This window comes from gamma proteobacterium symbiont of Scutellera amethystina (genome assembly GCF_059730845.1).
The window spans coordinates 513288-625568 of sequence record NZ_AP035936.1 but is presented as its reverse complement, the minus strand read 5'-3'; the positions used below and the strand labels follow the sequence as shown (position 1 = coordinate 625568).

At 58.3% G+C, this 112281-nt stretch carries 110 protein-coding genes, 3 pseudogenes and 1 riboswitch (1 of these 114 cut by a window edge); of the genes and pseudogenes, 61 read left to right on the top strand and 52 right to left on the bottom strand.

What is annotated here, in order from left to right:
- The 3 genes from AC6I79_RS22970 to glsB form a co-directional block, all read right to left on the bottom strand.
- Window positions 1-883, bottom strand: partial view of a DUF2534 family protein gene (locus AC6I79_RS22970; RefSeq protein ID WP_159377602.1) — the 5' portion only. 857 nt of this gene lie to the left of the window's left edge; only the first 883 of its 1740 coding nucleotides appear in the window; the start codon lies at window positions 881-883; its stop codon lies off the left edge, out of view.
- A 65-nt stretch (window positions 884-948) separates the two neighbouring features.
- On the bottom strand, window positions 949-1365 hold the full coding sequence (locus AC6I79_RS22965; RefSeq protein WP_021508875.1) for a DUF2946 domain-containing protein: 417 nt from the start codon (window positions 1363-1365) through the stop codon (window positions 949-951).
- Between the two features lie 579 nt (window positions 1366-1944).
- Window positions 1945-2868 (bottom strand): glutaminase B, encoded by a 924-nt coding sequence (gene glsB, locus AC6I79_RS22960; RefSeq protein WP_104187592.1) that lies wholly within the window; start codon window positions 2866-2868, stop codon window positions 1945-1947.
- Between the two features lie 298 nt (window positions 2869-3166).
- Here glsB and clcA point away from each other — a divergent pair, with 298 nt between their 5' ends.
- Complete coding sequence (clcA, locus tag AC6I79_RS22955; RefSeq protein WP_081316036.1) at window positions 3167-4570, top strand: H(+)/Cl(-) exchange transporter ClcA; 1404 nt, start codon at window positions 3167-3169, stop codon at window positions 4568-4570.
- 73 nt (window positions 4571-4643) lie between these two features.
- Here clcA and AC6I79_RS22950 read toward each other — a convergent pair whose 3' ends face one another.
- On the bottom strand, window positions 4644-4922 hold the full coding sequence (locus AC6I79_RS22950) for a helix-turn-helix domain-containing protein (protein WP_159377604.1): 279 nt from the start codon (window positions 4920-4922) through the stop codon (window positions 4644-4646).
- A 209-nt stretch (window positions 4923-5131) separates the two neighbouring features.
- Complete coding sequence (locus tag AC6I79_RS22945) at window positions 5132-6358, bottom strand: MFS transporter (protein ID WP_058758987.1); 1227 nt, start codon at window positions 6356-6358, stop codon at window positions 5132-5134.
- 159 nt (window positions 6359-6517) lie between these two features.
- On the opposite strand from AC6I79_RS22945, the gene AC6I79_RS22940 reads away from it, so the two are divergent.
- Complete coding sequence (locus AC6I79_RS22940; protein ID WP_104093428.1) at window positions 6518-6865, top strand: ArsR/SmtB family transcription factor; 348 nt, start codon at window positions 6518-6520, stop codon at window positions 6863-6865.
- 220 nt (window positions 6866-7085) lie between these two features.
- Entirely contained in the window at window positions 7086-8180 is a 1095-nt protein-coding gene (sfnG, locus tag AC6I79_RS22935; RefSeq protein ID WP_021508881.1) for a dimethylsulfone monooxygenase SfnG, read from the top strand.
- 2 nt (window positions 8181-8182) lie between these two features.
- On the opposite strand, the gene AC6I79_RS22930 is transcribed toward sfnG, so the two are convergent.
- Window positions 8183-9373, bottom strand: a complete 1191-nt coding sequence (locus tag AC6I79_RS22930) for an MFS transporter (RefSeq protein ID WP_159377605.1) — start codon at window positions 9371-9373, stop codon at window positions 8183-8185.
- Window positions 9374-9681: 308 nt separating this feature from the next.
- Here AC6I79_RS22930 and AC6I79_RS22925 point away from each other — a divergent pair, with 308 nt between their 5' ends.
- Entirely contained in the window at window positions 9682-10215 is a 534-nt protein-coding gene (locus AC6I79_RS22925) for a sterol desaturase family protein (RefSeq protein WP_150360333.1), read from the top strand.
- Here AC6I79_RS22925 and crtB read toward each other — a convergent pair.
- The 5 genes from crtB to AC6I79_RS22900 are packed head-to-tail and all read right to left on the bottom strand — an operon-like array spanning window position 10154 to window position 15924.
- Complete coding sequence (gene crtB, locus AC6I79_RS22920; RefSeq protein ID WP_166710545.1) at window positions 10154-11083, bottom strand: 15-cis-phytoene synthase CrtB; 930 nt, start codon at window positions 11081-11083, stop codon at window positions 10154-10156. The two genes, AC6I79_RS22925 and crtB, sit on opposite strands and share 62 nt — an antisense overlap.
- Window positions 11080-12561, bottom strand: coding sequence for a phytoene desaturase (locus AC6I79_RS22915; protein WP_132463314.1), 1482 nt, complete (start codon window positions 12559-12561; stop codon window positions 11080-11082). Before AC6I79_RS22915 ends, crtB begins: the two co-directional genes overlap by 4 nt.
- Window positions 12561-13727, bottom strand: coding sequence for a lycopene beta-cyclase CrtY (gene crtY, locus AC6I79_RS22910; RefSeq protein WP_166710541.1), 1167 nt, complete (start codon window positions 13725-13727; stop codon window positions 12561-12563). The genes AC6I79_RS22915 and crtY overlap by 1 nt, the downstream gene beginning before the upstream one ends.
- On the bottom strand, window positions 13727-15004 hold the full coding sequence (locus tag AC6I79_RS22905) for a glycosyltransferase (protein WP_058776106.1): 1278 nt from the start codon (window positions 15002-15004) through the stop codon (window positions 13727-13729). Before AC6I79_RS22905 ends, crtY begins: the two co-directional genes overlap by 1 nt.
- A 14-nt stretch (window positions 15005-15018) precedes the next feature.
- The gene (locus AC6I79_RS22900) at window positions 15019-15924 is read right to left on the bottom strand and encodes a polyprenyl synthetase family protein (RefSeq protein WP_022547229.1); all 906 of its coding nucleotides are present in this window, start codon (window positions 15922-15924) and stop codon (window positions 15019-15021) included.
- A gap of 117 nt (window positions 15925-16041) precedes the next feature.
- On the opposite strand from AC6I79_RS22900, the gene AC6I79_RS22895 reads away from it, so the two are divergent.
- Both AC6I79_RS22895 and AC6I79_RS22890 read left to right on the top strand, forming a co-directional pair.
- Window positions 16042-17313 carry an NAD(P)/FAD-dependent oxidoreductase gene (locus tag AC6I79_RS22895; RefSeq protein ID WP_328803061.1) on the top strand — a complete coding sequence of 424 codons (1272 nt, stop codon included), beginning with the start codon at window positions 16042-16044 and terminating at the stop codon, window positions 17311-17313.
- A 141-nt stretch (window positions 17314-17454) separates the two neighbouring features.
- A complete protein-coding gene (locus AC6I79_RS22890) occupies window positions 17455-17670 on the top strand; it encodes a hypothetical protein (protein ID WP_058781045.1) in 216 nt (71 codons plus the stop codon).
- A gap of 34 nt (window positions 17671-17704) precedes the next feature.
- On the opposite strand, the gene AC6I79_RS22885 is transcribed toward AC6I79_RS22890, so the two are convergent.
- Window positions 17705-18412 carry a phage antirepressor KilAC domain-containing protein gene (locus AC6I79_RS22885; RefSeq protein ID WP_058781046.1) on the bottom strand — a complete coding sequence of 236 codons (708 nt, stop codon included), beginning with the start codon at window positions 18410-18412 and terminating at the stop codon, window positions 17705-17707.
- 263 nt (window positions 18413-18675) lie between these two features.
- Here AC6I79_RS22885 and AC6I79_RS22880 point away from each other — a divergent pair, with 263 nt between their 5' ends.
- Window positions 18676-19869 carry a zinc-dependent alcohol dehydrogenase gene (locus AC6I79_RS22880; protein ID WP_058781047.1) on the top strand — a complete coding sequence of 398 codons (1194 nt, stop codon included), beginning with the start codon at window positions 18676-18678 and terminating at the stop codon, window positions 19867-19869.
- Window positions 19870-19908: 39 nt separating this feature from the next.
- Here the strand turns inward: AC6I79_RS22880 and AC6I79_RS22875 are convergent, their stop codons facing one another.
- From AC6I79_RS22875 to AC6I79_RS22855, 5 genes are all read right to left on the bottom strand, one after another.
- Window positions 19909-20256 (bottom strand): hypothetical protein, encoded by a 348-nt coding sequence (locus AC6I79_RS22875; RefSeq protein WP_021508894.1) that lies wholly within the window; start codon window positions 20254-20256, stop codon window positions 19909-19911.
- A gap of 29 nt (window positions 20257-20285) precedes the next feature.
- Window positions 20286-20459 (bottom strand): hypothetical protein, encoded by a 174-nt coding sequence (locus tag AC6I79_RS22870; RefSeq protein WP_021508895.1) that lies wholly within the window; start codon window positions 20457-20459, stop codon window positions 20286-20288.
- Between the two features lie 105 nt (window positions 20460-20564).
- A complete protein-coding gene (gene mazF / locus AC6I79_RS22865) occupies window positions 20565-20897 on the bottom strand; it encodes an endoribonuclease MazF (RefSeq protein ID WP_159377611.1) in 333 nt (110 codons plus the stop codon).
- Window positions 20897-21142, bottom strand: a complete 246-nt coding sequence (locus tag AC6I79_RS22860) for an AbrB/MazE/SpoVT family DNA-binding domain-containing protein (protein WP_058770344.1) — start codon at window positions 21140-21142, stop codon at window positions 20897-20899. Before AC6I79_RS22860 ends, mazF begins: the two co-directional genes overlap by 1 nt.
- A 99-nt stretch (window positions 21143-21241) precedes the next feature.
- On the bottom strand, window positions 21242-22096 hold the full coding sequence (locus AC6I79_RS22855; protein WP_058770343.1) for a helix-turn-helix transcriptional regulator: 855 nt from the start codon (window positions 22094-22096) through the stop codon (window positions 21242-21244).
- A gap of 115 nt (window positions 22097-22211) precedes the next feature.
- Between AC6I79_RS22855 and AC6I79_RS22850 the strand changes: the two genes are divergently transcribed.
- Window positions 22212-23621, top strand: a complete 1410-nt coding sequence (locus AC6I79_RS22850) for an MFS transporter (RefSeq protein WP_159377612.1) — start codon at window positions 22212-22214, stop codon at window positions 23619-23621.
- A 118-nt stretch (window positions 23622-23739) separates the two neighbouring features.
- Here the strand turns inward: AC6I79_RS22850 and AC6I79_RS22845 are convergent, their stop codons facing one another.
- Genes AC6I79_RS22845 through AC6I79_RS22825 form a run of 5 tightly spaced genes read right to left on the bottom strand, consistent with a single transcriptional unit; the run spans window position 23740 to window position 28764 of the window.
- Window positions 23740-24822, bottom strand: a complete 1083-nt coding sequence (locus AC6I79_RS22845) for an ABC transporter ATP-binding protein (RefSeq protein ID WP_159377613.1) — start codon at window positions 24820-24822, stop codon at window positions 23740-23742.
- 3 nt (window positions 24823-24825) lie between these two features.
- Complete coding sequence (locus AC6I79_RS22840) at window positions 24826-25776, bottom strand: carbohydrate kinase family protein (protein ID WP_413230759.1); 951 nt, start codon at window positions 25774-25776, stop codon at window positions 24826-24828.
- Window positions 25776-26615, bottom strand: coding sequence for a carbohydrate ABC transporter permease (locus tag AC6I79_RS22835; RefSeq protein WP_021508900.1), 840 nt, complete (start codon window positions 26613-26615; stop codon window positions 25776-25778). The genes AC6I79_RS22840 and AC6I79_RS22835 overlap by 1 nt, the downstream gene beginning before the upstream one ends.
- A complete protein-coding gene (locus AC6I79_RS22830) occupies window positions 26605-27516 on the bottom strand; it encodes a carbohydrate ABC transporter permease (RefSeq protein WP_282954463.1) in 912 nt (303 codons plus the stop codon). The genes AC6I79_RS22835 and AC6I79_RS22830 overlap by 11 nt, the downstream gene beginning before the upstream one ends.
- Window positions 27517-27525: 9 nt before the next feature.
- Window positions 27526-28764 (bottom strand): extracellular solute-binding protein, encoded by a 1239-nt coding sequence (locus AC6I79_RS22825; RefSeq protein ID WP_498027810.1) that lies wholly within the window; start codon window positions 28762-28764, stop codon window positions 27526-27528.
- Between the two features lie 265 nt (window positions 28765-29029).
- Between AC6I79_RS22825 and AC6I79_RS22820 the strand changes: the two genes are divergently transcribed.
- Window positions 29030-30199, top strand: coding sequence for an ROK family transcriptional regulator (locus AC6I79_RS22820; RefSeq protein WP_058759002.1), 1170 nt, complete (start codon window positions 29030-29032; stop codon window positions 30197-30199).
- A 17-nt stretch (window positions 30200-30216) separates the two neighbouring features.
- On the opposite strand, the gene AC6I79_RS22815 is transcribed toward AC6I79_RS22820, so the two are convergent.
- From AC6I79_RS22815 to AC6I79_RS22805, 3 genes are read right to left on the bottom strand one after another with little or no spacing between them, the layout of a single operon-like run.
- Window positions 30217-32013 (bottom strand): ABC transporter ATP-binding protein, encoded by a 1797-nt coding sequence (locus tag AC6I79_RS22815; protein ID WP_498027809.1) that lies wholly within the window; start codon window positions 32011-32013, stop codon window positions 30217-30219.
- Window positions 32010-33452, bottom strand: a complete 1443-nt coding sequence (locus AC6I79_RS22810; RefSeq protein WP_262258328.1) for a M81 family metallopeptidase — start codon at window positions 33450-33452, stop codon at window positions 32010-32012. The genes AC6I79_RS22815 and AC6I79_RS22810 overlap by 4 nt, the downstream gene beginning before the upstream one ends.
- A gap of 11 nt (window positions 33453-33463) precedes the next feature.
- Window positions 33464-34597 (bottom strand): ROK family protein, encoded by a 1134-nt coding sequence (locus AC6I79_RS22805; RefSeq protein ID WP_498027808.1) that lies wholly within the window; start codon window positions 34595-34597, stop codon window positions 33464-33466.
- A 285-nt stretch (window positions 34598-34882) separates the two neighbouring features.
- Here AC6I79_RS22805 and AC6I79_RS22800 point away from each other — a divergent pair, with 285 nt between their 5' ends.
- The 9 genes from AC6I79_RS22800 to AC6I79_RS22760 all read left to right on the top strand — a co-directional run bounded on the left by AC6I79_RS22800 (window position 34883) and on the right by AC6I79_RS22760 (window position 43498).
- On the top strand, window positions 34883-36418 hold the full coding sequence (locus AC6I79_RS22800) for an ABC transporter substrate-binding protein (protein WP_141495847.1): 1536 nt from the start codon (window positions 34883-34885) through the stop codon (window positions 36416-36418).
- Window positions 36419-36436: 18 nt separating this feature from the next.
- The gene (locus AC6I79_RS22795; protein ID WP_021508908.1) at window positions 36437-37357 is read left to right on the top strand and encodes an ABC transporter permease; all 921 of its coding nucleotides are present in this window, start codon (window positions 36437-36439) and stop codon (window positions 37355-37357) included.
- Window positions 37357-38223: an ABC transporter permease gene (locus AC6I79_RS22790; protein WP_159377617.1), complete on the top strand. Its 867-nt coding sequence runs from the start codon at window positions 37357-37359 to the stop codon at window positions 38221-38223. The genes AC6I79_RS22795 and AC6I79_RS22790 overlap by 1 nt, the downstream gene beginning before the upstream one ends.
- Window positions 38220-39167, top strand: coding sequence for an ROK family protein (locus AC6I79_RS22785; RefSeq protein WP_315659872.1), 948 nt, complete (start codon window positions 38220-38222; stop codon window positions 39165-39167). Before AC6I79_RS22790 ends, AC6I79_RS22785 begins: the two co-directional genes overlap by 4 nt.
- A gap of 186 nt (window positions 39168-39353) precedes the next feature.
- The gene (locus AC6I79_RS22780) at window positions 39354-40577 is read left to right on the top strand and encodes an MFS transporter (protein ID WP_498027807.1); all 1224 of its coding nucleotides are present in this window, start codon (window positions 39354-39356) and stop codon (window positions 40575-40577) included.
- 71 nt (window positions 40578-40648) lie between these two features.
- Window positions 40649-41698 (top strand): catalase family peroxidase, encoded by a 1050-nt coding sequence (locus tag AC6I79_RS22775; RefSeq protein ID WP_498027806.1) that lies wholly within the window; start codon window positions 40649-40651, stop codon window positions 41696-41698.
- Entirely contained in the window at window positions 41695-42249 is a 555-nt protein-coding gene (locus AC6I79_RS22770) for a cytochrome b (RefSeq protein WP_058781059.1), read from the top strand. Before AC6I79_RS22775 ends, AC6I79_RS22770 begins: the two co-directional genes overlap by 4 nt.
- Window positions 42249-42752 carry a sigma-70 family RNA polymerase sigma factor gene (locus tag AC6I79_RS22765; RefSeq protein ID WP_288423535.1) on the top strand — a complete coding sequence of 168 codons (504 nt, stop codon included), beginning with the start codon at window positions 42249-42251 and terminating at the stop codon, window positions 42750-42752. The genes AC6I79_RS22770 and AC6I79_RS22765 overlap by 1 nt, the downstream gene beginning before the upstream one ends.
- Entirely contained in the window at window positions 42749-43498 is a 750-nt protein-coding gene (locus AC6I79_RS22760; RefSeq protein WP_498027805.1) for an anti-sigma factor family protein, read from the top strand. The genes AC6I79_RS22765 and AC6I79_RS22760 overlap by 4 nt, the downstream gene beginning before the upstream one ends.
- 1 nt (window position 43499) lies before the next feature.
- Here AC6I79_RS22760 and AC6I79_RS22755 read toward each other — a convergent pair whose 3' ends face one another.
- A complete protein-coding gene (locus AC6I79_RS22755; protein WP_498027804.1) occupies window positions 43500-44381 on the bottom strand; it encodes a LysR family transcriptional regulator in 882 nt (293 codons plus the stop codon).
- A gap of 123 nt (window positions 44382-44504) precedes the next feature.
- Between AC6I79_RS22755 and AC6I79_RS22750 the strand changes: the two genes are divergently transcribed.
- Window positions 44505-45230, top strand: a complete 726-nt coding sequence (locus AC6I79_RS22750) for a pirin family protein (protein WP_132463272.1) — start codon at window positions 44505-44507, stop codon at window positions 45228-45230.
- A gap of 253 nt (window positions 45231-45483) precedes the next feature.
- On the top strand, window positions 45484-45693 hold the full coding sequence (locus tag AC6I79_RS22745; protein WP_031279978.1) for a YMGG-like glycine zipper-containing protein: 210 nt from the start codon (window positions 45484-45486) through the stop codon (window positions 45691-45693).
- Window positions 45694-45811: 118 nt separating this feature from the next.
- On the opposite strand, the gene AC6I79_RS22740 is transcribed toward AC6I79_RS22745, so the two are convergent.
- The 3 genes from AC6I79_RS22740 to AC6I79_RS22730 all read right to left on the bottom strand — a co-directional run bounded on the left by AC6I79_RS22740 (window position 45812) and on the right by AC6I79_RS22730 (window position 47798).
- Window positions 45812-46519: an RES family NAD+ phosphorylase gene (locus AC6I79_RS22740; protein WP_222952184.1), complete on the bottom strand. Its 708-nt coding sequence runs from the start codon at window positions 46517-46519 to the stop codon at window positions 45812-45814.
- A complete protein-coding gene (locus tag AC6I79_RS22735) occupies window positions 46512-47189 on the bottom strand; it encodes a hypothetical protein (protein WP_222986861.1) in 678 nt (225 codons plus the stop codon). Before AC6I79_RS22735 ends, AC6I79_RS22740 begins: the two co-directional genes overlap by 8 nt.
- A gap of 171 nt (window positions 47190-47360) precedes the next feature.
- Window positions 47361-47798, bottom strand: a complete 438-nt coding sequence (locus AC6I79_RS22730; RefSeq protein WP_088517394.1) for a 6,7-dimethyl-8-ribityllumazine synthase — start codon at window positions 47796-47798, stop codon at window positions 47361-47363.
- A gap of 165 nt (window positions 47799-47963) precedes the next feature.
- Window positions 47964-48083, top strand: a riboswitch (TPP riboswitch).
- Window positions 48084-48210: 127 nt separating this feature from the next.
- Here AC6I79_RS22730 and AC6I79_RS22725 point away from each other — a divergent pair.
- The 8 genes and pseudogenes from AC6I79_RS22725 (at window position 48211) to AC6I79_RS22690 (ending at window position 54100) form a co-directional block, all read left to right on the top strand.
- The gene (locus tag AC6I79_RS22725; protein WP_498027803.1) at window positions 48211-49155 is read left to right on the top strand and encodes an FAD-dependent oxidoreductase; all 945 of its coding nucleotides are present in this window, start codon (window positions 48211-48213) and stop codon (window positions 49153-49155) included.
- On the top strand, window positions 49139-49336 hold the full coding sequence (gene thiS, locus AC6I79_RS22720; protein WP_058776080.1) for a sulfur carrier protein ThiS: 198 nt from the start codon (window positions 49139-49141) through the stop codon (window positions 49334-49336). The genes AC6I79_RS22725 and thiS overlap by 17 nt, the downstream gene beginning before the upstream one ends.
- 3 nt (window positions 49337-49339) lie before the next feature.
- Window positions 49340-50098 carry a thiazole synthase gene (locus tag AC6I79_RS22715; protein WP_477529870.1) on the top strand — a complete coding sequence of 253 codons (759 nt, stop codon included), beginning with the start codon at window positions 49340-49342 and terminating at the stop codon, window positions 50096-50098.
- Window positions 50099-50108: 10 nt separating this feature from the next.
- Window positions 50109-51077 carry a HesA/MoeB/ThiF family protein gene (locus tag AC6I79_RS22710; RefSeq protein ID WP_498027802.1) on the top strand — a complete coding sequence of 323 codons (969 nt, stop codon included), beginning with the start codon at window positions 50109-50111 and terminating at the stop codon, window positions 51075-51077.
- 77 nt (window positions 51078-51154) lie between these two features.
- Window positions 51155-51790 (top strand): annotated as a pseudogene (locus tag AC6I79_RS22705) (ABC transporter ATP-binding protein); the annotation flags it as partial.
- Complete coding sequence (locus tag AC6I79_RS22700; protein WP_058776076.1) at window positions 51774-52508, top strand: ABC transporter permease; 735 nt, start codon at window positions 51774-51776, stop codon at window positions 52506-52508. The pseudogene AC6I79_RS22705 and the gene AC6I79_RS22700, both read left to right, overlap by 17 nt.
- A 9-nt stretch (window positions 52509-52517) precedes the next feature.
- Complete coding sequence (locus AC6I79_RS22695; protein WP_058776075.1) at window positions 52518-53447, top strand: ABC transporter substrate-binding protein; 930 nt, start codon at window positions 52518-52520, stop codon at window positions 53445-53447.
- Window positions 53448-53632: 185 nt separating this feature from the next.
- Window positions 53633-54100, top strand: coding sequence for a hypothetical protein (locus tag AC6I79_RS22690; RefSeq protein WP_058759022.1), 468 nt, complete (start codon window positions 53633-53635; stop codon window positions 54098-54100).
- A 77-nt stretch (window positions 54101-54177) separates the two neighbouring features.
- Here the strand turns inward: AC6I79_RS22690 and AC6I79_RS22685 are convergent, their stop codons facing one another.
- From AC6I79_RS22685 to AC6I79_RS22675, 3 genes are all read right to left on the bottom strand, one after another.
- Window positions 54178-54477 (bottom strand): helix-turn-helix domain-containing protein, encoded by a 300-nt coding sequence (locus tag AC6I79_RS22685; protein ID WP_021508926.1) that lies wholly within the window; start codon window positions 54475-54477, stop codon window positions 54178-54180.
- Window positions 54461-54832, bottom strand: coding sequence for a type II toxin-antitoxin system RelE/ParE family toxin (locus AC6I79_RS22680; protein ID WP_058781070.1), 372 nt, complete (start codon window positions 54830-54832; stop codon window positions 54461-54463). Before AC6I79_RS22680 ends, AC6I79_RS22685 begins: the two co-directional genes overlap by 17 nt.
- Before the next feature lie 500 nt (window positions 54833-55332).
- Window positions 55333-56250 carry a LysR family transcriptional regulator gene (locus tag AC6I79_RS22675; RefSeq protein WP_058759023.1) on the bottom strand — a complete coding sequence of 306 codons (918 nt, stop codon included), beginning with the start codon at window positions 56248-56250 and terminating at the stop codon, window positions 55333-55335.
- 136 nt (window positions 56251-56386) lie between these two features.
- Here AC6I79_RS22675 and AC6I79_RS22670 point away from each other — a divergent pair, with 136 nt between their 5' ends.
- Together AC6I79_RS22670 and nfsB are read left to right on the top strand one after the other, a co-directional pair.
- The gene (locus tag AC6I79_RS22670) at window positions 56387-57388 is read left to right on the top strand and encodes a zinc-binding alcohol dehydrogenase family protein (protein WP_021508931.1); all 1002 of its coding nucleotides are present in this window, start codon (window positions 56387-56389) and stop codon (window positions 57386-57388) included.
- Window positions 57389-57492: 104 nt separating this feature from the next.
- Window positions 57493-58146 (top strand): oxygen-insensitive NAD(P)H nitroreductase, encoded by a 654-nt coding sequence (gene nfsB, locus AC6I79_RS22665; protein WP_058776074.1) that lies wholly within the window; start codon window positions 57493-57495, stop codon window positions 58144-58146.
- Window positions 58147-58183: 37 nt separating this feature from the next.
- Here nfsB and AC6I79_RS22660 read toward each other — a convergent pair whose 3' ends face one another.
- Complete coding sequence (locus tag AC6I79_RS22660; RefSeq protein ID WP_058776073.1) at window positions 58184-59563, bottom strand: heavy metal sensor histidine kinase; 1380 nt, start codon at window positions 59561-59563, stop codon at window positions 58184-58186.
- The gene (locus AC6I79_RS22655; RefSeq protein WP_021508934.1) at window positions 59560-60234 is read right to left on the bottom strand and encodes a heavy metal response regulator transcription factor; all 675 of its coding nucleotides are present in this window, start codon (window positions 60232-60234) and stop codon (window positions 59560-59562) included. The genes AC6I79_RS22660 and AC6I79_RS22655 overlap by 4 nt, the downstream gene beginning before the upstream one ends.
- 267 nt (window positions 60235-60501) lie before the next feature.
- Here AC6I79_RS22655 and AC6I79_RS22650 point away from each other — a divergent pair, with 267 nt between their 5' ends.
- Together AC6I79_RS22650 and AC6I79_RS22645 are read left to right on the top strand one after the other, a co-directional pair.
- Window positions 60502-61272, top strand: coding sequence for a transporter substrate-binding domain-containing protein (locus AC6I79_RS22650; RefSeq protein ID WP_021508935.1), 771 nt, complete (start codon window positions 60502-60504; stop codon window positions 61270-61272).
- 38 nt (window positions 61273-61310) lie between these two features.
- The gene (locus AC6I79_RS22645; RefSeq protein ID WP_125310237.1) at window positions 61311-62393 is read left to right on the top strand and encodes a DUF2817 domain-containing protein; all 1083 of its coding nucleotides are present in this window, start codon (window positions 61311-61313) and stop codon (window positions 62391-62393) included.
- Here AC6I79_RS22645 and AC6I79_RS22640 read toward each other — a convergent pair.
- Entirely contained in the window at window positions 62378-63148 is a 771-nt protein-coding gene (locus AC6I79_RS22640; RefSeq protein WP_088517383.1) for a HalD/BesD family halogenase, read from the bottom strand. The two genes, AC6I79_RS22645 and AC6I79_RS22640, sit on opposite strands and share 16 nt — an antisense overlap.
- Before the next feature lie 97 nt (window positions 63149-63245).
- Between AC6I79_RS22640 and AC6I79_RS22635 the strand changes: the two genes are divergently transcribed.
- From AC6I79_RS22635 to AC6I79_RS22620, 4 genes are all read left to right on the top strand, one after another.
- The gene (locus tag AC6I79_RS22635) at window positions 63246-64145 is read left to right on the top strand and encodes a LysR substrate-binding domain-containing protein (RefSeq protein WP_159377630.1); all 900 of its coding nucleotides are present in this window, start codon (window positions 63246-63248) and stop codon (window positions 64143-64145) included.
- A 92-nt stretch (window positions 64146-64237) separates the two neighbouring features.
- Window positions 64238-65533: an SLC13 family permease gene (locus tag AC6I79_RS22630; RefSeq protein ID WP_498013179.1), complete on the top strand. Its 1296-nt coding sequence runs from the start codon at window positions 64238-64240 to the stop codon at window positions 65531-65533.
- 27 nt (window positions 65534-65560) lie between these two features.
- Complete coding sequence (locus AC6I79_RS22625) at window positions 65561-66418, top strand: AraC family transcriptional regulator (RefSeq protein WP_059009250.1); 858 nt, start codon at window positions 65561-65563, stop codon at window positions 66416-66418.
- Between the two features lie 35 nt (window positions 66419-66453).
- Window positions 66454-66861, top strand: a complete 408-nt coding sequence (locus AC6I79_RS22620; protein WP_058770312.1) for a DUF2000 family protein — start codon at window positions 66454-66456, stop codon at window positions 66859-66861.
- On the opposite strand, the gene AC6I79_RS22615 is transcribed toward AC6I79_RS22620, so the two are convergent.
- Entirely contained in the window at window positions 66836-68197 is a 1362-nt protein-coding gene (locus AC6I79_RS22615; protein WP_498027801.1) for an amidase, read from the bottom strand. The two genes, AC6I79_RS22620 and AC6I79_RS22615, sit on opposite strands and share 26 nt — an antisense overlap.
- Before the next feature lie 3 nt (window positions 68198-68200).
- A complete protein-coding gene (locus AC6I79_RS22610) occupies window positions 68201-69022 on the bottom strand; it encodes an MBL fold metallo-hydrolase (RefSeq protein ID WP_498027800.1) in 822 nt (273 codons plus the stop codon).
- 53 nt (window positions 69023-69075) lie between these two features.
- Here AC6I79_RS22610 and AC6I79_RS22605 point away from each other — a divergent pair, with 53 nt between their 5' ends.
- Window positions 69076-70032, top strand: a complete 957-nt coding sequence (locus tag AC6I79_RS22605; protein WP_498027799.1) for a LysR family transcriptional regulator — start codon at window positions 69076-69078, stop codon at window positions 70030-70032.
- Window positions 70033-70037: 5 nt separating this feature from the next.
- Here the strand turns inward: AC6I79_RS22605 and AC6I79_RS22600 are convergent, their stop codons facing one another.
- The gene (locus AC6I79_RS22600) at window positions 70038-70730 is read right to left on the bottom strand and encodes an SDR family NAD(P)-dependent oxidoreductase (protein WP_498027798.1); all 693 of its coding nucleotides are present in this window, start codon (window positions 70728-70730) and stop codon (window positions 70038-70040) included.
- Window positions 70731-70861: 131 nt separating this feature from the next.
- Between AC6I79_RS22600 and AC6I79_RS22595 the strand changes: the two genes are divergently transcribed.
- Window positions 70862-71764 (top strand): LysR family transcriptional regulator, encoded by a 903-nt coding sequence (locus tag AC6I79_RS22595; RefSeq protein ID WP_498027797.1) that lies wholly within the window; start codon window positions 70862-70864, stop codon window positions 71762-71764.
- Between the two features lies 1 nt (window position 71765).
- Here AC6I79_RS22595 and AC6I79_RS22590 read toward each other — a convergent pair whose 3' ends face one another.
- On the bottom strand, window positions 71766-72800 hold the full coding sequence (locus AC6I79_RS22590) for a LacI family DNA-binding transcriptional regulator (protein ID WP_058759034.1): 1035 nt from the start codon (window positions 72798-72800) through the stop codon (window positions 71766-71768).
- Between the two features lie 217 nt (window positions 72801-73017).
- Here AC6I79_RS22590 and AC6I79_RS22585 point away from each other — a divergent pair, with 217 nt between their 5' ends.
- The 4 genes from AC6I79_RS22585 (at window position 73018) to AC6I79_RS22570 (ending at window position 78231) form a co-directional block, all read left to right on the top strand.
- Window positions 73018-74046, top strand: coding sequence for an ABC transporter substrate-binding protein (locus AC6I79_RS22585; RefSeq protein WP_498027796.1), 1029 nt, complete (start codon window positions 73018-73020; stop codon window positions 74044-74046).
- 89 nt (window positions 74047-74135) lie between these two features.
- Window positions 74136-76358, top strand: a complete 2223-nt coding sequence (locus tag AC6I79_RS22580; protein ID WP_211726762.1) for an ABC transporter permease — start codon at window positions 74136-74138, stop codon at window positions 76356-76358.
- The gene (locus AC6I79_RS22575; protein ID WP_021508950.1) at window positions 76355-77416 is read left to right on the top strand and encodes an ABC transporter ATP-binding protein; all 1062 of its coding nucleotides are present in this window, start codon (window positions 76355-76357) and stop codon (window positions 77414-77416) included. The genes AC6I79_RS22580 and AC6I79_RS22575 overlap by 4 nt, the downstream gene beginning before the upstream one ends.
- A 14-nt stretch (window positions 77417-77430) precedes the next feature.
- Complete coding sequence (locus tag AC6I79_RS22570; RefSeq protein ID WP_021508951.1) at window positions 77431-78231, top strand: inositol monophosphatase family protein; 801 nt, start codon at window positions 77431-77433, stop codon at window positions 78229-78231.
- 113 nt (window positions 78232-78344) lie between these two features.
- Here AC6I79_RS22570 and AC6I79_RS22565 read toward each other — a convergent pair whose 3' ends face one another.
- Window positions 78345-78983: a LysE family translocator gene (locus AC6I79_RS22565; protein WP_498027795.1), complete on the bottom strand. Its 639-nt coding sequence runs from the start codon at window positions 78981-78983 to the stop codon at window positions 78345-78347.
- A 280-nt stretch (window positions 78984-79263) separates the two neighbouring features.
- Between AC6I79_RS22565 and AC6I79_RS22560 the strand changes: the two genes are divergently transcribed.
- Window positions 79264-80466 carry a lactonase family protein gene (locus AC6I79_RS22560; RefSeq protein ID WP_498027794.1) on the top strand — a complete coding sequence of 401 codons (1203 nt, stop codon included), beginning with the start codon at window positions 79264-79266 and terminating at the stop codon, window positions 80464-80466.
- An 8-nt stretch (window positions 80467-80474) separates the two neighbouring features.
- Here the strand turns inward: AC6I79_RS22560 and AC6I79_RS22555 are convergent, their stop codons facing one another.
- Entirely contained in the window at window positions 80475-81362 is an 888-nt protein-coding gene (locus AC6I79_RS22555) for an alpha/beta hydrolase (RefSeq protein ID WP_215481217.1), read from the bottom strand.
- 184 nt (window positions 81363-81546) lie between these two features.
- Between AC6I79_RS22555 and AC6I79_RS22550 the strand changes: the two genes are divergently transcribed.
- The 7 genes from AC6I79_RS22550 (at window position 81547) to AC6I79_RS22520 (ending at window position 89626) form a co-directional block, all read left to right on the top strand.
- Complete coding sequence (locus AC6I79_RS22550; protein ID WP_498027793.1) at window positions 81547-82971, top strand: hypothetical protein; 1425 nt, start codon at window positions 81547-81549, stop codon at window positions 82969-82971.
- A gap of 324 nt (window positions 82972-83295) precedes the next feature.
- A complete protein-coding gene (locus AC6I79_RS22545) occupies window positions 83296-84501 on the top strand; it encodes an SfnB family sulfur acquisition oxidoreductase (protein ID WP_278426926.1) in 1206 nt (401 codons plus the stop codon).
- A 9-nt stretch (window positions 84502-84510) separates the two neighbouring features.
- Window positions 84511-85713 carry an SfnB family sulfur acquisition oxidoreductase gene (locus AC6I79_RS22540; protein ID WP_264252036.1) on the top strand — a complete coding sequence of 401 codons (1203 nt, stop codon included), beginning with the start codon at window positions 84511-84513 and terminating at the stop codon, window positions 85711-85713.
- On the top strand, window positions 85710-87071 hold the full coding sequence (locus AC6I79_RS22535) for an LLM class flavin-dependent oxidoreductase (protein WP_021508959.1): 1362 nt from the start codon (window positions 85710-85712) through the stop codon (window positions 87069-87071). The genes AC6I79_RS22540 and AC6I79_RS22535 overlap by 4 nt, the downstream gene beginning before the upstream one ends.
- A 20-nt stretch (window positions 87072-87091) precedes the next feature.
- A complete protein-coding gene (locus tag AC6I79_RS22530; RefSeq protein WP_021508960.1) occupies window positions 87092-87892 on the top strand; it encodes a MetQ/NlpA family ABC transporter substrate-binding protein in 801 nt (266 codons plus the stop codon).
- A gap of 2 nt (window positions 87893-87894) precedes the next feature.
- A complete protein-coding gene (locus tag AC6I79_RS22525; RefSeq protein ID WP_498027792.1) occupies window positions 87895-88992 on the top strand; it encodes a methionine ABC transporter ATP-binding protein in 1098 nt (365 codons plus the stop codon).
- Window positions 88976-89626 (top strand): methionine ABC transporter permease, encoded by a 651-nt coding sequence (locus AC6I79_RS22520; protein ID WP_021508962.1) that lies wholly within the window; start codon window positions 88976-88978, stop codon window positions 89624-89626. Before AC6I79_RS22525 ends, AC6I79_RS22520 begins: the two co-directional genes overlap by 17 nt.
- A gap of 7 nt (window positions 89627-89633) precedes the next feature.
- Here the strand turns inward: AC6I79_RS22520 and AC6I79_RS22515 are convergent, their stop codons facing one another.
- Entirely contained in the window at window positions 89634-90536 is a 903-nt protein-coding gene (locus AC6I79_RS22515; RefSeq protein ID WP_021508963.1) for a LysR family transcriptional regulator, read from the bottom strand.
- A 100-nt stretch (window positions 90537-90636) separates the two neighbouring features.
- Between AC6I79_RS22515 and AC6I79_RS22510 the strand changes: the two genes are divergently transcribed.
- Window positions 90637-91701 (top strand): SDR family oxidoreductase, encoded by a 1065-nt coding sequence (locus AC6I79_RS22510; RefSeq protein WP_498027791.1) that lies wholly within the window; start codon window positions 90637-90639, stop codon window positions 91699-91701.
- A 21-nt stretch (window positions 91702-91722) separates the two neighbouring features.
- On the opposite strand, the gene AC6I79_RS22505 is transcribed toward AC6I79_RS22510, so the two are convergent.
- Genes AC6I79_RS22505 through AC6I79_RS22490 form a run of 4 tightly spaced genes read right to left on the bottom strand, consistent with a single transcriptional unit; the run spans window position 91723 to window position 94727 of the window.
- Entirely contained in the window at window positions 91723-92352 is a 630-nt protein-coding gene (locus AC6I79_RS22505) for an NrsF family protein (RefSeq protein WP_498027790.1), read from the bottom strand.
- On the bottom strand, window positions 92345-92896 hold the full coding sequence (locus AC6I79_RS22500) for a sigma-70 family RNA polymerase sigma factor (protein WP_498027789.1): 552 nt from the start codon (window positions 92894-92896) through the stop codon (window positions 92345-92347). The genes AC6I79_RS22505 and AC6I79_RS22500 overlap by 8 nt, the downstream gene beginning before the upstream one ends.
- Window positions 92897-92913: 17 nt before the next feature.
- Window positions 92914-94143, bottom strand: a complete 1230-nt coding sequence (locus AC6I79_RS22495) for a protein-disulfide reductase DsbD family protein (protein WP_498027788.1) — start codon at window positions 94141-94143, stop codon at window positions 92914-92916.
- A 14-nt stretch (window positions 94144-94157) separates the two neighbouring features.
- Complete coding sequence (locus AC6I79_RS22490) at window positions 94158-94727, bottom strand: peroxiredoxin (RefSeq protein WP_498027787.1); 570 nt, start codon at window positions 94725-94727, stop codon at window positions 94158-94160.
- 184 nt (window positions 94728-94911) lie between these two features.
- Here AC6I79_RS22490 and AC6I79_RS22485 point away from each other — a divergent pair, with 184 nt between their 5' ends.
- Window positions 94912-95067, top strand: a complete 156-nt coding sequence (locus AC6I79_RS22485; RefSeq protein ID WP_021508969.1) for a hypothetical protein — start codon at window positions 94912-94914, stop codon at window positions 95065-95067.
- A 1-nt stretch (window position 95068) separates the two neighbouring features.
- On the opposite strand, the gene AC6I79_RS22480 is transcribed toward AC6I79_RS22485, so the two are convergent.
- Window positions 95069-95731: a TetR/AcrR family transcriptional regulator gene (locus tag AC6I79_RS22480; RefSeq protein ID WP_058770292.1), complete on the bottom strand. Its 663-nt coding sequence runs from the start codon at window positions 95729-95731 to the stop codon at window positions 95069-95071.
- A gap of 78 nt (window positions 95732-95809) precedes the next feature.
- Between AC6I79_RS22480 and AC6I79_RS22475 the strand changes: the two genes are divergently transcribed.
- The 5 genes from AC6I79_RS22475 to AC6I79_RS22455 all read left to right on the top strand — a co-directional run bounded on the left by AC6I79_RS22475 (window position 95810) and on the right by AC6I79_RS22455 (window position 99304).
- Complete coding sequence (locus AC6I79_RS22475) at window positions 95810-97327, top strand: MDR family MFS transporter (protein ID WP_159377637.1); 1518 nt, start codon at window positions 95810-95812, stop codon at window positions 97325-97327.
- 259 nt (window positions 97328-97586) lie between these two features.
- Complete coding sequence (locus AC6I79_RS22470) at window positions 97587-98138, top strand: C40 family peptidase (protein ID WP_021508972.1); 552 nt, start codon at window positions 97587-97589, stop codon at window positions 98136-98138.
- A 320-nt stretch (window positions 98139-98458) separates the two neighbouring features.
- On the top strand, window positions 98459-98674 hold the full coding sequence (locus AC6I79_RS22465; protein WP_059009207.1) for a YdgH/BhsA/McbA-like domain containing protein: 216 nt from the start codon (window positions 98459-98461) through the stop codon (window positions 98672-98674).
- Window positions 98675-98815: 141 nt separating this feature from the next.
- Window positions 98816-98974, top strand: a complete 159-nt coding sequence (locus tag AC6I79_RS22460) for a hypothetical protein (RefSeq protein ID WP_165899342.1) — start codon at window positions 98816-98818, stop codon at window positions 98972-98974.
- A gap of 114 nt (window positions 98975-99088) precedes the next feature.
- A complete protein-coding gene (locus AC6I79_RS22455; protein ID WP_058770290.1) occupies window positions 99089-99304 on the top strand; it encodes a YdgH/BhsA/McbA-like domain containing protein in 216 nt (71 codons plus the stop codon).
- A gap of 351 nt (window positions 99305-99655) precedes the next feature.
- Here AC6I79_RS22455 and AC6I79_RS22450 read toward each other — a convergent pair whose 3' ends face one another.
- From AC6I79_RS22450 to AC6I79_RS22435, 4 genes are all read right to left on the bottom strand, one after another.
- Window positions 99656-99934, bottom strand: coding sequence for a hypothetical protein (locus AC6I79_RS22450; protein ID WP_021508976.1), 279 nt, complete (start codon window positions 99932-99934; stop codon window positions 99656-99658).
- A 176-nt stretch (window positions 99935-100110) separates the two neighbouring features.
- Window positions 100111-102048: a MacB family efflux pump subunit gene (locus AC6I79_RS22445; RefSeq protein ID WP_127834973.1), complete on the bottom strand. Its 1938-nt coding sequence runs from the start codon at window positions 102046-102048 to the stop codon at window positions 100111-100113.
- Window positions 102045-103220 (bottom strand): efflux RND transporter periplasmic adaptor subunit, encoded by a 1176-nt coding sequence (locus tag AC6I79_RS22440; RefSeq protein ID WP_222952401.1) that lies wholly within the window; start codon window positions 103218-103220, stop codon window positions 102045-102047. Before AC6I79_RS22440 ends, AC6I79_RS22445 begins: the two co-directional genes overlap by 4 nt.
- 143 nt (window positions 103221-103363) lie before the next feature.
- Window positions 103364-105076, bottom strand: coding sequence for an ABC-F family ATP-binding cassette domain-containing protein (locus tag AC6I79_RS22435; protein WP_264444085.1), 1713 nt, complete (start codon window positions 105074-105076; stop codon window positions 103364-103366).
- 331 nt (window positions 105077-105407) lie between these two features.
- On the opposite strand from AC6I79_RS22435, the gene AC6I79_RS22430 reads away from it, so the two are divergent.
- The 3 genes from AC6I79_RS22430 (at window position 105408) to AC6I79_RS22420 (ending at window position 109845) form a co-directional block, all read left to right on the top strand.
- Window positions 105408-105626 (top strand): DUF7661 family protein, encoded by a 219-nt coding sequence (locus AC6I79_RS22430; protein ID WP_498027786.1) that lies wholly within the window; start codon window positions 105408-105410, stop codon window positions 105624-105626.
- Window positions 105627-105981: 355 nt separating this feature from the next.
- The gene (locus AC6I79_RS22425; protein ID WP_211726756.1) at window positions 105982-108357 is read left to right on the top strand and encodes an AAA family ATPase; all 2376 of its coding nucleotides are present in this window, start codon (window positions 105982-105984) and stop codon (window positions 108355-108357) included.
- Between the two features lie 195 nt (window positions 108358-108552).
- Window positions 108553-109845: a ComEC/Rec2 family competence protein gene (locus AC6I79_RS22420; protein ID WP_159377641.1), complete on the top strand. Its 1293-nt coding sequence runs from the start codon at window positions 108553-108555 to the stop codon at window positions 109843-109845.
- 171 nt (window positions 109846-110016) lie between these two features.
- Here AC6I79_RS22420 and AC6I79_RS22415 read toward each other — a convergent pair.
- Window positions 110017-111124 (bottom strand): annotated as a pseudogene (locus tag AC6I79_RS22415) (IS3 family transposase).
- Between the two features lie 364 nt (window positions 111125-111488).
- Here AC6I79_RS22415 and AC6I79_RS22410 point away from each other — a divergent pair.
- Window positions 111489-111557: pseudogene (locus AC6I79_RS22410) on the top strand (DUF1543 domain-containing protein); the annotation flags it as partial.
- Window positions 111558-112281: the final 724 nt, after the last annotated feature.

Sequence of the window (112281 nt, the reverse complement as noted above, 5' to 3'; positions counted from 1 at the left end):
CGGCATTTGCCGGCAGTGACTTCGCCGGCTGCGCCGCCGGTTTCGCCATCGACGACATCGGCATGCTTGTCATGTCCATGTCCGGCATACTGCGGTGATCGGCGTGAGGATCCGCCGGCGCGGCGGGCGCATCACCGCTGAGCGCAGTATTCACCTGTGGCGTCAGCCAGTTAAGCTCGGTGCGCATCTTATCGATATTGCTACCTGCCCATTGTGACCAGGTGAGGCCGGTAACGGAGAAGAACAGCAGCCCGAGCAGCAGCGTCAGCCCCAGCGTGATGTGCCAGTGCCGGGTGAAGGTAAACCCCTTTCGCACGGTTTTCAGCCGGCGTTTTGGTCGCGTGCCCAGCCATAGCAGCACGCCGCCGAGCGCGGCCACCCACAGCCAGCTCGCCGCCAGTTCGCTGTAGTTGCGACCAAAGTCACCGAGTAACAGGCTGCTGTGCAGCAGATCGAGCGTGGTGCGCAGCGGCAACACGCCACTGGTGCCGTATACCGTCATGTCGCCGGTTACTTTGAGGCTGTAGGGATCGATAAACACCGCGCGCGACTGCGACGGACCGAGTGTGGCATCGCTGAACTGTACGCGCGTGGTATCGCGCGCGGCGGGCGCGGGTCGAACCGCATAAATGTGCTGATTTTTGCCCGCATAGGCGCGTGCCGCGGCGATCTGCGCCGAGAGCGGTTGCACATTGCCCTGCGGCTGCGCGGTGAGCGCATCGGCGTAGATCAGATTTTCCAGCTGCGGCGTCAGCACATACAGCGTGCCGCTGAGCGCCGCCACGAAGATGAACGGCGCGACAAACAGGCCAATGTAAAAATGTAAGCGGCGTAGCAGATTAAGCACCGCGCCGCGCGGTGCTGCAGAGTGAACAGCAGACAAAGCCGTCTTCCTTCCGATAAGAGAATGTCAGGGCACAGCGCAGGCGTTGTACCGATTAATGAGATTCAGCAGGAAAGAAAAACCGGTGGCGCGCGCGGACGATGGGTACCGCTGAAGCGGCGCGGCCGGGGTGCCACCAGCGGCGGCAGCGGTGGGGCACGCGAGATCACCAGCATCAGCCAGATGAACGGGATAAACACCCACATCATTAGCGGAACATGCACCAGCAAATCACAATAGCCGCAGGCAAATTCGCCGTCGTCCATGTTGTGATGCATCATGCCCGGCATCGCCATCTCCATCGGCATATCGTGATGGTGCATTGGCATGGCAGATGAAGGGCTGTGCGACGCCACGGGGTCAATGCGCGTTTGCCGCTCCAGCAGCGTTTTCGACACAATCGGCGCGACGAACAGCAGCAGCACCGCCACAATGGCGACGCAGGCGGTCAGGCGCTGGCGAAAGTGATAGGAAAACGTCATGGCAAATACTGAGTGCTTCAACAAATGAGGCCGAAGTGTAACGCGATTGCCGCACAAGGGTTAATAAAAGTGAGGCCGGGAGCGACAAAATTCGCACCTTTTGAAAAGGGTCACTTAACGTGGTGTGTTTGTTAACTTAATTGCAACCTGATGAGTACATTAGAGAAACACTATTTCTCATTGCTGAAGGATGAGTGGAGTCTGATGGCAAGAACTGTCATTGCTCAGAATTTGTGGTCGCCATTAATGGCGACCCTACAAGGTATTTGCACTATTTGCACAGGGTGCGCATTGATCCGCACCGATATAAACAGGTCACTTGCAACTTTATTGCAAGGCGTCACGTCATTTATTGCGGCCTGTAGGCAGTTGCACGATTTTCACATGACGGCGCATTGATAAGCACCGTTGTAATCAGGTCACTTTCAACTTAATTGCAAGGCATAACGGCATCGATCGCAATCAGCAAGAAATTACACGATTTCCGTAGGGTGCGCATTTATGCGCACCGATATAAACGGGCGGCTCGTTGTTTAACTCTTTTCATTTACAGGGAAGCCTCTCAGTATGAGCCGGGCCTTAAAATATCGATCGCCCCAGCCGCTCCGTGAGTTTCTCCAGCATGGCGGTGCCGGCCAGCGAGTTACCGGAATGATCCAGCGCCGGTGACCAGACGGCAATACTCATCTCACCGGGAATCACTGCGACAATCCCGCCGCCGACGCCGGATTTAGCCGGCATGCCCACGCGCCAGGCAAACTCACCGGCGCCGTCGTACATGCCGCTGGTCATCATCAGTGCGTTCACCTGCCGCGCCTGGCGTGCAGAGATCACCGCCCAATCATCATCCTGCATGCGGCCGTGATTGGCGAGATAGAGAAAAGTATGCGCCAGTTCGCTGCAGCTCATCGCCAGCGAGCAGTAGTGAAAGTAGGTTTCCATTACTTTACTGACGTCATTATGAAAGTTGCCAAACGACTTCATCAGCCAGGCAATGGCGGCGTTACGTGCCGAGTGCTCATATTCAGATCGCGCGACCACACGGTCATACTGAATGTCCGGCTGCTGTGCCAGACGACGCACAAACTCCAGCATGCGCTGGCGTGGCGCGGTGAGTCGGCTTTCCAGCAAATCGCACATTACCAGCGCGCCGGCATTAATGAATGGATTGCGCGGCTTTCCCTGTTCCAGTTCAAGCTGCACCAGTGAATTGAATGCCTGGCCGGATGGCTCTTTGCCTACGCGCTGCCAGATCTCGGCGTCCTCGTACAGCGTCAGCGCGACGGTGAGCGACAGGACTTTGGAAATGGACTGGATCGAGAAGCGCGTGCCCGCATCGCCGGCCTGATAGCTGCGTCCATCGGCGGTGGCAATGGCGATGCCCAGTTGATCGGCATCCACGCCGGCCAGCGCCGGGATGTAATCTGCCACTTTGCCCTGACGGGTGAGGGGGCGTACGTCCGTGATAATCTCTTCAAGCAATGCATTACTGAGTTCCGACACCTTGTGGCTCCGGGGTGACTAATCCTGGCGCGATCATGGTGATTTGCCGTCGGCGCGTCAATCCACCGCGCAAAATTCTGTGAGCATGCTGCAGCAAGCCTGCCACCGCATTGCGGATTTTCTGCCCGGTTTGTTGCGCCCGATCGCAACCCAGCCTGGCGCCTACGCCACATTGCGCGGCCTGAGGTAAAATTATGTTGCGAATGATTGAGTTACCGATCAGGCAATTTTGGTTATGCTAAGCCCCAACTCTTTCCGGCGCTGCCAATGCGCTCAACTGTTGTAATTGAGGATGACGATGTCTGCCTTACCTGATGCCACCGAGCCTGCCAACGCGATGCGCGCCGGGCGCTTTATGCTGCTGCAAAAACTGCTGCGACGCGATAAAACCCCGCTGGCACTGCTGCTGCTGGCCGCGCTGGTCGGTATCCTTACCGGGCTGGTGGGTGTGGCTTTCGATCGCGCGGTCAATTTTATTCTCCACCTGCGGATCGGCTGGCTGACAGAGCGTGCGGATAACCTGGCCATGGCGTTGCTGAGCGCGTTTTTTATCTCGGCGCTGCTGGGCGGCATCGGCTATTTTCTGGTGCGCCGCTTCGCGCCGGAGGCGGGAGGCTCGGGCATTCCGGAAATCGAGGGCGCGCTGGAAGAGCTGCGCCCGGTGCGCTGGTGGCGCGTGCTGCCGGTTAAATTTATCGGCGGCATGGGCGCGCTGGGTTCTGGCATGGTGCTGGGGCGCGAAGGACCCACGGTACAGATTGGCGGCAACATCGGCGGTATGTGCCTCGATCTGTTTCGCGTGCGCGATTCCGAATCGCGTCATACGCTGCTGGCGACCGGTGCCGCGGCGGGGCTTTCGGCGGCGTTCAACGCGCCGCTGGCCGGCATTTTGTTCATTATCGAAGAGATGCGCCCGCAGTTTCGCTATAGCCTGATATCGATAAAAGCGGTGTTTGTTGGCGTGATCATGTCGAGTATTGTCTTTCGCGTGCTCAACGGTAATGAAGCCATCATTAATATCGGTCAGCTGCGTGACGCGCCCACCGAGACGCTGTGGCTCTATCTGGTGCTGGGTGTGCTGTTTGGTGGCTGCGGCGTGGCGTTCAACCGGCTGATATTTCTCGCACAGGACCAGTTTCAGCGCCTGCATCTCGGACGTACCGGGCGCTGGGTGCTGTTCGGTAGCCTGCTGGCCGGACTGTGTGGCATGCTGGGTTTACTGCTGCCGCAGGCGGTGAGCGGCGGAACGACGCTGATTCCGGATTTCGCTACCGGACACTATGGCGCGCTGGCGCTGTTTGCTCTCTTCGCGCTGCGCACGCTGGTCACCATTTGCTGCTTCTCTTCAGGCGCGCCGGGCGGTATTTTTGCGCCCATGCTGACGCTGGGCACGCTGCTGGGCACCTGCTTTGGTCAGTTGAGCGCCGACTGGTTCCCGCATTATCAGCTGGAAGCCGCCACCTTTGCCGTCGCGGGGATGGGCGCGCTGTTCGCCGCCTCGGTGCGCGCACCGCTTACCGGCATCGTGCTGGTGCTGGAGATGACCAATAACTATCAACTGATTCTGCCGATGATCATCACCTGCCTGGGCGCAACGCTGGCGGCGCAGTTCTTTGGTGGCAAACCGCTCTATTCTTCAATCCTGGCACGCACCCTGGCCAAAGCACAGCTCACTAACCGCGCCAGCGCCCGGACGGAATAGGCGTTTTTCCGGCGGCCATGACAGTTGAAGCCGGTTAACACTATCGGCTTCACTCTCCGTCCTTATCGTGCTGTTAAAACTCAACGGTGGCAGAATCGATCCCGCAGGCTTTGGCGTAACGCGCAATGGTTTCAAAGCTGGCAGAGGTAATATTCTTTTCCATGCGCGAAACCGTGGGCGGTTTTACCCCCATCCGCTCAGCCACTTGTGCACTGGTCAATCCGGCATGCTGCCGCCACGCTTTGAGCAAGGCTTGCATACGGTCTTTTCGTTCCTCTGCTTCCCAGGCTGCGCGGTATTCAGGATCCTGAAGCATTTCTTCATGTAGCTGATTATGGGTTTTAAATTTCATTGAGCATCTCCTCCAGACGACGTAACGCTTTTTGAATCTCAGCTTCCGGGGTTTTTTGACTTTTCTAAATGAAAAGCTGCCACATATATCGTGGCGGGCCAGGTCTGCAGGAGTGTATTAACTCAGGGAGATTGAGACGCCCGATGCGATCAAAGCTTCAGGCGCTGGTCTATGAAAGTTTTGATTCGATCGGGCGTGTTGATATCACCTCACGCCCGGCTTTTAACCCATCGGATGCGCTGGCTGAGGCTCCAGAGCATCAGTGCGGCGAGGGCGATGCTGCCGAGCACGGCGAAAGCGACCTGATAAGACCAGGCGGCGGCGATGCTGCCGGTCAGTGCCGGACTGCATGCCGCGCCCACGCCCTGCATCAGCATGACGAAACTCTGGCCGGCATTGGTGTGTCCGCTGCCGTCAAGCACGCTGACGATGTAGCCCGGTACTGCCACGCCCAGCAACCCGGCGGCCAGACCATCAAGAATCTGTACCGGTACCATCGCATAGGTGCCATCGAACAGGGAGGCGATGCCGGCACGCACCGGCAGCACCACCAGCGCGAGGGTAATCAGCAATGGAAAACCGAGGCGGCTGGCGTTTCGGGCGGCGAATAACGCCACGGGAATCATCACGCATTGCGAAATCACCACGGTTGCAGCGGTATAAACACCGGGGCTGAGCTGTCCGCTGTGCGTTGCCGCCGCGCGAATGCCCAGCATCGGCAACAGCGCGGCGTTGCCGAGGTGAAACAGCAGCAGCGTCAGGCCGGTAATCAGCAGCACCGGATTGCGCAGCAGGGCAGAGAAACCAGGAAGCTCTGCGGCCTGCTGTCCGGCACCGCCGCGCGCCGCGCGGTCATCGATCGCGTTACGCTGAATGGCGGCCACGGCAAAACATGCGCACAGTGCCATCGCGGTCATCAGGATAAAAACCGCATCGGTGCCCCACAGCCAGACGGCAAACCCGGCAAACAGCGCGGCAGTCATATTGCCGCCATGATTGAACGCCTCGTTTCTCCCCATCTGCTGGCTGAACCCCTGAGAGCCGGTCAGGCCGAGGGTGACGCCGGTCAGTAACGGGGCAATAAGCGCGGCCGCGAGACCGGTAACCACCTGCGAGCCAACCACCACTCCACCGTAAGGAAACCACCACAGCATCAGGGTGGCCAGCGTAATGAGCAGTGAGGCCAGAATCAGCAGCCCTTTTTTATGGTGCGTGGCATCGGTTGCCAGACCCGCCGGCAGCGTAGCCAGCAGACCGGCTAAACCGCCGGCAGTCATCGCCCAGCCAATATCATCCGCTCTCCAGCCATGCTCAGTAAGAAAGATCCCCAGGAAAGGGCCGAGTCCATCCCGCACGTCGGCCATGAAAAAATTGACCAGACACAACGCCTGGAGGGACCGCAAAGCAGCGGGATGCGCTATCGGATTTGCATTCATGTTGTGATGAAGAAAGAGTGGAAGATGGTGACAAGCATAGAGCAGCAATGTGACATCGTAAATTAGCGCAGCGCGATTGGCGCACCGCTCGTACTGCGCTATACATCGCCCGCCGACTCACGGATAATTTGCTGTCTTACGCCTTTACAGAGATAAGCAATGCTGGAAAATCATCCGTCGCGTGACGCCATCAGGCTGGAGAATGTGCTGGCCGCGCTGGGCAATCCGATGCGCATGGCGGTCGTCGCGCTGCTGGCACAGGGGGAGGAGCGCAGCTGCGGTTCGCTGCTGCAAGGCGTGTCCAAATCAACCTTAACCCACCACTGGCGGGTACTGCGTGACAGCGGCGTAATCTGGCAAAAACCCTCTGGCCGCGAGAATCTACTGTCACTGCGGCGCGACGATCTGGACGCGCGCTTTCCTGGTCTGCTTGATGCGCTGCTCAGCGCCGCCGTTGACGATGCCGCCACCCGAAGCGCGCTGCAGGCTTTTCAGCACGCGGAGTAGCGCCCTTTTCGCCGGAGCGGCTGCAATTGCAACAGCCTGGCGACAGCGGCTGCTGCATCCGCAACAGTCATTCCTCATCCTTTCATCCAGTTAGCCGGCAAATCAGGCGCTTAATCCCTGCCAGGAACTGGCACGCTCACTGCATAGCCTCTTATAGCCAAAAACATTAATGAAGATAATTTTCCGTTAATCCAGCTATAAGAAGTCTCAGGAGAAACCTATGTCACAGGTAAAACCGCTGCAGTTTGCTTACTGGGTGCCTAATGTTTCAGGGGGTTTAGTCATCAGTCAGATCGAGCAGCGCACGCGCTGGGACGCGGAGTACAACCGTGAACTGGCGAAAATCGCTGAACGCGCTGGCTTCGATTATGCCCTGACGCAGATTCGCTTCACCGCCGGCTATGGCGCGGATAATCAGCACGAATCAGTCACCTTCTCTCAGGATCTGCTGAGCCACACCACAAAACTCAAAGTGATTGCCGCGCTGCTGCCGGGGCCGTGGAACCCGACGCTGGCGGCGAAGCAGATCGCCACCATCAGCCATCTGTACGGTCCGCGCATCGCGGTGAACATTGTCAGCGGCTGGTTTCGCGGCGAGTTCAAAGCGATTGGTGAACCCTGGCTCGATCACGAAGAGCGCTATCTGCGTTCGGAAGAGTTTATTCGCTGCCTGCGCGGCATCTGGCGTGAAAGCAGCTTCAGCTTCGCCGGAGATTTTTATCGCTTCCGCGACTACGCGCTCAAGCCTAAACCGCTCGATCCGCTGCCGGAAATTTTTCAGGGCGGCAGCTCGCGCGCCGCGCGGGACATGGCGTCACGGGTGTCTGACTGGTACTTCACCAACGGCAACACGCCACAGGGTGTACGGCAGCAGGTGGACGATATCCGCGCCAAAGCCGCCGTCAATCAGCACGCCGTTAAAATCGGCCTGAATGGTTTTGTCATCGCCCGCGAGAGCGAACAGGAAGCCCAGGCGGTGCTGCAGGAGATCATTGCCAAAGCCAATCCGGATGCAGTGAAAGGCTTTCAGCATGAGGTGAAAAATGCCGGCAGCGCGTCGCCGGAAGGCGAGGGCAACTGGGCCAAATCCTCCTTTGAGGATCTGGTGCAATACAACGACGGTTTCAAAACCAATCTGATTGGCACGCCGCAGCAAATTGCTGAGCGCATCATGGAGCAGAAACGCGCTGGCGTGGATTTACTGCTGCTGGCGTTTCTGCATTTCCATGAAGAGGTGGAGTTCTTTGGGCGTGAAGTTATCCCACGCGTGCGCGAACTGGAACGGCAGGAGGCGCTTAACGCCGTCACGGTCTGAGGTCAGATAGCGCGGTCGCGTCCGGCCAGCAGCGCCATCGCCATTTGCAGCGCGCTTACTGCCAACAGCATCAGCAGCGGGAGCTGCCAGCTGCCGCTGACATCATGCAGCATGCCGAAGCACAGCGGTCCCAGCGCCGCCAGCCCGTAACCCACGCACTGCGCCATGCCGGAGAGTTTCGAGGCCTGGCGATGGTCCCGGGTGCGTAAATTAAACAGTGACAGGCTGATCAGCAGCGAGGCGCCCGCACCGAGGCCTGCCAGAATCAGCCACAACAGCGACCATGCGGGTGCCAGCAGCAGGCCGGTCACCGCGATGAAGATCGACAGCGAAGCCAGCAGCCCGATCAGACGCTGATCGCGCAGCTGCTTCAGCGCCCGCATACAGGCCAGATTGGAGGCGATCGCCACGATTTGATAGACGAACAACATGCCGCCCGCCTGGAGCTGACTGATGCCATTATCCTGTGCGAACGGGGTAAACCAGCCAATCAGGGTATAAAACAGTAACGACTGGCTGGCCATGAACAGCGACACCTGCCAGCCGATCGCAGAACGCCATGGCGAACGCGTTACGGTGACCTTTGTTGCGCGCTGCTCACGCGTCGCGGGATTTTTCAGCTGCGGCAGCCACGCCAGCAGCGCGACCAGCGCCGGAATCAGCCAGACCGCCAGCGACAGACGCCAGCCGGCGCTGCTGAGTTCGGCCAGCGGCACTGCCACGCCGGAAGCGATGCTGGCGGTGATGCCCATGGTCATGGCATACAGCCCGATATAACGCGCGGTGTGCGCGGTGTAATCCCGCTTAATCAGCGGCGGCAGCAGGACGTTGGCCGCCGCGATCCCGCTGCTGAGAATCAGCGTCCCCAGCCACAGTGCCGTTTCGCTGCCGCTGATTCGCAGCAGTGAACCCAGGACGATCAGGAGTAACGCCCCCCACAGACTGCGCTCCAGGCCAAAGCGATTGCCGAACCAGGCGGCTGGCGGTGCCAGCGTGGCGAACATCAGCAGCGGTAAAAAGTTAATCACGCCGGCAGCGCTGGCGCTCAGGCCAAATGTCAGGCGAATATTTTCCAGCACCGGCCCGGTGGCGGTGATGGGCGTGCGTAAGTTGGCGGCGGTGAGTAACAGCAGCAGCAGGAAAAAGCCGGAACGACGCAGGGCAGAATCAGCAGATAAAGCGGTATGGGACATGTTTGCGCACCATGGAAATGAGGCAGAAAGGCTCTGCATATGGTGCGTTGATTGACGTTAACGCGTACGCAGCAGCCTGGACCGCTGAACCGCTGGCTATACTAACCAGCTGTTAAATCGATGTAAAGCAGAGCCACCCGGCCGCCATTCAGGATAACCTTCTTGCCGCTTTGCTTGTCTGACGGTGACATCACGCGTCTGTGACCTGGCTGGTATTTACGCTGCCGGTGCGTTTTTTTACCGGATACTTGCGCCTTTCGCTATCCACGTCCACCTTTATACTCTCACTCTTCGCAAATGGACCAATGATGCTCTGGTTATGGAATGCGCTTATCCTGCTGGCTACCGTGATACTGATGGAGATCGTCGCGGCGCTGTCGCATAAATACATTATGCATGGCTGGGGATGGGGCTGGCATTTGTCGCATCATGAACCGCATGAGAGCAAATTTGAGCTCAACGACCTGTATGCCGTGGTGTTTGCGCTGCTGTCGATTGGCCTGATTTGGCTGGGTGTCAACGGTGTCTGGCCGCTGCAATGGATTGGCGCTGGCATGACAACCTATGGCGCGCTCTATTTTATGGTGCATGACGGCCTGGTCCATCAACGCTGGCCGTTCCGCTATATTCCACGCAAAGGCTATCTGAAGCGGTTGTATATGGCGCACCGCATGCATCATGCGGTGCGGGGACGGGAAGGTTGCGTTTCCTTTGGCTTTCTTTACGCCCCGCCGCTGCACAAGCTGCAGGCGACGCTGCGCCAGCGCCATGGGCGTCGTGTCAACGCGGACGCTGCCACAGACCGGCAGGACGCGGCTGGGGATGAGCAAGGCGCGAAGTAAGCGCGACGCCGGCACCTTTCACCAGCAGCGCCAGCTTTTCGCCTTTACTGGTGCGCTGGCGCGCATCCCACGCCCGGGCACCGGCATGCTGCACCTTCACGCCAATTTCCCGGTAAACGCCGCGCGCGGTGGCGATCGCCCATGCCGAACGGAGCGGCAATCCGGGCAGCCCGCTGCGCGCTGACTGATAGTACGGCTCGGCCTCGTGCACCAGACGCGCTGCCAGCGGGGCCAGCGCTGCGCGATGTTGCGGATCGGCGAGCTGAGCGGCGCTCAGTCCGGCCTCATCCAGCCAGCTTTGTGGCAGATAGCAACGGCCATTCTCCGCGTCCTCAACGATATCCCGTGCGATATTGGTCAGCTGAAACGCCAGACCCAAATCACAGGCGTGATCGAGTACGCGCTCATCACGTACGCCCATCACGCGCGCCATCATTAACCCCACCACGCCGGCCACGTGATAGCAGTAACGCAGCGTGTCCCCGAAACACGCGTAACGTTCTTCACGCGCATCCATCGCAAACCCTTCCAGATGATCAAACGCCAGCTGCTGGGGAAGCTGATGCGTCAGCGCCACTTCCTGAAAGGCACGAAACGCCGGTTCATCCATGTGGGCACCGCTGTAGGCGCGGCGGGTTTCGATTTGCAGGTGGCGCATCCGCGCCTGGGCATCCGCCACCGCGTGCTGCGTGCCGCCTTCGCCCAGCGTCTGACCATCTATCACATCGTCACAGTGACGACACCATGCGTACAGCATCAGCGTACTGCGGCGCGTTGGAGGATCAAACAGCCGGGTAGCGCTGGCGAAACTTTTGGAGCCCTGCGCCATGGTTTGGGTGACCTGCTCAATCAGCGGCGGTTGGTTCATCCGGTCAGATCCTCCACCATCAACTGGGCGGTCGCTTTCGCGGAGCCGATCACGCCTGGCACACCGGCACCGGGATGCGTGCCAGCCCCCACCAGATAAAGGTTAGTGATGTCGGCATCGCGGTTATGCGGCCGGAACCAGGCACTTTGCGTCAAAATGGGTTCGAGCGAAAACGCTGAGCCCTGATGCGCGTGCAGCGTGTCGCGAAAATCAAACGGCGTAAACATACGGTGTGTCACTAACTGCTGTCGCAGACCCGGCATATAGTGCTCCTCCAGATAAGCAAAAATGCGATCGCGCAAGCGCGGTCCTTCCTGTTGCCAGTCAATTGCGGCGGTACCGAGATGCGGCACCGGCGCCAGCACGTAAAAACTGCCGCAGCCTGCCGGTGCCAGCGACGGATCGCTGGAGCAGGGCGCGTGCAGATACAGCGAGAAATCTTCCGCCAGCTGGCTGCTATTGAAGATCTCATCGATCAATTCACGATAGCGCGGACCAAAGCACACGGTGTGGTGCGCCAGCTGCGGGTGGGCATGATTAAGACCAAAATAGAGAACAAACAGCGAGTTGCTCATCCGCTTGCGCTTCAGCGTCGCCGCGCGTTTACGCGCCGCAGGGTGCTGGCTCAACAGGCGATCGTAGGTATGCACCACGTCAGCATTTGACGCAACGGCGGCGGCGGCAAAACGGCGCCCATCCTTCAGCTGTACACCGCTGATGCGGTTACCCTCGGTCTCCAACTGGCTGACTTCGGCGTTGAGCAGCAATTCACCGCCCAAATCGCGAAACAGTCGCGCCATGCCATCAACCAGCGCACCGGTACCGCCGCGCGGAAACCACACGCCCCATTCGCGCTCCAGTGCGTGAATTAAGGTATAGATCGAAGACGTTGCAAAAGGATTACCGCCGACCAGCAACGAGTGAAAGGAAAAAGCCTGGCGCAGATGATCGTCCTGAATAAATTTCGCCACCATGCTGTAGACACTGCGCCAGGCCTGCAGCCGACCCAGCTGTGGCCCGGCACGCAGCATGTCGCGGAAATGCAGAAAAGGCACGGTGCCCAGTTTCAGATAGCCCTCACGAAACACATCCTGTGAATAGGCCAGAAACTGGCGGTAACCGGCGACATCCTGCGGGTTAAAGGTGGCAATCTGCTGCTCGAGCTGTGTCTGGTTGTTGTCGTAGTCCAGCTGCCTGCCGTCTTCCCAGCACAGGCGATAAAACGGCGTCACCGGCATCAGGTCGACATAATCACTGAGTTGCTTGCCTGCCAGCGTAAACAGCGCCTCGATAGCGCTGGGATCGGTAATCACCGTCGGACCGGCATCAAAGGTAAAACCCTGATCCTGATAAACATAGGCGCGCCCGCCGGGCTTATCGCGCTGTTCCAGCAGCGTGACCGGCACGCCGGCCGCTTGCAGACGAATCGCCAGCGCCAGGCCACCGAAGCCTGCGCCAATCACATAGGTGCGTTTCATTATTTCTTCCCTGGTAACGGAGAGGTCATCATCAATGCGCGCAGCGCTTCGCCGAGAGGGACCGGCGGTTTGCCGCACAGAATGCGTGCTTTATCGCTGAGGCGCAGTTGCCCGGCGTAAAAGCGGCTAATCAATCCGGCATCAAGCCGGTAAAAACGCTGCATCACGCGCCAGCGCTGTTCAGGCCGTCCGGCAAGAAACAGCATGCGATTTAACAGACGGAAAAAGCGCTGCTCGCGCCAGTGCTGACGGGCAAAGGATTCGATGCAGTGGCTCAGCGTGTGGGCATCGGCGGGCAGCGTGCTGGCAATCTTCTCCGCCAGCGCCACTGCCGCAGGCAGCGAGTAACCGGTGGTGGCGTGAAACAGTCCGGCGCGCAGCCCGCTGCACGGTTGTCCGTGCTGCTGTTGCCAGAACTGATCGATATCGCCGCTGAGCGTGATCGGCAGCGAGCCGTGCTCCTCGCGCAGCAGCTGGCGCAGATTCCAGCCGCGCTGGTGGGCATAGTCCGTGATGTGCCGGCGCGCCTGTGCGGCATCCAGCGTGGCATGGTTGATATAATGGGTATCTTCAATCAGTAGACGGCTGGCACTGAGCGGCAGGGTGTAAACAAAGCGATAACCCTGCTGCTGATCGACGCTGGCGTCCATCAATATTGGCTGCTGCAGGCCATGCGGCGCGGCCAGCTGCCACTCCTGACCGACAAATGCCTGATAGCCGAGCTGCAGATGCGGTGTCGGCTGCAGCCCGCGTCCGTCAATCACCGCCTGCGCCTGTAACATCCCGCCATCTGCCAGTCTGACCCCGGTGGGCGAGACGTCGCTGACCGGCGCTGCGGTGCGTAGCGCGGCACCGAGCACCTGCTGCAAGTGCCGGGCAAAATCCTCCGAGGCAATCGAGCAATATTCACCATCCAGCTGGCGACGCAGGGTGGGGAAGCGTACCTGATAACCGGGCCAGCGCGCCGAAAGCAGCGGTTCGAGCCAGCGAAACTGCGCTTCGCTGACATCTTCGCGATGGAACGACCAGGTATGATTGCCGGCCGGCTGCGCCTGACTCTCCAGCAGCAAAACCTTAAGTGCGGGCTGCAGCTGGCGTAAACGCAGCGCAATCAGCCCGTTGGCCAGGCCGGCACCGACCAGAATGACATCATAAGGTGCACGCATCAGGTGGCCTCAGCCAGCACGATTTGCTGCTGACACAGCGCCTGCTCGACAATATCCGCCGCGCGCGTACAGCCACCGGCCCGCTGCAGCTGCGCCTGAATGGCTGACATGCGCAGACGATAGCGATCGTCACTCAGTAACTGTTGCAGGTGTTGCTCCAGTTGCGCGACGCGGCTGAAACGTGAGGCGCGCCGGCCGACGCCGTGCCACTCAATACGTGCCGCCACGCCGGGCTGATCGAAGGCGATCGGCAGCGCTAGCATCGGCGTGCCGCATTCCAGCGCTTCCAGCGCACTGTTCAGACCGGCGTGAGTGATAAACAGTTGCGCATGCTGCAGCGCCGCCCGCTGATCCACAAAATCGGTTACCCACGCAGCACCGGCCAGTCTGAGCTGATGTGCCTGGCTGGCGGTCAACCCGCCACAGTGTGCCACCACCAGCGACAGCTGCTGATTGCGGCAGGCCTGAGCCAGATGCAGAAACAGGCGAAAACGATGCCCCTGTAGCGTGCCCAGCGAGGCATACACCACCGGCTGGCGCAGCGCTGGCCAGGGAGCGGCGAGCGCGCCGCTAGCGACCTGGGTCCGCAGCGGGCCCACGCTGTGATAGCAGGCTGGCAGTTGCTGGCGTGGAAAATCAAAAGCGGGCACCAGCTGACTGATTTGCGCCAGCGGCGACAGACACTGATGTAAGCCATGGCGTTCGGGCAGGCCGAAGGCGCGCGCATGACGAGCGATGACAGTGCCATGACGACGCATGATGCGGTCGTAGATGTCGCTGCTGGCCTGATAGCGCTGCAGCGCTTTCTCATCCTGAGCAAAGCGAAAGGGCATTACCGCCAGCGGAATGGCCGCTTCACGATTGACCGGCAGCGCGCAGGCCACCGACACGAACGGCAGCTGTAACGCTTCTGCCACCAGACCGCCAGCCGCTTCCATTTGGTCGGCAATCACACCATCGACCTGCAGCCGTTTCAGCACCGCGGGCAGTTCGCGGCACAGCATATCGGTGCTGCTGGCCAGATCGTGAATCACGTGAAACAGCGACAGCCCGCCCGGTGCGGCCAGCCGCCTGAGTTCGCTGGAGAGCGATCCGGCAGGATGCGTGCGCTCGCCGACGGCCACAAAGGCAATGCGCTCGTCGCTCAGCAAGGTGCGTGCATCACTTTGCTGGATAAAGGTGATGCGATGTCCGCGCGCCAGCAGCGTTTGCGCCAGCGCCTGCAATGCGTGAAAGTGGCTGTAGAGCGGTGGCGCAATAACGGCAAAATGCCCCATAGGTATGACCGGCTTCAGTTAAACATCGCCAGCTGTTGATTAAACAGGGCGTGCATATATTGACGGGTGGCGACACCGCGATGGCAGGCGCAGGCAAGGTGTGCATCGGCGCTGCTTAGATGGTCGCGCAGACGACGTTCAGCCCCTTCCGGGCCCAGCATCTGCACCAGAGTGGATTTGCCCTGATCCTGATGACAGTCCTTGCCGGTGTGTTTAGAGCCATCTGCCAGGTCGTCCAGTAACTGGAATGCCTGACCTAAATCCTGCGCAAAATAGCTTAAACGCTGACGCACCTGCACTGACGCATCGGCCGCAATCGCCGCCATCTGCAGCGTGGCGCGAAACAGGACGCTGGTTTTCAGTTCATTGGTCAGGGTGATGGCTTCCGGACTGCGGCTGTGTGCGCCGTCATGCAGATCCTGGAACTGACCCTGAACCAGTCCCTGCAGGCCCACGGCAGAGGAGAGCTCGGCAATGGCTTCGGCTTTGTGCGTTGCCGGCAGACCCGGCGCGAGTGCAATCACCTCAAAGGCGCGGCTGAGTAGCGCGACCGCTGCCAGGATCGCAACGTTTTCCCCATATTCACAGTGGATTGCCGGGCGCCCACGTCGCATCCGGGCGTTATCCATTGACGGAATGTCGTCAAGGATCAGTGAGGCGGCATGCACCATTTCGACCGCACAGGCAAGATCAAGGATGCCCTGCTGCGCCACGTCACAGCCCATATCGCGTGCTGCCAGCAGCAGCAAGAGCGGACGAATACGTTTGCCCGGTGCCAGCGTGCCGGCACGCATCGCGGCCCGAACGCGATCGGCCTGCTGCCCGGCAGGCAATAAATGTTCAAGATGGGCCTGCAATGCGTGATGCAACTGAAGGAGATCGCTTTCCTGGCTTGCTGTGGTATCGACATGGGCGGTCATAGCGGCTTTCCATGGTTAGTTAAATTCTTGTGCTTTTTCAATTAACCGTAGACCCGGTAAGGGGAGTGCGCCAGCGAGCGAAGCGACTTTAACGCACCGTCACGCTTTTTTTATTTATTGAATAATCTGAGAAGTAATTCCTATGACCCTCAGGCCAGTTTTCGCTGCGGTGACTGCTATGATGACGGGCAATCAGAGGAGACAGCTATGACGACGCAAAAAGTGGCGGTAATCGGTGCGGGTGTGATCGGCCTTGCCGTAGCGTGGGCGCTGGCAAGGCAGGGGGCGCAGGTGACCCTCTTTGACCGGCAACACATGGGCGCGGGCACCAGCAGCACCACATTTGCCTGGGTGAACTCCAACGGCAAACAGCCTGCCAGCTATCACCGCCTCAACGCGCTGGCGATGGAGGAGCATATCCGGCTGCAGCTGACGCAGACTAATGGCGTGCGCTGGCTGGAACCTTGTGGCACCTGGGAGTGGGCCGGCGCGGGTGAAGCCGAACAGCAACTGCAGCAGCGTGCCACCGCCTTGCAGGCCGCTGGCTACGCGGCACGGCAAAGGACGCTGGCCGAGCTGCAGCAGGAAATTCCTGAACTGCGCGCGTCTGCGGTACACGGCAGCATCTGGCATTTTCCAACGGAATCAGTGCTCTATCCGGCGCTGTATCTGGCACGGCTGTGGTCAGAGGCGCAGGCGCACGGCGCGGTACTGCATCAGCATCAGGCGATTCAGCACATCAGTGAAAATGCGGAAGGCGTGACGGTGCAGCTGGAGCAGGGTGAGCAGTGGCAGGGTGATCGTCTGGTGCTGGCGACCGGACGCTGGGCCAATCAGCTGCTGCATACGCTTGGTCTGGAACTGGCGCTGATTGACACCAGCAAGCCTGATGCGGTGGCCTGCAGCTTTCTGGCGCGCACTGCACCGCAGCCGTTATCGCTTGGCACCAACCTGATTTCTCCGCAGCTGAACGTGCGGCCGGACGGCGGCGGGCGGTTACTGTTACAGGCGCTGGATCTCGATCATCTGGCCGATCCGGGCGCTCCGCCGTCGACTCATGGCGCCATCGCCGATCAGTTTCGTGAGCGCTACCGTGCGCTGTTTGCCACGGCTGGTGCGTTGCAGATCGAGCAGATTGTCGTCGGGCAGCGGGCGCGTCCGGCTGATGGTTTGCCGGCACTGGGCTTTGTCACCCCGCATCAGCGCGTGTATGTCGCGGTGACGCACAGCGGCATCACGTTATCACCGCTGATTGGCCGGCTGGTGGCGGAAGAACTGATCGGCGACAGTCCCAGCGATCTGCTGAAAGAGTTCCGGCCACAACGGCTGATCGGCAAAACCGCCAGCGCATTTGCACCGATTCGGCGAAACTTTCCGGCGGCACAGTGAGCGAAGCGATGGTGCAGACCACAGGGTAGCGGGTTGATTAATTTTTAACCTGAATTAAGGCGTAGGCTGATCGCGATCAAAAAAACATCAGCCGGGCTGCTCAACCATGGAAGGCGAAACATAAGCCAAATGGAGGTGAGTATGCGTACCACCCTGATGACGCTGCCGCAGATGGCGCATTACCTTGATATCCCCTGTACCACGCTGGCGCGTGCTATGTGTAATCGTGGCACGCTGGAAAAATTGCCGCTGCCGGCGGCGGTTGATGGCAGCCTGCCGCTCTCCTCTCGCTGCTGGTCACGCGAAGAGGTCAGGCAGTTTCGCCATCGGCTCCAGCGCCGCCGCCATCAGCGCTAAGCGAATCCAGCCGGTCGTCCTGACCGGCTGAATATCAGGCGGCGACACCATTCGGCCGTGCAGCGACATGACCGGCCCACAGGCTGGCAACCCACTTCACACCTTTCGCGGTAAACCGTGCCTGCGAAAAAGCATGCTGGTTTTCGCCCATTCCGCTGCGCAGTGCAAAATAGCCAGCCTGCAGATGGTGCTGCTGCGGCGTCAGCGCGCCTTTGTCACGGTACATAATGTTGCGCTCAAGCAGAAACTGCCGAAACTCCGGCTCTTTCACCTTGAGCATTTTGCACAGCTGGCGAAAACCCAGCGACTCATGCACATCCACAAAGCGATCAAAGAATTCTGCCTTTGGGGCCGTCAGCGCCAGTTGCTGTTCCGCCGCACGGCGTTGCTCAAACTGTTCTGCCCAGGCACGTGCCGCTTCCGCCGGATTGGTGAAGTCGGGCAGATGGGTGAATTTTTCCCGCTCCTGCCAGCGGTCCAGTAGTTCGGCGGTAAAGCCAGGGGAAAGACGAGCAACCGTCAGCAGCGAGTCACGTTTATTCAGCTGGAACTCCTGACGTGTCTCACCTTCATGCTCGTAATGATTCACCGTGACAGGCTGGGAAAGGCGCTGCGCGGTTTCCAGGCTTTTAATCAGGCGCTTCACTTCGCCATGCGTGATGCCGGTTATTCTGGCAATTTCACGGCTGCTCATCAGCAGAGTTGCGTTGAGAGCAGCAAGACTTTCCGTTGAGATCATCATCAGTATCACCTCTTACAAACGTGGAACAGTCCATCAGACTGCTGGATAAGTATACAATATACTGTTTGCATATCCAGTATTATTTTTAGCCGTTACTGTAAGAAATGCCTCTCTGCGAGATATCGCACAAAGCGCAACTGCGCCGGACCCCGCTCTGCACCCGATACCGATACGCTTGCCTATTCGACTATTACTACCAGGCTTAAGCGATTCAGGTTAAATAAAGACAGCCTTTCGTTACGCTTATTTATGAGGAGCTGATTATGAAAGCGTTAACTTATCATGGCCCACATCGGGTGCGCGTTGAAACTGTTCCTGACCCGATTTTAGAGCAGCCGGACGACATTATTTTACGCGTCACCGCGACGGCAATTTGCGGCTCCGACTTACATCTTTATCGCGGGAAAATTCCCGGTACCGATCACGGTGATATATTTGGTCACGAATTTATGGGTGAAGTGGTGGAAGCGGGGAGTGAGGTTACCAATGTGAAAATTGGCGATCGCGTTGTGGTGCCCTTTGTTATTGCCTGTGGCGACTGTTTCTTTTGTCATCTGCATCAGTATGCGGCCTGTGAAAATACCAATAGCGGGCGCGGTGCTATTTTAAACAAGAAAAATATTACCCCGCCTGCAGCGTTATTTGGCTACAGCAAACTGTACGGTGGCGTGCCGGGCGGCCAGGCGGAATATGTACGGGTGCCAAAAGCCAATGTCGGGCCATTTAAAGTGCCGCTGGCGCTACCGGATGAGAAAGTGCTGTTTCTCTCCGATATCCTGCCCACCGCCTGGCAGGCAGTGCAAAATGCCGGGCTGGATAAAGGCTCCAGCGTCGCCATTTTTGGCGCCGGCCCGGTCGGGTTACTGAGCGCCGCCTGCGCGCGCCTGGTAGGGGCGGAAGAGATCTTTATGATTGACCACAACGCTTATCGACTGGAATTTGCCCGCCAGCGTTATGGGGTTACGCCGATCAATTTTGATGAAATCGACGATCCTGCTGGCTGGATCATTGATCACACCCAGGGCCACCGGGGCGTTGATGCGGTAATCGATGCGGTAGGTTTTGAAGCCAAGGGTAGCCTGACGGAAACGGTGATGAGTAATCTGAAGCTGGAGGGCAGCAGCGGGAAGGCGCTGCGGCAGTGTATTGCGGCGGTACGCCGTGGCGGTGTGGTCAGCGTGCCGGGCGTGTATGCCGGCTTTATCCACGGCTTCCTGTTTGGCGATGCATTCGATAAAGGACTGACGTTTAAAATGGGCCAGACGCATGTGCAGGCCTATTTACCGCGCCTGCTGTCGCTGATTGAGCAAGGGCTGCTGACACCGGAAGAGATTGTGACGCACCATATGCCGCTGGAAGAGGCCGCGCGCGGCTATGAAATCTTTGAAAAACGTAAAGAGGATTGCCGCAAAGTGATTCTGGTGCCCGGTATGGCCAGTACCACACCGGCGGCCTGAGTGCTGACAGGCTGCCTGACGGCAGCCTGCTTCTGTGGCTTAACGCACGATATCTTCATCGCGGTCGTTGAGCTCAGGTAGTGCAATTTGCCGTGAGGGCGCGTTATCGAGCCGATCGCCATAATCAGCACTGACATCGGGCAGGCTGGTAAACTGGCCATCGACGAACAAAAAGCTCAGGTGTTTTTCCACCTCGGCCAGTAATTCGTCCACTTCCTGCTCCGTTTCTCCCCCGGCATCTTTACCGTCAAGCTGCCAGCGATAACGATCGCCCACTCTTTCCGCACCGCCAATATCAACGATGTGGCCATCAATATTTTCCACCAGTAAACGCTGACGGGAAAAATAGAGTAAATAGGGCATCCGATCGCGGTTGTTTTCTGACATAACATAACTCCTTCATGACGTTACCACGGTTAGCGCAGAAAATAATAGCGAAACGCAAATACTGCCCAATATACCGCGTTCAGACCTAAATAAGCCCAGCACCCCCAATAAGCCACAGGCTCGCGGCGGGTGCGAAGTTTAGGTAAGAAAGCCAGTAAATAACCGGCTGCAGCAATAAGCGAAACGAAATAAAGTAGTTTCATGCGCTCTCCTGAATTTATTATCGTCTGATAAGCATAGTCAGGATAAATAAGGTTGGGGATAGCGCAGGACATTCTTATCGGTGGCGATGGCAAAGATAACGGACGTCAGCCAATCAGCGCTTTAGCTTTAGCGCGAATCTCACTCAGTTCCTCGGCGGTCACATGGCTTTTTTTCACCAGTTTTCTGGCGCGCCAGTCGATGGAGGTGACCTGATCGGCCAGCGCCACACTATCACGGCTACCGGTAAGGGAAACTTCAAAAGGATAGCCTTTGACCTGGGTGGTACACGGGACGCACAACAACATGCCAACCTTGTTGTTATAGGCAAAGGGACTCAGCACAACCGCAGGACGATGGCCGCCCTGTTCATGGCCGAGGGTAGGATCAAAATCCAGCCAGATGAGATCGCCTGCATCGGGAACAAAACGTGACACCATCAGATTCTTTCCTTGCCCACTGAAGGTCCAAAATCAATTTTATCATGGACGTTATCGTCGGTGATCTCGTCCAGCAGAGCGTCCAGCGAATACACCTTTTCCCTGAGCGGCACAAGGATCAGCTTGCCATCTTCAACGCTGAGCTCCAGTTTATCGTCCACGCTGAGCGACGCGGATTGCATCACGCTGGACGGGATGCGAATCGAGGGACTGTTGCCCCATTTCTTTAAAGTGACGGTCGTCATAACAGGCCTCCGAAGAATGTGTATACATTGTATAGCCGTGATGATGTTGATACAACGTATAAACACCTTCAGCCTGACATGTTAAGAAAGCGGCAGGATTCAGCGCGCCGTTAACTGTTGCAGCGCCGCTGCGCTGGCGGCATCATCCGGCACATACACCAGCAGGCGGTCGCCGTTGCGTGACGCCGACCACCAGTTGTTCTGGCGCAGCGTCATTTCGCCTACTTCGGCACGGTAAAAGCGTTTTACGCGGTTTTCCACCTTGCCCAGTTCGTAGCGCTGCCAGGTGTGCGCGAACTCATCGGAACTGTTCAGCAATCGCGCCAGAAAGCTTTCCCAGTGCGGATCGCCCAGATGCTCGCCCATCTGACCGCGAAACATCGCCACCATCTGCGGCATCACTTCGTCCCAGTCGGTCATCACGTTGCGCCAGCCGGCATGGTTGAACGCCAGCCAGATACAGTTGCGATCTTCCGGCGCGATCTGGGCTAAATCGACGCCCATCAGTGCACACCACGCCTGGTTATAGCCGAGGATATCGAAGCGCGGCGTTTCGATGATCGCCGGCAGCTGAATGGCATCCAGCATTTGCTGATTATGTCCGGCGAGTTTGCAGCAGGCAGCGGCGACGCGCGTCGATGGCAGGGTGTGTCCGGCCAGCGAGAAAAGATGCTGTGTCTCTACATCATTGCATTGCAGGGCGCTGGCGATGGCCGTCAGCGTTTTGGTGGAGGCTTTGATATCGCGCCCCTGTTCCAGCCAGGTGTACCAGGTGACGCCGACATCCGCCAGCTGCGCCACCTCTTCACGGCGTAAACCCGGCGTGCGGCGCTGACGCATACGCGGTAAACCGAGGCGGTTAGGATCCAGGCTCTCGCGGCGCGTACGTAAAAAGGTACCGAGTAATTTACGGTTGTTCAGCTCAGCGGGTGTAAGGGTTTGCGCGGTGCTCATCAGCAGCTCTCCAGACGAGACGGGTAGAATTTATACCATGATAATCAAGAACTGGTACCCGTTTAACGGTTAGGTGATGCTATGCCGTAGTGAAACTAAAAACAAGGTTAACGCTATGCAGACATCGCAACTTCAACGTGCAGGACTGGTGGTCCTGCTGGCCGGGCAGCTATTGCCGATGATCGACTTTTCCATAGTTAACGTCGCGCTGGATGCGATGGCACAATCGCTGCGTGCCTCGCCGATCGCGCTGGCGCTGATCGTGGCGGTGTACGGTATCGCTTTTGCTATTTGTCTGGCGATGGGCGGACGCCTGGGCGATAACTTTGGCCGCCGTCGCGTGTTTCTTGCCGGCGTCTGGATTTTTGGCATTGCGTCATTATTGTGCGGCATCGCTAACAGCGTCGGCATGCTGATGTTTGCGCGCGCGCTGCAGGGCGTCGGTGCCGCTTTTATGGTGCCGCAGATTCTTGCCACGCTGCACGTTACGCTGCAGGGCAGGGCGCATGCGCGGGCCATTGGCCTGTACGGCGGTATCGGCGGGCTGGCTTTTATTATTGGCCAGGTGCTGGGCGGTTTTTTGATCAAAGCCGATATTGGCGGCTACGGCTGGCGCAGCGTGTTTCTCATCAACCTGCCGATCTGCCTGTTCGTCCTGCTGACCGCGCGCCGCTTCGTGCCGGAAACGCATAACCTCAAGCGGGTGCCGGTGGATGTGAGCGGTACGCTGCTGCTGGCCGGCGCGATCGGCTGTCTGATGCTGGCCCTCGCGCTGGGGCCGCTACTGCACTGGTCGTGGCCGTGCCTGTTACTGCTGGTGCTGTTTCCACTGTTTCTGCATCGGCTGCGCCACAGCGCGCTGCGACTGGAAGCCGCTGGCGGATCGCCGCTGCTGCCGCCCTCGCTGCTGCGTCTTTCCAGCGTGCGTTTTGGTCTGACGCTGGCGGTGCTGTTCTTCTCCTGCTGGAGCGGCTTTATGTTCGCGGTGGCGCTGACGCTGCAATCCGGCATCGGCATGACCGCTTTCCAGTCCGGCAACGCGTTTATTGCCCTGGGCGCGGCCTATTTTATCGGCTCAATGCGTACTACCCGCATGGTTGAGCGTTATGGTAAACGTGCCACGTTACTGTCTGGCTGTGCAATTCAGATGGTCGGGCTGGTGGCGCTGATCGCGACGCTGCAGCTGGCGTGGCCGCAGGTGGGCATTGTTACGTTGATTCCGGCCACCGCGCTGATAGGCTTTGGCCAGTCGTTTATTGTCAGCACCTTCTACCGCATTGGCATGAGCGGGGTGCCGCATCATCAGGCCGGCGCAGGCAGTGCGGTGCTGTCCACCGTGCAGCAATCGGCGCTGGGACTGGGACCGATGCTGCTCGGCGGCGTGTTCACGCAGATCAATCAGCATGGTAATCATCTGGCAGCCATCAGCGGTACGCTGACGGTGGAGTTGCTGATGATGGCACTGCTGGTTGTGCTGACCAGCGTCAACCGCCGGACATTCCAGCCGGCGACGGCTGAAGGCTGACGCCGGAGGGAAAAAGTCAGCCATTCTGATCACCGTAAACACTGACCCTGCAAGGTAATAACAGGTTTTGGGCCGGGTGCGCATTGGTGCGCCCCGGCATCTAAAAACCGCGCCGCGCTTACGTTTCCGCCAGGCGTAAACCGCTTTCGGCATCGAACAGATGAATTTTTTGCGGATTGAAACCGATGCGCAGCGTCGCGCCACTGCTGGCCGCATGCCGTCCGGCCATCTGCATATGCAGCGCATGACCGTGCCAGTCAAGGTGCAGCAGAGTTGATTCCCCGGTAATCTCCACCACGTTCACCCTCGCAGGCGCGCCGTCCTGCACTTCGCACAGATCGTGCGGGCGCACCCCCAGCGTCACGGCAGCGCCTTCACGTTCCCGTGCCACCGCCTGCCACTGCGCTGGCAGCGGCTGCCACCAGTCCTGACACTGCACGCCCGGCACGCCATCGTGCGTCAGCAATTGTGCCGGTAACAGGTTCATGGGCGGCGAACCAATAAAACGCGCCACAAAGGTATCTGCCGGACGATCGTAGATCGCCAGCGGTGCGCCCTGTTGCACGATGCGTCCCTCTTTCATCACCACAATCTGGTCGGCCAGCGTCATCGCTTCTACCTGATCGTGCGTGACATACACCATGGTGGTTTTGAAACGCTGATGCAGCGACTTGATCTCGGCGCGCAGCTCCATGCGCAGCTGGGCATCAAGGTTAGAGAGCGGTTCGTCAAACAGAAACACCTGCGGATTACGCACCATGGCGCGGCCCATCGCCACGCGCTGACGCTGCCCACCCGATAGCGCGCGCGGGTAGCGTTGCAGCAGCTTATCAATGCCAAGAATCGCGGCGATGCGCGCGATTTTCTGCTGCTGCTCATCGCGGCGTACCTTCTTCACCTGCATGTGAAACGCCAGGTTTTCGGCCACCGTCAGATGCGGATAAAGCGCATAACTCTGAAACACCATCGCAATGTCGCGATCGGCGGGATCGCGATCGTTAATCTGCACTTTATCCATCAGAATCGCGCCGTCGGAGAGACTCTCCAGTCCGGCGAGCAGGCGCAGCAGCGTCGACTTGCCGCAGCCGGACGGGCCAACCAGCACGGTAAAGCTGCCGTCGGGAATGGTCAGGTCGAGCGGATGCAGCACCGACTGTTTACCGTAGCGCTTGGCCACTTTAACGAGTTCAACACCGGCCATAATTTAAAACTCCTGTGCGCATAGTTGCAGTTGTTGCCAGTCGGGATAGCGACGTGGCTGCGTGCTGATTGCCAGTGAGGCCACCGCAATGCCCCATTGCAGCGCGGTGGCAAGATCCTGCTGATGCAGCAGCGCGGTAAGAAAACCGGCGTTAAAGCTGTCGCCGGCACCGATGGTGTCGACCACCGCGACCGCGCGACCAGGCTGTTGCAGGCTGTGCTGATGTTGCCAGCAGCCCGCGCCCTGCGCACCGCATTTCACCACGCAGCCGCCGCGCCCGCTGAGCCGTTGCGCCAGCAGGTGCGCGCCGGTGTGCAGATCATCTGCGCCACTCAGTCCGAGCGTTTCGACTTCATTGAGCAGCAGCCAGTCGCACTGCGGCAGCCAGCGGGCGATCTGCGCGCGTACCTCATCGCTCCAGCCCTGCGGCGGCCAGCCGGTATCGACGGCGATGATAAACCCGCGCTGCTGCAGTTCGGCCAGCAACTGCGGATAGTCGTCATACAGTTGCAGGCAGAGAAACGTGCCGCACAACAGCACGATATCGCCGCTGCTGGCTTGCGCCGGGAGCTGGCTCAGCACGTCCTGCGCGCTGAGCCGCACAATGTGACCGAGATTGCTGAGGAACGATCGCTCGTGATCGGAGTGCGTGACGCCAACGGTGAGCGAGGTTTCGCAGGGATAGCGTGTCCAGTGCGCCGCGCTGTGCGGAAAATGGCTCGCCAGCCATGCGCTAAGGCCGTCATCGCCCTGATTAGCGACGGCGCGATGGCGCACCTGCATCGCTTCCAGCGCCAGCGCGCAGTTGCCTGCCGAACCGCCCGGACGCAGCTCACTGTGCTGCAGCATCACTTCGGTGCCGCGCTGCGGCCAGCTGTCCAGCGTACCCATGATGACATCGACATTGATATTGCCCACCACGTAGAGCGTGGCGCGGGCTTCCTTATTGCTCATCATCCTTTGCTCCCGCCACTGGCAAGGCCGCTGACCAGCGTTTTTTGCAGCCAGATAGCGATAAAGAGAGGAGGAACCGACGCCAGAATGCCGACGGCGGCAATCAGCCCATCGTCGGTGGCGCGGCCTGCGGTAAAGCCGGCAATGGTGACCGGCAGGGTTTGCGCGGCGATGTTACTGGTGAACAGCAGGGCGTAGAAAAATTCATCCCACGCCAGCAGCCAGCCAAACAGCGCCGCCGCGCCCAGCACCGGTTTCGCCAGCGGCAGCGTAATGCGCAGCAGCACCTGCCAGACGCGCAGGCCATCAAGACGCGCGGCCTGTTCGATATCCTGCGGCAGGGCATCAAACTGGTTTTTCAGCATCCAGGTGAGAAACGGCAGAATCAGCGAGCAGTACACGATGATCAAACCGGGTCGGGTGTTGAGCAGATCGAACTGCTGCAGCAGAAAGTAGAGCGGCAGCACAAACGCTACCGGCGGCACCATATAGATGGCCAGAGACGCGAACAGCCAGCCGTCACGGCCGCGATAGCGCGAGAAGCTGAACGCTGCCGGGATCGCCAGCAGCAGGCACACAAGCGTTGCGCCGGTTGCCACCAGCAGGCTATTACCCAGCGCATGCAGGAACAGCGCGCCGGGCTGGCCGGGTTCCAGCGAGATCAGCCTGCCGTAGCGGCTGAAATCCCACTGGCGCGGCAGCCACTCCAGCGGCACGCGTGTCAGATCGCTGGTGGCGCTGACGCTCATCAGAAACAGCCAGCCCATCGGTGCCACGACAGAGAGCGCCACCAGCAGCGCCGCCGCGTATTTAGCGCAGGTACGCAGTTTAACCTTCATAGGCACTTCCCCGACGGCGCTGCCGCCACAGTAATAGCATGTAAAGGGTGATCAGCACTGCGCACAGCAGCGTCATTAACATGGCATAAGCCGCACCACTGCCGGCGCGCAGGTAGCTGAAGGATTCCTGATAGACGTAAAAGCTCAGCGTTTTGGTGCTGTCGACCGGACCGCCGCGCGTCATTACATAGATGATGTCGAAGATCTTAAAGGCGTCGATGGTGCGTAACACCAGCGCCACGCTGAGCGATCCGACAATCGCCGGAAAGGTGATGGCACGGAAACGCCGCCATGCCGATGCGCCATCCAGTCGTGCCGCTTCGTAGAGATCCTCCGGCACCGACTGCAGCGCCGCCAGCACCAGCAGCGTCACCAGCGGATAGTTTTTCCAGATGTCGGCGAACATTACCGCGTTGAGCGCGGAAGCCGGCGACCCCAGCCAGCTGCGGTAGCCATCAATGATACCGAGCTGCGTCAGCAGGGCGTTGATACTGCCGTAGTCCGGATTGAAATTGAGGCGCCACATCATGGCGTTCACAATGGTTGGCAGCGCCCACGGCAGAATCACCAGCACGCGCAGCACGTTACGTCCGGCGAATTTCTGGTTGAGCAGCAGCGCAACCAGCACGCCGATGACGCCTTCAATCGCTACCGACACCACGGTGAAGTAGAGCGTGCGCCCCAGCGAGGTCTGGAAATCCGCATCGGTAATGGCGTAGAGATAGTTCTCCAGACCAATCCATTGCGGCGCTTCACCGCCGCTGCCAATCAGCGCGGCGTCGGTAAAGCTCAGCCAGATAGTGCGCAGCAGCGGCCAGGCGGTGAGCAACAGCATCACCAGTAGCATGGGTGCCAGCAGCACCCACGCCTGCCGTTGTTCGCGTTGACGCAAACTCAGCATACTGACCCCTTAACGCAGACGCGCCGCACTTTTGTCTACCGCCTGCATGGCTGCTTCCGGTATCGCGCTGCCGACCAGAACCTGTTGCAGCTGCTGCTGCAGGGTGTTGGAGAGACGTGAGTAATCAGCGGTTTCCGGACGCGACAGCATGACATTCAGCGATTTGTCGGCAGCAGCGATCAGGCTCTCCTGATTCTTACTGACCGCGGGATCCTGATAGGAGCTTTTCCAGATCGGCAGACTGAGCGTGGCGTATTTATTCTGTACCGGCTGCGAAGTCATGTAACTGATGTACTGCCACGCCTGCTCCGGATGGCTGCTGCCTTTGGCAATGCCCAGACCCATCGAACCGTTGACCGCGCCGAAACGATTGGGCGCATCGCCGGGTGCGGGCATGATGCCAACCTGGCCGGCGACTTTACTCTGTTTGGCATCGTTGGCCATGTTGTACATGTAGGTCCAGTTGAGCGCGAAAGCCGCATCGCCGTTGGAAAAGGCTTTGCGCACGTCCTCTTCCAGATATTCGCGCGAAGCCGGGTTGGTCAGGCCCTCATCGAGCGAGCTTTTCATCAGCTTCACCGCCTGCAGCGAGGCTGGCGTAGAGAAATCGAGCTTGCCGTTGTTATAGAATTTGCCGCCGAAGCCGGAGACCAGCGTGGTGTAGTCACACACCAGCGCTTCCGCCTGTGACCAGCTCCATACCAGCGGATATTTAACGATATTTTTCTGCTTAATGATGCGCGCATCATCCATCACCTGCTGCCAGGTTTGCGGCAGATCTTTGATGCCGGCTTTTTCCAGCATCGCTTTGTTGTAGTAGAGATATTTGGTGTCGAGGATCCACGGCATGCCCAATGTTTTGCCTTTGAACACCACGGTGTTCAATGCGCCGGGGAAGATTTTCTCTTTTTCATCTGCGCTGATGCGGCTGCTGACATCCTGCAACAGGTCGAACTTGCTGAATTCCGCCGGCCAGATGGCATCAAACAGCACCACATCGTAACCGTTGCCGCCCGCGCCGCGTGCCGCGACAATCTTATCGTGCAGCGCTTCGTAAGGAACAAACTCCAGATTGACCTGCACGTCCGGGTGCGCTGTCTGAAACGCCTGAGTCATGGCGCGGATGTCGTTTTCACTGTAGGCCGCCTGCGTCATAAACAGGGCGTTGAGCGTAGTGGTAGCCGCTGCCGCGCTGCCCGCGCAGGCGAACAGTACGGCGGCAAAACAACCTTTCATCTGATTTTTCATTGCGTTCTCGCCTTCATGCAGTAGAGGGTGTTTAATTAAATCAATTTGATTGATTTAATATCGCGCACAGATTGCCAGCGCGCAGTGGCTGACAGCAGTGAGCTAAAGCAAGGGACGTGCCAGGGCAGAAAACAACGCTGCCATCCGACACTACTTTGCACAGATTTTTGCCGCTGTCAGGTAAACAGGTTGTAAAATGTGTGGCCGATCATAGATATTGAGGCGGCGGTCCGCAGCGGATGTAAAAAAGAGGGAAGCGAGCAGGATGAAAACGTCGGGAACCAATCTGGAACATGCGCGCGCGCACAATCGCCGGGTGATTATCGAAGCGATTCGCCTGCACGGCGAGCTGACCCGTGCCGAGCTGGCGCGGCTGACGGCGCTGACACCGCAAACCGTCTCGAATATCGTCGCTGAACTGGAGCAGGCGGAGTTGCTCACCAGCCGTCAGCCGCGCAAGCAGGGCCGCGGTCAGCCGGCGATTCCGGTCACCCTGAATCCGGCCAGTGCGTTTTCCATCGGCATCCATCTCGACCATCAGACGCTACTGATTGTGCTGGTGGACCTGACCGGTGAAATCCATTTTCGCCGCCTTATTATGGTGCAAAAACCGCAGCCGGATGCCACATTAGCGCGCATTGCCGGGGTGCTGGCGGAGATCAAACAGCAGACCGGGCCGCGCTGGCAAAAAGTGCTGGGTATTGGCGTGGTGATGCCGGGGCCGTTTGGTGTGGAGGGTATCTCGTCAATGGGGCCGACCACGCTGCACGGCTGGGAGGACGTCGATATCGCTGCGCGTCTCGCTGAGATGAGCGGACTGCCGGTGACGCTGGAGAATGATGCCACCGTCGCGGCGATTGGCGAACGCTTTCACGGCGTGGCGCGTCATCTTAATTCCTTTATTTATCTGTATATTGGCACGGGCCTGGGCGCGGGCATCATCATGGATGGCCATGTGTACAGCGGCCATGCGCACAACGCCGGTGAAGTGGGGCATGTGGTGGTGGAACCCGGTGGACGTGAGTGTTACTGCGGCAATCACGGCTGCCTGGAGCGTTATGTTTCGCTGCAGGCCGCTTACGAATTCTGCGGACTCGACCCGATGAGCGCGCTGCCGGAAGATTTACTGCAGGTTGATCCGGCGCTGTTTGATCGCTGGATTGATACCGTGCTTACGCCGCTGCGCCAGGGTATTAACATGCTGGAGTGTATCTTTGATGCCGAGAGCGTGATTATCGGCGGCATGATGCCTGCGGTGTTGCTGGATAAAATTATCCAGCGCCTGCCGCCGCTCTACCAATCGGTGCGCGGCCGCTATCTGACCGGCACGCGACTCAAGACCGGCATGACCGGCAGCGACACCGCCGCCCTCGGCGCAGCGGCTCTGCCAATTTTTGATGAGTTTAATCCGCAGTTCCAGGTGCTGATGAAGTGAAAAACGCGGCCAGCGTTTTACCGCATCACCCAGTGTCCGGCGCTCACTTCCTGATAATGCCGTGTTTCCGGCACAAATCCATTGGCACGCACCGGGCTCTTCAGCTCGCTGACGTCCACGTGCCGTTTTAAATGGCGGCGCGCCGGATCGGGCACAGGCACCGACGCGAGCAGTTTTTGTGTGTAAGGGTGCTGCGGATTCTCAAAAATAGCCGCGCGCGGACCAATCTCAACAATCTCTCCCAGTAGCATCACCGCCACACGATGGCTGATGCGCTCCACTACCGCCATATCGTGTGAGATAAACAGATACGACAGATTCAGGCTGTGTTGCAGATCGAGCAGCAGATTGATGATCTGCGCTTTCACGGTGACATCAAGGGCGGAAACCGACTCGTCGGCAATGATCATTTTCGGATCGAGCATCAGCGCACGGGCAATGCAGATGCGCTGACGCTGGCCGCCGGAAAATTCGTGCGGATAGCGTTTCAGCATGGTTGCGGGCAGGCCAACGCGCGTCATCAGTTCGGCCGCTTTGCTCTGTGCAGCGGCCTTACTGCCCAGCCGATGCTGTAAAAAAGGTTCGGTGAGGGCTTCAAGGACCGACATACGCGGGTTAAGGCTGGCAAACGGATCCTGAAAAATCATCTGCATGGCGCAGCGCAGCTTGCGCAGTTCTTGCCGGGAAAGGGTGAGCACGTCGCTGCCATCAAAAGCAATCTGCCCGCAGGCCGGCTGCACCAGCCGCGTTAGCGAGCGGCCGGTGGTGGATTTGCCACAGCCGGATTCGCCGACCAGCGACAAGGTTTCACCCGGCAGCAGATCAAACGAGATATTCTCCACGGCGTGCACCGCACCGGTTTTACGGCTGAACAGCCCTTCGTAAATGCTGAAGCGCGTGCTGAGGTTCTTCACCGACAGCAGCGGCGTTTGCCCTTGTGGCGTCTGCCGCGCCTGCGCCACCGGCGCTTCGCCGTTGAGCGCAAACTTACGCGGTCCATCGATGCCGCGCATGGCACCGAGCTGCGGCACGGTCGCAATCAGCGTGCGGGTATACTCTGCCGCCGGGGCAGAAAAAATCGCGGCGGTGCTGCCGGTTTCCACCATCGCGCCCTGATACATCACCAGCGTGCGGTCGGCGACTTCTGCCACCACGCCCATATCGTGGGTGATGAACAGCACGGCGGTGCCTTCCTCCTCCTGCAGGGTCTTGATCAGGTCAAGGATTTGACCCTGAATCGTGACGTCGAGCGCGGTGGTCGGCTCGTCGGCAATCAGCAGTTTTGGGCGCAGCGCCAGCGCCATGGCGATCATCACGCGCTGACGCATGCCGCCGGAAAAGTGGTGCGGGTAGTCACTGAAGCGTTTGGCCGCGTTGGGAATACGCACTTTCTCCAGCAGCCGGATAGTCTCTTCGCGGGCGGCGCGTGCGCTGATTTTGCGGTGTGCGATCAGCGCCTCAGCAATCTGATGACCAATAGTGAACGACGGATTAAGGCTGGTCATCGGCTCCTGGAATATCATCGCGATGGCATTGCCGCGGATGTCGCGCATTGCACGTTCGCTCAGCGTGAGCAAGTCCACGCCGTTCAGCAGCACTTTGCCGCAGATACGTGCGTGACGGCTATTCAGCAGACGCATGATCGCCATCGAGGTAACGCTTTTGCCTGAGCCCGACTCACCGACGATCGCCAGCGTTTCACCGGCCCCGAGGGTAAAAGAGACGTTTTTCACCACCTCACGCCAGCGGTCATCGCTGCGAAACGCGACGGTGAGATTTTCGATGCTCAGCACCGGCGGGTCAGCGCGATTCATTGTGCCGCCACAAAGCGCGCCGAGCGGGTGCTGACCGGCACATAGGTAAAATCGGTATCGAACGGATAAGCCGGCTGCTGCTTGCGCTTGCGCACCAGCCGTTCAACATACTGATCGACCACACCTTCCGACAGCGCCATCAGGTTGGGATTGGCAATCGGCGCCAGCTCGGGCGACAGGTAACCGGATTTCACCACCACAATTTTTGCCTGGCGCGGATCGAGTCCGAGCAGGGCGAAATCCGCCAGGTTGTGATAAGGACGACGCCGATCGGCAACTACCACGGTAATGCCTGCAATCTTCAGCAGCGCCTGACGGGCAACCGAACGGGCATCATCACTCAGCAGCAGCACGTCAAACTCGCCGCTGACTTTGCCGCCGGCAGGATCCAGCGTGGCACCGATAGTCAGGGAGAGCCGTGCGCCGACGCCCGCGGCGAATGCCGCCTCCGTGGCCGGTTTATCAGTAATGCCGGCAACGATGACATCCTGCGCATTTTGCCGCAGCAGTTCGGCCAGTACATCGGCCCGATCGCCCACGCCGCCGCCAGTCGGGTTATCACCGGAGTCGGCGAGAATCACCGGTCCGCCAGGACTGGAAATCGCCATGCGTACGCACTCTTCAGTACTGCCGGTCACGCAGCCAAACACAAATTGCTCACGCGCCTGCCAGTAAGCCAGCGCCAGTTTGGCCGCCTGCTCAGACAGCACATCGGCATCGGTGCCGGTCATGATGGCTGCCGCCGTGGCGCGTGGCTCATCCGCCCAGACATAGCCAACCATCAGCGAAGCATCCCAGATATGTTCAAGTGCGTTAATCCCGGGCAGGCTGGCATACAGACTTTTGGCGGGTTCATCTTCGGTGCTGGTGCGTTCACCTGGCAGCACCACGGGGATCGGTGCCCACACCACACCCGGTCGGATGCCGCTTTGCAGGCTATTGACCAGCATTGAGACGGAGCGGCGCATGGTCTCTTCCACATCGATATGGGGTGCCGTGCGGTAGGTTGAAAACATATCGATCGCGTCGATGATGCGCTGCGAGACATTGCCGTGCAGATCGTAGCTGACGCTAATCGGACAATCGGGCCCGACCAGCTCGCGCGTCGCGCTAATCCAGTCGCCTTCCGCGTCTTCCATCCCTTCGACATAAACCGCGCCGTGCATCGCCAGGTAAACGCCATCCACGGGCAAATACGCCTCGAGCCGATGGAGAAACTCCTGTTTGAAGGCATCATAGGTCACACGTGCTACTGGCCCACCGGCAATGGCACGGGCGTGAAAGGTCGGCAGAAACTCGGCCGCGTAATCCTGCAGAAAAGCGAAATAGGGATTGGTCGTCATCGTTTCACCCCGCACGATGCGGAAATCGTCGGCGTAATTGAGCACCGGATTCCAGGTACTGCATTCAGTATGAATTCCACCATAGGCAATGCGCATAACAGACTCCGCTAGTCGGGTAAGTGAACGATAAAACGGTAAGCCGCCACACTGGCTGCGGCGCGGGCCCAGCTGAACTGATCAATCGCCATGCTGACGATGGGCGTCTTGCCCATGATTGAAGGCAACACGTGACTATCTACCGCCTGCATCACCACCGTTCTGAGCAGGCCGTCGAACGCATCCGGCTGATGGGCGATGACAATCATCTCCGGATCGTTCATCTGAATGATACTGGCAATGGCGAGGCCAAGTGCGTCACCTGCCTGGTGCAGAATGGCGATCGCGGCGCTATTGCCTTTTACCGCCAGCGCTTCCAGTTCGGCGACGCTGGTGCAGGGCAGCTGTTTGTCACGCATGCTTTCACGCATCGCAGTGAGCGACGCCAGCGTATCAAGGCAGCCGCGTTTGCCGCAGCGGCACGGACGCCCGCCCGGCTCTACGGTACAGTGAGCAATTTCACCGGCCCCACCGTGCGCGCCGCGGTGCAGCTGCCCCTGAAAGAAGTGCGCAGAGCCAATGCCGTCGCCGTGGGAAATCAGGGTGAAATTCCGTGCCTTTTTCGCCACGCCGAAAATCTTTTCGCTGACCGCCAGAGCTTTGGCATCGTTTTCCAGTGACACCTCCAGACCGGTTTGCGCGTTAAGCAGTGCCGCCAGCGGGACGTTTTTCCAGCCCAGCAGGGCAGACTGAACGCACACCGCCTGGTTTTCATCCACAAAGCCGGAAAGCGTGACGCCCAGCCCGATAAGCTGGTCGGCGGAGATGCCTTTTTGTGCAAGCAGACCGGGGATGGCGGCGGCCAGCGCACCAGCCAGCAGCGCAGGATCGGGATTCAGCGGCATGTGGGTACTGGCCAGGATGCGACCGTGCATATCCGTCAGCACCAGATACACATCGTCACCGAGCAACGACGCACCGAGAAAATAGGCGCTGTCGGCACGCATTTTTAATAACACCGAAGGCCGACCCTGACCGTTACTTTCCGGAATGCTCTCCTCAAGCAGTCCTGCGCTAAGCATCTCTTTGATTAATGTGCTGATTGCGGCTTTACTCAGCTTCATTTTTTCCGCAATTGCCGTGCGGCTCATGCCATGCGAAGAAATTAATAAACGCAGAATTTGTTGCTGATGAGCATTAAGCATCCGGATTCTCACGGCACAGGCTGTATTTGGCCGACAATAATCAGCCATGAAAACAAATTCAAGCGTATTTAGTTTATTTTCTGAATGCAGATCGAATTATAAGTAAAATATATGAACTGACATCTTGGCTTTTGTTTGCAGAGTGTGCCTTATATAGCGTCGAGCCCGTTCTTCTGCTGCCGTTAACATGATCAAAGCGTATGGCAGGCGATGGCGTGCAATGACAGTCAGCTGCCTGCCGGGCAATGACTCTTCACTCTTTGTCACTGATTCACTGAGGCCTTCATGCAAAGCACACTCAAGCATTTCAGGATACTGACACTTGCCGCGGGTATTCTGGCGTCGTTTTCCAGCGCATCGGTTTTGGCTGCTCAGCTGGTCATTATGCAAAACGAACCGCCGCGCAGCATGGACCCGGGCAATCAGACCGCGACCTTTACCGGCACGGTGCTGGACCCGATGTATGAAGGCCTGACGCGGCTCGGTGACGATGGCAAAATCATGCCGGCCCTGGCGCTCTCCTGGCATGCCGACGACAGCGGACTGCACTGGGAATTTACGCTGCGTCCCAACGTTAAATTCCACGATGGCACGCCATTTAATGCCGATGCGGTCGTTGAAAACTTTCAGCGTCATCTGGATACGAAGCGCGGTCTTGCCGGAAGTGGGAAAATTCGCACCTTTATTCAGGACGTGCAGAAAAAAGATGACTTAACCGTCACCTTTACACTGAAGAAAATTAATCCGGCGTTTTTAACTGTGCTGGCATCCGGTCCGGGATTAATGGTGAGTCCACAAGCTGACAAAGCCGGCACGATCAATAATAAAGCCGACGGTACCGGGCCATATAAACTGGCGCAGTATAAATCCGGTGAATTTGTCCTGGAGCAGAAGAACCCGGACTATTGGGGCAAGTCTGCCGGGCCGGACGAAATAAAATGGACCTGGAGCAGTGAGCCGTCAGTCATGAATATGGCGCTGCAATCCGGTCAGGTCGATATTATTAACCCGGTGCCGCCGCAATTTGCCGGCATGTTAAAAAATAATCCCGGCGTGCAGTTAAAACAGTCGCCGGGCGCGGCGGTATTCTGGATCGATCTCAATACACAGAGTAAAGCCCTCAGCGATGTCAGAGTCCGCCAGGCGCTGAACTTCGCGACCGACCAGCAGGCGCTGGTAAAAGCGGTGATGTTTGGTTATGCGCAGCCGGCCAATTCCCCGCTGGCGCCGGTCGATGCCAACTACGACAAAGCGTTGCATGACTATCCGTACGATGTGCAGAAAGCCAAAGACCTGCTTAAGGCAGCGGGCTATGCCGACGGCTTCGCCATGTCGATTGCCGTGCAGGCACCCGACGCACGCACCGCGCAGGTTCTGCAGGGTATGTGGAGCAAAATTGGCGTCAAGCTCAGCGTGCGCCAGATGGAGAGCGGCGTATGGGCCAAAGCGGCGTTTGCCGATGCCAAAGAGAAAGCCGCGCAGGGTACGGACGCGGTGCTGGCGTCCTGGTCTTCGGGGCTGTACGGCTCGGATCTGCAGTTGCGTCCGCTGTATCACAGCAGCAGCTTTGCGCCCGGCGGGGCCAACCTCGGCTTCTTCAGCGACAAACGTACCGATGAGCTAATCGATAGCGCCGCCTCCACGCTCGATGATGCCCAGCGCAAAGCACTCTATTTCCAGGCACAGCAGCGGATCAGCGGACTCGCCCCGCAGGTGCTGCTCTACTATCAGGACGACCTGTATGCGACGCGCAAAAATATCAGTGGCGTGACAATGCAACCGGGCGGCCAGATTGTGGTCCGTGATGCCGTGAAGAAATAGTGCTGATGGCTGATTGATATGAAAGCGTATGTCGCAAAAAAGGTGCTCTCGCTGCCGTTGATTATCTTCGGTGTGTCGATCATCGTGTTTATCGCCATCCGCGCGCTGCCGGGCGATCCGGCACGCCTGATGGCCGGCCCGGAAGCGCCGCAGGAAGCGGTGGACAGTATGCGCGTGCGGCTCGGGCTGGATCAGCCTTTGCCGCTGCAATACGTCAGGTTTGCCGGTGAAGCGCTGCATGGCAATCTCGGGCTGTCGCTGCAGTCGCAGCGGCCAGTGATGACCGAAATCAGCGAACGCCTGCCGTACACGCTGTCGCTGGCGGCGCTGGCGTACCTGCTGGCAATTGCCATCGGCGTGCCGGCGGGCATGACCGGGGCCATTTACCGGCAGCGCATTCCCGATCAGATCGTCATGGTACTGACCATTGCCGGTGCCTCGATTGCGAACTTCTGGCTGGCGTTGCTGGCGATGAACTACTTTGCGGTACAGCTCGGCTGGCTGCCGCTACTCGGCGCTGATTCGTGGCGCAACTATGTGATGCCGACCGTGACGCTGGCGATTCTCCCGATGGCGATGATCGCGCGGATGACGCGCTCCAGCATGCTGGATGTGCTCAGTCAGGACTATATCCGTACCGCCAGAGCCAAAGGATTATCGTCGGCCAGCGTTAACTGGAAACACGCGCTGCGCAATGCGCTGATACCGATTGTCACCATCGTCGCCCTGAATTTTGGCAGCCTGATCGGGGGTGCAGTGGTCACTGAGTCGGTGTTTAACTGGCCGGGTATTGGCCGCCTGCTGGTAGATTCGGTGAAATACCGCGATTATCCGGTGATTCAGGGCGTAACGTTAGTGGCGGTAACCGGCGTGGTATTGATGAATCTGGTGGGTGAGATAGTGATTGGCCTGCTTAACCCGAAAATAAGGTTCGACTGATGAACAGTTTCGACACCTCTCTCCAACCGCCGCCCGCGCGCCGCCGCCAGATCGTGAGGTTTTTGCTTGGCAACCCTTCCATCACGACCGGAGGCGGGCTGGTGCTGCTGGTGGTGCTGGCTGCCCTTTTCGCTCCGCTGATCACTCACTGGGATCCCATCGAGCAGGATCTGTTGAACACGTTGCAGGCACCTTCCGCTGCCCACTGGTTCGGCACCGATGATTACGGCCGCGATATTTTTGCCCGCGTCATTTATGGCGCGCGCATCACGCTGTTTGAGGTGAGTCTCAGCGTGGCCATCTCGATGGCGATCGGCATTCCTCTCGGCATCATCTCGGGGCTGGCCGGACGCAAGATTGATGCGCTGATTATGTGGCTGATGGATATTATTTTCGCCTTCCCCGGCATCGTACTGGCGATTCTGATTGTCAGCGTGCTTGGCGAGGGGCTGACAAACATGCTGATCGCCATTTCGTTGTTCTCGATCCCGGTATATGCACGTCTGAGTCGCAACCTGACGCTGGGACTGAAAAACATGGAGTATATCGAAGCGGCTCATATGCTTGGCGTGCGATACCCGCGCATTATCACGCACTATATTCTGCGCAACGCCATTGGCCCGCTGATTGTGCAGTCGACGCTAACGGCTGGCGCGGTGGTGCTTTCTGCCGCTAGTCTGTCGTTCCTCGGGCTCGGCGTGCAGCCGCCGATGCCGGAGTGGGGCACCATGATGAGCGATGGCCGCAACTTTCTCGGGCTAAATATTTACGTCTCCCTATTTCCCGGACTGGCGATTTTGATTACCGTGCTCGGTTTTAATTTGCTGGGCGACGGCCTGCGCGATGTAATGGATAAACGTTTATGACTCACCCGCACTCAACCGTGATCTGCCTCGATTTGGGCGGCTCCTTTATCAAGCTTGGCGTGATGGATGCGCAGGATCGGCTAACCCTGCTCGACCAGCAAAAAATCCCGGCGACGGACTGGCAGGCATTTTGCGCCAGAGTCAGCGAGATGATCGCCGGGCAGCATAACCATTTCAGCAGCCAGGCGGCTGTTGCCATCTCCACGGCGGGCATTGTGGCACCGCAAACCGGCGAAATGTTTGCCAGCAACATCCCGGCTTTTCACCGGCGTAATCTGGCGCGGGAACTGGGTGAGGTGCTGCAGCGGCCGGTGATCGCGCACAACGATGCCGACTGCTTTGCCCTGGCCGAAGCGCTGGCCGGTAGCGGCAAAGGGCACAAAGTGGTGTTTGGCGCGATTCTCGGTTCCGGCGTGGGCGGTGGTCTGGTGGCGGACGGCCGCATTATCACCGGACAAAACGGCCTGACCGGCGAATGGGGCCACGGGCCGATTACCCTCACGGAAGTGACGCTGGCGCATGGTCGCGTGCGCGTGCCGCGCCAGGCGTGCCCGTGCGGCCAGACAGGGTGTCTGGACACGTACGGCGGCGCGCGCGGGCTGGAAACGCTGCATCAGGTGCTGCACGCTGAAAGCGCCAGCAGCGTGGAAATCATTGCCCGCTGGCAGCAGGCAGAAGCGCGGGCGCAGCAGACGATAGAAGCCTGGCTGCAACTGGTGAGCGAGCCGCTCGCCTACACCATTAACATTACCGGCGCGTCGCGGGTGGCGGTAGGCGGCGGCCTGGCTTCGGTCACCCCGCTGATTACTGCGCTTAATGATGCGGTGCAGCGCTGCGTGTTGCGCAGCACAGCGCATGCGCTGGTGGTGCCGGGCGAGTTTGCCCATCAGGGCGGCATGGTGGGCGCGGCGCTGCTGGCGCGGCAGGCGCTCAGCGCGTCCTGAGCTTTTGCCCTTTCGCCCGTTGCTGGTGCTTTTCGGTTACCGTGTTGCGCTCAAGACTTCGTTGAACCCGATTCAACCTTAAATGCGCTAAGCTTGACGCGCTAAAACCCGCAGCAAAGAGGCTGGTGAACAGACACTGTCGCCAGCCTCTTTGCTGTTTTTTTCACCTGCGGTACGGAAAAAAACATGTCATCAGTACAACCTCAACTTTCTCAGCTTCCGGACGAGGCCTCGCTGCCGCGTCACAGCGTGCCAAAAGCGCTGTTCGCGCTGGGCACCGGTGGATTTGCCATCGGCACCGGTGAATTTGTCATCATGGGCCTGCTGCCCGATGCGGCGAAAGGCCTGAACGTCACGATTCCTGAGGCCGGCCATCTCATCAGCATTTATGCCCTCGGCGTAGTGATTGGCGCGCCGCTGCTGGCTATTCTCGGCGCGCGGGCTTCACGGCGTAATTTCCTGATGACGCTGATGGGCCTGTTTGCGCTGGGTAATCTGCTGAGCGCTGTCGTGCCGGGCTACCCTGCGATGCTGGTAGCCCGCTTTCTGGCGGGCTTTCCGCACGGCACCTTCTTTGGCGTTGCGGCGCTGGTGGCGGCAGGACTGGTGGAGCGCGCGCGGCGCGCGCAGGCGGTGTCGATGGTGCTGCTGGGATTAACCATCGCCAATCTGATTGGCGTACCTGCCGTTACCGCCATCGGCCAGTGGTTTGGCTGGCGTGATGCGTTTGCCATCGTCGGCGGACTGGCGCTGCTGACGCTGCTACTGGTGTGGCTTTGGGTACCCAATGTGGCCGGTGACAAGCAGGCCAGTCCACTGCGCGAGCTCTCGGCGCTGACGCGCAAGCAGGTTCTGCTGACGCTGGCGATTGGCGCGATTGGCAGCGGCGGCATGTTCTCGGTATTCAGTTACGTTAAACCCACCATGATGGAACTGGCCCACCTGCCGGAGAATCTGGTGCCGGCGATACTGGCGCTGTTTGGTCTTGGCATGATTATCGGCAACCTTGTCGGGGGACGTCTGGCCGATCGCGGGCTGGAGAAAACCATCCGCATTGTGCTGGTGTGGTCGCTGCTGGTATTGAGCGCGTTTGTCTTCGCGGCGCATTATGCGCTGGCGGGGGCGCTTAACGTGATGCTGGTCGGTACCATGGTGGCGCTGGGAAGCGTACTACAGATCCGCCTGATGGACGTGGCCGGTGATGCACAAACCCTCGCGGCCGCGCTTAATCACTCAGCGTTCAACATTGCCAACGCGCTGGGGGCGTGGCTCGGCGGCATCACCATTTCCGCCGGGCTGGGCTGGCAGTCCACCGGCTGGGTTGGGGCCATTCTGTCGGTACTGGGGCTGCTGATTCATGCTATTGCGGTGCGCGATGCCCGCCGTAATCCGGCGGTCGCAATAAAATAATTTTCACCGCGCGGGAATAAACGCCGCGCTGGTTCGTCTTATGCCCACTTTCCCTTACTGAGTTGGCTAAGATGAACTTTAAACTTACGGTCAGACATCTGCCGTTGTTACTGCTGGTCGTCATTATTCCCGGATTACTGCTGGTGCTGTTTCTTGCTGCAGGCGGTTGGCTGACGCCGCAGCGCCTCAGTGCGCAAAGTCTGGTGCAGTCGCTGCAGCAAAACAGCGGTGTGCATCCGGGATACCGGCGCAATCATGCCAAGGGCGTGTGCGTTACCGGTGAATTTACCTCCAGCGGCAACGCGGCGTTTCTGTCACGCGCCAGCGTTTTCCAGCCGGGTACGGTGCCGGTGATTGGCCGCTTTGCCATTGCCGGCGGTAATCCGCACGCGCCGGACTATGGCGTGCCGGTGCGCAGCCTGGCGCTGGAATTTCAGCTGGCGCACGGCGAGCAGTGGCGTACCGGCATGAACGCGCTGCCGTTTTTCCCGGTCAGTACGCCGCAGGCTTTTTACGATCAGCAGCAGGCCAGTCGACCGCTGCCGCAGACTGGCAAACCTGATGCGCAAAAGCTGATGGCGTTTACCGTTGCCCATCCCGAAGTTAAACCGTTCTTTGCCTGGGTGAAAACCCATGTACTGGCCGCCAGCTGGGCACAGGAGCAGTACAACAGCCTGAATGCCTTCCGCTTTACCAATGCGCAGGGGGAAACGCGCTTTGTGCGCTGGAGTCTGGTGCCGCGTACGCCATGGCAGCCGATCAGTGCGGCACAGCAGCAGCAGCCGGATTATCTGCAGAGCGACCTGCACAACCAGCTGGCGGCCGCACCGCTAAAGTGGGATCTGGTGATCAGCGTGGCTCAGCCCGGTGATGCGGTGAACGATGCCAGCAAGGTGTGGCCAGCCGATCGGCAACAGGTTGTTGCCGGTACGCTGACGCTGCGCGACAGCAGCCCGCAACAGGGCGGCAGCTGCAATGACATCAATTACGATCCGCTGATTCTGCCGCAGGGCATCAGCGGCTCGGACGATCCGCTGCTCAACGCGCGCTCCGCCGCTTACGCAAAATCTTTCAATCTGCGCACGGCTGAACAGGCGCACCAGCAGGAGAAAAAATCATGAGTCACCAGACAACCCTGTTTCATCCGCTGCTGCGCATCGTACACTGGTTGATGGCGCTGGCCGTGCTGACCATGCTATTTATCGGTGTGGCGATGGTGGCGGATATCTCGGCTGCCCATTCACTGCTGCTGGCGATACACAAACCACTCGGCGTGGCGATCGCGTTGCTGGTGGTCGTGCGTATCGGGCTGCGGCGTTACTATGGTGTGCCCGCCATGCCCGCGTCGGTGCCGGGCTGGCAGCAAACGGTGGCTCATTTGACCCATCTGGCGCTCTATTTACTGATGCTGGCGCAACCGCTGGTAGGCTGGGCGATGCTGTCGGCAGGCGGGTTTCCGGTGACGATTGGCGAAGGTCTGGTGCTGCCGCCACTGCTGCCGGTTAGCGTGGAAAGTTATGCCGTGCTGCGCCCGTTACACTCGCTGCTGGCGTTTAGTCTGTTCGCGCTGATCCTGGCCCATCTGGCTGCCGCGCTGCTGCATGGTCTGATTTTACGTGATGGCGTGCTGAGTAGCATGACCGGCCTGCGCCGGGTGCGAGAGCAAAAATAATGTCTGCATTGAGCGATGACGAAATCCGCACATTACTGCCGCATTTGCAGCGTTTTGCGCTGGGGCTGACGCGTGAGCGCATGGCCGCTGAGGATTTGGTACAAAACACGCTGGTCAAAGCACTGGACGCGGCGCGCGATGACACGCGCAGTCTGCGTGCCTGGCTGTTTTCCATTCTCTGGCATCAGTTTATTGATGGCGAACGCCGCCGCAAGCGTTGGCAGGCGATTATGACGCTGTTCAGCCGCGCCGAGCCTTTTGCCGAGTCGGCTGAGCATCACGCCATCGCCGATGAGATGCTGGCGCTGTTCGCCCGTCTGCCGGCTGACAGTCGCGCATTGTTGCTTCTGGTTAACGTGGAAGGCATGCGTTATCAGGAAGCGGCTGACACGCTGAACATTCCGCTGGGCACCGTGATGTCACGGTTGTCGCGGGCGCGAAAACAGTTGCAGCATATGACCGAAGGCCTGCCGGCCCCGGTGACGTTGAGGAGATTAAAATGAATATCCCGCCCGATGAGAACCAGCTGCACGCCTGGCTGGATGGTGAACTGGATAGCGCCAGCCATCAGGCCGTCAGCGACTGGCTGGCGCAGCATCCTGACGTCGCCGCCCAGGTTGAGGGCTGGCGTCAGGACAAGCTGCGCTTGCAACAAAGCCTGCAGCGCAACATGGCGCGAACCGACTTTACGCCACTGCAACCGGCACAGCTACGCCAGCGGCGTGCGCGGCAGCGTTATCAGCGGCTGGCGCTGGCCTGCTCGCTGGTGCTGGCGTTGGGGATCGGCAGTCTGTCCGGCTGGCAGATGACTGAACGCTTACAGAATCATCCGTTACCGATGGAGGATGCGGTACAGGCTTACCGGTTATTCGGCGATGGCGCGCAGCAGGCGACGATGGACATTAGCACCCATCAGACGACACAGCTGGCCAGCTGGCTGGGCCGCTATTTTATCAACGGTACGCTGCCGCCCAATCTGGAGCGCTTTGGCTATCAGCTCATCGGCGCGCGCCTGATGGCGAATGAGCATGGCGCCTCGGCGCTGGTGCTGTATCAGACCGCCAGCGGCACGCGCGTTGGCTGGTACATCCGCCCGCAAACCGTGCGGCTGGAAAAGGGATCGCGCCAGGCGGACAACCTGGTGGCGCAATACTGGAGCGATCGCCACTATAACTATGCGCTGGTGAGCCCGATGAGCGGCGAAGCCGCACCGGCACTGCGTGCTGCGATAGGCAGCGAAGTGGGCTGATTCATTTGCCTGCCAGCTTTGCCTGCAGGAACGTCATAAATACCCGATTGATCTCGCTGCGCTGGCGATGCTGCGGATAAAGCGCATTCAGGTGCAGCGAGGCCGGATGCCAGTCATCCAGTACCGTCACCAGCTCACCTCGCGCCAGCGCCGGAGCCACGATAAACTCCGGCAGCAGGATCATCCCCAGCCCGGCGACGGCCGCATCACGCAGCATTTCTCCGTTGTTGCTGACCATCGGTCCCTGGACCGCCAGCACTTTGCGCGTGTCGCCCTGAAACAGCTCCCAGCCGGTCTGGCTTTCACGTCCATAGCGCAGACAGAGATGTTGCAGTAGATCCTCCGGCTCACGCGGTGCGCCGGCGCCCTGCAGGTAGGCCGGGCTGGCGCAGATCACGCGGCGGAATTCCCCCAGCCGTTTGGCGATCAGGCTGGAGTCCGGCAGCGTGCCGATGCGGATCGCCATATCAAAACCCTCACCCACCATATCCACATGCCGATCGGCCAGTTCCACCTGGAACTGGATACCGGGATGCTGGCTCAGGAATTCGGCGATATAAGGGGAAAGATGGCTGATGCCGAACGACATCGGCACGCTGAGACGGAAACTGCCGCGCAGCACCTGACGACGACCGGACACCGCAAGTTCGGCTTCCTGCACATCATCCAGAATGCGCTGCGCATGCTGGGCAAACAGCTGGCCGTTGTCGGTAACGGACAGTTTGCGCGTATTGCGATTCAGCAAACGCGCCCCGAGTGACTCTTCCAGCGCGGCGATGCGCCGGCTGACGTACTGCTTGGAGAGCATCAGCTGTTCAGCCGCAGCGGTAAAGTTGCCCGCTTTGATTACGGCGACGTAAATCCGGAGATCTTCAATCTGCATATTGTCCACTTATCTGTGACAGTCATTGTCATCCAGGCGCATTGTTGGGCAAATCAGTTTACGTATACTGGTCAGCAACGGGAAGGGCCTTCGCCCTCCAGCTAAAAATTTAAGGAGCAGACCATGATTGAACAACGACTGTCCGAACAACGTGGCTTAGGCGATCACGGCTGGCTGCATTCACGCCATACTTTTTCGTTTGCCAGCTACTGGGACCCACAACAGACCGGTTTCTCCGATCTGCTGGTGATTAACGATGATCAGGTAGCACCGGGTCGCGGTTTCGGTGCGCATCCGCACAACAACATGGAGATTATTTCCTACGTGCTGGAAGGCGCGCTGGAGCATAAAGATTCCATGGGTACCGGTTCGGTTATCGTGCCCGGTGACGTGCAGCTGATGAGCGCCGGCAGCGGCGTGACGCACAGCGAGTTTAACCATTCGAAACAGGATAATGTGCACTTCCTGCAGATCTGGATTGTGCCGGCAGAACGCGGTACCGAGCCAGGTTACCAGCAGGTGTCAGTGGCAGAGGCCGACAAACGCGGTCAGCTGCGCCTGATTGTTTCGCCACAAGGCGACAATGGCTCGCTGCGCGTACGTCAGGATATGCGTATTTACGCGGGACTGTTTGACGGTGCTGAGCAGCAGACGCTGGAACTGGCTAACGATCGCTATGCTTATATTCATGTGGCGCGCGGCAGCATTGAAGTGAATGGCGTGAGCTTTAACGCCGGCGACGGCGCGCGCGTACGCAATGAGACGGCGCTGCAGTTCGCTAACGGTAACAATGCTGAAGTGCTGGTGTTTGATTTACGACCAGTAGAAGTTAATCACCCGCAGCGTTAATTCATTGCGTGATAAGTCAGCGAGGCATGGCGTGAACCTTCACGCCATGCCTTTTTATTTGGCTTAAGGTACGAATAATAACCAGCACCTGACAGGTCCGGCATAAAATAGGAATTTTTACCTTCCACAAAAATGCAAAGCCCCTTAAATTTGCCTCCAGGATAAGCACGCTACGCCAGGTATTTGGCGGCTAAACAACAAACAAAGTTAACACTATTACATTCCATTAGAGTTAATGGTAATGAGGATTTTGATGGTTTTAAAACGCAGCTTTAATATCGCAGTGGTATTGGTTCTAGCCTTTTCTGTAACGGCTTGTGGTATGTCTCATCGTGGCCGCAACACCGCCATTGGTGCCGGTGTGGGTGCGGTGGGCGGCGCCGTTCTGACCGGCGGCAGCACCTTCGGTACCCTTGGCGGCGCGGCTATCGGCGGCCTGATTGGTCACGAAGTCAGCCGTTAATTTCACCGGTACTCAGGATTTCGCCAGCGGGAATGCTGGCGAAATTTTAAACCATTTCATTTTTAAATTCTTATTCGTCCACTTTTCTCTTTTATCCATCGCCGGATAGCATCGTGGTTTATTTTGCTGCAATGATAAACACACCTAATCGCGATGCGAGATGTAAAACCTCGCCATAAGTATCGGAATCATCAATCAGGCTTAATGATTTATTAAGTGGCGTCAGCATGCCAGGTGAAATTCGATCGCCAAATAACATTACTGCCCGCGCTGAATCATCCTGACGGGATATCCATGAAAGGCCCTGCGCTGATTCGCTCTGATGATGCAGAGCGGCTGCCCAGCGTCGGGTGAGGGGATAGTGATGTTTTTCTGTATCGATAAGTTGCTTACGCGTGATACCTAACTTGCGCAATGCGATGCTGCTCAGGTCGATCAGCAGCATATCTTCATTTACTTTAAGACAGGAGTGAAGTTGATAATGTAATTTATTCTTATCCAGCGTCTTAAGACCGGGTGCGAAAGGCACGTCATGAAATACCGTTTCCATTAATGCGCAATCTCTGGTTGAACCGCCGTATAGAGTCGGTATTGGCTGCCCATGTCTGGTTTTTATCGGACTGAAGCGGGCATTCCCTTTCACTCCAGGATTAAACTGGTTGGCGGCATAATGCGACAGATGGACCCGGTGCAGAATGCTTCCTGCTGAAAGCGTAATAAATGACAGCTGAAGTAAAGCGCCAGGCAATGGCGCACCTTCTTCGGCAGTAATAACAGGCAGAGTTGATAAATCATCAGGTTGCGCCGCAGTGCTGCGCTTATCCATGCGTTATTCCTTCCATTTCATCCAGAGCGGCGTCGATCACGCGCTGCGCTTCGGTTAGCAGTAGATCCTGTGGCCGTTTGCCCGCAAGGAAACTGTTATTCGACAGAAACCACAATGCAATAGCCCAACTGTCTTTGTGTCCGGCAAAAATCCTGAGTATTTGAGCCAGTGGTTTAACCGGGCGAAAGTGCGTGTCGCGATCCAGGCCATAATCGGGGAAATAATCTATCCCATTGTGATTGATGGCAAATATCTGGCCGCTTTTTTTCCATTTATTCGGCTGAGCGCTCGGATTTGTGGAACTCAACCCTGCCAGTTGCGCCACTTCTGCGGCGCTGAGCCAGTTTCCGCTCGCCAGCACGGCATTGCGCGCCTCTAGCAACATCGCCGCTTCTTTGAGTAAATGAGGCGAAGCTGGCACGCGCGGTAACATCGCACTGGCCAGTTGCTCCAGCGATTCCTGCCGCTGCCGCTGTTGAAAAATTGCAAACATGGATGAAGCGATTGCGGAAAGATTTTCTGACAGGTTGCGTAGCGTCAGCGCATCGCCTGGATGGTCGAAAGTAATGGCAACAACGTGACTGGCATGTGATTTTGACAGCCGACCCTGAATCTCCTGCGGGGTACCTGTCAGTGCAGAAACCCCGGTGTGATCTTTATCGCTAACCATCAGTTAACTCCCGCAAGGTTATTTAGGTTATCTGATTTTAAAGATATCCAGAATAACTTGCAATGGCATTGACGGTGCTGCTTTAAGTAAGCAAGAGGCGAGAGGTAAGAGGGAGCACACTGCAGGAAACGGATTGTTAAAAGTGGGAAAAGTTAACAATCCGTTTGAGGTTCAGTCGATCTGCAACTGATGAATCATCAGGGCGGCGCGGGCGGCTTCTTTGCCTTTTTTAATAAAATGTTCGGTATAAAACGCTTCAATCGCGTCGACCGGCTGAAAATTGTGCGGAGTGAGTGATACCGAAAACACCGGAACATTGGTGGCGAGCTGCACATTCATCAGGCCATCGACGACGGCCTGCGCGACAAAGTCATGGCGATAGATGCCACCGTCGACCACCAGCGCAGCGCAGACAATCGCATCAAATTTGCCGGTTTCGGCCAGGCGTTTGGCCAGCAGCGGCATTTCAAACGCGCCGGGTACATCGTAGCTTTTTAATGTATTCTCGACGCCTTGTTCTGCCAGTTCCTGCTCAAATCCCACCAGCGCGTTGTTCACGATCGCCTGATGCCATCCTGCTTTAATAAAAGCCACACGAAACTTATTCATAATGCTTCCATGATTAGCTGAAAAATTTATAAGTGAATAATAAAAAAGTCTTTTTTATCATCTGCCCGCTATCCGTCTGGTATACCATATGTTGCAATTTTGATCCACAACGCGGGCAGCGCAGTTAACGTGCTGCTTGACGCCAGCCAGCGCCTGCAATACAAATAGACGCGTCGGGGGAGTCTCGCCTGAGAGACTGAGAGGCTAATAGCGCACTGCGCGGCTTAGCGACCCTTTGAACCTGACCCAGTTGATACTGGCGTAGGAAGACTGACGGTTTGATGTGCAAAGCCGTCTGGCGCAAAGGCGAGCCCGATCGCTGGCGCCGATTCCCTTCACCTGTATCTGCGGGTCTCAGTTATCACTGAGAGGCCGATGTGAATTCCCCAGATTATTTACCGGAACGTTATTCATGAGCCGCTGGAGCGTGCTCGGTAGCGGCGTGTCCGGGCTTTGTGTCGCCATGCTGCTGGCTGAACGCGGCGAAACCGTCGAGGTCATTGACGATGAAGCGCGTCAGCCTGCCTCGTGGTTTGCCGGTGGCATGCTGGCGCCGTGGTGTGAAGCTGAAAGCGCGCCAGCCGAGGTGATTACCCTCGGCCAGCATGCTGCGGCATGGTGGCAAACGCGCGTCAGCAGCGTGGTGCATCAGGGTACGTTAGTGCTGGCACCGCCGCGTGATAACCCGGAGTTAAATCGCTTCGCGCGCATGACGACGGCGCATCAATGGGTTGAGCCGGCGTCGCTCGAACCGGCGCTGGAAAACCGTTTTGCGCGCGGACTGTTTTTCCCGCGCGAAGCACATCTCGATCCGCGTCGCGCGCTGGCTGAACTGCGTGACAAGCTGCTGCAGTGCGGCGTCCGCTTTGATGCGCGCCAGCCATCGGGCCGGATCATCGACTGTCGCGGTATTCATGCCAGAGCGCAGCTCTCCGGTCTGCGCGCGGTGCGCGGGGAAATGCTGATCCTGCAGAGTCATGAGGTGTCATTTTCCCGGCCGATTCGTCTGCTCCATCCGCGTTTTCCCTGTTATCTGGTGCCGCGTCGCGACGGCCACTTCATGCTCGGTGCCACCATGATCGAAAGCGACGATGCCAGCGCTATCAGCGCGCGCGCCATGATGGAACTGCTCAGCGCGGCCTACACCCTGCACCCGGCGCTGGCGGAAGCGCGCGTCATCGAAAGCGGCAGCGGTCTGCGTCCGGCATGGCCGGCTAATCTGCCGGAAATCCACTATCACAACGGTATTTTTTATCTTAACGGCATGTATCGTCATGGTTTTCTGCTGGCACCAATGATGGCAGAACAGCTGATGCAGCGCCTGTCCGGGGAGGTTAGCCATGAATATTCAGCTTAACGGCCGCACCATCAGCACTGAGGCCAGCAGCCTCAGCGAATTGCTGATCGAACAGCAAATCGATGCGGCCTGTGTTGCCACCGCCTGCAATGGCGATTTTGTGCCGAAAAGTCAGTATGCCAGCCTGCAGTTACAGGAAGGCTGGCAGCTGGAAGTCCTGTCACCGATGCAGGGAGGCTGAGCGATGTTTTACGATTTTACACCGCAGTCACGCTTGCTGCTCGGCACCGCAGGCTACCCTTCACCGGCGATTTTGCAGCAGGCGATCGCCACATCCGGCAGTGAAATTATCACCGTCAGCCTGCGCCGCGAAGGCACGGCGGGCGCGGCTTTTCGCGAGCTGCTGACGGGCCTGAATGTGCGCGTGCTGCCCAATACCGCTGGCTGCCACACGGTCAAAGAGGCCGTCACTACCGCGCACATGGCGCGCGAGCTGTTTAACACGCCGTGGATCAAGCTGGAAGTGATTGGTCATGCCGACACGCTGCAGCCCGATCCGTTCGCGCTGGTCGAAGCGGCACGCATTTTGTGCGCCGACGGCTTCCAGGTGTTTCCCTACACCACGGAAGATCTGATTGTCGGTGAAAAACTACTGGCCGCCGGCTGTGAACTGCTGATGCCGTGGGGCGCGCCCATCGGCTCCGGCCAGGGATTGCGAAATATTGACGGGCTGCGGGCGATGCGAGCCTGGTTCAGCGATATTCCACTGATCATTGATGCCGGCATCGGCGCGCCGTCACAGGCAGCGCAGGCGATGGAGATGGGCTTCGATGCCATCCTGCTCAATACCGCCGTGGCGAAAGCGGGCGATCCGGTGGCGATGGCGCGCGCGTTCAGCCAGGCGATCGCTGCCGGGCAGGGGGCGCGCGATGCCGGGCTGATGGAGAAGCGTGATATGGCCGTGGCCTCAACGCCGATCTTCGGCCTCGCTAACCTGAACTAAGGAGCGCGCAATGGAACGCTACCAACGCCAGATGATGCTGCCGGAGATTGGCGTCGTCGGGCAGCAGAAACTGGCTCGCGCCCGCGTGCTGGTAGCCGGTGCCGGTGGGCTGGCCGCCACGCTGCTGCCTCAGCTGACGGGCGCGGGCGTCGGTCAGCTGTGTCTGTACGATGACGATCAGGTCGCGCTGCATAACCTGCATCGCCAGACGCTGTTCACCCTGCAGGATGTGGGTCGCAGCAAAGCTGTGGCGGCGCAGCAGGCTTTGCAGCAGCGTAATCCTGAGGTGCAAATCGAGGCGGTGCCCGAGGCGCTGAGCGCCAGCAATATTGCGCAGGCGCTGACGGGGTGCGATCTGGTGATTGATGCCGCCGATAACTTCGCGGTGACTTACCAACTGTCGGATGCCTGCTTCCAGGCAGGCATACCGCTGATCAGCGCCTCGGTGCTGGGTCGTCAGGGCTATGCTGGCGGTTTTTGCGGCGGCGCGCCGAGCTATCGTGCGCTGTTTCCGCAGCTGCCCGCCTCCGCGGCTAACTGCAACACCGCCGGCGTGATGGGTCCGGCGGTAGCAACGCTGGGCGCAATGCAGGCGCAGATGGCGCTCAGCGTGCTGCTCGGACTACAACCCTCACCGCTCGGCTGCATGGTCAACTGTGACTTTGTCAGCTGGCACTTTCGTTCATTCCGCTTTGATGCGGCACAGGAACCGGCCCAGCCCGGCGTGCCGTTTATTGATGCTCACCTGTTACAACCCGGAGACTGCGTTGTGGAGCTGCGCAGCTGCGAAGAGGCGCCCGCCAGCGTGGCCGATCGGGTTGAGCGCGTATTGCCGCACGAACTGGACGCCTGGCAGCCACCGGCGGATCGCCGCATCGTACTGGTCTGCGCCAGCGGCATCCGGGCAGCGCAGGCGGCCAGCGCACTGGCGCAGCGCGGCTTTAATCAGCTGGCGATTCTGGCGGCGCGCCGGCCATGACGCAGGACATCCGCTTTGACCAGGTGAGCTTTGCCTGGGGCGAAAAACAGCTGTGCGATCGGCTCAATCTGCAACTGCGCGGCGGCAAAACCACGGTGCTGCTGGGCTGCAGCGGCATTGGTAAAAGCACGCTGCTGCGTCTGGTGGCCGGCTTAGTGCAGCCGCAGCAGGGCAGCCTGAGCGGTATTGCGCAGCACGTGGCATGGATGGGGCAGCAGGATCTGCTCTATCCGTGGCTGACGGTGCTGGAAAATGTGATGCTGACGGCGCGTCTGAGCGGTGCGAAGCCGGACCGCGTGCGGGCGCACCATTTGCTGGCGCAGGTGGGACTGGAAGACGAGGCGCAAGCCGCGCCCTCACAGCTCTCGGGTGGCATGCGGCAGCGGGTCGCGCTGGCGCGCACGCTGTATGCGCAGCGCGAGCTGGTGCTGATGGATGAGCCATTCGCCACGCTGGATGTCATGACCAAACATCAGCTGCAAACGCTGACCGCGACGCTGCTGCGCGGCAAAACGGTGCTGCTGGTGACGCACGATCCGCTGGAAGCCTGCCGCATGGCCGATGACATTCTGCTGTTGCACGGCCAGCCGCTGCAGGTGACGCACTGGGCTGTGCCGGCAGGTACGGTGCCGCGCGCGCTCAATGATGCCGGACTGCTGCAGGCGCAGGCCGAACTCTTTTCCCGACTGAATTCCTATGAAAAAGCTGAGTAGTGGTATCTACCTGATCGCGGTGGTGCTGGGCGTGTGGCTGCTGGCGCGCCACAACGGCGTACCGGCATTTCTGCTGCCGGCACCGCAGGCGGTGCTGGAGGCTCTGTGGCAAAAGCGGCAGCTGCTCGCGCATCACGCAATGTTCACGCTGGCGGAAATTGTGCTGGCGCTGCTGCTGGGCGTCGGGGGTGGCGTGGTGCTGGCGGTGCTGATGGCCTCCAGCCCGCTACTGCGTCGGGTGCTGTTTCCGCTGGTGACGGCCAGCCAGACCATCCCGGTATTTGCGCTGGCCCCGCTGCTGGTGTTGTGGCTGGGTTTTGGCATCGCGTCAAAAGTCGTGGTGGCGGCGCTGATTTTGTTTTTCCCGCTGTGCCTGTCGCTGTTCGACGGTTTATGCCGTACGCCTGCCGGCTGGCTGGAGCTGGCGCAAACGCTGTATCCCTCGCGCTGGCGCATTTTCTGGCGCGTGCGCTGGCCGGCTGCGCTGCCGCAGTTTTTCGCCGGCCTGCAGATGGCGGTGGTGCTGGCACCCATTGGGGTGGTGATCGGCGAGTGGGTCGGTGCCAGCGAAGGGTTGGGCTACCTGATGATGCAATCCAACGCGCGGCTGGAAACGGCCACCAGTTTTGCCGCACTGCTGCTGTTAATGAGCCTGGCGCTGCTGCTCTCAGCGGCGGTGGCGCTGGTGCGTAAAAAATTTCTCTGGCAATCATACTAAGGAATTTGAGTGAATAGACTTCTTCGTGCCATCGCTTCATTACTGCTGCTGGCCACCATCAACGCGCAGGCAGCCGAAAAGGTGCGGCTGCTGCTCGACTGGTTCATTAACCCTAACCACGCGGCGATCTTTGCCGCTCAGTACAGCGGGGCGTTTCAACAGCAGGGACTGGATGTCGAGATGATTGCCCCGGCGGATTCCGCGTCGGTACCGCTGTTGCTGGCGGCAGGTAAGGCGGATCTGGCGATTAGCTATCAGCCGCAGCTGTATACGCTGGTGGACAAGCAGGTGCCGGTGATCCGGGTTGGCACGCTAATTAACCAGCCGCTGAACACCCTGACAGCCGTATCGGGCGATATCCACAGTATTAAAGATTTCGCCGGTAAATCGATTGGCTATGCGATTCCCGGCGCGGAAGATGTGGCTATCCGCAATATGCTGAAATCGCAGGGCGTCGACGTTAACAGCGTGAAGCTAGTAAATCTGAATATGGACGCCGTCTCCGCGCTGCTGACGCATAAAATTGACGGCGCGCTGACCATCTTCCGTAACTACGAGCTGCTGGATTTGCAGGACAAAGGCGCAAAGCCGGTGTCGTTTAAACCGGAAGATTACGGCGTACCGGCTTACGATGAGTTGATCATTCTGGCCAACAGCAACACCGCGGCAAACGATGCGCGCATCCCGGCATTTCTGCGTGGGCTGGATGCGGGCATCGCCTGGCTGCGCGCTCACCCGCAACAGGCGTGGCAGGCGTTCATTAAGCGTTACCCTGAACTGGATACGCCGCTCAATCATCAGGCCTGGCAGGCGACGCTGCCTTATTTTGCAACGCACAGTGCGGAATTCAATCAGGCGCGTTATCAGGCATTTGGTGAATATATGAAAGCCAACGGGCTGATCACCACCGTGGCGCCGCTGGCGCGCTATTCACTGTAATCCATCCGCTTGCGCCGTTTTCCCGGGCCGGGAGAACGGCGCGCGTTGACATTGTGTGCGGCCGGGGGACAAACGAAGACCCGCATCCCCGGTTTTCGGAAAATACTGGATTTCTGTGACTGTTATCACTGCGCGGGTAACGCTAAAATAAATACTTCTCATTTAGCAGAAGGTTTTTCGTCACGATGTTTTCGCGTTTCACACTGGCCACGTTAACGGCCACACTCCTGCTCACCGGCTGCGCGCGTCATGCTGCCAGCGACAGCAGCGCTGATGCTGCCGCCGCAGAAGCCCCGGCTACTGCTTCCGCTCCGGTCGAAAACAACGACAGCGCTTCGCCGTTTGCCAGCGGACCGACCGTTATCAATGTCTCCCATCTGGTGACGCGCACCGACGATGGCTCATCCGTGTACGTGACGGTGGATGGGCAGGAAGCCGGACTGCTGCAAAAGGGCGAGAGTAAAGAGCTCCGCGTTCCGGCCGGTAAACACCAGATTGGCGGCTACGTGCAAACACTGTTTGGTTTTGGCAAAGTGACCATTCCTGCGGTCGATGTCACCACAGACACCAATGGCCCGAAAAACGTGGTCTACTCCGTTACGCGGCAAAAACCGCAGTTCAGCGAAAGCGCTGCCACGCCAAACAACTCCTGATTGACTGCGGTGCGGGCCAGGTGTCGGCACCGTTGATCGAAGTCTGGGGCAGGGCGTAATACGCTCTGCCTGAACGGTCAGATAATTAAGTCAACATGCTGGCCACCCGGCATCTTTACACCCAGCGTCAGCTCTCCACCCAGCGCCTCAATGTAGCGCTTCAGCGTGGAAATTTTTAACTCTGCACCACGCGCTTCCATCGCCGCCACAGATGACTGGGCAATGTGCATGGCCTGCGCTTGCTGACGCTGAGTCCGCTGCATCTGCTCACGTAATTGATAAAGCTGGTATTCCAGACGCATCTGGCTGACGCGTTCATCGACCTGATGTTGCTGTTCGGGCGTCAGCGCCGCCAGCATCTCATCCAAGGTTTTCATTATGAGTTTCCCCGATTGCGTTCAGATGATGATGGTATTCGGTTTCGGCAATGTGAAGCATCTGCTGATAGAAACGCTTCTGATTTTTACCCTGTTTGTTGCCGGCACACAGCACAATCGCATGGCGGCGCGGATCGAAAACAAAAAAGCTGCGGATGGGACGACCTTTACTTTGCACGCGTAGCTCTTTCATATTGGGCACCCGCGATAACATCAGAGTATCAACGAAAGGGCGACCGAGATGCGGACCGTCCTGCGCCAGAAGCTTCAGGGCGGCAAGCACGTCGAGACGCAACGCTTCATCCTGAGCCTGCAACCATTTCCAAAACCGATCTGTTGCTTCAACCTGCCACACGATGCCATCCTTGATAGTCTGTAGTCTATTTTATCGTCTGCAGTCTATCAAGGCTCGCGGATTAAAAAATCCGTGACGGGGAATTTATCTCATCTTTCGAGTCTGGCTCGCAAAAAACAGCGGTAAAGCGCAGCGCAATAAGCCATCAGTGCATCAACGCATACACGACATCAATCGCGTTGATGACCAGGAAGAACAGGATAATGTGGGTGAGGGTATTAACGGACATCGCTTTGGGTTGAGACATCATCAGTCCTGAATAATTAACGTGAATACAGTGAAGTAACGTTAAATATTACCTGTTAAGAATAAGATTACTATGCTGTGCCACGGTTATCAGAGGTGCCGGACGGCTGCGTTTTCATGCGCGGGTTCAGAAGACACCACATTTCATCCGCTTGCGGCCGCGCGTCCTTAATTTTAAAGATAAATCGCAGGGGCATTCGCCTGATGGCTGGCCCGGATTGCGTGGCTAATGGCGTCGAGGCGCAGCGGTGAGATTAAATCGCCGGTAAGATTTGCGCCGTCAGAGTGCGTAAATGTTCACGCAGTAATTGATGTAAAGCGCGAATCGCCGGCGAGAATTGTTTGCGATGCGGGCAGATTAAATGCAGCGGCGTGCTTTCACCTGGCAGCTGCGGCAGCACCCGTTCCAGCCGGCCGTGTCTGATATCATCGCAGACATCAAGCCAGGATTTATAAGCAATCCCCATTCCGGCAATCGCCCAGCGGCGCGCCACTTCAGCGTCGTCGCACAGCAGCCGGCTTTTCACCGTAATCTGTCGCCGCATCCCTTCCTGCGGGAAGGTCCATTTATCATACACGTGGCCGCCCATGACAAACGGCAGACAGTGATGCTGTGCCAGATCCTCGAGTTTTTCCGGACGGCCATGTCGATCGAGATAATCGGGTGCGGCGACCATCACACGGCGGTTTTCTTCCGCCAGCGGTAGCGCGACATAGCTGCTGTCCTCCAGCTTACCGTAGCGAATGGCGATATCCACCGGATCGCGGAACACGTCACTCACCTGATCGGAAAACGAGAGACGCAGCCCGAGCGCCGGATGCGCCCGGCAAAACTCTGTCAGCAGCGGCAGAATAATATGACGGCCGATGTCAGACGGCAGAGCGATTTTCAGCTCGCCGCTCAGGGCATCGTCGTGGCTTTGCAGGCTTTCTGCACCGGCGTGCATTAGCGCCAGCATCTCCTGCGCGAACGGCAGATACTTTTCGCCTTCCGCCGTTAAACGCAGGCTGCGCGTCGATCGCGCAAACAGGCGGCGATCGAGATCGCGCTCCAGCCGCTGAATGGCGGCGCTGACCTGACCGGGCAGCAGGTTGGCTTCGCGCGCTGCGCGGGAAAAGCTGCCCAGCGCGGCAGAGCGCACAAACAGGGTGACATCTTCTAAACGAATCATCGACGTTCTCGCCATTATCGGGATTTTCACTCTACGAGTGAAAGTGTTGTCCTGCAACAGGCATTTTTCCCGGCGCGATGTCTGGCTATGCTGCTGTCAACACCCTGAAAATATTCACTCACCTGGAGCCTGTTGCATGAAAGCGATTGTTTATAGCCAAAACGGTTTACCGATTTCAGATGAAAATGCGTTGTATGAACTGGACGTGGCGAAACCGCAGCCAGGCGCACGCGATCTGCTGGTAAAAATCAGTGCGATTGCGGTTAACCCGGTTGATACCAAAGTGCGCGCGGGCGCCCCGACAGACACGCCGCGCATTCTCGGCTGGGATGCGGTGGGCGTGGTCGAGGCGGTGGGCAGCGATGTCACGCTGTTTCAGCCCGGCGATGAAGTTTACTACGCCGGCGACATCACGCGCGCTGGCAGCTATGCCGAGTACGGACTGGTGGATGAACGCATCGCCGGACTCAAGCCGCGCACGCTGAGCGACGCCGATGCCGCCGCGCTGCCGCTGACGTCGCTCACCGCGTGGGAACTGCTGTTCGACCGCCTGGAAATTGATGCTGCCGACGAAGGCACATTGCTGATCATCGGCGCGGGCGGCGGCGTGGGTTCGATGCTGACGCAGCTGGCGCGCAAACTGACCCGACTGACGGTCATTGGTACCGCCTCTCGCCCGGAAACCGCCGACTGGGTGCGCTCGCTGGGTGCCCATCATGTTATCGATCATCAGCGTCCGCTGGGTGAGCAGCTGGCAGCGATTGGCCATAAAGAGGTGCGCTACGTGGCCTCACTGACCCATACCGACAGCTACTATCCGCAGTTGATCGATGTGCTGGCTCCGCAGGGCAAACTGGCGCTGATTGACGATCCGGAAACACTGGATGCGGTGCCGCTGAAGCGCAAAGCCATCTCGCTGCACTGGGAACTGATGTTTACCCGCTCGCTGTTCCATACCGCCGATATGCAGCGCCAGCATCAGATTCTGCAGCAGGTGAGTCAGCTGATTGACGATCAAACCCTGCAGACCACCGCTGGCGAGCATCACGGCAGCATCAGCGCGGCCAACCTGCGTAAAGCGCATGCGTTGATTGAGAGCGGTCGCGCACGCGGCAAGATCGTCCTCAGCGGCTTTTAAGTCATTAAAACACGTAAGGTTAACCGTCCGTCAGCCCGGACGGTTATGGTAGCGACTTTGCTATTTATCTGCGCTCTGGCGCAATCTTCAATCAGGAGACTCTCATGACCCTTAATGATGCGGTTGCCCGCCGTCACACCGTAAAAGCTTTCTCTGCGGGCAAAACGCTGCCGCAGCAGGAGATCGACACGCTGCTTAACCTGCTGCGCAACAGCCCGTCATCGGTTAACTCGCAGCCGTGGCACTTTGTTGTCGCGTCGACTGCGGAAGGGCGGGAAAAGATGGCGCAATCCACCAGCGGCGCGTTCATTTACAACAACCCTAAAGTGCTAAACGCCTCACACGTGATTGCGCTGTGCATGCGCACCGATCTGGATGAAGCGCACCTGCAAAATGTGCTGGCGCAGGAAGAGAAGGACGGGCGTTTTGCCAAACCTGAAGCCAAAGCCGGTCAGGATAAGAGCCGCCGCAGCTATGTGGATATGCACCGTTATGAGCTGCGCGACGTGCCGCAGTGGATGGAGAAACAGGTCTATCTGGCGCTGGGCGGACTGTTACTGGGCGCCGCGATGCTCGGCATTGATGCCACGCCGATGGAAGGTTTCGATGCGCGCGCGCTCGACCAGGCGCTGGGCCTGCGCGAACAGGGCTTTACCAGCGTGGTTCTGGTTTCGCTTGGCTATCGCAGTGAGGAAGATTTCAACGCCACGCTGCCGAAATCACGTCTGCCGCAGGACGAAACCTTTACCTTTATCTAAAGGGGCTAACCAGGTGCGTGTCTGCGCACCAGCGCGCTTAACGTGGGAACCGCAGGCAAAAACGGGTAATGCCGTGTTCGCTGCTCACCGTGCAACTGCCCTGATGCAGTTGCATGATCCCGCGCACGATCGACAAACCCAGCCCACTGCCGCCCTGCTGACGCGACGCATCGGCGCGCCAGAAGCGGTCAAACAGGCGTGCCTGCTGATCCTGACTCAGCGTCGGCCCCGGATTCTCCACCACCAAAAGCACGGCGTCTGGCTGCGTAATGCTGGCGACGTGAATGGTGCCGTCGCGCGTGCCGTAATGCAGCGCGTTGGCGATCAGATTTGCCAGCGCGCGCTGCAACAACTGCGGATCGGCGTGCAACTCGCCGTGCAGCGCGATGGCCAGCTGCATCTGCTGTTCTTCCGCCATGCCCTCAAAATAGTCGTGTAACCGCTCACCCAGCGGGGCCAGATCGATGCGTTGCCTGTCCAGCGCCTGGCTGACATCTTCGGCTTTGGCGAGAAACAGCATGTTATCAATCATCTTCGCCAGCCGCTCCAGCTCGGCATACTGGGAACCCAGCAGCGTTTGATAGTCGCTGACGCTGCGCGGCTGGTTCAGCGCCACTTCCGTCTGACCAAGCAACGTGCCAATCGGCGTGCGCAGATCGTGTGCCATGTCCGCTGAGACCTGGCTAAGTTGCTGATAACCTTGCTCCAGCCGGCTCAGCATCTGGTTGAGCGCTGCCAGCAGCGGTTGCAGCTCGCCTGGCGCGCTGGTCAGTTCAATGCGATGCGACAGTCGCCGCACGTCGATCACCCCGGCTTCCGCTGCCAGCCGGCGCAGCGGCGTCAGGCCGCGGCGCACCAGCAGCACACTGATCGCGGCGACCAGCAGCGCCGCCAGCGCGGTGCACAGGATAATCTGGTGGCGATAGCCGGTGAGGGTCTGCGTGCGGTCGCTCATCAGGCGACCGGTGATGATTTCGATCTGGCCGCTACCATCGCGCGTTGGCGTTAACGCGGCGGCGGCAATAAACGGTGTGCCGTCCGCCGCCTGCTGGTGATGGACCGATTGCAGGGTTAACGGCTGATCGGCGGCGACCGGCGTAATGGCTGGTACCGGACGCCCGCCGGGATTGATCACGATCAGCGGCGGCTGGCCGGGAAAGCGCAGCACCAGCAACGATTCGGTATTGCCCAGCATGTTGGCGAACAGCCGCGGCTTCTGCTGAATCAGCGTCAGCGCATCTTCATCGCGCAGCAGCGTGCGCATTTGATCGATGCGCGTCAGCAGGGCTGCGTCATCGCGCACGCCGATCTGCTTCGCCAGTGCGTGATACAGCGCCATGCCGCTGAGTGTAAAAATGACCACCACCGTAGCACTGAGCAGTAGCGAAAGGCGGACGGCGAGCGAGCGGGGTTTCATGTTTCAGCTTCGCAGCGATAACCGACACCGTGCACGGTATGAATTAATGGTCGGGTAAAAGGGCCGTCAATTTTCTGCCGCAGCCGTTTTACTGCCACATCCACTACGTTGGTGTCGCTGTCAAAATTCATATCCCAGACGCGCGATGCAATCACCGTGCGTGTCAGTACCTCGCCGGGATGCAGCAGAAACAGATGCAGCAGATTGAACTCTTTGTTGGTCAGGTCGATGCGCTGTCCGGCGCGCTCGACCCGGCGACGGGCAATATCCAGCTGCAGATCGGCCAGCGTCAGGATGTCGGGCAGCTTCTGCTGGCTACCGCGCCGCAATTGAGTGCGCACGCGCGCCAGCAGTTCGGCGAAGGAGAAGGGTTTGACCAGATAGTCATCGGCACCCAGTTCCAGCCCTTTGATGCGATCTTCCACCGTGCCTTTGGCGGTCAGGAAAATCACCGGCGTTTGCAATTGCTTATCCAGCTGCGCCATCACCTCCCAGCCATTGATGCCGGGCATCATCACATCCAGCAGAATCAGATCGTAATGGTGCTCCTGCGCATAAAACAGGCCATCCTGACCGTTTTCCGCCACGTCGACGATAAAACCGGCCTCGGTCAATCCTTTGCGCATGTAATCACGCGCCCCGGCTTCATCTTCTATCACCAATATTTTCATGCGATCTCCCGGCAGTGGCGGCCGCTTGCTGATGGCGGGCAGTATAACGCGGGTTAGCATAGAAAACCGAGGCTGACAGCGGCATGAGCCCCTGATGACAAAATCATGACAGAGCGTTAAGTAAAACTTAATGGCGCGACAAATTTCGCTAACCCATTAACATATATAAGAATTTGCTCTGCATTTTTGCGCGCTTTTGATGGTGGCGTCAGCGGCATCGTGTTATTACAAGGTTAAAACCTGTGAGAAAGCCTGCCGGAGAGCATCATGAAAAAGCGTTGGTCTTTTGCCTTACTGTTGTCACTCAGCGCCCTCAGCCAACTGGCTGCGGCGCAGCAGACGCTGCGTTTTGGCGTCGATCCCACTTTTCCACCGTTCGAATCCAAAGCCAGCGATGGCTCGCTGCAGGGTTTTGATATTGATCTGGGCAATGCCATCTGTGCGCAGGCCAAAGTGAAATGTCAGTGGGTGCAGATTGGCTTTGACGGCAGCATTCCGGCGCTGCAGGCGAAGAAATTTGACGCCATTCTGTCGGCGATGTCGATGACGGAGAAGCGCCGCGAGCAGGTGGCGTTCAGCGATATGCTATACATCACGCCCAGCGCGCTGCTGACGCCTGCCAACAGCACGCTGACGGCGGATATCAGCACGCTGCGCGGGAAGAATATCGGCGTCGCGCAGGGCACCATCCAGGAAACCTACGCCAAAACGAAGTGGGCACCGCAGGGCGTCAACGTGGTCTCGTATCCGAATCAGATGGAGATCTATCCGGATCTGGTAGCGGGTCGACTCGATGCCAGCCTGGCGAATGCGGTTTCGGCCGAGCAGGGCTTTCTCAACACGCCGGAAGGCAAGGGTTATGTCAATAAAGCCACGCTGGTGGATAAAGCATTATTGGGGAACGGCGTAGGTATCGGGCTGCGTAAAGGCGATACGGCCAATCTTACTTTAATCAACAATGCGCTGGCTGCGCTGCACAGCAACGGCACTTACGACCGGCTGGCGCAGAAGTACTTTAAAGTTAAGGTTTATCCCTAATCGCAGGGCGATTTGCCTTCATTACGCACAGGAAAATCATGTCTTTACTCCCTGATTATACCCAGCAGCGGGCGCGATTCCTGGCCGCCGTCACGCGCCAGCACGGCGCGCTGACTGCCTATCGCCATCCGCTGACCGCGCCCGACGGGGCCGCGCTGTACACCGACGTTGCGGTGATCGGCGATCCGGCGGCTCCCAAACGCATGCTGATTCTCTCCGGCACACATGGTGTGGAGGGCTATTACGGTTCAGACAGCCAGATCGCCTGGCTTGATAGCTTCGATGTCGCCGCGTTACCGCCCGACTGCGCCCTTGTGCTGGTCCATCTGCTAAATCCATGGGGCGCTGCGCATCTGCGGCGCGTCAATGAAGACAATATCGATCTCAACCGGAATTTCATCGATTTCAGCCAGCCCGCACCCGCTAATCCGCACTATGCGCTATGGCACGATCTGTACCACGGCGACCGCGCACATGCCGATCGGCTGCTGGCGGAGACACTGCAGCAGTCAGGCTGGCCGGCGCTAAAACGGGTAGTGGAAGCGGGACAATATCAGGCAGCAGATGGCCTGTTTTATGGCGGGCAGCAGCCGGCCTGGTCGCACCGCACGCTGCACTCCATCGTCGAACAGCATCTGCGTCAGGCGCAGGTCATCCTGAGTTTCGACCTGCACACCGGTGCCGGCGCGTGGGGCCATCCGATGCTGCTGGCGATTGCTGAACAGCGCTATCCGGCGCATGACTGGGGCAAGTCGTTATACGATGAGTGGCTGACGCTGCTGTTTACCGGCGCCGGGCGCGACAGCGACACCGGGGTGACTGCCACGGCAACGGGCTATGTCTCGCAGTTTCTGCTGACGTCGCTGCCTGACACGCAGCTGCTGCCATTGGTGGTGGAGTGCGGCACTTATCCGGGTGAGGAGATGCACCGCCGGGTGCGCGACGATCACTGGCTGCATCTGCAGGGCGATCCGGCAAGCCACGCCGGACGCGCGCTGAAGCAGCAGCTGGTGGAGGGGTTCTGGCCCGCCGATGAAGACTGGCGCGCCTTAACTGCGTTTCGTACCCGGCAGATTTTCCTGCGCGGCTGGCGCGCGCTGGTGGCTTACAACCGGCCGTAAAAGGTCATGCGCGCGGTTTCGGACAGCGCGATACCGGGCTGAGTGTTGTAGGCCAGCACCGCCAGCATACGCGTGACATCGCCTTCGGTGGGCGTCACGCGGTGCAGCGAATTACGCCCGCGAAACAGCACCAGGTCACCGGCATCAATCTCCAGCGCCTCGACCGGCTGGCGCTGATCGAGCACGGCGGCGACGCCGTCGTAATTCATCTCGCCGGCATCGGCATCGCGCAAATCTTTCACATACTCAAATACACCGCCGCCGCGCGGTTTTTGCACCAGCAGCGTGATGGCGAAAGAGGAGTTGTCAAAATGCCAGCCGAGTTCCTGGCCGTCAGGCGCGTAATGCAGATTGATGGACGACAGCGGGTCGGCATACGGATACAGTGCGTCTTCGTCCAGCACATCACACAGAAAGCGTTTAAACAGTTCGTCATTGTACAGCTGACGCAGCGGCGATTCCGCTGCAATCACATCGTCGGTAATGCAGCCTTTGGTGCTGATTACGTCACGATTGCGCGGATGATCGGCACGGTACGCCTCGTCCGGCTTCAGCAGATAGACGTTGTGCTTGCTGACGGTGTGGTAAGCCAGATGGCGCTGGGCCAGCCCGTCAGCCACGATCGCCTGCAGCGCCGCCGGTTGCAAAAACTGACGCAGCACCAGCGCGCCGTGTTGCTCCAGCTGCTGGCGACAGTGCCGACGCCAGTCGGCGTCGGCCAGTGGGTGCAAATCAAATCGAATCAAAGCAGACATCGCGGTGGTTCTCTGAGTTGGCAGGAGTAGAGACTGTAACGGCCTGATATGTTGATGCCTAACGATAAATATTTAACGCCTTGCTAAGGAAACCTTAATGCCTGCACCCGTGTCGCGTTTGCCGAAAATCAGCGTGATTCAGTCGTTCAAAGTGGCGGCGGAACTTGGTAGCCTGGCGAAAGCCGCCGCACAGCTGGCGCTGACGCCGGCTGCCGTCAGCCAGCAAATTCGTCAGCTGGAAGCGCAGCTGGGCAGCGCACTGTTTGTGCGTACCCAGAGCGGCGTGATGCTGACGGAAACCGGCAAAGAGTATCTGCGCTACGTTAGTGAAGCGTTCGACATTCTGCATCTGGGGCAGCAAAATTTGCGCCATGCGGCCAGCATGCCAAAGCTGACGCTCTATTCATTGCCGGCGCTGGCATCGAAATGGCTGCTGCCAAATATCACCGCCTGGCGGGCTCACTGCCCGGGCTGCGATCTCAGCCTGCACGGCACTCATGCGCCGGTGGATTTCAGCGCCACACCGGCAGATTTTGTCATCTGCTTTGGTGAGGATCGCTACCCGCAACTCGACAAGCAACGGCTGTTCTGTGACGAGGTGCTGCCGGTCGCCAGTCCGGCGCTGATCCAGCGTTACCCGGGCGAATCGTTGCTCAGCCAGGCGCCGTTGATCCATCTGGACTGGGGCAATGAAGGACGCTTTCTGCCCGACTGGCGCAGCTGGTTTCAGGCCAAAGGCAGCATGGAGCCGGCGGCCCAGCCAGCATTCAGTTTTAATCTCACTTCACTTGCGATCGACGCGGCGGTAGCCGGGGCTGGTGTGCTGCTGGGGCAGCGTCGCCTGATTGCCGGCGAACTGGCGCGCGGTGCGCTACAGGTGGTGGATCCGCTCAGCCTGCCGCTGAGCAAACCCTATTTCCTCGCCTGGCCACAGCGTTCCCGCAGTCAGTCCGGCAGCGAGGCGCTGATTCAGTGGCTGACGCAGCTGGCGAGTTAACAAACTGTTAACTACCGCAGCGTTCTGCGACAGGGATTGCCCTATGCTGATGCGCTTTGTGCGCAGTTGCGAAGAAAGGGAGTTCAGGCACGATGATCGAGTCCTCATTCTGGCTGACCACACTGGTGGTCAGCATCACAATTTTGCTGTGGGCGCTGGCGCGGTTGCCGGAATACCTTACCGCGCTGCTGTTTTTTGCGGCGGCGATGCTGCTGTCCATAGCGCCAGCCAGCAGCGTATTCAGCGGTTTTGCCTCCTCAGCGTTCTGGCTGGTGCTGAGCGGTTTTGTGCTGGGCGCGGCGATCCGCAAAGTGGGCCTTGCCCAACGCTGGGCCAACTGGCTGGTGGTGCCGTTCAGCCAGAGCTGGCCGCGGATGGTGGCGGGCACGGTGCTGCTGAGTTATCTGCTGGCGCTGGTGATGCCGTCGAACATGGGACGCATCGCGCTGCTGATGCCGGTGGTGCTGGCACTGGGCGAGCGGGCCGGTATCCGGCCGGGCAGTCGCGGCAGCATTGGGCTGGCGCTGGCGGTGGGCTTCGGCACCTTTCAACTCTCTGCCAGTATTCTGCCCGCCAACGTACCAAACCTGGTGCTGAGCGGCGCGGCGGAAAGCGCGTACCAGCTGCATTTGCAATGGCTGCCGTGGTGGCTGCTGCACATGCCGGTGGTGGGGCTGGGCAAAGGTATTCTGCTGGTTGCCTGCATTACGCTGCTGTTCCGCGCTCAGCCGCAGCCGGTGGCAACGCGGGAAGCATTGCCGGCGCTCAGCGGGCGCGAATGGCGGCTGATTGCCCTACTGGCCGTCACTCTACTGTTGTGGATGACCGACAGTCTGCACGGCTTATCCGCTGCGTGGGTCGGGCTGGCCGCGGCGTGTCTGTGTTTGTTACCGCGCGTGGGCTTTCTTTCGGGCGACGATTTTGCCAGCGGCGTCAATTTCCGCACCTGCATCTATATCGCCGGCATTCTCGGCGTCGCCACGGTGGTGGTGGACTCTGGCCTGGGGCGGCTCATCGCCAATGCACTGCTTCACCTGCTGCCGCTGCATGACTCGCCGTCATTCAGTAATTTTGCCGTGCTCAATGCGCTGGTGACGCTGCTGAATTTTGTGCTCACCGCCAACGGCGTGCCGGCGATGGTGACGCCGATGGCGCAGGAGCTGGCTGCCGCTTCGGGCTTTCCGCTACTGAGCGTGGTGATGTTGCAGGTTTTTGCCTACGCCACACCGCTGCTGCCATATCAGGCGTCGCCCATCGTGGTGGCAATGGGGCTGGGGAATGTGCCTGCCAGAGCCGGTCTGCAGCTGTGCCTGCTGGTGTTTGTACTGAGCGCGCTGCTGCTGTTACCGCTGGATTATCTGTGGTTCCGGCTGCTAGGCTATGCCTGATACGCCGTCAGAGGTCACGAATTCGCTATGTCAGCTACTAACGATTGGGTAGATTTCCGTCGCGATGAGGAAACGGGCATCGAAAGTGTTAACGCGCACTTCTGCGGCCATGCTTACGATCCGCATGACCACGACGAACTGCTGGTCGGCGTGACGCAGCAGGGGCTGCAGCGCTTTAACTGTCACCGCGCGCTGCACACCAGCACGCCGGGCCGCGCTATTCTGATTGAGCCGGGCGCGGTACACGATGGTCACGCGCCCGATGCCGCCGGTTTTACCTATGTGATGCTTTATCTGCCGCAACCCTGGGTGGCGGAGATGATGCAGCGCCGCGGGCTGGGCGATGTGGCGAATATTCAGGGGGCATTTCGCTCCACGCTCACCGATGATGCGCAGCTGGCCTCTGCGATTCAGCAGGCATGGTTTGCGGTGCATCAGCGGGAAGGGCGGCTGGCGCGCGATCAGAGCCTGGATCATCTGCTCACGCTGCTGTCCCGGCATCTGGAAAATAAACCCGGCATGCAACTCAGTGACGCTCAGCGGCAGATGCATCTGCTGCGTGACTATCTGCACGATTTTATGGCGCAGGATATCGGGCTGGACGATCTGTCGCGCTTGTCCGGCATCGATCGTTTCCGCCTGACGCGCCAGTTTAAGCAGGCGTTTGGCCAGTCGCCGCACGCCTATCTGGTGCGGCTGCGGCTGCGTAGCGCGCGTGCGCTGCTGGCACAGGGCGTTGAGCCAGTGCAGGTCGCAGCGCAGGTGGGCTTTGCCGACCAAAGCCACCTTGGCCGCTGGTTCCAGCGCGCTTATCGTCTGACACCCGCCGCCTATCAGCGCCAGTGCACAAACGTTCTATACCGCTCTCTGCCGGCTATCCGATGATGGGATTTTTAATCCTCAGCGGAGAGTTCTGACAGATGTTTGATACCAAAATTGCCCTGATCGTACGTGATGATTTAGCCACCTGGCAGCGCCTGAATGTGGTGGCTTTTCTGGCGACCGGCATTGCGGCGGCCGCGCCGGAGATGATGGGTGAACCCTACGTCGACGCGCTCGGTCGTCAGTACGGCAACATGGCCGGCCAGCCGATGCTGGTGTTTGCCGCCGATTTAGCTGGCCTGCAACGGGCGCATCGCCAGGGCGTGGAGCGCGAATTAACGCTGATTCCTTACGTCGAAGCGATGTTTTCCACCGGCCACGATGCCGCCAACCGCGCGGTGTTTCTGGCCGAAGACGCCGATAATCTCAACCTGGTGGGCATCGCGCTGCGCGGCCCGAAAAAGGCGGTGGATAAAGCCATCAAAGGGCTGGCGCTGCATGGTTGAACGGCGGGTGCGCCTGTTCAATCTGTTCTGCCGCCATTAACAGCACATCTTCCCGATTGCGCAGCGCCAGAAGCTCCAGGCCGATGGGTAACCCTTCCGTACTCAGGCCGACCGGAATGCTGATTGCCGGTGCGCCGGTAACGGCTGAAATCAGCGCGTTGCTGCCAGGCTGTAACTCGCCATGCTTCACCGGCGGATGGCGGACTACCGGATAAGCGAGCAGGTCGATCTGCTGCTGCTGAAAAAACTGCGCCAGCTGCTGATACAGCCTCTGCTGGCGCAGCTGCACCTCGCGATAGCCGTCACTCTGCATGCCGGCATGCTGCGCGCGGGTTTTGAAGGTGGCCTCCAGCTGGGGATGATAGCGCCCTGACGCGGCAATCGCCGCCAGCGTGCGCAGCGGTGCCTCGGGTTGAAGCGCCAGCCAGGCGGCCAGCGCGTCGGCAAATTCATAGGCAATGATATTGGCTTCCGTCGCCAGCATCTCCAGCTGCGGCCAGCTCAGCATGCGCGGCTGAAACGGTGCCACAGCATCCTGCACCGCCTGGTTAATCTCCGTTTCCTCTGCGGCAAATCCTTCCTGCCAGATACCGATGCGCAACGGCCGGTCGGGACGGGAAAAACGCTGGCCCGTGAGTATTTCACTGATCAGCCGCAAATCGGCCGCGTAGCGCACCAGCGGTCCGGGGATATCCTGGGTAGGCGACAGCGGCACGATGCCAGCACTGCTCAGTGCACCGCGCGTCATACGTAAGCCGAACAGGCCATTGAATGCGGCCGGAATGCGCACCGAACCAGCGGTATCACTGCCTATCGCCAGCGGCACGAAGCCTGCGGCCACCGCCACGGCTGAACCGCTGCTCGAACCTCCCGGAGAACGGCCTTGCTGCCAGGCATTATGGGTGAAGCCGTTCAGCGACGACGCGCCGGTGATGCCTGCCGCCAGTTCATGCATGGTGGTTTTGCCGATGAGGATTGCGCCAGCCTGACGCAGAGCCGTAACCAGCGGTGCATCCTCGCTGGCAATTACATCGCGCAGCAGCGCCGAACCGGCACTGGTCGGCCAGCCTTTGACTTCAATGTTGTCTTTAATCAGTAGCGGAATACCGGCCAGCGGGCCGACTGGCGCACTCTGCTGCCGTGCGGCATCGCTGGCATCGGCGGCTGCTAAGGCTTCATCGGCAAACAGCCAGCTGATGGCGTTGAAACGCGGCTGATCCACGTCAGCAATGCGCTGCAGCGCAAACGTGGTGAGCTGGCGTGCGCTCACCCGGCGCTGGGCCAGCGCCTGTTGCATATCCCCCAGCGATGCGGTGAGGTAATCAGCGTATTGCATGGTTCAGGCCTCCACAGGAATCCATTGCCGCTCTGGCGAAACCCGGCCGCACGAACTGCCGGCAAAGTGTGAGCTGCACCAGAGTGCCTGATGGCTGATGCACCAGTCTATCAATAACTGACGTGACGTCACTGCGCGTGGTAAATCCTCACAAAAAACTGAGTTCCATTGCGGATGTGCAAACTGAACTGGATGATGCATCACATCACCGCTAAATACCGCTTGGGCAGCGGCGCTTTGCAGCACAATTGAAGCGTGATCGACGCTGTGGCCCGGCGTCGGCATATAGCGCAGCACACCGGCAAACAGCGGGGAGTGCTGCACATCAATGGTTTCCAGCTGGCCGCTCGCCAGCAGCGGCGCAAGGCTATCGTGATACAGCGCCTGCATCGACGGCGTGCTGCGGCACTGTGCCAGTTCACGCGCTGAACAGATGTAACGCGCATGACGAAACATCGGCTGCCAGCGGCCAGCGCGCCAGCAGGTATTCCAGCCGACGTGATCGGTGTGGATATGCGTCATCAGCACCAGCGTCACTTCATCAGGGTCGACGCCCGCTTCGGCCAGACGTTGCGGCCACGCGGTTTGCAGCTGGTGAAACAGCGGCTTGTTATCGCGGTTACGGCCATTGCCGGTTGCGGTATCAATCACGATGGTGTCGCGAGCGGTGCGCACCACCCAGCTATGGATGGATAGCTCTGCCGACTGCTGTGCCAGCGTGTCGCTCATCGTCTCGCGGTGCGCCGGAAACAGCGCAGCGAAAGGGAGTGAGCTGGTCTGCTCGATCACTTTATCAATGCTGCATTCCCCTATGTGCAGGGTCATATTGCCTCCTTAAAGCGTGGTGCCTGTTACTGCAGGTCACTATACTGAGGGCTATGTCATTATTTAAATCGATTAAAATCATGAAAAGCATCAATGAAAATGATTTCAGCAAAATCGACCTTAACTTATTGATTGTGCTGCTGGTCATGTATGACGTGCGTAGCGTAACCCAGGCGGCAAACCGGCTTTATCTGGGGCAGCCGGCGGTCAGCGCGGCATTAAAAAGACTGCGGGCAATGTTTGACGATGCGCTGTTCGTGCGTTCCTCGCAAGGTATGATGCCCACGCCGCGCACAGAGCAGCTGGTGCGCCAGATCGCACCGCTGCTGCAGAGCGTCCATCGCGTTATTTTCACTGCCGATCGCTTTGATGCCGCGCACGATAGCCGCAGTTTTACGCTCGGCATGAGCGACTGGCTCGAGCACTGGCTGATGCCCGATTTAATGCTGCAGCTGGCCGACTCGGCCCCGAATATTGATATCCGGGTGGTGGCTGCCGATCCGTGGCAGGCCATTCCGTTGATGGAGCAGCAGCAGGCTGACGTGGTGGTGACCGTCGGAGAGGAAACCAGCCGCGATCTCACGCGGGAGCACCTTGCGCGCGCCGGCTTCCGCACGGTATGGCATCGCGGACAAATTGACCTTGCACCACCGCTGACGATGGCGCAGTTCGTGCAGTATCAGCATGCGCTGGTCTCCTATCGCGGCGTGAGTGAAAGTGCGCTGGACGCCGCGTTAGCCCGCGAGGGACTGACGCGCCGTGTGCGTTATGTCACGCCGCACTTCTCGGTGTTACCGCTAATGTTGCAGCGTCTGCCGCTGTTCGCGACCGTTCCGCAGGGACTGGTGCAGGGATGGCAACAGCGCTATGCGCTGAGTACGGCGGCGGTGCCGATCGGCATGCCGGATTATGCGCTTTCGCTGCTGTGGCATAACGCCCGGGCGGAAGACCCGGCGCACCGCTGGCTGCGCGCCACGCTGCGTCAGCTGATCGAACGCAAGCTGGCGTGAAACGCTTACCATGGTACTACGCGGCCGAGGTAATCGAGATAGTGCAGGCCGCCGCGTCCGGTCTGGCTTTCCACCGTGTTGAGTAGATTCGGGATGCTCTCCTCAATGCTCAGTCGCGCCCCGGCGCCACCCATGTCGGTGCGCACCCAGCCGGGGGCCAGCAGCAGTAGCGTGCGTGCATCGTCGTGACGCGCGGCGAAGCTGCGCATAAACATATTCAGCGCCGCTTTACTGCCGCGATACACCTCGTAGTTGCCATGGGTGTTGTTGGTGAGACTGCCCTGGCCGGAGGACATCACCGCCAGCGTGCCGCGCGCGCTGACGTTGTTTCTGAAGGTTTCCAGCACGCGCAGCGGGCTCAGCGCGTTGGTGACCATTACGCGAATAAACTCTTCCGTCGACACATCGGCAAGGGTTTCGCGATCGTCATTTTTCACGCCCGCGTTGACCAGCAGCAGATCGAACTGCTGGCCGCTTAGCCGCAGATGCAGGGCGTTGACCTCTGCTGGCACGGTGATGTCCACGCTCTCCACCTTCAGGTGCTGCGGGTAGCGCTGCGCCAGCTGTTGCAGCGCGTGAAGGGAGTGCTGGCGGCCGGTCGCCACCACCTGATAGCCGCGCTGCAGCATATTCTCCGCCAGCGCGAAGCCGAGGCCGCGTGAAGCACCAATCAATAAAGCACGGGAAGCCTTGTTCATGACTCTCTCCTGGTTTCGGGGTGAGTGAAAAGTCTACCCTTGCATGACAACAGGCGGAACGCGCAGCATCTGCATAGATAACCTGCAGCAAACGCCTTGCCAGATGGCGCTCAATCGATAAGGATGATGCGATGAATACCGTCGATTTGAATTTACTCCCTGCGCTGGATGCGCTGCTCAGTGAAGGCAGCGTAGTGGGCGCTGCGCGTCGCCTGGGGCTGAGCGAGTCAGCGATGAGCCGCACGCTGGGGCGACTGCGTGCTGCCACCGGCGATGCGCTACTGGTGCGCGCCGGGCGCGTGATGGTGCTGACGCCACACGCCGAAGCGCTGCGCAACCAGGTGCATGCCACTTTGCGGGACACGCAGGCGCTGCTGAGTCCACCCGCGCAACGCTTTGCTGCCGCCGAGCTGCAGCGCCACTTCACGCTGCGTACCAACGAAGGTTTTGTCGAAGCGTTTGGCAGCGCGCTGATCGCCGCAGTCCGCGCACAGGCGCCCGGCGTGCAGCTGCGCTTCATGCCGAAAGCAGAGAAAAATGATCGACCGCTGCGCAGTGGCGACGTCGATCTGGAGATTGGTGTTCTGGGCAATATGGGACCGGAGATTCGGCTGCAGGCGCTGTTTCGCGATCGCTTCGTCGGCGTGGTGCGCGCCGGGCATCCGTTACTCGCGGACGTGACGTTGGCGCAGCTGGCCGCATATGGTCACATCGTGGCGTCAAGGCGTGGTGAGCTGGGCGGGCCGGTGCATGAGGCGCTGCTCGCCGCCGGTTTTACCCGCCAGGTGGCGGCCGTGGTACCCGCTTTTTCCACTGCCGTCGCGCTCACGCTGCACAGCGACTGGCTGGCGCTGGTGCCGCATACGCTGTGCCTGCACCATCCGCTAATCAAACATAATCCGGCGTTTGCGATGTTTGAATTACCGTTTGCCACGCCAGAGGTGACGGTGTCACAGCTATGGCATCCGCGGCTGGAGCAGGATGCCGCACACCGCTGGTTGCGTGACACGGTACGGCAGGTATGCCGCGCTTAGATCAGCCGCCGCGCACCGAGCCGCGCCATACCACATCAGCCTGATACAGTAGCGTGTCGTGCTGCTGCTCACTCTGCGGCGTAAAACCACTCTCCGCCTGCTCGGTCTGCGTCAGCCACGCGATGGCGTCGCGGGCAAAGCGCTCCACCGGCTGGGCGAAGGTGGTGAGATTGTAAGAGGACCAGCCAGCCTGCGCGATGTTGTCGTAGCCGATCAGGCACAAATCCTCCGGTACGCGCAGCTGGAAACGGTGGCGCGCTTCATCCATGAAACCGCAGGCCATCAGGTCGGTGACGCAGAACACCGCGTCCGGGCGCTGATGACGCGTCAGCAGGCGATGCGCCAGAATCTGACCGCTCTCATACGAGGTGGTGCCGAATCGCTCCACGCTGACCGTCAGTCCGGCGCGCTCCGCCACAGCGATAAACGCCGCTTCGCGTTTGATCAGGCTCGGCGTACCGGCCAGCGAATTGGCGAACGCCAGCTGACGACAGCCGGCGCGCTGAAACGCCATCACCGCCGTTTCGGCCGCCGCCTGCGCGTCGAGGTTGATGCTGAGCGAGCCCGGCAGCGCTTCGTCGCGGTTGATCAGGATGATGCGCTGACCGTGCTGATAGCACTGGCGGGTGATGGTGCGATCCGGCATGCCGGAAAGGATGATGGAGGCGTCGGCGCGAAAATTGATCGCCTGCAGCAGCGCGGCGGAGACGCTGTTGTCGGAACGATCGGTATTAATCAGCATCGCCACTTTGCCTGCTTCCTGTAAAAACTGTGTCAGCCAGCGCACCAGCGTGGCGCGGTAAGGCGTGGCGATTTCAGAGACGATCAGGCAGACGATGCCGCTACGGTTGCGCACCAGCCCGCGCGCCAGGTGGTTAACGTGATAGCCCAGCTCCTGCGCCGCTTTCATCACCCGGGCACGCGTGGCTGCAGAAACGCTGGCACCGGGCGTAAAGGCGCGCGACACCGCCGAACGCGACACGCCCGCGCGATCGGCCACATCCTGTGCGCTCACCCCGGCTTTGTCATTCTGCATCTTCAAATCCTCACAATTACGGCTGAAAAGCAGTCTGCCGTAAATTGCAAAGCTGTGCAATTTGTCTGCGATCACATTTGTTGCATTTTTGTGACACAGCCTGTCAATTGCAGATTGCGCTATTTGACAGGCTATTTTCTGTTCATTACAAATTTGCACACACGTGCAAATAAAAACCTCTGTTAAGCACGGAACCCTGCCAACCAAGGAGAACATCATGCGCTACACCTCACTGGCCATCGCGCTGTCCCTCAGTTGCACCGCGCTGCCGTTTGCCGCGACGGCCGCTGGCAATCTCAATATGGTCTGCTCGGCGGACGTGGTGGTGTGCGAACACATGACGCGCATTTTCAGCCAGGCACATCCGGATATTAAAGTCAGCATGGTGCGCCTGTCAGCGGGTGAAGCCTATGCCCGCCTGCGCAGCGAAGCGCGTAACCCGCGCACCGACATCTGGTGGGCCGGTACCGGCGATCCGCATATGCAGGCGGCGGAAGAGGGGCTGACGCAGCCGTATAAATCGCCGCTGCTCGACCAGCAGCAGGACTGGGCGCAGAAGCAGGCGGAAAACTCAGGTTACCGTACGGTAGGGATTTATGCCGGTGCGCTCGGCTGGGGCTACAACACCAAACTGCTGGCGGATAAAAAGCTCAAAGCGCCAGCCTGCTGGGCTGATTTGCTCGATCCGGCCTTCAAAGACGAAATTCAGATTGCCAATCCGAACTCGTCCGGCACCGCCTATAACACCCTGGCGACGCTGGTGCAGATCATGGGCGAGGACAAAGCGTTCGATTACCTGAAAAAGCTCAACGCCAATATTTCCCAGTACACCAAATCCGGCTCGGCACCGGTGAAGGCGGCGGCGCGCGGCGAAACCACCGTTGGCATCGTGTTTATGCACGACGCGGTAGCGATGGAAGTCGACGGCTTCCCGATCAAAACCGTCGCGCCCTGTGAAGGCACTGGCTACGAGATTGGCTCAATGTCGATCGTCAAAGGGGCACGCAATCTGGCCAATGCCAAAGTGTGGTACGACTGGGCGCTTAGCGCCGAAGCGCAGTCGCACATGAAAGAGGCCAAATCCTTCCAGCTGCCGTCAAACCGCAGTGCAGAGATCTCCGAATACGCGCCGCGCTTCGAGAACATCAAACTGATCGATTATGACTTCAAAACCTACGGCGATTCCGCCAAACGCAAAGCGCTGCTGAGCCGCTGGGATAAAGAGATCGGCGCCAGCGCGCAGTAATGCCGCATCGCCGGACGCTGCCGCTCACGGCGGCTTACCGATTCCGACAGCGCTAAGGATGGCGCGATGATCCCGCATTGAGGTAACACATGAACGCAAATAATCGCCGTCTGACAGGCGCGCTGCTGCTGGGCGCCGTCGCGCTGTTGCTGCTGCCGTGGTACAGCCTGGAAGCAGGCTTTTTCGATAGCGGCTGGCTGCTTAACCTGTGGCGTGATGAAGCCAGCGCGCCGGCGCTGTGGCAGATCGGCAGCCATCCATGGCTGGCGCTCGCCGTGGCGCTGCTGGCGCTGTGCGCCGCCTGCGGTTTACTGCCCTGCAGCGCGCGCAGCCGGTTGCTGCTGCTGTTCAGCGCGCTGGGCGTGATCTTCCTGATTGTGGAAGGGCACGCGATTGGCTACAGCGGCTGGAGCTGGCTGTGGCTGGAAAATCGCTTCGGCGCGCTGCCGCAGGGACAGCCAGCGATGGGCGCTGGCGCGCTTCTGCTGCTGACCGTGTTTTTGCTGCTGTTCTCGTTTGCGCTGGCCGAACGCGGCGTGCTGAAAGGCGATGCCTTTGTGGTGGCGTCGCTGGTGCTGCTGACTGCGCTGGTCAGCATCTTCGTACTTTATCCGGTGCTCAGCATGTTTGTGGTATCGGTGCAGGACGTTGATGGCAGTTTCAAACCGGACGGTTTGATCAGCAATCTGCAGGACCCGTCAATCTGGAGCCTTGCCTGCCTGAAAGGTGGCACCTGCGGCACCGCGTGGCGCACGCTGTGGCTGGCGCTGATGACCGCCAGTGGTTCGACGCTGCTGGGTCTGGCCTTTGCCCTGGCGGCAACGCGCACGCCGCTGCCCTGCAAGAAAGCGCTGCGCATGCTGACCATTCTGCCAATCATCACGCCACCGTTCGTGATTGGTCTGGCGCTGATTTTGCTGTTCGGTCGCTCGGGCGTAGTGACTGAGCATCTGGCGGCGCTGTTTGGCATCGAGCCCGGCCGCTGGCTGTATGGCCTGACCGGTATCTGGATTGCTCAGGTGCTGTCGTTCACGCCGATTGCCTTTCTGGTGCTGATTGGCGTGGTGGAGGGCGTCAGTCCGTCGCTGGAAGAGGCGTCGCAAACGCTGCGCGCCAACCGCTGGCGCACCTTCAGCCGCGTTTCGCTGCCGCTGATGGCGCCGGGTCTGGCTAATGCCTTTTTGATCAGCTTCATCGAAAGCATGGCCGATTTTGGTAATCCGATGGTACTGGGCGGCAGTCACGGCGTACTTTCGACCGAAATTTTCTTCTCGGTGGTAGGCGCGCAAAACGATCCGAGTCGCGCCGCGGTGCTGGCGATGATTTTGCTGTGCTTCACGCTGGCCGCCTTTGTGCTGCAGCGGCTGTGGCTGGGTGGCAAAAACTTCGCCACGGTGACCGGCAAGGGCGACGGCGGCAAACATGGTCAACTGCCGCGTCTGCTGCGCTACGGCGTATACGGCATGGTGATTCCATGGGGTCTGTTTACCCTGGTGATCTACGGCATGATTGTGGTGGGCGGCTTTGTGCAGTCGTGGGGCCTGAACGATGCGCTGACCATCGAACACTACGTGCGCGCTTTCCGCGTCAGCGTCAGTGACGGTCATCTGCTGTGGAGCGGCGTGGCGTGGAACTCGTTCTGGACCACGCTGGAGATTGCCCTGATTGCCGCACCGCTCACCGCCGTGGTGGGCCTGCTGACCGCCTGGCTAATCGTGCGGCAGAAATTTGCCGGTCGCCAGACGTTTGAGTTCCTGCTGATGCTGAGCTTTGCCATTCCCGGCACGGTGATCGGCGTCAGTTATGTGATGGCCTATAACCTGCCGCCGCTGGAGATTACCGGCACGGCAATGATCCTGATTGCCTGCTTTGTGTTCCGCAATATGCCAGTCGGCGTGCGCGGCGGTATCGCGGCGATGAGCCAGCTGGATAAAAGCCTTGATGAAGCGTCACTGACGCTGGGCGCCAGCAGTTTCCGCACGCTGCGCAAAGTGGTGCTGCCACTGCTGAAACCGGCGATCAGCGCGGCGCTGGTGTATGCCTTTGTGCGCGCCATTACCTCGATCAGCGCGGTGATCTTCCTTGTCAGCGCCCAGTACAACATGGCGACGTCCTACATCGTCGGGCTGGTTGAGAATGGCGAATACGGCGTCGCCATTGCTTATTCGACAGTACTGATTGTGGTGATGCTGCTGATCATTGGCGTGTTCCAGTGGCTGGTGGGCGAACGTCGCCTGCGCCGCGTGGCGCGCCCGGTGGACGTCGCCGCGCCACCTGCTTCCCCTTCGTTAACTCAGGAGAGTGCCGTATGACCGCGATTACTGCTGGTTCCGTGGTGTTTGAACACGTCGAAAAACGCTTTGCCGGTTTTACCGCGCTGCCGGATTTATCGCTGACGGTGGAGCCGGGTACGCTGGTGACGCTACTGGGGCCTTCCGGCTGCGGCAAAACCACCACGCTGCGCCTGCTGGCCGGCCTGGAGCATCCGACTTCGGGGCGCATTTTGATTGGTGGCAAAGACGTGACGCATCTGCCAGCCAACGAGCGCGACGTGGCGATGGTGTTTCAATCCTACGCGCTGTTTCCGCATATGAGTGCGCTCGACAACATTATGTACGGCCTGCAATCGTCCGGCATGAGCAAAAAGGAAGCGCAGGATCGTGCGCGCGAAGGGCTGAAACTGGTCGGGCTGGAGAGTCAGGGGCAGCGGCTGCCGTCCGAACTCTCCGGCGGGCAGCAGCAGCGCATTGCGGTGGCGCGCGCGCTGGTGCTGGAGCCGCAGGTACTGCTGCTGGATGAGCCGCTCTCTAATCTCGACGAGCGCCTGCGTCGCCGGGTGCGCACGGATATTCGTGATTTGCAGCAGCGGCTGGGCTTCACGGCGGTGTATGTCACGCACGACCAGGAAGAGGCGCTGGCGGTGTCGGATAAAATTATTGTCATGAAAGAGGGCGATATTGCTCAGCAGGGCGCGCCGGAAAGCCTGTATCACGCGCCCAATTCGGTGTTCATCGCTGACTTTATGGGCGAAGCCAATATTCTGCCGTGCGAAGTCGAACAGGTAGAAGGCAGCGAAGCGCTGGTGCGACTCGGCAGGCAGCGCTATCGCGTGCGCGGTAACGGCGTCGCGACCGGCTCCGCGCAGCTGTCGGTCAGACCGCAGTTCATTACCCTGCACAGCGGTGCTGAAGGCGCACTGCGCGGTGAGGTGACGCATGCCACCTGGCTGGGCGATCACATCGAATACGAGGTCAACACGGAACTGGGCTCGCTGTTTATCGTCGATGCGCAGATGGAGCAGCAGCTGCCGCTGGCCGCCCGGGTGGCGATTGATTTTAAACCTCAGGGTCTGGCCCTGATTGCCGGTTAATTTAAGGATAACGCATGAGTGATACGAAAAATGACGCGCTGCAATCGCGTCTGCTGCTGGCCGAACGCGTCGCGCGGGCGGGCGGGGAGAAGGCGCTGGCCTACTTCAATCAGCGTGACACGCTGGTGGTCGAAACCAAGCACGACCTGCAGGATGTGGTATCACGCGCTGACCGCGAGGTGGAACAGATGATCGACCAGCAGATTCGCGCCAGCTTCCCGGACGACGGTTTTCTTGGCGAGGAGTACGGCCTGCAGCCGGGCACGTCAGGCTATACGTGGGTGGTTGACCCGATTGACGGCACCAGCCCGTTCCTCAACGGTATGCCAAACTGGTGTGTTTCCGTTGCGGTGCTGCATGACGGCGTACCGGTGATTGGCGTGATCTTTGCGCCGACCTATCAGGAGTGCTACGTCGCCGCGCTCGGCCAGGGCGCAACGCTGAATGGCCGCCGGTTACAGGTAGATCCGTCACGTACGCTGCAAAATCACGTGACCGGCTTTGGCGCTAATAGCTATGTCAGCCCGGAAGAGGTGGGCCGCCTGCTGGCGTCGCTGCTGGCAGCGGGGGGCAACTTTATCCGTATCGGATCTGGTGCGCTGATGCTGGCGTGGGTGGCAGCCGGACGCGTGGTGGGCTATTTCGAACCCTACATGCACGCGTGGGATTGCCTGGCCGGTTACTGTCTGGTGAAAGAGGCCGGCGGCTGGTATCACCCGTTTAATACTGAGGGCGACCGGCTATTGAAAGGCGCGCAGGTGCTGGCGGTGGCGCCGGGCGCGCAGGCGGAGCTGAGGCGGATTGCCGGCGTTTAAGTGGTGCATTTCGCTGCCGCGCGACGTTTTCCGGGTCGCCATCCATGGCGACCTTACAACGCTTGCGCTGTCGTAACTGGATAATCGCTGATTTTTAACGATTACGTGGTGACTTAAACCGCCACGAACTCGCGGTATCCCGACCAAATCACATACACCGCGAAATAACAGAAAATCAGCGCTGAGGCGAGATACGAATATTTCAGCAGGCGCTCGCCTAATAGCTTTCCGCCCATGCTGCCGATCAGGCAGATCACACAGGTCCACACCACCCCGGCGAGGAAAAAACCGCTGATAAACCATGAGGTTGCAGCGGCATCACTGTGGCCGATGCGGGCTATCAGCGCGCCGCCCACGCTGGCGAACCACAGAATCGCCGTCGGTGACGACATCGCCAGCACGATGCCGCGCCGAAATTCGCGCAGCAGTGAACGATAAGGCTGGGTTTCAGCCGTGGGAATATCGATTTTTTTGGCCAGCGCGGCGTAAAGCATTTTAGCGGCAAACCACAGTAGCAAAATGCCGCCGCCAATCCATAGCAACCAGCGCACCGGCGTAAACTGCAGTATCACCGCCATGCCAGCCATCGCCAGCAAGGCGTAAATTAAATCGCCCACGCAGGTGCCCATGCCCAGCCAGAAACCGTGCAGATAACCGCGCTGCATCGCCAGCGTCAGCATGGCGATGTTGGCGAGTCCGATATCCAGACACAGCGATAAACTCAATAAAAAACCATTAGAAAACGGCAGCATAACGTCGTGACCATCCCTGAGTTCGGTAAAGGAAAGATTAAAGCATGCGTGCCGGGGCTTTTTACACTGCTTCCTGCCATCCATAACCAAACGCTATGACCTATTAGCAAAGGCACAATTAAATAAACCGATTTGTGAAGCCGATCGGCCTGCGCAGCTTTGCGCGCAGGGAATGCCACTATAGTCGTTAACGAGACGTTAACAACGTCCGTTTCAATACAAAAAAATCAACCTGGTTTGGGCGCAGGCCCGTGAAAATTCCGATTATGGTGGAAAGACAATGAGTGGATACCCAAAACCGGCAACTGGCGGTTTAGCAACAAACTTAACCGTGGCAATATCACTGGCTCTATTGACGCTGGCGGGGAGTGCTATGGCGCAGAACACGGAACATCATCAAACAGCATTAGTCGGCACCTGGACCAGTATTCCGGATGCCCCTGCGGTACAAAAGCCGGATCGACCCAGTGAAGGTTTGTATCGCATGCAGGTCAACAGCGACGGGACGCTCAAGCCGCTGGAGGTGATCAGGATGAAAAGCCCGTCGTGGATCGTTAAATCACGCGACGGGCGGTTTGCTTATACCACCAATGAAGAAAATGCCGGTGCCGTTACCGCGCTGGCGATCGATAAACAGGGCGCAGTGCAGGTGCTGAATCAGGTCGACAGCCACGGCGAGCAGCCGACGCACGCCACTCTCAGCCCGGACGGCAAATTCCTGTTTGTCGCCAACTATTCGGTGGCGAAAGGCGGAGCAGGGGTGACGGTGTTCCCGATTGCGTCGGACGGCAAGCTGGGCGAACAGGTCCAGCATTTTGCGTTCAGCGAGGGTAGCGGCGTGGTAAAAGATCGGCAGGATGGCGGCCATGCGCACTCCACTACTTTTACCCATGATGGCCGCTATCTGTATGCAGCCGATCTCGGTGACGACAAACTGCATGCCTATCGCTACCACGCGGATCGGCGAGAGCCGCTGCAGGTGGATACCAGCCGTGATGTGAGCTTTGCGCCAGGTGCGGGTCCGCGCCACATGGTGTTCTCCGCCGACGGTAAACACGCTTATGTGATTACTGAAATGGCGGGCGAAATCGTGGTGTTCCGCGTCACTGATGACCGGCTGGAACGGCAGGCACAGGTGGCGCTGAATACGCAAAACAGCAGCGCCGCCTATAAAAGCGGTGGCGGCATCATTCTCAGCCCGCAGGGTAAATTCCTGATTGCCGCTAACCGCGGATCTGACAATCATCTGCTGGTGTTTAAGATTGCCGCCGATGGCAGCCTGACAGACCCACAGCGCTATGCCGCCGACGGTATTGAGCCGCGCGCGCTGGCGTTTGATAACAGCGGTAAACACCTCTATGTCACCAACGTGTTTACCAACACCATTACGCTGTTTGATTTTGATGCGCACAGCGGCAAGCTAAGCGCGCGCGGTGTGGCGGCGAAGCTGGCAACGCCAACCGACATCAAATTCTTTAACTAACTGCCCTTTCACTCATCCGGTGCGCGTGACGGCGCACCGTCTTCCGCCATGGCCGACAGCGCGCTTTCCAGCGAGGCCGGAAACATCTGGCCGTGACTGAGCCCGGGAAACAGCTGGAAGCGAGCCGCCAGGCCGTTCTCCTGCATGCCGTCGAGGGTGGTGCGAATCCGGCTCAGCACATCGCTGACGCCGGGACGGGATTCGCCGTTGCCTTCCATCAGCACCAGCTGCTTCTGCTTAAACGATGCGGGCGTCACCGCCGCCATCTGCTGCAACAGCGTTGCGTCGCCGCGCAGGGAAGGACTGGCGGCAAAATAGCGCTGGAAAAATCCGGAGGTCAAATAGCTGTCCAGCACAAACAGCCCACCGTAAGAGTGGCCCCACAGCGCACGCTGCTGCGCATTGATCGGCAGATGCTGTTCGGCACGCGGCGCGATAGTCTGTTCCAGCAACTGGCGGAATGCGGCGCTGCCGCCGGCTGGCCGGCCGCGACGATCCTGCACCTGTTGTGGCGGGGTGTAATCCAGCGTGCGCGCAGCGAGATCGAACGGCAGCGGGGTCTGATAGCCTACCGCCACCAGCACCGGCGGGTTGCCTGCCGCCAGCTTCTGCAACAGCGCTTCGCTGAGATGGTTCATCACGGCGTTGCCATCCAGCATATACAGCGCCGCGTAACCTGCGGCCGGTGCGGGTTTACGTGGCACCGCCGTCCACACTTTGTAGTGGCGCTGGCCGTCAGCGGAATCAAACGTGTTAACAGTGAAGCGATACCAGGCAGAGCCTTTGTCGGCAATGTTGGGTCCGAGCGGCGTCATATCAGGCCGGGCGAAACCGACAGCGGGGCCGAGCAGCAGGCTCAGCAGGGTGAACAGCGGAATGATAAGGCGATAAATCATGGCGCTTCCTTACTAGCTGGCGAGTCAATTACTTCCGTGTCACAGCGAAAGCGCCAGACAGATTAGTGATAATGATTATTAATTTCAACAACCATTTTGCACCGTCATGCGCCGTGCGGAAGTGTAAAGATTTCGTCAGGATCGCCGATAACGTAGCGGTATAATACCAGCGAGGATAGTCAGGATGATTAACGGTATCGGACCGGGTAGTTTCTCACAGCTCTATCTCAGCAGCGCCAGCGCACGCGTGACCAGCAGTACGGCAAGCAATGCGACCCGGCAAAATAGTCTGACGGCAGACGCCTCAGCAAAAGTCACCTTTAGCGAAGCCACCGACGCCATCTCTGCGGTGTACCAGATGACGCCGGCGCGCGTCACCGCCAGCACGCCTCTTTCGCCTGATATGCAGACGCAGGCGATGGGGGCGGTGCGAAGCTCGGGCGTCAGCATGAACGGCATTGGCAGCGCGTTGCTGAGCGCACTGACGCAGCAGCGTGACGATGTCACCATCAGCGTACCGGCCAGCGGCGGCGCGCAAACTGACACGCAGAGCGCGGTGGCGCTGGAGATTACCACTCAGTCCGGTGTGAGCCTCACTCTGCAGATGACGCGGCAGCAGGATGGCGTAGCGGTGGCACTGAAAACCACTCACGGTAAGCTGAGCGATGACGAAGCCGCCGCAATTGCCAAACTTTCCGGCGCGCTGGAGAAAACCCTGAGCGGGCTGGATAACGGCAACGGTAAACTGGATGTCGGTGACCTGCTCAGTTTTGACAGTAACCAGCTGGCCAGCGTTGATCTGAAAACCGACCTGCGTCGCAGCGGCGAAGTAATGCAGTCGCTGAATCTGCATGCCGACCCGGGTTCACGCTGGCTGGGTTTCCATAATGCCGACGCCAGTTTCAAACTGACGACGGACATGCGTAGCCTGGCGCAGGCCAGCAACGCCGGTCAGCAGCAGAGCGCCCTGGCGCAGTGGAGCGCGAAATTTGATCAGGCCGCTTCGCGCGGTCACGGCGATCGCGCGGCGCTGGCACTGTTTAAGCAGGGTTTCGAGAGCTTAAACAGCACCAGCGCGGCGGCCGGCGTGGCGATGCGCACCCCGCAGGCGATCACCGTAGGCGCGCATGCGGCGCAGGCCGGTGCCATCAGCGGCCTGGCGGATTTCTCGGCCAGCTATCACCAGACGGCGCGTTCCAGCAATCCGCTGAAGCCGGAAGAAGAAGATACTTTCGCTCTGGATGTGGCGCAGCGCAGCAGCCAGCAGAAGAACGGCGATACGCAGCGCATGACGCAGGAAACCCTGTTTAAGCTGAACGCCAGTTTTCATACCGCGCTGAGCGCCAGTTCGCCGCTGGCGCTCAATGAAACCAAAGAGTCACAAAACTATCACTACCACCAGATTCACGATGAAACGCGCAGCACCACTGAGGTGACGCAGGATGCGCAGGGTAACCTCACCGCCCGTTTCGCCCGGCAGCTGACGCAGCAGGAAACGGTGAAGACCTATCAGCTGGCGAAGCTGATCGACAGTACCAGCACACCGCACAGTGAGAAGAGTGAATCGACGCGCCACTATTCACCGGCGATGTATCTGGCGCAGGCGTAATACCCACTTTATTGCGCCAGCCCATGGCGCAATAAAGCAATAATGTCATTTATCACTATCGATAGCGGAATTAATACTTAAGATAATTCGCCCGTGTCACTCAGCGTAATAACCCTGTATCTCCGCGCCTGCTAACGCCTTCTTATCCCTGATAAATTCTTTATTCTCTTTCTGCATGCCGTTTGCCGGATATAGCATAACCGCGCTCTTTACCGCTGTTATTCCCGCTGATTATCATCGCGCCCAATCTGTTATTAAATTACGGCTCTCTGCCCTGGCAGAATGAGCCTGTGAATCACAGCAAAATAAAAAGTGAATCCAGCGATGACGCAATTCAGGGCTCAACAACTTCAGCGCGCGGCGGTGATCACGTCTGACGCGGCGGCAATCGATGCCGCCCGCCATCTGGCGGAACAGGCGAAAGCCGGGGCAGCCGAACGCGACCAACAGCGTATCTATCCGCGTGAACTGCTCGATCAGTTCACCCAGCTGGGGCTGGGCAGTATCAGCGTGCCGCGCCAGTTTGGCGGCGGCGGTTTGTCTTTTGCTACCGTGGCGGAGGTGTTCCGCCTGATCTCCGCCAGCGATCCGTCGCTTGGCCAGATTCCGCAAAACCACTTCGGGCTGATTCAGTTCATCCTGGGGGAAGGCAGCGCGCAACAGCAGCAGCGCCTGCTCAGCGCGGTGGTACAGGGCCAGCGGCTTGGCAACGGCGGTCCGGAAAAGAACAGCAAGCACACGCGTGATGTGCAGGCGCAGCTGGTGTCAGGCCCGGAGGGGTTACGGCTCAGCGGTGAAAAGTTCTATTCAACCGGTGCACTGTTTGCCGACATTCTGGTGACCACCGCGCAGCAGGAGGGCCAGCCGGTGATGGCGTTCATTCCGCTGCCGGCGGCAGGGGTGGAGATTATCGATGACTGGTCGGGTATCGGTCAGCGCACCACCGCCAGCGGCACGGTGAAGCTCCAGCAGGTGGCGGTCGATGCCGGTTTGACCATCGCGCTACCGTCGCCCGATAAGCCAACGCTGCGCGGTGCCGTATCGCAGCTGATCCAGGCCGCGATTGACGCCGGGATCGCCCAGGGCGCGCTGGATGAGGCGCTGGCGTTTATTCACAGCAGCTCGCGTCCGTGGGTGGACGCGGGCGTGAGCCGCAACGCAGACGATCCTTACATTCTCGCCGATGTCGGGCGTATCAGCACCGAACTGAGCGCCGCCAACGCGCTGCTGGTGCGGGCGGCGCGCGTACTGGACAGCATTGACCCGCACGCGCTTACCGCTGCGCACTGCGCGCGCGCCTCCATCGCGGTTGCAGAAGCCAAAGTGCTGACCACTGAAATTGCGCTGAAAGCCAGCGAAAAGCTGCTGGAGTGGAGCGGCAGCCGCGGCACATTGCTGAAACACGGGCTGGACCGCCACTGGCGCAACGCGCGCACCCATACGCTGCACGATCCGGTGCGCTGGAAAACGCACGCCATCGGCAACTATTACCTCAATGATGTTCTGCCCGCGCGTCATGCGTGGATTTAAGGAGCGATGATGACGCAGGTTTTCGCTAAACAGCCGGCAGCACGCATCCGCAGTGCGCAGCAGGCCCTGCAGGTGGCAGAGGAGCTGGCTGGACGCTTTCGCAGCGGCGCAGCGCAGCGCGATCGGCAGCGTGAGCTGCCACATGCTGAACTTCAGCACTATTTCCAGTCCGGCCTGGGCGCCATTACCGTGCCGCGTGCGTGGGGCGGTATTGAGATTTCCAGCGCAGAACTGGCGCAGATTTTTGTCATTCTCAGCGCTGCCGATGCATCGATCGGTCAGGTGCCACAAAACCACTTCTACGCGCTGGAAGTGCTGCGCGTTAACGGCAGCGACGCCCAGCAGCAGCGGCTGTACAACGAAGTGCTGGCGGGCGTTCACTATGGTAACGCGCTGGCGGAGTTCGCCTCCGCGGCGGCGCATCAGCGCACCACCGCCTTCAGCCAGACCGCCAGCGGGCTGCGCCTCAACGGCGACAAATTTTACTGCACCGGGGCGCTGTTTGCCGACCGCATCCCGACGCTGGCCATCGCCGATGACGGCAAAGAACAGCTGGTGTTTGTGCCGCGCCATCAGCCGGGCGTGACGGTGATTGATGACTGGAGCGGTTTCGGCCAGCGCACCACCGGCAGCGGCAGCGTGCAGTTTCGTGATGTGGCGATCGCGCCGGACGATGTGGTGCCGTTTCACAGCGCGTTTGAGCGGCCGACCACTGTCGGACCGTTTGCCCAGATTATGCATGCGGCTATCGACCAGGGCATTGCCCGCGCGGCCTTCAACGACATGCTGGCTTTTGTGCAGCAGCGCGCGCGGCCGTGGCCGGACAGCGGCGTCGAGCGAGCCTGTGACGATCCGCTGACGCTGGATCGCACCGGGCGGCTTGCCGCACGACTCAGCGCCGGTGATGCGTTACTGGATGTCGCCGGGGAGGCGGTCGATGTCGCCCAACGCAACCCGAGCGCTGAACACGTCGCGCTGGCATCGGTTGAAGTGGCGAAAGCCCGTGCCTGGACCACTGAGGTGGCGCTGGAAGCCGGCAACCTGCTGTTTGAGCTGGGCGGATCGCGCGCCAGCCTGCGCGAGCACAATCTCGATCGCCACTGGCGCAACGCGCGTACCCACACGCTGCATGACCCGGTACGCTGGAAATATCCGGTCATCGGCAACTATTTGCTTAACGGCGTGCTGCCGCCGCGACGGGGAACGCTATGAGCCGCAAACAGATTCTGCTCAATGCTTTTAACATGAACTGCGTGGGGCATATTCACCATGGCATGTGGACCCATCCGCAGGACCGCTCGGTGGAGTTCAATTCGCTGGCGTACTGGCTGGATTTAGCGCGTCTGTTGGAGCGTGGCCTGTTCGACGGACTGTTCATTGCCGATATTCTCGGCGTTTACGATGTGTATCAGCAGGGTATCGGCCTGACGGCGCGCGAGTCCATTCAGCTGCCGGTGAACGATCCGCTGATGCTGATTTCCGGCATGGCAAGTGTGACGCAGCATCTGGGCTTTGGCGTGACCGCCAATCTCAGCTACGAAGCCCCTTATCCTTTTGCCCGCCGCCTGTCGACGCTCGACCATCTGACCAATGGCCGCATCGGCTGGAACATCGTGACCGGCTATCTCGACAGCGCGGCGCGCGCCATGGGGCAGCAGCAACTGCTGGCGCACGATCGGCGCTACGACCAGGCCGATGAATTTCTTGATGTCACTTATCAGCTGTGGGAAGGCAGCTGGCAGGACGATGCGTTGCTGGCCGACAAACAGCGCCGGCTGTATGCCGACGCGCAGAAGATTCACGCGATCAATCATCAGGGCGAATTTTATCAGGTGCAGGGCTATCACCTGAGCAGCCCTTCACCGCAGCGCACGCCGCTGCTGTTCCAGGCAGGCTCATCCGCGCGCGGCGTGGCGTTTGCTGCGCGACACGCCGAGTGCAGTTTCGTGAATGCCAGCTCGCCAGCGGCGCTGCGCGAGCAGGCGCAGCGTCTGCGCCACGCGGCGGTGGCGGCGGGTCGCCAGGCGGACGACTTACGCATCTTTATGGGCGTCAGCGTGATCGTCGCCGCCAGCGAACGCGAAGCGCAGGAGAAGCACCGCAGTTATCTGGAATACGCCAGTGCTGAAGCGGGCATTGCGCACTTCTCCAGCTCAATTGGCGTCGATCTCGCCGCGTTTGGCCTCGATGAACCGATTCACAGCGGCGACACGCGCGCCATTGAATCAGTGAGCAAAGCCTATAACGGCTGGACGCGTCGCCAGCTGCTGGAGCAGCACGCGCTCGGTAGCCGCTATCCGGTGATTGTCGGCAACCCGTCTCAGGTCGCCGACCAGTTGATCCGCTGGATTGATGAAGGCGACATCGACGGCTTCAATCTGACGCGCATCCTGAATCCGCAAAGCTACCGCGATTTTATTGAGCTGGTGGTGCCGGAACTTCAGCAGCGCGGCCGCTTCAAAACCGCCTATCAGCCGGGATCGCTCCGGCAAAAAATTTTTCAGCAGCAGGATCGTCTGCCCGCGCGCCACCCGGCCGCGCGCTGGCGGCCTGCGGCTGACGTTCGTTAATTTAACCTCAGGAAATCAGGATGAAATTTGCCTCATTAGTGGCGCTGAGCGCCGCAATATTAACCGCCAGCGCGTTTGCCGCCGGTGACTACAGCGGTGCCCTCAAAGTCGGTACCACGGCGGCTTTCGCGCCGCCGCTGGAAACCGCCGTGGCTGAAGCGAAAAAGCAGGGACTGCAGGTGGAGCTGGTGGAGTTCACCGACTGGACTGCGCCGAACGTGAGTGTGGAAAATGGCGACATTGACGTCAACCTGTTCCAGCACAAGCCGTTTCTTGACAATGCCAACCGCGAGGGCGGTTTCCATCTGGTGCCGTATGCGCCCGCCATCATCAATAACATCGGGCTCTATTCGAAGAAGCACACGGCAATCGATCAGATTCCGGACGGCGGCACGGTGGCGATTGCCAATGACCCAATTAACGGTGCGCGCGGATTGCTGCTGTTGCAAAAAGCGCAGCTGATTACGTTAAAACCGGGCAGCGGGCTGAAATCCACCGTGGATGATATCGCCAGCAATCCCAAACACCTGAAAATCATCGAAGTGGAGGCGGTGCAGCTGTCGCGCTCGCTGGATGAGGTCGACCTGGCGCAGGGATATCCGCACTATCTGCGTTTGTCGAAGACCATCGACCCCAACAAGGCCCTGTTATTTGATGGCCTTGAGCATCCGGAATATGTGATTCAGTTCGTGATTCGCGATGGACATCAGGACGATCCGCGTCTCAAAAAGTTTGTTGATATCTATCAGCACTCGCCGGTGGTGCGCGCGAAGCTGGATGAGTTCTACGGCAAGCTGTATCAGCCGGGCTGGAGCCAGTAATCATGGTCAGCCTGACTCTTCTTGGCGAGCAGGCGGCGCTGCACACCACGACGCCGGTCGCGGGCCGTGCGCATGTGCAGATCCGCGGGCTGAGCAAACGCTATGACGGCCAGTCGCAGGATGCGCTGAAGCACATCGACCTTCAGGTTAAACGCGGCGAGATTTTTGGCATCATAGGCCGCAGCGGCGCGGGCAAATCGACGCTGATCCGCTGTCTGAACCGGCTGGAAAATCCGACGCAGGGTGCGGTGGTGATTGACGGTATCGATCTCAGTTCACTGAGCGCCAGCCAGCTGGTGCAGTGGCGGCGCCGCACCGGCATGATTTTTCAGCACTTCAATTTACTGTCCGCTAAAACGGTGCGGCAAAACATTGAGCTGCCGATGAAGGTGGCCGGCATACCGGCGGCGCAACGGCGGCAAAAAGTGGATGAGCTGCTGGCGCTGGTTGGGCTGGAGGCGCGCCAGCATGCCTGGCCGGCGCAACTCTCTGGCGGGCAGAAGCAGCGCGTCGGCATTGCGCGCGCGCTGGTGCACGATCCGGAACTGCTGCTGTGCGACGAGGCAACCTCGGCGCTGGATCCGGAAACCACGCGCGCCATCCTCGCGCTGCTGAAAAAAATCAATCAGCAGCGTCATATCACTATTGTGCTGATCACCCATGAGATGGACGTGGTGCACGACCTGTGTCACCAGGTGGCGGTGATCGATCAGGGTGAAATCATTGAGCGCGGTCCGGTGTGGCAGGTGTACAGCGATCCGCAGCATGAGACGACGCGGCAGTTGCTTAATCCGCAATTCGGCGCGCTGCCGGAGGCCATCCAGCCGCTGCTGACGCCGCAACGTCAGGACGTGGACTCGCGTTTGCTGGTGCGGCTGCGCTACAGCGGGCAGGGCGCGCAACCGGATCTGGCGGCGATCAGCGCACAGGTCAGCGGCGAGCTGACACTACTGTATAGTGCGGTTGAATGGGTCGATCACAAACCCACCGGCCAGCTGTTGCTGCTGCTGGATGCCCGGCACGACGCGCCGGCAGCCCTTACCGCGCTTCATCCGCTGGCGGACCAACTGGAGGTTGCAGGTTATGTCACTGGCTATTGATCGTTTATGGCAGGGGTTGCTGGATACGCTGCTGATGGTCGGCGTGTCGTCGCTGCTGGCACTGCTGATCGGTTTACCGATGGCGGTGATTCTGGTGGTAACCGGGCGCGGCGATCTGTTCCCCAATCCGCTGCTCAACCGGCTGCTGGGCTGGCTGGTGAACCTGTTCCGCTCGATTCCGTTTTTGATTCTGATGGTGGCGCTGATCCCGTTTACCCGCTGGATTGTCGGCACTACCTACGGCGTCTGGGCGGCCGTGGTGCCGCTGACGCTGGCGGCGACGCCGTTTTTTGCCCGCATCGCGGAGGTGAGTCTGCGCGAAGTGGATAAAGGGCTGACGGAAGCGGCGCAGGCGATGGGCTTTCAACGCTGGCATATTGTCTGGCACGTGCTGCTGCCGGAAGCGCGGCCTGGCATCGTCAGCGGTTTTACCATTACGCTGGTGACGATGATTAATGCCTCGGCGATGGCCGGTGCGATTGGCGCCGGCGGGCTGGGCGATCTGGCTTATCGTTACGGCTACCAGCGTTTCGATATGCAGGTCATGCTCACGGTGATCGTGGTGCTGGTGGCACTGGTCACGCTGCTGCAGCTGTGTGGCGACCGGCTGTCGCGCCGGCTGAATCATCGCTAAAGGCGTTTTACCTGATCTGCAGGCCGTCAAGCGCCGCCAGCAGCGCGTCGACCTTCGGCAGCAGCTGTTTGCGCCGCGGCCAAATCACCGACAGCGGCAGACCGTCCGGCTGCTGCTGCGGCACAATCACTTCCAGCGCGCCGCTCGCCAGCGCGTCACGCACCAGCCATGACGGCATCTGCGCCACCCCAAGGCCAGCGCACAGCGCCTGCATTTGGGCATCCACGTCACCCAGCGCCATGCGAGACGGCACCTGACGCCAGTGCGGATGTCCATCCTCAGTGGTGAACAGCCACGGCTTGGTGCTGCCGTCAACGCGCTCGTACAGAATCGCCCGATGCCGCAGCAACTCACTCTCGCTGGTTGGTCTGCCTGCGCGCGCCAGATAGTCCGGCGCGGCGCAAAACACCATACGCTCGCGGCCCATCGCCCGGCAGCCGAGCGAGGCGGGCAGATCCGGCGAACCGCCGATGCGCACCGCGACATCAATGCCCTCATCAAACAGATCAATAAAGCGATCCGAGAAAGTCAGGCTGAGTTCCACATCCGGATGCTGCTGACAGAACGGAATCAGCAGCGGCATCACGCCGAGCCGGCCATAGGTATTCGGCACTGCCAGCCGCAATCGCCCGGAAGGAATGGTGCGCTGCGCCGCCAGTACCGCTTCGGCTTCCGCCAGCTCCTCCATAATCCGCAGGCAGGTCTGATAATAGGCGCTGCCGGCGTCGGTGAGCGTCAGGCTGCGGGTGGTGCGCTCCAGCAGGCGAGAGCCGAGCCGCGCTTCCAGCCGCGTCACGCTTTTGCTGATGGCGGAACCGGTCAGGTGCAGACGCTCAGCAGCAGCGGCAAAACTGCCGCTTTCAACACTGGCGACAAAAGGAACGATGTCTTTCAGACGCTGATCGTGCATGTATTGGTGAATCCAGTTCAGGAATGATGTGAATTAATGCCACGGCTAAGAATTTAATTCTCTATTACGCTAAGGATAACTGCAACAGAGGAGATTCGACATGCAAAAACAGGCGTTAATCGTGGGGATCAGCGGGGTTATCGGTCGTGCGCTGGCGGAAAGGCTGCAAAGTGAGGGCTGGCAGGTAACCGGTTTGTCGCGCGGACGCGGCGCCATTCCGGAAGGCTGCCGCAGTCTGACGGCCGATCTGACCGATGCAGAAGCGGTGCGCAATGCGCTGGCGCAGGAAAAACCGGATGCGCTGTTCTTTAGCGTCTGGTCACGCCAGGCGAATGAAAAAGAGAACATTCGCGTCAACGGCGGCATGGTGCATAACGTCATTGCCGCGCTCGGCGAGCGGCTGAACGGTGCGCATGTGGCACTGGTGACCGGGCTGAAGCACTACCTCGGTCCGTTCGAAGCGTATGGCAAGGGCGCGGTGCCGGTGACGCCGTTCCGCGAAGAGCAGGGACGTCAGCCAGTCGATAACTTTTACTATGCGCAGGAAGATGAAGTGTTTGCAGGCGCAGAGCAATATGGCTACAGCTGGAGCGTGCACCGTCCGCACACCATCATCGGTTATGCATTGGGTAACGCCATGAACATGGGGCAGACGCTGGCCGTTTACGCCACGCTGTGCCGTGAAAAAGGCTGGCCGTTCATCTTTCCCGGCTCGCCGCAGCAGTGGAACGGTCTGGCCGATGTCACCGAAGCCGGTTTACTGGCGGAACAGCTGCTGTGGGCGACCAGTGCTGAAGGGGCTGCCAATCAGGATTTCAATGCGGTGAACGGCGATGTGTTCCGCTGGAACTGGCTGTGGCCGCGTCTGGCAGACTATTTCGGTATTGAAGCTGCAGACTATCCGGCGCAGATGATGCCGCTGGAAGGACGCATGCACGAAGCCGCAGCGGCCTGGCGTGAGATCGCTGCGCGCTATCAGCTGCGTGAAGCAGACATCGATAAACTGGCGTCGTGGTGGCACACCGATGCGGATTTGGGCCGGCCGATGGAGGCGTTTACCGATATGAGCAAGAGCCGTAAAGCCGGCTTTACCGGCTATCGCGCCACGCTGGATTCCTTCACCCAGCTGTTCGACCGGCTGCGTGCGGAGCGCATCATTCCCTGATAGCGTCACTGGCCGGCCTCGTCAGGCGATCTGCACCCAGCGCCGGCCAAGCAATACGGTCAGCACGATGATGCTTACAATGGCCGCCAGGTGCTGCAGCAAATCCAGTGCATGCAGGTGCACCGGATGACAGAACGCCAGCAGGCTCACCGCCATGCAGGCGACGCCCAGGCCCGCCATGGCCAGACTGCGGGCCGGATAGAGCGCCCGCGTCCGGCGCAGACTGAGGATGGTCAGCAGCAGCATCGGCAGACTCACCACCAGCAGGAAAACAAAGCACGGCAGCGTGTCGTGCTGCTGCAGCGGCGCGGCCGTCTGCAGCAGACTGCTGGCGCTCAATCCCAGCCACAGCAGGCCCGGCGGCAACAGCAGCTTTGCGCTGATGCCGCGCCGGCCGGCAATGCTGAGTTCAAAGGCGCTGCGCATCGCCAGCAGCCCGAGGATAAAAGCCAGCATCAGTTGCAGCGCGGCCTGCATCGCGCCGGCCTGCGACCAGTCGGTCAGGGTGCGCGGCACCAGCAAACTGGCCGCGATGCCGGCCGGTAGCGCCAGCGCCAGCCAGCCCAGCACGCGTTTTCCGGTCGCCGGCGGGCGTTTCACCGGGCGCAGATCGCGCCCCAGTTTTTCAATCAGCAAATGATGGTCAGTCATGGTTTGCTCCAAAGCGGCGCAGATTGATGAGCGCGCGGTGCAACAGCGATTTCACCGCCGATACGCTCAGATTATGGTGTGCCGCCGCCTCGTTCAGGCTCATTTCATGCAAATGAACATGCTCAACGATTTCACGCTGACGCAGCGGCAGCTGGCTGAGATAGCCCGCCAGCTCCTGCCGGGTGTCCAGCTGCTGCTGTTCTGCCGTGCTGGCGGGATCGGCGGCCTGAGCGTCGTCAAGCGCGCAGTGCTGCTGGCGGCCGCGGCGGCGCAGGGCATCAACGGCACGCGCCGAGACTATTGCCGTCAGCCAGGGCAGAAAAGGGTAAGCGGGATCGTAGGTATGGCGTACGCGATGCAGCGTAAGCAGCACATCCTGAATCACATCTTCCGTTAGGGCTTCATCGCTCAGCCTGCGCCGCACCTGCGCGCGTATCACCGGCACCAGCGCCCGCAGCAGCCGGGTATAGGCACACTGATCCCCGGCCTGCGCGCGTTCCATCAGTCCGGGCCAGTTTTCACGTGCGCTATCGCCTGTGTGCATACGCTGCCTTGTTGCCGTTACGTCTTCTTCGCTGCCGCCTGGTTTAACGCATCCACTACGATGCCGGGTGTCAGCACCTGCGGCAGTACTTTCGGTGGTCCGCCATCAGCCGGATACACCAGGTACATTGGTAAACCGCCCTGACCAAACTCACTCATCACGTCATCAACGTCCGGGTTAAATTTAGTCGAGTCTGCCACCATGTACAGCGTACCGGTTTTCGCCAGTGCGGTTTTCACCGCCTGGGTCGACAGCGAGGTCTTCTCGTTCACCTGACAGGTGATGCACCATGATGCGGTAAAATCGACAAAAATCGCTTTGCCATGCCCGCGCTGAGCGGCCACCGCCTGCGGCGTCCACGTCTGTTTGCTGACCTGCGCCTGTATATCGCCTTGCAGCGCCGCGCCTGGCTTGATCAGCCCCGGCAGCGGCGCGATCACCGCAATCAGCAATATCGCCGTGACGCTGAACAGCGCTTTGTGCCCTTTTCCGGCAAAGCGGCGCTGCTGCGCCATGCCATACAGCCAGCCGGCAAACGCCAGTACCACCGAGGCGGCCAGCACAACGGCCAGCGCGCTGCTGCCCGCCTGCTGGGCCAGAATCCACACCAGCCAGGCCCAGGCACCGAGCATGGGAAAGGCCAGCCCGCGCTTAAGGATATCCATCCAGACGCCAGGACGCGGTAAAAATCGTGCCAGCGGCGGGAACAGCGACAGCAGGGTAAACGGCGCGGCGAAGCCGAGCGCCAGCGCAAAGAAAATGACCAGCGCAACCGCAGGGGGCTGCACCAGCGCGTAGCCGATGGCGCTGGCCATAAAGGGCGCGGCACAGGGTGTGGCTACGATGATCGCCAGTGCTCCGGTCAGCGCGGAACGCAAAAAAGCGCCGCGCTGGATGTCGATGGCCCCGACGCGCTGCACCGTTAGTCCCACCTCAAAGACGCCAAGCAGGTTAAGCGCGGCAGCCAGGATCACCAGCGACAGCAGGGCGATCACCAGCGGTGACTGTAGCTGAAAGCCCCAGCCGACCGCGGCGCCACCCGCGCGTGCGGCCAGCAGAATGCCAGCCAGCGCCATCATGGTCACCAGCACGCCGAGCAGGAGTCCGAGGCCTTCCCGGCGCGCGCTGGCAGCCTGGCTTTGATGGCGCAGCAGGCCAAGCGCTTTCAGCGAAATCACCGGAAAGACGCACGGCATGAGGTTGAGGATGATGCCGCCCAAAAAGGCGGCCAGCATCGCGGTTAACATGGCTGGCCTCTCACTTACTGCGCTTGCTGCGGATGCGCAGCGTCATACTCTTTCACCGCCGCCAGCGCTTTTTCGATATGGGTATCCGGGTTTCTGTCGGTATAGCTCAGCAGAATATTGCCGTTGGGGGCAATCACATAAGAGGTGCGGTCAGACAGCGTTTTGCCTTTTATCTGCATCAGCGTTTTATATTCGGCGGCCACTTTGGCACCCGGATCGGCAGCCACGGCGAATTTGTCACGGCACTCCAGCTTAGAAAAATCGCTGATCTGCTCGGTGTTACCGGCGGTGACGCCAATCACCGTGGCGCCCATTTTTTTGAAATCATCCGTGGCTTCGGCGAAGTCGTGCGCCTCGATGGTACAACCCGCGCTGAAGGCCGCCGGGAAGAAGTAGAGCACCACCGGCCCTTTTTGCAGCGCCTGCTGCAGCGAGAAGGTGAGCGGCTTACCGGCCAGCGCGCCCTGAAGTTCAAAGTCAGGTGCTTTGGCCCCGACGGGCAGCGCCGCGCTGGCAGCGAAGGCGGCGAGGCTCAGCGTGGTGCCGAGAGTGAGGGTAGCGATGAGATGCCTGATAGTTGTCATGATCTGCTCCTGCGGTGAAAGAGGTCCGGTTAGGGGTGTTCAGCCAGACAGTTCGCCGCAGTCGGTAAAAAAGTTGCGCGGAGGGCAAAAAAAAGCAGGGCAGATCCCTTTTTCCCGTCTCGTTTATTTATTCTTTGCGTGAAATCCTTACAATAATCGCCTGATGTTTTTTTAGGTTTTAGATATGTCTTCAACGTCTTGCGATAAACAGAACAGTGAAACCCAGCAGCTGCTGGCCTCCCTTGAACAGCACATTGCCGAGCCGCCTCCCCGGGTGCAGCCGGTGCCGGAAGATTTCTGGCAGCAGTTAGAGACGCTGACCCACGGCGACGACGCCTGACTCAGTTGCGCGGCTGTATACCGTGGCACACCATGCTCAGGGTGTGCTGCAGAATCATTTCGGTATCAAAGCCCGGCTCGTGGGCAAAGCGCGTAAAGGGCACCAGCACCATGCTGAGAATTGAGGTCATCAGCACATCGACATTCAGCTGGTTGTTCAGTAATCCCTGCTGCTGCCACTGAATCAGCAACGCGCGAATCCGTTCGCGTCCGGCATGACCGTGACGCTGTTTCAGCGTGCCGCCCAGCCCCTGACCACTGGCGACTTCCTGCAGCCACAGCGGTGCGAACCAGTCATGACTCAGCACGATATCCGCAAACTCTTTAATAAATCCGCTGATCGCAGCGACAGGGTCACTACTCTCTTCGACAAAATGCGCTTCCAGCCGTTGCCGTAACGGCACAAAGCGTTCCGCGACCACGGTATCCAGCAGTGACTCGCGCGACTGAAAATAGTAATTCAGCATGGCCGGGCTGACGCCAGCTTTACGGGCTATGGCGTTGAGCGAGGTTTCCGCGATGCCGTTTTGCGCATACAGCGCGAGCGTGATGTCCAGCAGGTGCTCGCGCTGCTGGGCATTGATTGCGCCGCCGCGTGGACGGCCCGGTCGGCGGGGTTTATCAGAAGGCGCTGTCTCGCTCTCCATCACTTTTTGTGCGGTCATCTTTACGTACTCACGGGTTTCGTGTCAGACTTCGATTAATATTAATTGTGCATTTAATTAATTTCAAACGGTGTCGTTATGAAACCTCAATCTATCACATCGCAGCGCGACAGCGGGGCAACCAGCCCGCCTTCCATTCACCTGCTGATGGGCGCGCTGATGCTGGTGATGCTGCTTTCCGCGCTTGATCAGACCATTGTCTCAACCGCGCTGCCGACTATCGTCGGCGAACTGGGCGGGCTGGATCGCCTGTCGTGGATCGTCACTGCTTACATGCTGGCTTCAACCCTGGTTGTGCCGCTATACGGCAAATTTGGCGATCTGTTTGGCCGCCGAATGGTGCTGCAAATCTCGGTGGTGCTGTTTTTGCTGGGCTCGGCGCTGTGTGGGCTGGCGCAAAACATGCCGCAGCTGATTTTTACCCGCGCACTGCAGGGACTGGGCGGCGGTGGATTGATGGTGGTGAGCATGGCGGCGGTCGCGGATGTCATTCCGCCCGCCGATCGCGGCCGGTACCAGGGCCTGTTTGGCGGCGTGTTTGGTCTGGCGACGGTGATTGGGCCGCTGCTGGGCGGTTTTATCGTGCAGCACATGTCCTGGCGCTGGATTTTCTACATTAATCTGCCGCTCGGCCTGCTGGCTCTGCTGATCATTAATGCGGTGTTTAAAGCGGATAGCCGACGCAAACCCCATGAAATCGATTATCCGGGTGCGGTGTTTCTCAGCCTGGCGCTGGTGGGCGTGACGCTGTTTACCAGTGAAGGCGGCACGCTGCGCGAATGGTCAGATCCCCAGCTATGGTGCATTCTGGCCATGGGGCTGGTTGGCGTGTTGGGGTTTATCTATGAGGAGCGACGCGCATGGGAACCGATCATTCCGCTGGATCTGTTCCGCAATCGCAGTTTTTCCCTCGCCAGTCTGATGGCGTTTATTATCGGCATGGCGCTGTTTGGCAGCGTGACGTTTTTGCCGCTTTATCTGCAGGTGGTAAAAAACGCCACGCCCACCGAGGCCGGACTACAGCTGTTACCGCTGATGGGCGGGCTGCTGGTCACCTCGATCATTAGTGGTCGCATGATTAGCCGCAGCGGGAAATACCGTTTGTTCCCCATCGCCGGGACGCTACTGGCCACAACCGGGATGGCGCTGATGACCACGCTGACGCTGGATGCGCCGCTCTGGCACATTTATCTGTTCTCCAGCGTGCTCGGCATGGGAATGGGCATGACTATGCAGGTGCTGGTGCTGGCGGTGCAAAATGCGGTGACGCCCGATCGCATCGGCGTAGCGACCTCATCGGTTACGCTGTTTCGCTCGGTGGGCGGTTCGATCGGCGTTGCGCTGTTTGGTGCCGTGTTCAGTCACGTGCTGAAATCCGGAGCGACCCGACTGATAGAGCAGGGTAACGTGCTGCCGCCTTCGCTGGATCCGGTCGCCGTGAACCATTTGCCTGCAGCGCTGCGTCAGGCTTATTTGCTGGTGTTCAGTGATGCGGTGCATGCCGCATTTCAGATGGCCACCGGCGTTATGCTGCTGGCGTTTATACTGTCGCTGCTGCTGCCGGAGTCGCCGCTGCGCGATAACGTGCGCAAATAAGCTTTCCGGTTATTTCGCAGCAGGTCCGTCGGTCAGGCTGCGGAATAAAATTTAAACGCAATTTGCCGGATAAATATGCGCTGTCGGCGCAAAGCAGCAAAAGATATAGATTTTTATCCTAAATACATAGCGTTACCATTCTGTAAACTTAGGTAAAAATAGTGAAGACAGCAAGAATTCGGGCGGAGACGCTTTATTTCTGCAACTTCTTTACGGTATAAATCTGCTATCCCTGTTATCCACTGTGAAACGTCACCCTATGATTGCTACTGCGGCCCGCAACCTGATTGCCTGCCTGATGTTATTAACCCTGGCTGGCTGCTCGTCTCACTCCTCGCCAGCACCGGAGCAGGAAAGTGTTGATACCTCGCAGGACGGTGGTAAACAGCCCGATTTAATTCCGGTAATAGCCGCTTTGCACGATCAAATGCATTCGTGGGAAGGCACCAAATATCAGTGGGGCGGAACGCAATTATCCGGTGTTGACTGTTCCGGATTTGTCTGGCGCACCTTAAAAGATCGTTTCAATATTCCCATGGATCGCGTCACAACGCGTGAACTGATTGCCATGGGTAAGCCGGTCGATCAGGCGCATTTACAGCCTGGCGACTTAGTGTTCTTCCGCATTAAGCATGAGCTGCACGTCGGCTTTTACGACACCGATCGCCAGTTTCTGCATGCATCAGTCAGCCAGGGCGTGATGCGCTCGTCACTGAATAATCCGTACTGGAAATCAGTATATTTAGAAGCCAGACGACTTCCGCGCGAGCAAAATTCGCAGATCAGTTTCAATTATAAAAATAAAGTCTGAGGTCAGACATCCCTCCACAAAGCCGCGGCGCGACATTTTCGCGCCCATGCTCAGACCCATCCCCCCGTCAACCATTCGTCTGCTGTTTCAGTGACAATTCGCCTTCAACATGATGGCTGCTTTAACGCTCTGTGCCGCTTTATGGGTATTGAAATCCAATCAACCTATTGATTATAAATAAATAATTCAAATATCACACATTAACAATTAGTGCGATCATAGTATTCGCACTAATTATCAATTTTGTAATAGTAAACATAGTTATTATTATCCCCATCGAAGGCGCAGCGCCTTCTCATCAAACGCTAAGGAATATGACCATGAAAGCTATCAAAACACTGACCATTGCCGCCGCCGCCGCGCTTTCCCTGATGTCTGCTGCCAGCTTCGCGCAAACCGTTTCAGCCACCTCCACCACACTGGATGGTGCCGAAGCGAAAATTGCCGCTCAGGCTCAGCAGCAGGGCGCGCAATATAAAATTCTGGAAGCCAGCACCAACAACCTGGTGCACATGACCGCTGAACTCTACAAATAATGGATGGTTGCACAGGGATGTGCCAGAACGGGTCGCCTGACGGGCGGCCTTTTTTGTCGTGCAGTCAGGCTCGCAGCGTATCAATCATTCTGGCGATATTGCTGAATATGCAGCGCAGACTGTCTGGCAGGAGAACGCAATATGCTGAACAACGTGGATATCAACCGGCAGGCGCTGGCTTTTGCAGATGCATTACGCACGCAACGCCATGCTCACGTTCCGGTGATTCGTTTTGCCCACTGGCCGCAATTTATCGCGACGGTGCGCGCTGAGCTGGCGCAACCGGGCGATCAGAAATAATTAGCACGATCACGATAACCGCACTAATTATCAATTGCAGTATAGTAACCTGAGTTATTATTAGTTCCATCGAAGGCACACAGCCTTCAGCCACAACCATTAAGGAATAAGACCATGAAAACCATTAAAGCTATGTCAATCGCCGCTGTTGCCGCTCTTTCACTGATGTCAGCTGCCAGCTTTGCCCAGAGCGTAACCGTGACTTCCTCTACGCTGGACGGTGCAGAAGCTAAAATCGCCGCGCAGGCGCAAGAGCAGGGCGCTCAGTATAAAATTACTGAAGCCAACACCAACAACCGCGTGCACATGACGGCTGAACTGTATAACTAAGTTCAGACTGGTTCACTGCGTTAAGGCCGCCTTCGGGCGGCTTTGCTGTTTCCGGCCCGGCTGAAAGCTATCAAAAGCAGCAGGCTGGCGTTCGAAATTTGACCAATCCTGCTCAGCGGGCGCAACAGGCGGAGCCCAGGCGTTTATCCACAGGATAAGCCAGCCTCTTTGCACGTCAGTTGTGGATAACTGCTTTAATATCAAACCGTCAGGCGACAAACGCTGAGTGGATTTCCCGACTTACCCGTCGGTTATTTTTCAGAAATGAATCCGGTTGCGGCTAAATAAACGCGAAGCGGGTGAGTTTATTTCACCATTTCAAAACACATTACGTTTGCGTAATCTGCACCGTTATTTTTTCTGGTCGTCGTCAAAATGGCGAGAGGGAATCAGATTTTTCTCTTTATTAACCGGCGTTCTTTTCGACCGGCCTTTGTCCAGCAGGCAGTCGCGGCAACAGGCTATTTGCGGATGGTGGATACGCGCTACCGTCAGCGCCTGATGCACGGTATACAAAGAGCCGATAAAGCGCTTTTCTTCTTCAAATTCCAGTACGTAACAGCCTTTTTTATGCAATACCCAGCCGGCGTCCGGATCGTGACATAAATAAAAATAGTGCGGTTCTAACATAACTTACTCTCGGGCGAGTGATGGCCATCGAATAGATAATCGGTGATGTGTCTAAATTAGAGACGCGTTCAGTCTACGCCGATGATGACCTGCGGGGCTAATTGATTTAATGACTTTCGGATTAGACCTGAAATGACCGGACCAGCATGAATAACGTGCCGGTCCGGTTGCTGATTTTATTCGCTGGCGAGCGCGGCGACCGGATCCATTCGTGCGGCTTTGCGCGCGGGCAGATAACCAAATATCATGCCGATAATGGTTGAGCAGGCAAACGCTGCGCCAGCCGATTGCCACGAGTAAATGGCGGTCAGCACGCCGCCAGCCAGTAGTGAAATGACCGGACCTATCACCAGAGACAGCGCCACGCCGAGCGATCCGCCCACCAGGCACACCAGCACGGCCTCAATCATAAATTGCTGCATAATGTCGCCGCGTCGCGCACCCACCGCCATGCGCACACCAATCTCGTGGGTGCGTTCGGTCACCGACACCAGCATGATGTTCATTACGCCAATACTGCCGATCATGAGCGCAATCGAAGCCACCAGTAAAATCAGCAGCGTCAGCGTGGCCGCCGCACCTTCTATCGCTTTACGATACTTGTCCCGGTTGAACATCAGGAAATCTTTGGTGCCGTGGCGCGCCGTCAGCAGCTGGGTGAGCGATTCCACCGCCGCACCGCTCACCACATCATCTTTAAGTTTGATGCTTATGCTGGTGAGCGCGGTCTGACCGCTGATGCGATACATCACCGTGCTCCACGGCAGCCAGACGCTGAGACGGTTGGGCGAAAGCCCATCTTCATTGTTGGCCACGCCAATAACCCGCACCGGCACCGATCCCAGCACAATCATTTTGCCAATCGGGCTCGGGCCCTGTTCGCCAAATAATTTATTGCGTGTGTTGATATCAATAATGACTTCCTGGCGCGCGTGCCGCTCATCGCTGAAGTTGCTGCCTTCCACCAGCTTAATGCCCTGAATGCGAAAATAGTCGACGCCTACGCCGGAAACTGAAGTTTTGGAGGCGTTGGCCAGGTAGCGAATGGGCTGTGTGGCGATGATCTCCGGACTGACGGCGGCGACAAACTGCTGGCGCGCAATCACATCGGCATCGGCCATCACCAGGGTTTGTACCGGATGCGCATCATCCTCGACATAATCGCCCCCGGCATAGATAGAAACCACATTGGTACCCAGTCCGGAAATGCTCTCCAGCGTTTTTTCCCGCGCGCCCTGGCCCAGCGCCACCACGGTGACGACGGCGGCAATGCCAAAGATGATGCCGGTCATAGTCAGTGCGGTGCGCAGGCGGTGGGCGTTCATGGCATTCAGCGCCATGCGTAATGATTCGCGCAGCCGGTCAAGCAGACCGCGGAATCTGCTTTGCCGCTTGCGTGGCGCTGGCGTAAAGCGCGTTTTTGCGGCCGTGGCAGCGCTGCCGCTGTCGGCAAAAATCTCGCCGTCCTGAATTTCAATGATGCGTTCCGCGTGCTGCGCCACTTTCATATCGTGGGTAACGATAATCACCGTGTGACCTTCGCGGTTCAGTTCGCTGAGGATGCGCAGCACTTCTTCACCGGAGTGCGAATCGAGCGCGCCGGTGGGCTCATCGGCGAGGATAATTTCGGCACCGTTGATCAGTGCACGCGCAATACTGACACGCTGCTGCTGGCCGCCTGACAGCTCGCCCGGCTTATGCTGTTCGCGCCCCTGTAATCCGAGCCGTGCCAGCAGCTGTGCGGCGCGCTGACGGCGTGCGGTGCCGGATAAATTGGCGTAAATCGCCGGTATTTCAACGTTGCTCAGCGCGCTGAGATCTGGCATCAGGTGATAGCGCTGAAAGATAAAGCCGATGTGCTCGCGCCGCACTTGCGCCAGCGCATCGGGCGAGAGCGTGGCGGTATTTTTACCGCCAATCAGGTAATTACCGCTGTCCGGCGCATCAAGGCAGCCAAGAATGTTTAGCAGCGTGGATTTGCCTGAGCCCGAGGGCCCGATGATCGCCACCATTTCGCCGCTGGCAATCTGCAGATTAATGTTTTTCAGCACCTGCAGGGATTGGGAACCATTGACGTAGCTGCGCTGAATGTTGTGCAGTTCGATGATATTCACATCACCACCTTGTCCGCGCCCGGCTGCTGCGTGGCAAGGATCACTTTTTCCCCTAAGCGCAGCCCGCTCAGCACCTGAATGTCAACGCTGTCGCTGATGCCGGTGGTGATGTAGCGCTTCTCAGGCTGATTATTTTGATCCGCGATTTCGACGTAAGTACGACCATCGCTGGCCTTTTTCGTGGCCTGTACCGGCACCAGCAGCGCGTTTTTCGCCTGGTCACGCAGCAGATTAACCTGCGCCGTCATGGAGATGCGCAGTGCATTATCCGGGTTCGGCACATCGAGCAGGGCGTTGTAATACACCGCCGCGTTCGTGCTGCTTACGGTATTGCTTTCGCTGTTACCCATCAGTGCATCATCTTTCATCACCGACTCAGGGGCCAGTTCGATGCTGCGCAGCGTGGCGTTGTAGCGTTTATCCGGATTGGCGAAAGTGGTAAACCACGCCTGCTGGCCGGGCTGAATATTGGTAATGTCCGCCTCGGAGATTTGCACTTTGATGGTCATGGTGCCGAGCTGCGCCAGTTTGGCGATGGTCGGGGCGCTCTGCACGGCGTTTACGGTCTGGCCCTGCTTCGTGACGATCGCCACCACCGTGCCGTCAATCGGTGCCATGATGCGCGTGTAGCCGAGATCGAGTTGCTTTTTATCCACTTCGATCTGCGCCTGAATCACCCGCGCCTGCTGCGCCGTCAGCTCTGCCTGGGCGATGCGCCACGCTTCGGCGGCGGTATCAAAATCCTGGCGGGAAACGGCGTTGGTTTTAATCATCTGCTGCAGGCGCTGAAACTGCGCCTGCTGGCGTACCAGCGTAGCCTGACGGGTCTGTAAATCCGCCTGCGCCACGCTCAGCGCCGCCTGCGCATTACGCAGATCGCTGCGCTGCGGCTGATCATCGATCTCCGCGATCAACTGGCCCTTGCGCACGTTGTCGCCGGCTTTGATATACAGCTTTTTCACCTGACCGGAGACCTGCGCACCGACGTTAACGCGCTCAATCGCGTCCATTTTGCCGGTGGCGGCAATCACGTTTTCGATGTCGCCCTGGCGCACCGCGGCGGTCATCAGCGGATTGGGTTTACTGCGTGACGCCGAATACGCCCAGAAAACCAGAATCATCACCAGCGCGGTTAGCGCGGCAAACAGCCATTTTTTCGTCATTGTGTGCATCATCGTCCCTTAAATTTAGCGAGAATAATAATCACTAAGCGGGATAAACTGGAGAAAAATTCTGCGGAATTTTGCCAGCCGCAGGGGAGTGCGCCATCCCTGGCGCAGGTTGTGGGTTAGCGATACCCCGTCCATCAATCCGTTCAGAGCAGATTCAGCTGTTGCTTCAGCTGCGCAATCTCCCTGCGCCACTGCTGCTGCTGCGCCGGTTTCTGATGCTTTGCCTTACGCGCTTCGTCCTGCTGCAGCTTTTCTTCCAGCACCAGCAGCGCCTGCAACAGCGCATCTTCATCGCCCGGGCGGTCATCGACGGCGGCAGCGGCAAGCGGGTGATCGACGGGCACATGGGCGGTGGCCAGCCTGGCGGTTACCTGCGACCAGTCGTGCCACTCGCTCAGCTGCTGCTGTTCAATCAGCCAGAAGCGATTGCAGCTGCTGGCGATCAGGCTGCGGTCGTGAGACACCAGCAGCACCGCGCCGGCGAACTGCTGCAGCGCCTGCGCCAGCTCCTCTTTGCCTGTCATATCCAGATGGTTGGTCGGTTCATCCAGCAGCAGCAGCGAGTAGCGCGCCAGCGTCAGGCCGACAAACAGCAGGCGCGAGCGCTCACCACCGCTGAGTGAGGCAACCTTCTGCTGGTGGCGCAGCCAGGGAAAGCCTGCGCTAATCAGCGCCATTTTGCACTGCTCATCGCTCAGCGCAGCGAAACCGTGCAGCGCCGCGCTTAACGTCTGGTCGTCACGCAACTGTTGCAGGCTCTGGTCGTAATAGCCGACGCGGGCGCGCGGATGAAACAGCGGGCTGTCGCCTTGCTGCCAGCTGTGCCACAGCTGGCGCAGCAGTGAGGATTTGCCGCAGCCGTTGTGGCCGACAATCGCGATGCGATCGCCACTTTTCACCTGCAGCGCCGGCAGGGAAAAAAGGGTCGGCGCCCCGGCAGCAGGCTGAATCGACATCGGCGGCAGCGCCAGCACGCGATCCGCCTGCAGCGCTTCGCCCTGTAACTGCAGCTGCCACGGACTGCCGGCGCTGAGCGTGGTCTGCGCGGCTTTCAGCCAGTCGATGCGCTTCTCCATCTGTTTTGCTTTACGCGCCAGACCTTCGTTGTCATAGGTCCGGCCCCAGATCGCCAGCCGTTTTGCGCTGCTCTCAACCCGGGCGATCTCCTGCTGCTGTGCCTGGTGGCGCTGCGCATCGGCTTCATCCTGCTGCGCCAGCGCCTCGCGGGCGGCCGTGCAGGGCAGACGGAAAACATGCAGCGTGCGATCGCGCAGGATTGCGCTGCAGTTGGTGACGCGGTCCAGCAGCGCGCTGTCGTGGGACACCAGCACAAAGCTGCCCTGCCAGCCGATCAGAAAGTTCTCCAGCCACAGCAGGGTCGGCAGGTCGAGATGGTTACCCGGTTCGTCCAGCAACAGTAAATCGGGCTGTAGAATCAGCGCACGCGCCAGCAACAGCCGCATATGCTGTCCGCCGCTCAGCGTCGCCGCAGTTTGTGACTGCTGCGCTGTGCTGAAACCCAGCGTATGCAGCAGCGCCTCAGCACGCCAGCGCTCGCTATTGCGCTGTGCTGCGGGCAGCCGGGCGATCACGCCATCCAGCAATGAGGCCTCAAGTAACGTTTCCGGCAGGTGTTGTTCAATGCGTGCCAGCAGACAGTGGCTGGCGGGTGTGACGCTACCGTGACTGGCGGCCAGTTCACCGCTGAGAATTTTCAGCAGGGTGCTTTTACCGCTGCCGTTGTCGCCAATCAGGCCGATGCGGTCGCCTTTTTTCAGGCTGAAATCCAGGGAATGGAAAAGCGGGCCAAAGGCATTGTCGAAGCCGACGGCATGTGCGGAAAGGAGTGTGCTCATCTACTTACTCTCAAGTTGCAGGCGCAAAAAAGCCTGACGTCAGAATTTCGCTGACGACAACCCGGTAAGCCGGAGAGAAGGGATTAAATTGTCAGAACTTCGCTCAGGCGGATTATCGCAGCACGAGTGCGGTAAAACCTGAGCGGGTCCAGTCACCATAGAAGTGTGAGTAAACAAACAGTTCACACGACGGCATAGAGTTCCTCCTTAGTTATCAGCAGGTGAATAAGTCAGCCGATAATAGTGGCGGAGTGCGGCTTTTTCCAGCGATTTGTATCGGCGTTGGTATAGTATGGCGTCAGAGTCTGATTGATGTCACAGGAGATTGAATATGTTGATTTATGACGATTTTGGCCGGCACATTGGCGTTCTGCGCAAGGATGATGGCTGGCAGGTATTTCGCGCCGACGTGACAGAAAGAAAATTCTCACGAATGTTTGATATCGCTATTCCAGATGATATGCCAGAAGACGAAATTGCAGGCTGGCTGGGTGATATCTTTCATGAAGCTGCAACTGAGCATCATCCTGATGTGAAACGCATCGAATAAAACCTGATTGTGTTGAGATGTTTGCCTTTGGCATAAAGCGGACGGTGCACAAGTCCATGTCCGCTTTGAGCGATCTGCGGACGTAGCCTTAAAAGGGGGAAGCCTTAAAATTAAGTGACACAATTTGCAGGAGCACTTATACCATCCCTGATCTGTAGAGTAGGTTAGACTGCACCAGTCCTAATCATCTTTATACTGCTGACCTTTACATCAATCACCATTCCATATATGTTTATCAAGCCAATAGCCTTCATATGATAGTAAAATGTTTAGGTAGTCGTTCAATTGCCTAGACCTTCAGAATTTTACTCAGCAGCGGCCAGTTTAGTGACGTTGCGTGCAGGGATGATCCGCTATGATAGAATCAATTAGTCTCTCCAACATCGCCACCTATCAGCCTGACAAATCAGAAGTTATTAACCTAAAAAAGGTCAATTTTATTTATGGAGCAAATGGGGCGGGTAAGACCACAATCAGTCGACTTATTGAGAAACCAAGCCTATCAATAGACTCCAGCATTACTTGGCTCAACAATACGCCAGTGCCAGCAATGATCTATAACAATGACTTCATCACTGCCAACTTTTCAGAATCCAAAGAGTTTCAGGGAGTATTTACACTTGGCAAGGCAGAAAAAGTTCAGCTCGATCGCCTCAAAGAACTTAAAGATGAAAGAAAGCGCCATGAACAGTTGAGAGCCAAGTTAATCATCTCGCTTGATGGGGAAGATGGAAAATCTGGAAAGAATGCTGAGTTGATTTCTTTGGAAGCAAAGTTAGTTGAACGATGCTGGGAACAGAAAGTTAAGCATGATAAATATTTTAAGGGGGCATTTACTGGTTCAAGGAATAATAAGGAAGCATTCAAAGCAAAGGTTCTTAAAGAACATGAGAATAACAAATACACCTTGGTTGATTTGGTTGATCTCAAGACTAGAGCTACGGTTTTATATGGTGACCAACCCTCGAAAATAGATCTTGTTTCGACCTTGGATTTATCACGGTTGATAGCATTCGAGAAAAACCCGATTCTGGTTAAAAAGGTGGTAGGTAAAGATGATGTCAGCATATCCGCGATTATTCAGCGGTTAGGTAATAGCGACTGGGTCAGACAGGGTATGAGATTTATAGAACATACGGATGAACAATGTCCGTTCTGTCAGCAGACCCTGCCCCATGACTTCGAGAAGGAACTTACTGATTACTTTGATGAGACTTTTGAAGCGGACTCTAAGGCGGTCTCTGCCCTGCGTAATAATTATTTCCAAATTGCTGAGGATCTTTTGGCTCAGGCATATGTTCTGTTGGCTTTGGATTGCAAAGAACTGGACAAGGAAAAACTTAACCCTAAGATTCAAGCACTGGATGCTGTTGTTCTTGTCAATAAAAGTCGGATGGACAATAAAGTTACCACGCCAAGTACTGAGGTTTTTCTTGAGGGGCTAGAAGATATTCAGGCGGATATTGCTGCTATTATTAATGCGGCGAACGCGAAAATATCCGAACAAAATCGCCTAGTTGCAAGCTTCACTAGTGAACAAATTAGGTTAACTGGGGAAGTATGGAAATATATTGTCGATGCTGAGTTAAAGAATACCTTGGCTGATTACACCACTGAGAAAAATAAATTACAAAAATCTATTTCGGGTATCACATTAAGCCGGGATAAAGCTACGAAAAGTATTAATGCTACTGATGTAGATATCGATAAGATTGAGGCGGAACTTACCAGCGTAAAACCTACAGTAATTGCTATAAATAGAATTTTAAAGAATTTTGGCTTTCTCAGCTTTTCTCTAGATCCTGCATGTATAGATAACTCTTATAGAATTATCCGGGCGGATGGGAAGGATGCCAAGCAAACATTGAGCGAAGGCGAGAAGACCTTCGTAACATTCCTTTATTTCTACCATCTGCTGAGAGGAAGTATTACGACGTCCGGTATCGCCACTGATCGGATCGTGATCATCGATGACCCTGTTTCTAGTCTTGATAGTGATGTATTGTTTATTGTGAGTAGTTTAATCAAGGAGCTCTTCGCCGAGGTTAGAAAGAGTGATAGCCATCTTAAACAAGTTGTGGTGCTTACCCACAATGTGCATTTCCATAAAGAAGTCACGTACGATCAACGTCGGAAGACCAATACTTCGCTTGCTGACGAGACATTTTGGATTGTCCGCAAACCTAATGAGTATTCAGTAATTGAGTTCCATTCAAGTAATCCAATCCGGAATTCTTATCAACTACTCTGGGCCGAGCTGAAAAGAACACCGGTGCCAGTCCTTACGTTGCAGAACACCATGCGTCGTATTTTGGAGAACTATTTCAAGATTTTGGGTGGTGTCGATACATACCATCTTGTCGACAAATTTGAGGGTATCGAAAAGATACAGTGTCAGTCTTTGATGAGTTGGGTAAATGATGGCTCGCATTACGCTCCGGATGAGCTTTATGTGGCCATTAGCGACAATATGGCAGCAAATTACCTGAAAATTTTCTTCAAGATATTCAAAGCAGCTAAGCATGATGCACATTACAAAATGATGATGGGCGATTCATATGTTGATCTTGATCCGGAAGATATCTCAGAGCAGCAGCCAATGACGGCTGTTGGCGAAGAAGGGAACACTGTATTTGATGGTGCCGCTGTAATAGAGACATCAGCCCTCGTACCGAATGCACACAAGTCTGTAATTGATCAGTCTGGATTCGAACAAGTGGTGCCGTTTTGAAGCCTTCTGCTGGCGAGTACTTCCAAGACAGAATGCATTGACTAGGTCAACCGTATGGATGTAATACTTTATATATCCATGATAAAGTTTCTACGCTTCTAATATAACATTTTTTCTGTTGCGCCTGTTAGCACTCTGGGCGTAATCCATATTTCTCTTGTATTAATCCTGAAATTATTTAAAGGAATAGCGCTGATGGTACACCAAGTGCGGAAATGCTTTCATGCGGTCGGGAATGGAACATTATTTACCGGGCAAATTTATGATAAAAACAGTCATGACAATTTTAACTGGATGTATGACTGCGGCTCAACCAGTAAAAAAACCGTGCTTAGCACAATAGCTGATCTGCCAAATTGGTTTGGAACACGCAATGTTATCGATATGTTAGTGATTTCCCATTTTGATAATGATCATGTTAATGGACTCGAAGCGCTGCTTCAGAAATATCATGTCAGACGGCTTGTTCTACCTTTTACTGAATGGCCGCAGAGTATTCGCGAAATCTCGGTGATGGGACCGAAAGGAATCTCTCCGTCAGTCGCTCTCTTAAAAATTAATCCTTCAAGGTGGTTAGAGCTCAATAATTTTATTGATAGAGTAGGTGAAATTCTGTTGGTTCAAGGGAATGGTGGTCCTGAAGAAACAGATAGTTCACCTGATAATCCTGATAACGATAGCCCTAAATGGAAGGAACATTCTGCGTTTGATCCTGAATCTGATACTCCAGATGAAAATACACCTCCGTTACTTGAGGGCAATCAAGAATTTCCGTCAGATAAGGTAGCCGCCGATAATGTCTTTTTTAAACTGAGAAACCACGCAGCGACAACGGCTATCAAAGTGGCAAAAATAAACCAAAGTCAGGCGGTATATTCTGCTAATAACTCCTTCGAGTTTATGTTTTATAATGCGGAAAAACCTTTCTCAGCACTTGGGCTTGTTTATGAATCAGGTGGTGACATGTATGCGAAAGTTTCAAAGATGCGTATGTCTGAAGTTAAAGATGACATTGAAGCGACGATCATTTCTCTCGGTTTACACCAAAAAATCACCAATTTACCAGTAAACTGGCGGCAAACGCTTAAGGATTTATATGAGACGCACTTCGGTAGTACTGGGGAAGCTAAGAATAATATTTCTTTATGCATGTATGCAGCACCACTGACAAAGCGCAGAGATTTTGGAACGCTATTTACTGGCGATATAAATCTGACGAGTGATGTGATTGAAGATATGAAAACCCATTTTGGACAACATCGCTGGTCATCACTCATCGGAGTACAGGTACCGCATCATGGGTCTCAACATTGCTGGGCTGCGGATAATGCCACACACTTTGATCTTGATAAAGTATGCTTTATCCAGTGTGCAACTCCAACAAAATATCATCCACATGATGTAGTCACCAAAGATTTAAATAAATACGGGTGTACAGTATGCTCAGCGAGTCGGACGAGTCCGGCCCATGCTTATTACTGTTATTGACTTCTGATTTGCCAGAATTTATAAATAAATTTTATAATGGGGTGTTTGGGATGATAGTCAATTCACCCTAGCTGACCGACCCCCAGTAATAGATACAACCTTCAGTTAGTAATGTCGGTTGATTGACCCTGACCCCGAATATGATCCATGCATAATCAGGAATAACCGGCTTCAGGGTGGTTGCTTATTCTGGCAACCGGCAGATTTTTCGGCGAATTCGGACTGGGTCATCCAGCCCAGTGCAGAATGGGGACAACTCTGGTTATAGTGTATGCGCCAGGCTTCGATTTTGCACCGGGCATCCTCCATGGACATAAACCCGTTCCCTTTCAGACACTCCTGACGCAGCCTGCCGTTGAATGTTTCTACCGTAGCATTATCTGTGGGCGTATCTAGCCTTGAGAAGTTAATCCGGATATCACGTTCGAACATCTTCTTATCCGGCATTTTTCCTGCAAATTCAGAGCTATTATCTGTTTTCAGGAATTGCGGTAATGGACGTCTCAACGCGATGATGTTCAGCATCTAAGCCACTTCTGAAAAGCGCAGGTTCTGGCCTGCGCAGATACCCAGACATTCGCGCGTACAGAGATCGATTACCGTCAGCAGGCGAAGCCGGCGACCGTCAAACAGCGCATCGGAGACAAAATCCATCCCCCATACGTGACTGGGATACAGCCCCTGCGGCTGGGATTGACGTTTCAGCGCAGATTTATTGCGGCGGGGGCGTTTTAGCCGCAGCGATAATCCCTGCTCGCGGTAAAGCTGGTAAATGCGCTTATGATTATCGCGCCAGCCTTACCGTTTCAGCATAACGTGCCCCCTGCGGTAGCCATAGTGGACGCGGGTTTCGGTTATCTCCCTGATGCGCAGTCTCAGCGCGCTGTCGTCTGCCACAACGGAGCGGTACCGGAACGAAATGCGGCTGATCTTCAGCGCAAAGCAAACCTGTCTTTCACTGGCACCGTAGCGGGTTGTAAGTCCCTGACCCACTCGCGCAGGCGTGCCAGCGTCAGCTCTTTTTCGCCAGCACGTCCTGCAGCATGGCCTTGTCGGGGCTCAGATCGGCAACCAGCTTCTTCAGGCGAAGCTTTTCCTCTTCAGGCTGCCGCATATGTTTCAGTTCTGAAGGAGAAATCTCGCCGTACTTTTTGCGCCAGGTGTGGAACGTGGCATCAGAAATGCCCGGTTTGCGGCAAACTTCCGGTACGGGCGTACCCAGATCAGCCTGCTTCAGGGCAAAGACAATCTGCTCTTCGGTGAATCGTGACTTTTTCATCGGCACAACCTCCGTTCAGGGGAGTGAATATCATGCCGGAATTCTGTTTCTGAATGGAGCAGGATTTCGGGGCAGGGTCACCTTCTTTCCACAGTTTATTGCCGTAACGCAGGATTTCACTACCCGTATTCTGACGTTGTGTCTGGTTTGGGTGATTTTCGACTTCGCCATACTCACGCTCTATATTCTGACGGTGAAAAGATGGATGTCTGCCAGACATGGTCGAAAAATTGAAATGACGTCGTCGCTTTTTGCTTGCCGTGCCGGGATGTGGGATCGTTTATAACGTCATTGAGTTAACGTACAGCCGGCATTTATGGAGGGATGACAGTACGGGGAACACGAAGCATCTTTACGTTTTTATCTGGGCGGCAACGCGGGAAAGACAAATATTAAAGTGCATGATATCCAGTTCGTGGCGGCCAGCTATCCGGGAATAATCTGTCTCTGATATACCTGCCTGACACCTGAACAATGTCCGCTTCTGCCACAAAGCAGGCATTCACAGTAACTCCACATATCCAGAGGCTAAGACTACCGGGCAATGCGCAGTCAGTTCATTGTATTCTGCATATCAAAACGCTCTGGTTGAGCATGCTTTCCGGCGGCTGTGCAATAAAGAATAGGGCGGCTTCGGGCCTTTGGCGGTGCCAGCCTGCTGCTGACGCTTAGAGAGTGACTGAAACCGTACATGACGGGGAAATAACTAACACGCTGGCCCGAACATGCACTTACCCCGGCAACACGCCAGCGAATTAAGCGCCGGTTACCGTCGGCTGATGTACCTTCATCGAATCATGCTTGCCTGGATTGCACTCCTGAGTGGTACCAGGGAGATAAAATTTTCCGCCCGCATCAGGATCGGTGCCGCCGGGACATCCCGGCCTGCCGGCAGAGCCATCAGTATTACCCCCATCTGAGCCGTTTCCACCGTCAGCGCCGGATTCTCCCGCATAGCCGCCGTTTCCTCCCTGACCTCCGGCTCCTCCCTGTCCAGCGCTGACAGAGCAGGCAAACAGTGCCAAAAAGCAGGCCAGAAAATACTTACTCATTGGTTAGCCTCTCGATTCGTAACGGGCAGCTCAGGCTGCCGCTGCGGGTAATACTCACGAAGAGATACACTACCATCCGTTTTATCTCTGCTGACTTAACAGATC

Bases quoted from the DNA above. Each gene is read 5' to 3' on its own strand.
- AC6I79_RS22965 (WP_021508875.1), bottom strand. From the start codon at position 1,365: ATGACGTTTTCCTATCACTTTCGCCAGCGCCTGACCGCCTGCGTCGCC.
- clcA (WP_081316036.1), top strand. From the start codon at position 3,167: ATGTCTGCCTTACCTGATGCCACCGAGCCTGCCAACGCGATGCGCGCC.
- AC6I79_RS22950 (WP_159377604.1), bottom strand. From the start codon at position 4,922: ATGAAATTTAAAACCCATAATCAGCTACATGAAGAAATGCTTCAGGAT.
- AC6I79_RS22945 (WP_058758987.1), bottom strand. From the start codon at position 6,358: ATGAATGCAAATCCGATAGCGCATCCCGCTGCTTTGCGGTCCCTCCAG.
- AC6I79_RS22940 (WP_104093428.1), top strand. From the start codon at position 6,518: ATGCTGGAAAATCATCCGTCGCGTGACGCCATCAGGCTGGAGAATGTG.
- sfnG (WP_021508881.1), top strand. From the start codon at position 7,086: ATGTCACAGGTAAAACCGCTGCAGTTTGCTTACTGGGTGCCTAATGTT.
- AC6I79_RS22930 (WP_159377605.1), bottom strand. From the start codon at position 9,373: ATGTCCCATACCGCTTTATCTGCTGATTCTGCCCTGCGTCGTTCCGGC.
- AC6I79_RS22925 (WP_150360333.1), top strand. From the start codon at position 9,682: ATGCTCTGGTTATGGAATGCGCTTATCCTGCTGGCTACCGTGATACTG.
- crtB (WP_166710545.1), bottom strand. From the start codon at position 11,083: ATGAACCAACCGCCGCTGATTGAGCAGGTCACCCAAACCATGGCGCAG.
- AC6I79_RS22915 (WP_132463314.1), bottom strand. From the start codon at position 12,561: ATGAAACGCACCTATGTGATTGGCGCAGGCTTCGGTGGCCTGGCGCTG.
- crtY (WP_166710541.1), bottom strand. From the start codon at position 13,727: ATGCGTGCACCTTATGATGTCATTCTGGTCGGTGCCGGCCTGGCCAAC.
- AC6I79_RS22905 (WP_058776106.1), bottom strand. From the start codon at position 15,004: ATGGGGCATTTTGCCGTTATTGCGCCACCGCTCTACAGCCACTTTCAC.
- AC6I79_RS22900 (WP_022547229.1), bottom strand. From the start codon at position 15,924: ATGACCGCCCATGTCGATACCACAGCAAGCCAGGAAAGCGATCTCCTT.
- AC6I79_RS22890 (WP_058781045.1), top strand. From the start codon at position 17,455: ATGCGTACCACCCTGATGACGCTGCCGCAGATGGCGCATTACCTTGAT.
- AC6I79_RS22885 (WP_058781046.1), bottom strand. From the start codon at position 18,412: ATGATGATCTCAACGGAAAGTCTTGCTGCTCTCAACGCAACTCTGCTG.
- AC6I79_RS22880 (WP_058781047.1), top strand. From the start codon at position 18,676: ATGAAAGCGTTAACTTATCATGGCCCACATCGGGTGCGCGTTGAAACT.
- AC6I79_RS22875 (WP_021508894.1), bottom strand. From the start codon at position 20,256: ATGTCAGAAAACAACCGCGATCGGATGCCCTATTTACTCTATTTTTCC.
- AC6I79_RS22870 (WP_021508895.1), bottom strand. From the start codon at position 20,459: ATGAAACTACTTTATTTCGTTTCGCTTATTGCTGCAGCCGGTTATTTA.
- mazF (WP_159377611.1), bottom strand. From the start codon at position 20,897: ATGGTGTCACGTTTTGTTCCCGATGCAGGCGATCTCATCTGGCTGGAT.
- AC6I79_RS22860 (WP_058770344.1), bottom strand. From the start codon at position 21,142: ATGACGACCGTCACTTTAAAGAAATGGGGCAACAGTCCCTCGATTCGC.
- AC6I79_RS22855 (WP_058770343.1), bottom strand. From the start codon at position 22,096: ATGAGCACCGCGCAAACCCTTACACCCGCTGAGCTGAACAACCGTAAA.
- AC6I79_RS22850 (WP_159377612.1), top strand. From the start codon at position 22,212: ATGCAGACATCGCAACTTCAACGTGCAGGACTGGTGGTCCTGCTGGCC.
- AC6I79_RS22845 (WP_159377613.1), bottom strand. From the start codon at position 24,822: ATGGCCGGTGTTGAACTCGTTAAAGTGGCCAAGCGCTACGGTAAACAG.
- AC6I79_RS22840 (WP_413230759.1), bottom strand. From the start codon at position 25,776: ATGAGCAATAAGGAAGCCCGCGCCACGCTCTACGTGGTGGGCAATATC.
- AC6I79_RS22835 (WP_021508900.1), bottom strand. From the start codon at position 26,615: ATGAAGGTTAAACTGCGTACCTGCGCTAAATACGCGGCGGCGCTGCTG.
- AC6I79_RS22830 (WP_282954463.1), bottom strand. From the start codon at position 27,516: ATGCTGAGTTTGCGTCAACGCGAACAACGGCAGGCGTGGGTGCTGCTG.
- AC6I79_RS22825 (WP_498027810.1), bottom strand. From the start codon at position 28,764: ATGAAAAATCAGATGAAAGGTTGTTTTGCCGCCGTACTGTTCGCCTGC.
- AC6I79_RS22820 (WP_058759002.1), top strand. From the start codon at position 29,030: ATGAAAACGTCGGGAACCAATCTGGAACATGCGCGCGCGCACAATCGC.
- AC6I79_RS22815 (WP_498027809.1), bottom strand. From the start codon at position 32,013: ATGAATCGCGCTGACCCGCCGGTGCTGAGCATCGAAAATCTCACCGTC.
- AC6I79_RS22810 (WP_262258328.1), bottom strand. From the start codon at position 33,452: ATGCGCATTGCCTATGGTGGAATTCATACTGAATGCAGTACCTGGAAT.
- AC6I79_RS22805 (WP_498027808.1), bottom strand. From the start codon at position 34,597: ATGCTTAATGCTCATCAGCAACAAATTCTGCGTTTATTAATTTCTTCG.
- AC6I79_RS22800 (WP_141495847.1), top strand. From the start codon at position 34,883: ATGCAAAGCACACTCAAGCATTTCAGGATACTGACACTTGCCGCGGGT.
- AC6I79_RS22795 (WP_021508908.1), top strand. From the start codon at position 36,437: ATGAAAGCGTATGTCGCAAAAAAGGTGCTCTCGCTGCCGTTGATTATC.
- AC6I79_RS22790 (WP_159377617.1), top strand. From the start codon at position 37,357: ATGAACAGTTTCGACACCTCTCTCCAACCGCCGCCCGCGCGCCGCCGC.
- AC6I79_RS22785 (WP_315659872.1), top strand. From the start codon at position 38,220: ATGACTCACCCGCACTCAACCGTGATCTGCCTCGATTTGGGCGGCTCC.
- AC6I79_RS22780 (WP_498027807.1), top strand. From the start codon at position 39,354: ATGTCATCAGTACAACCTCAACTTTCTCAGCTTCCGGACGAGGCCTCG.
- AC6I79_RS22775 (WP_498027806.1), top strand. From the start codon at position 40,649: ATGAACTTTAAACTTACGGTCAGACATCTGCCGTTGTTACTGCTGGTC.
- AC6I79_RS22770 (WP_058781059.1), top strand. From the start codon at position 41,695: ATGAGTCACCAGACAACCCTGTTTCATCCGCTGCTGCGCATCGTACAC.
- AC6I79_RS22765 (WP_288423535.1), top strand. From the start codon at position 42,249: ATGTCTGCATTGAGCGATGACGAAATCCGCACATTACTGCCGCATTTG.
- AC6I79_RS22760 (WP_498027805.1), top strand. From the start codon at position 42,749: ATGAATATCCCGCCCGATGAGAACCAGCTGCACGCCTGGCTGGATGGT.
- AC6I79_RS22755 (WP_498027804.1), bottom strand. From the start codon at position 44,381: ATGCAGATTGAAGATCTCCGGATTTACGTCGCCGTAATCAAAGCGGGC.
- AC6I79_RS22750 (WP_132463272.1), top strand. From the start codon at position 44,505: ATGATTGAACAACGACTGTCCGAACAACGTGGCTTAGGCGATCACGGC.
- AC6I79_RS22745 (WP_031279978.1), top strand. From the start codon at position 45,484: ATGGTTTTAAAACGCAGCTTTAATATCGCAGTGGTATTGGTTCTAGCC.
- AC6I79_RS22740 (WP_222952184.1), bottom strand. From the start codon at position 46,519: ATGGATAAGCGCAGCACTGCGGCGCAACCTGATGATTTATCAACTCTG.
- AC6I79_RS22735 (WP_222986861.1), bottom strand. From the start codon at position 47,189: ATGGTTAGCGATAAAGATCACACCGGGGTTTCTGCACTGACAGGTACC.
- AC6I79_RS22730 (WP_088517394.1), bottom strand. From the start codon at position 47,798: ATGAATAAGTTTCGTGTGGCTTTTATTAAAGCAGGATGGCATCAGGCG.
- AC6I79_RS22725 (WP_498027803.1), top strand. From the start codon at position 48,211: ATGAGCCGCTGGAGCGTGCTCGGTAGCGGCGTGTCCGGGCTTTGTGTC.
- thiS (WP_058776080.1), top strand. From the start codon at position 49,139: ATGAATATTCAGCTTAACGGCCGCACCATCAGCACTGAGGCCAGCAGC.
- AC6I79_RS22715 (WP_477529870.1), top strand. From the start codon at position 49,340: ATGTTTTACGATTTTACACCGCAGTCACGCTTGCTGCTCGGCACCGCA.
- AC6I79_RS22710 (WP_498027802.1), top strand. From the start codon at position 50,109: ATGGAACGCTACCAACGCCAGATGATGCTGCCGGAGATTGGCGTCGTC.
- AC6I79_RS22700 (WP_058776076.1), top strand. From the start codon at position 51,774: ATGAAAAAGCTGAGTAGTGGTATCTACCTGATCGCGGTGGTGCTGGGC.
- AC6I79_RS22690 (WP_058759022.1), top strand. From the start codon at position 53,633: ATGTTTTCGCGTTTCACACTGGCCACGTTAACGGCCACACTCCTGCTC.
- AC6I79_RS22685 (WP_021508926.1), bottom strand. From the start codon at position 54,477: ATGAAAACCTTGGATGAGATGCTGGCGGCGCTGACGCCCGAACAGCAA.
- AC6I79_RS22675 (WP_058759023.1), bottom strand. From the start codon at position 56,250: ATGATTCGTTTAGAAGATGTCACCCTGTTTGTGCGCTCTGCCGCGCTG.
- AC6I79_RS22670 (WP_021508931.1), top strand. From the start codon at position 56,387: ATGAAAGCGATTGTTTATAGCCAAAACGGTTTACCGATTTCAGATGAA.
- nfsB (WP_058776074.1), top strand. From the start codon at position 57,493: ATGACCCTTAATGATGCGGTTGCCCGCCGTCACACCGTAAAAGCTTTC.
- AC6I79_RS22660 (WP_058776073.1), bottom strand. From the start codon at position 59,563: ATGAAACCCCGCTCGCTCGCCGTCCGCCTTTCGCTACTGCTCAGTGCT.
- AC6I79_RS22655 (WP_021508934.1), bottom strand. From the start codon at position 60,234: ATGAAAATATTGGTGATAGAAGATGAAGCCGGGGCGCGTGATTACATG.
- AC6I79_RS22650 (WP_021508935.1), top strand. From the start codon at position 60,502: ATGAAAAAGCGTTGGTCTTTTGCCTTACTGTTGTCACTCAGCGCCCTC.
- AC6I79_RS22645 (WP_125310237.1), top strand. From the start codon at position 61,311: ATGTCTTTACTCCCTGATTATACCCAGCAGCGGGCGCGATTCCTGGCC.
- AC6I79_RS22640 (WP_088517383.1), bottom strand. From the start codon at position 63,148: ATGTCTGCTTTGATTCGATTTGATTTGCACCCACTGGCCGACGCCGAC.
- AC6I79_RS22635 (WP_159377630.1), top strand. From the start codon at position 63,246: ATGCCTGCACCCGTGTCGCGTTTGCCGAAAATCAGCGTGATTCAGTCG.
- AC6I79_RS22630 (WP_498013179.1), top strand. From the start codon at position 64,238: ATGATCGAGTCCTCATTCTGGCTGACCACACTGGTGGTCAGCATCACA.
- AC6I79_RS22625 (WP_059009250.1), top strand. From the start codon at position 65,561: ATGTCAGCTACTAACGATTGGGTAGATTTCCGTCGCGATGAGGAAACG.
- AC6I79_RS22620 (WP_058770312.1), top strand. From the start codon at position 66,454: ATGTTTGATACCAAAATTGCCCTGATCGTACGTGATGATTTAGCCACC.
- AC6I79_RS22615 (WP_498027801.1), bottom strand. From the start codon at position 68,197: ATGCAATACGCTGATTACCTCACCGCATCGCTGGGGGATATGCAACAG.
- AC6I79_RS22610 (WP_498027800.1), bottom strand. From the start codon at position 69,022: ATGACCCTGCACATAGGGGAATGCAGCATTGATAAAGTGATCGAGCAG.
- AC6I79_RS22605 (WP_498027799.1), top strand. From the start codon at position 69,076: ATGTCATTATTTAAATCGATTAAAATCATGAAAAGCATCAATGAAAAT.
- AC6I79_RS22600 (WP_498027798.1), bottom strand. From the start codon at position 70,730: ATGAACAAGGCTTCCCGTGCTTTATTGATTGGTGCTTCACGCGGCCTC.
- AC6I79_RS22595 (WP_498027797.1), top strand. From the start codon at position 70,862: ATGAATACCGTCGATTTGAATTTACTCCCTGCGCTGGATGCGCTGCTC.
- AC6I79_RS22590 (WP_058759034.1), bottom strand. From the start codon at position 72,800: ATGCAGAATGACAAAGCCGGGGTGAGCGCACAGGATGTGGCCGATCGC.
- AC6I79_RS22585 (WP_498027796.1), top strand. From the start codon at position 73,018: ATGCGCTACACCTCACTGGCCATCGCGCTGTCCCTCAGTTGCACCGCG.
- AC6I79_RS22580 (WP_211726762.1), top strand. From the start codon at position 74,136: ATGAACGCAAATAATCGCCGTCTGACAGGCGCGCTGCTGCTGGGCGCC.
- AC6I79_RS22575 (WP_021508950.1), top strand. From the start codon at position 76,355: ATGACCGCGATTACTGCTGGTTCCGTGGTGTTTGAACACGTCGAAAAA.
- AC6I79_RS22570 (WP_021508951.1), top strand. From the start codon at position 77,431: ATGAGTGATACGAAAAATGACGCGCTGCAATCGCGTCTGCTGCTGGCC.
- AC6I79_RS22565 (WP_498027795.1), bottom strand. From the start codon at position 78,983: ATGCTGCCGTTTTCTAATGGTTTTTTATTGAGTTTATCGCTGTGTCTG.
- AC6I79_RS22560 (WP_498027794.1), top strand. From the start codon at position 79,264: ATGAGTGGATACCCAAAACCGGCAACTGGCGGTTTAGCAACAAACTTA.
- AC6I79_RS22555 (WP_215481217.1), bottom strand. From the start codon at position 81,362: ATGATTTATCGCCTTATCATTCCGCTGTTCACCCTGCTGAGCCTGCTG.
- AC6I79_RS22550 (WP_498027793.1), top strand. From the start codon at position 81,547: ATGATTAACGGTATCGGACCGGGTAGTTTCTCACAGCTCTATCTCAGC.
- AC6I79_RS22545 (WP_278426926.1), top strand. From the start codon at position 83,296: ATGACGCAATTCAGGGCTCAACAACTTCAGCGCGCGGCGGTGATCACG.
- AC6I79_RS22540 (WP_264252036.1), top strand. From the start codon at position 84,511: ATGACGCAGGTTTTCGCTAAACAGCCGGCAGCACGCATCCGCAGTGCG.
- AC6I79_RS22535 (WP_021508959.1), top strand. From the start codon at position 85,710: ATGAGCCGCAAACAGATTCTGCTCAATGCTTTTAACATGAACTGCGTG.
- AC6I79_RS22530 (WP_021508960.1), top strand. From the start codon at position 87,092: ATGAAATTTGCCTCATTAGTGGCGCTGAGCGCCGCAATATTAACCGCC.
- AC6I79_RS22525 (WP_498027792.1), top strand. From the start codon at position 87,895: ATGGTCAGCCTGACTCTTCTTGGCGAGCAGGCGGCGCTGCACACCACG.
- AC6I79_RS22520 (WP_021508962.1), top strand. From the start codon at position 88,976: ATGTCACTGGCTATTGATCGTTTATGGCAGGGGTTGCTGGATACGCTG.
- AC6I79_RS22515 (WP_021508963.1), bottom strand. From the start codon at position 90,536: ATGCACGATCAGCGTCTGAAAGACATCGTTCCTTTTGTCGCCAGTGTT.
- AC6I79_RS22510 (WP_498027791.1), top strand. From the start codon at position 90,637: ATGCAAAAACAGGCGTTAATCGTGGGGATCAGCGGGGTTATCGGTCGT.
- AC6I79_RS22505 (WP_498027790.1), bottom strand. From the start codon at position 92,352: ATGACTGACCATCATTTGCTGATTGAAAAACTGGGGCGCGATCTGCGC.
- AC6I79_RS22500 (WP_498027789.1), bottom strand. From the start codon at position 92,896: ATGCACACAGGCGATAGCGCACGTGAAAACTGGCCCGGACTGATGGAA.
- AC6I79_RS22495 (WP_498027788.1), bottom strand. From the start codon at position 94,143: ATGTTAACCGCGATGCTGGCCGCCTTTTTGGGCGGCATCATCCTCAAC.
- AC6I79_RS22490 (WP_498027787.1), bottom strand. From the start codon at position 94,727: ATGACAACTATCAGGCATCTCATCGCTACCCTCACTCTCGGCACCACG.
- AC6I79_RS22485 (WP_021508969.1), top strand. From the start codon at position 94,912: ATGTCTTCAACGTCTTGCGATAAACAGAACAGTGAAACCCAGCAGCTG.
- AC6I79_RS22480 (WP_058770292.1), bottom strand. From the start codon at position 95,731: ATGACCGCACAAAAAGTGATGGAGAGCGAGACAGCGCCTTCTGATAAA.
- AC6I79_RS22475 (WP_159377637.1), top strand. From the start codon at position 95,810: ATGAAACCTCAATCTATCACATCGCAGCGCGACAGCGGGGCAACCAGC.
- AC6I79_RS22470 (WP_021508972.1), top strand. From the start codon at position 97,587: ATGATTGCTACTGCGGCCCGCAACCTGATTGCCTGCCTGATGTTATTA.
- AC6I79_RS22465 (WP_059009207.1), top strand. From the start codon at position 98,459: ATGAAAGCTATCAAAACACTGACCATTGCCGCCGCCGCCGCGCTTTCC.
- AC6I79_RS22460 (WP_165899342.1), top strand. From the start codon at position 98,816: ATGCTGAACAACGTGGATATCAACCGGCAGGCGCTGGCTTTTGCAGAT.
- AC6I79_RS22455 (WP_058770290.1), top strand. From the start codon at position 99,089: ATGAAAACCATTAAAGCTATGTCAATCGCCGCTGTTGCCGCTCTTTCA.
- AC6I79_RS22450 (WP_021508976.1), bottom strand. From the start codon at position 99,934: ATGTTAGAACCGCACTATTTTTATTTATGTCACGATCCGGACGCCGGC.
- AC6I79_RS22440 (WP_222952401.1), bottom strand. From the start codon at position 103,220: ATGCACACAATGACGAAAAAATGGCTGTTTGCCGCGCTAACCGCGCTG.
- AC6I79_RS22435 (WP_264444085.1), bottom strand. From the start codon at position 105,076: ATGAGCACACTCCTTTCCGCACATGCCGTCGGCTTCGACAATGCCTTT.
- AC6I79_RS22430 (WP_498027786.1), top strand. From the start codon at position 105,408: ATGTTGATTTATGACGATTTTGGCCGGCACATTGGCGTTCTGCGCAAG.
- AC6I79_RS22425 (WP_211726756.1), top strand. From the start codon at position 105,982: ATGATAGAATCAATTAGTCTCTCCAACATCGCCACCTATCAGCCTGAC.
- AC6I79_RS22420 (WP_159377641.1), top strand. From the start codon at position 108,553: ATGGTACACCAAGTGCGGAAATGCTTTCATGCGGTCGGGAATGGAACA.